This is a genomic window from Gracilimonas qinghaiensis (assembly GCF_046602855.1).
GTDB lineage: Bacteria > Bacteroidota > Rhodothermia > Balneolales > Balneolaceae > Gracilimonas.
In genome coordinates this window covers 1-115,343 of the sequence record NZ_JBKINJ010000001.1, presented here as the reverse complement: position 1 = coordinate 115,343, position 115,343 = coordinate 1, and the positions used below count along the sequence as shown (strand labels likewise).

The window sequence follows — 115,343 nt, the reverse complement described above, 5'->3', positions numbered from 1 at the left end:
GTTTGCTGCGAACTTCTTCAACCTGTCGCACATCACCCAGCTTAAATTTACCTGAATCAGAACCTTTCATGACCACAATATATTGACCATCTATGACCTGATCTATTGATTGATCATTGGTTTCTGCAACTTCAGTTACATTTTGACATCCTACAACTGCAAACATTAGTACCAATGCCGCTGCAGTTATTTTTCTAAGTATTCTATTCTGCATATTTGATTAACCTTTTTTGGTTATTGTTTTACTTATACCCAATAAATGAGTAGTTATATTTAATGTTGAATATGCAGTACATTATGACTTGACCTGTCTTGCCCAAAAGAAACAATTCAGGTTGTACTGCCTGCACATCCGATATCATACATTAAACAGTTTTAATTTTCCACTTTGTTACAAATTAAATTTCACAAGTATTTACAAGAGCGTTTGAGTAACAGTCTTCCGGGGCGAGATTCCCAAAAAAAAATGGCTCCAAACCCTTTGAACAAGGAATATGCGATTCGACATTACGAACCTGCCAACGATGATTTTCGTAACAGCAGCGTGCTCGTTCCTTTGATCGCCTGGAAAAATGAACTCGAGGTTTTACTGACTTTGAGAACACAGGACATCAATCATGGTGGTCAGTTAAGTTTCCCCGGTGGCGGCAAAGAAGGTGATGAAACTATATTTGAAACGGCTCTTCGCGAGGCACAGGAAGAGATAGGTTTACACAATGATGGCGTAAAAATAACCGGCACTCTCACCTCACTATATGTCGGACACTCCGACAATATGGTTACACCTGTGGTTGCCTTTCTTGAGCGGGAGCAGCTTTTCACTCCTAATCCAAATGAAGTAGACGAGATCATCTCCGTTTCTTTGGATGAATTGATTGAAGAAAAAAATCTGGTTTATGAAGAATGGAACCTCAGAGGAACTCCCTATAGAGTACCATTCTGGAATATTCACCGAGTACCGCTATGGGGAGCAACAGCCATGATGATGAGTGAGTTAATCGAACTATATCAAGATTTTCTTCAAGACCAACGGAAGTAAACATTTTTATAACGGGAATCTAATACCTGTCTTTTTGAATCATTATCTTCAGGCTCATCAATCAGAGAATACATGTCATTATTATTAATTGCTAAAAACCGGGATTTCTCATCATTAAAGCAGGCGATCCTAGATCGGGATCCAAATATAGATGTTGAGGTTTGGCCAAGGGTTAGCAAAAAAGAAAGAGTAAATTTTGCTGTCTGTTGGAATCATCCGGATAAGGTGTTGGGTAACTACCCAAACCTAAGAGCAGTATCCTCCCTTGGCGCCGGTGTCAATCACTTGTTGGATGATGAAAGTCTTGCTGACGAAATTCCTATCGCGAGATTGATCACTGAATCGCTGCAAACACAAATGTCAGACTATGTTTTAAACGCCATCACAAACTACAGGCTTCATATTAACCGCTATTTTGAGCAGAAGAAGACCGGTATCTGGAAGCAATTCAATAATATTTCTAAAGCAAATACCCCTGTTGGAGTCATGGGTTTAGGCGAAATGGGTCTGTCTGTTGCAACATTATTGGTGGAACAAGGATATAAGGTTTTTGGTTGGTCACGAAATAAAAAAGATATTGACGGCGTAGAATCATTTGCAGGAAACGATGAGCTCAATACCTTTCTTGGAGAAGTGAAAATGTTGGTAAACTTGCTTCCGTTGACCGATGAAACTGATGGAATCCTTGACCTAAACCTCTTTAAAAAACTAAAAAAGCCCGGATATCTGATCAATGTAGGCAGAGGCAGCCATCTTGTTGAGGAAGACCTCATCTATGCTTTTGATATGAATTACCTTGAAGGAGCCTGCCTCGATGTATTTGAGGAAGAACCCCTTCCAAATAACCATACTTTCTGGAATCGAAAACAGATCATGATAACACCGCATATCGCGGCTATAACTCCTACTGAAGAAGCTGCCAAAGTTATCGTAGAAAATTATAAGCGAGCAATGTCTGGAATGGAATTGATGTACGAAGTGGATAGAGAGAAGGGGTATTAATACAGCTCTCCTCAACTAAACAAACGGACCAACTGGTAACCCAACCACACAAAGACCAGTCCGAATATTACCTGAAAGCTAAGGTTTGCTATGCTCATCAACAGTTTGCCATTTTCGAAGAGTAGAAACGTTTCGTGGGAGAAGGTTGAGAAGGTTGTGAAACCACCCAGGATACCGACAAAAATAAAGAGACGAAATTCGGGGTTTGCCCACGATTTTATCTCAAACAATCCGGCTAAAAAACCTATTAGCAAACATCCAATAAGATTGACGGCAACAGTCCCGTATGGAAGTTTGGAATGCGGAACCTGTGATATGGCAAATACGGAGATCAGGTAACGTGAAACAGCTCCTATAAAACCACCGGAACCGACTACCAGAATTTTGATCAGATCAACATTCATCATTCGATTTAGATATCGATCTTATGGATCCAGTCATGTTTATCTTCCTTTCTCCCGTATTGAATGCCCGTGATCTCATCAAAGCATTTCTGAGCAAAGTCGCCGGGTTTTTCACGATCCAATTCGATGTTTTTGCCCTGATGATGAATAAGTCCTACCGGAGAAACAACAGCTGCTGTACCGGAGCCGAAGACTTCTTTTAACTCTCCATTTTCGTGAGCTTTAAAAACTTCATCAATAGTAATACGTCTTTCTTCAACCTTCAGCCCCCACTCCTCAGCTAAGGCCAAAACGGACCGGCGTGTTACCCCTGGAAGGATAGATCCGGTCAGTGCCGGTGAAACTAAAGTTTCCCCGATAAGGAAATGGATGTTCATGGTTCCAACTTCTTCAACATACTTATGCTCTTTTGCATCCAGCCAGAGAACTTGTGTATATCCTTTGGCTTTAGCCTTTTGTGCCGGAAGAAAACTTCCTGCGTAGTTGCCAGCAGCTTTAGCTTCTCCGGTTCCACCTTCAACCGCGCGGACATACTCATCAGTTGTGGTAAGCGACACAGGATTAAATCCCTCCGCATAATATGCACCTACCGGTGAGGTTATGATCTGATAGGTGAATGTATCTGATGAACGAGCAGCCAAAAGATCGTCAGAAGCAAAAATAAACGGCCTAATATATAGTGCGGTCCCCGCTTTTTTGGGGATCCACTGGCGATCCAATTTAATTAGCGTCTCAAGAGCTTCTATAAATGTCTCATAGTCCGTTTCAGGGATGCACATCCTTCTGCAGGAATTATTAAACCTTTGATGGTGAACATCCGGCCTAAAGATATGAACGGTATTTTCGTCTACATAGAACGCTTTCATACCTTCAAAAACAGCCTGTCCATAATGCAGGACATTTGTTGCAGGGGTGATCTGGAAAGATCCATATGGTTTTATGAGTGGCTCACCCCACTTTCCATCTTCATATACCATCTCAAACATATGGTCTGAGAATTTTCGGCCAAAAACGAGGTTATCGAAATCAACTTCGTTAATACGGCTGTCGGTAACTGGTTTTACGGTAATATTGGTATTGGCTATTGTCTCATTCATCATAGTATTAAAATAACATCTTTCTGAATAAATTACAGTTTTGTGTCTGTTAATTAATGTTTATCCATGCATTAACCCGTGCTCTGCATTGCCGCAGCTATACCATTGATATTAAGAAACAGTACCTCAGTCAATTCTTTTTTCTGGGCCTGATTTTCTGCTTTTCTCCACCTTTTTAGTAACTCTGCCTGTATAAAATTCATTGGATAGGTAAATGGATTCCGGAATAATATCGAATTTTGTATCACTTTGTTATGATCCAGAATATGATCGTTACCGGTTACTTCTGTGACCCTGCTTTCAGCTTCGCCGAACTTACGAATGAGTTGATCATGAAATTTCGATGGTTCGAAATTATACAGATCTGAGGTCGGTAAATGGGTTCTCGCCATTTCACGCTGAGAATTATTCAGTACCGTGCGAAAAAAGGTCCATTCCTTATGCCATTTTTGTAATATACTCATACCTTTATCATTCTTCTCGATGGCCGCTTCAATACCCTCGGCAATACCATACCATCCGGGTGTGTTATAACGAACCTGTGTCCATGCAAATACCCAGGGTATGGCACGAAGGGTATCAAACGTCATATCATCTGAGGAACCTCTCGAAACCGGCCTTGAGGCGATCGGCAGTTTACCAATATGTTCGATCGGAGTGATTCCGGAATACCAATCCCAAAAATCAGGGGCGTCAATCAATTCACGATATACCTTCATAGAGGTTTCGGCTATTGTTTCGATGACATCTCTTTCATTTTCCTTACCTGAAAGATATCCAGTCACTTCATCATGCTGAGCCATCGTGACCGTAGCCATGGCATTTACGATCTGCTCTAAATGTCTATGAGTGATTGATGGCAACATGTATCGGAACGAGATCACCTCACCCTGTTCAGTGAACCGGATGCGGCCGTTATTTGCGACAGCCGGCATAGCAACAATGGCCTGATTTGATTGTCCGCCCCCACGCCCCACGGTTCCACCCCGACCATGAAACAGCCTGAAGTCAACCTCATGCTTTCGGCACACAGAACCGAGTTCGTATTGTGCCTTATCGAGTGCCCAGTTGGCCATCCAGTAACCACCATCTTTGTTACTATCGGAATACCCCAACATGATCTCTTGAAAATTATCGCGGGATTTTAAGTATTTCGAAAAAAGTTCATGTTCAAACATTTGTTCCATCAAGCCGGCACTTTCTTCGAGATCTTCAATAGTCTCAAACAATGGTACTACATCGATCTGACTGTCAACCTCGCCTTTTCTATAACTCCAAAGACCCGCTTCTTTTGCGATCAGCATTACTTCCAGCATATCACTGATGCCGTGAGTCATACTGATTATATAACTTCCGAAGATATCGGGGTTAAGCGCCAGCATATCGCTGATCTCCTCAAAAACGGTCATCACTTTATCTGAAACTTCGGACCTGTCACTTTTGACCGGACTTAGCGGCCGGGGATTACTAAGCTCCTTCACCAGCGTATCGATCTTTTCGTCTTCACTCAATTCACTATAATTAGTGAGTACGTTTGCCTGAGCTAATAATTCCTCTACAGTCTCTTCATGCAGGCTGCTATGCTGACGAATATCCAGCGAGCTTAAATGAAACCCAAATGTTCTGGCCCGAATTATCAGATCCTGCAGTCGCCCCTGCTCAGAAAGTCCGGATAACCCATTTTCAACCAAGCTTTCCTTAATAATCTCCAGATCATCTATAAAGTCAATATTTGTATAGATTTGAGCCGATTGCACGATATCCTGTTTATCTTTAGATAGCTTTTCGATCAGAAAACGGATCTTATGCATCATGTGTGTCACCTTCCGCCGATACATTTCATGCTTATAACGGCGTTCAAAACGTTCAGATAACGGAAATTCTTTTTCATCTTTATTAACTGATTCCTCCAGTTCTCTGGAAACTTCAGCTTGTTTGTCAGATACACTCAAATATCGACGCAGCTCATTCAATTCATCCAGGTACAGATTCAGTACCGTTTTGCGCTGTTCGATGACCGTTTGCCAGGTCACATTGGAAGTCACGTTTGGATTACCGTCACGGTCACTGCCTATCCAAGATCGATATCTCAATACGATTGGTACTTCCGGCCTTTTGTTATAATAAGTATCGAAAGCCTGACGGATATCACGATAGAGCACAGGAATAGAATCCCATATTGAATGAGTAAAATAGAACAGGCCATTCTCCACCTCGTCTTCAACTGTAAGTCGTTCAGATCGAACTTCATCTGTCAGTAGTAAAAGGTTTAATTGATTCAGGATCTCCCGGTGCAGATCTATTTTTTCATCCGGCGTGATGTCTGTATCACCAAGCCTTGATATCATAGATGCCAGTTCCTGCTGTTTCAGTAAAACACTGCGCCGGCGGGCTTCAGTGGGGTGAGCCGTAATAGTGGGTTGAATATCCATCTGCTGAAATACATTAAGGGCTTTCACATAACTATAACCGTTTTTCTTCATATCATGAACCGATTCGGCAATACTTTCCTTTCTCGGCGATTCCGGTGTTTCTTCAAATTCACGTCTTCGGTTTACCCGGCTGATCTCATGTTGCTCCAATGAATTTACAAGGTGAAAAAAAGTGGTATACATCTGCAGGATCTCTTTGATCTCCTTGATCGAGAGGCCTTCCATTTCTGTTTGCAGCTTTTCAATAAGCTCTTCATTCCCCTGATCCAGGGCTTCGGCACTCTCGATCGGCAATCGACCGAGCGTATCAACGAGATCTTCACCGTGTTTTTCAATCGTCAATTCTTCAAGGATCTCGGTAAGTTTTATGACTCTTTTTGAGAGACTTTCGCTGATTCCACTTTTTTCAGCCAGATCTTTTACAGTTTCTTTCCAGTTCATAAATTACTTGTTTAAAAGTGAATGTGAGAGAGTTTAATAAGGTAGAAATAATTAAACTCTTATATATTTACGGCAAGGTCTTTTTTTCACTTTAATTACATAAAATGAGCACAAAACGTTGCAAATGGGCAGATGGTCAGTTTCCGGAATACATTGAATACCACGATCAGGAATGGGGTGTTCCGGTTTATGACGACCGCATTCATTTCGAATTCCTCATCCTGGAAAGTGCTCAAGCTGGCTTAAGTTGGTCCACCATATTAAAACGAAGGGAAGGATACCGAAATGCATTTGCTGGTTTCGACCCGACTAAAGTCGCACAGTTTGATGAAAACCATGTACAGAAATTAATGGAAAACCAAGACATAGTTCGACACGAACTTAAGATCAGGTCTGCCATTTCCAACGCACGGCATTTCATTGAGATACAGAAGGAATTCGGAAGCTTTAATAAGTACGTATGGCATTTTGTTGGGGGTGAACGGATCGTAAATAACCGCGAAACTATTGAACAAATACCGTCCAATACAACGGAATCTGATGCACTAAGTAAAGATCTAAAAAAACGCGGATTCAAGTTCGTCGGCAGTACCATCATGTACGCTTACATGCAAGCCTGCGGGTTGGTAATGGATCACACTATGGATTGTTTTCGCTTTGCGGAGCTCGCAAATATTGAATAGTGATCAAAGAATAACGAATGTCAAATTTCTATGATGCAGAGAATTAGAAGCGAGTCACTTAGAAATTCAGTGTTCGCTATCTGCCTCCATCCATTCCTCGATCAGGTCGTCCACGTATTTTACCACGAAATCTTTGCTTTCTAGCAGCGCAGATGCTGCAGCTGCACGAGCCCCTGACTGACATGATATCATTACCGGCTTATCATCAGGGACATCCGCCATTCTATCAAGCAATCGCGTATGAGCTATGTTCAAAGATCCCGGAATATGCCCTTCCTTAAATTCAGAAGATGTTCTTACATCCAGCAGGTAGGCTTTCTCTTCCCCAAGATATTCCTCAGCCTTTTTAAAGTCGATGGTTTCGGTGGTAAATAATTCTCCGCCTTCATTTTCAAACTTCTTCAGTTGATCCGGAGTCACGTAACCCGCTATCTTATCCAAGCCGATACGTATCAGATCTTTTACCGCCTCTTCAACATTCTTTTCTTCTATGATAAGAAAGATCTTTTCAGTTTCACGAATATATGATCCTGCTACGGTATTAAAGGCTTTATTTAGCGGTGATAGCAGAGAGCCTTGAATGTGGCCATTCATAAATTCAGTTCGCTCACGGGTATCCAGAATTACAGCCTGTGACATTCGGACTTCCCCTATTATCTGAGCTACCGCCATATTTTTCGGCTGAGGAAGCTTTCCAAGTATCTTTGGCCCTTTTTTATTATCCCTTTTCATTCGTGCAAAATATAATGGCGGTTCAGGCTGTCCCTCCAGAATGTAATCCACAAAAGCTTGTTCTGAAGTTGCTGCTTTCAGCGAATCATTGAACCGCTGCTCATATCCAATCGTTGATTCCGGAATAGCTCCCAATGCTTTTCCGCACGAGCTTCCGGCACCGTGCCCCGGCCAGACCTGCCAATACTCCGGCATATCCATAAACTTTTGTATTGACTGATACATTACACGGGCTGAACCTTCCATAACTCCCTGCATTCCTGCTGCTGTTTCCAACAGATCAGGCCGACCTACATCACCTACAAATACAAAATCACCGGATAGAATGCCCATCGGCTCATCCGTAGTTGCGCCGTCTGCTAACAGATAGCTGATATGTTCCGGGGTGTGGCCCGGGGTATGTTTTACGGTAAATTTTATGTTCCCAATTGCAAATTCATCACCATCCTTCAACAATTGATAGTCGTAATTACTCCCGATCACCCATTCATATTTCCAGTCGGCATTCCCTTCATCAGACAAATACATCTTTACCCCCTGCTCTGCAAATTCACGCATACCGGTTAGATAATCCGCATGAATATGCGTCTCTGCCACTGCAACGATCTTCAGGTCTTCTTTTTCTGCAATATCTATGTATCGCTGAATATCACGCATAGGATCTACGATGATCGCTTCTCCTGTGGCCTGACACCCAACCAAGTAGGCATATTGAGCCAGTTTCTCTTCAAAAATTTGCTGAAAAAACATGAATGAGATAGTGTTAATTTCCGTTAGTTAAACTGTACGAAAATACTACATTAAACACCCATCAAAAACTGAAATGAAAGATTTTTGGAATGAACGTTACGCTGATGAAGAATTTGTATATGGAACCAAACCGAATGCTTTTTTTAAAAAGCAGATAGATGATCTCAAGCCTGGAAAGATCCTGTTGCCGGCTGACGGTGAAGGTCGTAATTCAGTATATGCCGCAGAGAAAGGATGGGATGTAGTTGCCGTTGACTACAGTCACACAGCTAAAGAAAAGGCCCTGAAACTGGCTGAAAAAAAGGACGTTAAGATCACTTATGACTTAAGCGATCTGTCTGAGTATGATTTTGGAAACAATCGATTTGATGCGGCAGCATTCATATATGTTCATCTTCCCCGATCGATCATTAAAGAAGTTTACTCAAATATCATCAAGAGCCTGAAACCGGGAGCTACTATCATTATTGAAGTCTACTCAGTAGACCAGCTTGGGCGGGATTCGGGTGGGCCAAAAGATGAACGTGTTCTTTACACAAAAGAAAAGCTGAGAGGCCTGCTGGCAGGAACAGATATTGAACGCATGGAAGAAATGGAAATCGACCTGAGTGAAGGCAGACACCATGTGGGTAAAGCGATGGTGATCCGGGCTGTTGCCACTGCAGTGTAATCACCCTTTTAAGATAAATATACCCTCGAACTTGTATCTTTATCTGAATCAATGATATCGGATAGTAGCAATAGCTCTTGTACCTATCCGGAAATCATGAGTAAAACTAATGGCCACCCATCATAAACAGCCCTCGATAGATTAGGATCAGTCCGAGTGCTATAGTAGCCCACGGAAGGAATTTCTGTATTTTTCTACGCATCTCCAGACTCAGAAAGCCGGGACTTAAGGCGACTGCGATCATGGCGGGCATAGTCCCAAATCCAAAACCGGTCATAAATACCATGCTTGAAATGGTACTTCCGGTATTTAAAGCTGCTGCTATAGCCATATAGACAAATCCGCATGGCAGAAGTCCATTCAATAATCCTATGGCAAACAAAGCTGAAACTGAATCCTTTCTCATTAACTTTTTGAAAGGCTTGACGATGACTCCCATGCGGTTTGATGGAAATGCCTGCCAGCTGTTCAATTTATTCCTGACCTTAGGGATCAGTACTGCGGCAATGATCAATATTCCTGTAATAACAGATAACCATTTTTGAAAGCCAACTAAACCGGCCAGTTTTCCAAAAAAGCCGACTATTGATCCTAAAAGAACATAGACGATAGTTCGACCCACGTTGTAAAGAAATATACCGGCATATTTTTTTATCCCTTGCATGGTATTTACAGGAAGAGCCAATGCTATAGGCCCGCACATGCCTACACAGTGTGCACTGCCTAAAAACCCAAATAACAGACCGCCGATCAGCCATTCATTGATCATGAAAAATTTTCCAAATGTAATTTTTGATAAAAATTAACCAATATAAAAAACCTCTCGTCACTATGAATAACAAGAGGTTTCTGACTAACTCATTTTGTGAATTAGTGAATGGATAATAACTCCCTTAAACCTTCTTACCTTTCAGCATTTTATGCCAGTACAGATAGGGAAGCACGTACTTTTTAAGTAACCAAAGCCGATAGTGTTCCTTGGAACTGTCAAAAATCAGCATCTGTTTAAGTTTTGGATCTGGCGTAAAGTTATTATCATAATCGAATTCAGCCAGTACCATTTTCCCATATCCGGTTACAAGTGGGCAGGATGAATATCCATTATAAGATGCATTATCGGCTTCTTTATCAGCCATCAGCTTAAAGATATTATCGATCACGATCGGAGCTTGCTTACGAATTGCCGCTCCTGTCTTGGCTGTTGGCAAAGCACAAACATCCCCTACTCCAAAAATATTTGAGTACTTGTTGTGCTGCAATGAATGATGATCAACATCCAGCCAACCCTCTTCATTTACAAGGTCTGACTCCTCTACAAAATCCGGAGCTTTTTGAGGAGGTGCAAGATGGAGCATTTCAAAAGGTATCTCAACCAGATTATCATCTGTCAGTTTTGCACCGTACTTATTGCCTTCTTCGATACCCGGTATTTGCTCCTCTTCTCCGATATAATTGTAGTATACTTTTTTATTCTCAGGATCAATTTTGACAGGTGCGTGATAGGTTTTTAGATCCATATCGTATCGATCTAAAACCTTGTGAAGTGTTTCTGCTACTTCAGTTACACCAAAAATCACCGTTCCCGGTGTTGCAAAAAGAATATTTGATTCCTTGTCATTGATCTTATTTCTAATATAATCAGCAGATAAATAAGCAATCTTTTGAGGAGCACCACCACATTTGAAAGGAGTATTTGGCTGAGTGAAGATAGCGTTTCCACCCTTAAAATTTTTAAGGGTTTCCCAAACATATTCAGGATCGGTATAGTTACTGCACACAACACCTTTCTCCATAGCCTCGGGTAAGCCTTCGATCTTCTCCGGTGCCATAACCAAACCCGGGGAAACGATCAGATATTTATATTCAAGATCACCGTTTTTCTCAGTAGTAACTTTATTTTCTTTTGGTTTGAAGCCGACGGCTTTATCCTTGATCCATGTTACTTTATCCGGCATCACCTCTTTCATGGGCTTGGCCGTTTTTTCCATATCGTATGTACCTGCTCCCACCAAAGTCCATGCAGGTTGATAATAGTGGGTATCCCCGGGTTCAATTACCCCAACTTTTAGCGATGGGTCTTTTTTTAAGATCTGAGATGAGGTCATTATCCCACCCGTTCCGCCACCAATAATAAGAACATCAAAAATTGTATCCATAATACTCCTCATAGTTTGTTTTTATTAATAAAATAATTATCTGACCGGTTTCCGACTTGTAGTAACAAGCCTGGTTTTAATCCGATATAATAATTTACCTTTTATTTATGAAGATATGTTAAAGAAAGCTTCTTACGAAAATAGGCGTACGTGCACCTTAAAATATCCACATTGAAAAAGGACGCACCAAATACGCCCTTCACGACCAATCAAACCATGATTGGCTAAACACATCAGCTTCGAACTATTTTAGTTTATTCAGCATCAAAACCGGCCTGTGCCAGATCCTCAAATCCGCCAATATTATATACTTTCTTGAATCCTTCGTTCTTCATAATCCTGGCAGCCTGCCCACTTCGATTGCCGGTTCTGCAATACAGATAGTAAGTCTTGTCTTTATCCAGTTTATTAAGTGACTCTTCGAATTCTCCATTTGTAAGGTCGAGCTGCTTATCGGTTTTAACCAAGTGACCTTCCTCATATTCTTCCTGAGTGCGGACATCTATAACCACACCCTGCTCTTCTGTATATTTCTCTTTGAATTCATCGATACTGATATCGATTCCATTTGATTGTTTTGTAAACATGTTAAACATGATAATACCTATTATTAAAATTGACGCTATTGTTATAATCGTTTTCCACATAATGTTATCAGGCTGTTATGGCAATTGACTTTAAAAGTTTATTCATACTTAACAACAAAGTAATACCGGATATGATTACAATAATTACAGTGATGGTATTGGCAAAACTTCAGTCAAATACACCTGTTAAAATTTCAGATATACCACCAGCAACGAAAAAACTCCATTCTATTCAGACTACTTATTTAAAGATTCGTTTGAACCGGTGAATACGCATGATCTTTTTGATGTCCTCTTTTGAATGCTTCAATTGCATCAGACACGTCGAAGTAAAAGTTAGTTATGCTCAACCCATCGGTTATACCGCTGATCTTAAGTTTATCCCGAACCGGACCAATGGCACCGGCGAAATACAATTCAATATTTTTCTCAGCAAGATCTTCGATCAGTTCTTCCAGGGCATGCACACCGGTTGAATCTACACTGTTGATAGCAGAGGCATCCAGAACAACCAGCTCCAGTTTGTCACCTTTTTCGTCTATCAAGCTGTCTATAGCAGAACGGAAATGTTCTACATTGGCGAAGTACAACTCTGAATCGAACCTATAAACAAGGATCTCTTCTTCTGTCTTAGCCTCTTTATATCTGTTAATGTTCCTAAAATTCTTGGTTTCACCCAGGCGTCCCAATTCTGTACTGTGCGGTTTAGTACTATTATAGATCACCATAATCAGAGATAAAATAACACCTATCGCAATACCTTCTTCAATGCCTAGGGCAAGTGTAGCTATAAAAGTTGCCAGCAACATGGCAAAATCTTTTTTGTCTGTTTTCCATAGATGCTTCATTTCATATGAATCAAATAATCCGGCCACAGCTACAATAATGATGGCGCCTAAAACTGCATTTGGCAGATAGTAGAAAAGCGGTGTAAGGAAAAGTACGGTTAATGCAATTATAAGTGCACTGATTATGGACGCCATTCCTGTACGTGAACCAGCCTGATCATTAACAGCCGTTCTGGAAAACCCGCCGGTGGTTGGATAGGCTTGAAATAAAGCTCCACCTATATTTGCTGCACCTAGTCCGATCAATTCCTGATTAGGATCTACCTTATAGCCATGCTTGTTTGCGATTGCTTTTGCTACGGCTATGGATTCCATATAACCTACCAATGAGATCACTAATACAGTTGGGAAAATAGCTTCCAAGTCAGTCCAGTTGAAAGAAGTCATTTGAAAACTTGGAAGACCTTCCGGCACTTGCCCCACTATTGCCACTCCCATTTCATTTAATCCAAAGAAATAGGTCACAAGGGTACCAACTCCAACAACTACTAAAGCCGATGGGAAAGTGCGTTTCCATTTTCTTAAAAGAATGATGATTGCTATGGATCCAATTCCTATCAGAGCAGTAAATGGCTCGATCTCACTAATCTTATTAATGGTGTTGATCACGATCTCATGCACGTAATTGGTACGTGGAATATCAATACCCAAAAGACTCTTAACCTGGCTGCCGCCAATAATGAGGGCAGCAGCAGAAGTAAAGCCACTCAAAACGGGATGTGAAAGAAAATTCACCAGAAATCCCATCCTGAAAACACCCATAAAGAACTGGAATAATCCAACCCCCATAGCCGTCATAATAGCCAGCTGAATGAAACGATCACTTCCTACTTCTGCAATTTCACCCACACCAGCCAGAACAAGTAATGAGACCATGGCCACAGGTCCAACTGCGAGTTGTCGTGAAGTTCCAAAAAGCGCATATAAAATAAGAGGCACTATTGAGGCATATAGCCCATAGATAGGTGGCAAGCCGGCGAGCATTGCGTAAGCCATTCCCTGTGGGATAAGCATAATGCCCACGGTTATACCTGCATTCAGGTCACCCTTAGCATCCTCAGAGTTATAGGATTTTATCCAATCCAGGATCGGAATGAATTTTGTTATGGATGATTTAGATTTCATAGTGTCAATTCGTTTATGAATCGGTTATTGCAGGTCAATTACTCAGAACTCCTGTATAAAACCGATGGCTGAATATTATTATTTTCCTGTTTAATAGAACCCAAAAGGCATCTCAACTCCCCCTGGGATGGGTTTTCGGGGTACAAAAACTTAACTCTCTTCTAACTAATCTTTTAATGTTTGATGGATAGGCAACCCTGTCCGAAATTTATAAGTAGATCACGTAGTGGACGAATATGATTCGTCCCTACGCTCTCTATTTAATAATTAGGCAGTCGCTGTTGCTTTGGTATAATTTTCCCACTCATCATCGATAAGGGTAACGTCGTAACCATTGCGTTGTAACAGGGCGGCTGCTACTGCAGAACGGCCGCCTGCCTGACAATAAACAACTATTTTCCGTTCGCTTGGCACTTCATCAATTCTTGGAAGTAATCGGGTATGAGCAATATTTTGTGCTCCTTTGACATTTCCTTCACTGTATTCTGAAGCTTTTCTGGCATCAAGGATCTGATAGTTATCGTCACCTATGTATTTGTCAATTGTATCGAAGGTTTCGACCGCCAGTGTCTCCAGTTCTCCACCTTGCTCAGCATAATGATCCAGATCAACCGGAGTTACATAACCTATGACGTTGTCAAGACCTATTCTGTATAGATCACGAACAGCTTCGGTTAACTGATGCTCCTCAACGATCAGGTAGATCTCTTCATCTTCTGTGATATAGGATCCGGCCACTGTGTTATATTGCTTGTTCAAAGGTGATAGGAGTGAACCCGGAAGGTGACCCTGAGAGTACTCGTCTCTTTCACGGGTATCCAGTACGGCAACATCCTTATTGCCGGCCAATTTACCCAGCTCTTTCAATGTCAGATGTTTAGGTTGCGGTAGTCCCTTGATCACTTTAGGCCCAATTTTATTGTCACGCTTCATGCGAGCAAAGTACAGAGGCGGTTCAGGTTGGCCTTCCAGAATGAACTTCACAAAGTCATCCTCTGAAGTCGCTGATTTAATAGATGCATTATAACGCAGCTCGTAACCAACGGTAGTTTCAGGGATAGCACCAAGTGCTTTTCCACATGCACTGCCTGCACCGTGTCCCGGCCAGATCTGCATGAATTCAGGTACGCTCTTAAAGTCTTCAACAGACTTAAACAGTGTACGTGCTGATGGCTCCATCACGTTTTCTTGTCCGGCTGCCGATTCAAGCAGATCAGGACGTCCAACGTCACCTACAAAAATAAAATCACCGGTTGCAATACCAATTGGTTGATCTGCTGCTGCACCGTCAGTAATGAAATAACTTAAGTGTTCCGGCGTGTGACCTGGCGTGTGCCATGCTTTGAAGGTGATGTTTCCAATGCTGAATTCGTCACCGTCATTAAGCAGTTGGTATTCATAGTCGCTACCTTTCAGCCACTCATATTTCCAGTCTTTGTCGCCTTCATCAGAGGCATAAACTTTCACGCCTCTTTCGGCAAATTCCCTCAGGCCTGAAATGTAATCGGCATGAATATGAGTGTCAGCCGCCCCGACAATGGTCAGGTTTTCTTTTGCTGCAGCTTCTATATATTGATCAATGTCTCGCATTGGGTCGATCACGATGGCTGTACCTTCTGCCTGACAACCAACCATATAAGCGTACTGTGCTAATTTTTCGTCAAAGAATTGTTTGAAATACATAATTTGTCTCCTGTGTTGTTTTATTAAATAATCTTGGGTTTCAGAAATCAGGACTCAATGATTAAAACTTCTGATTCCTGTATTCTGAGGTTTTCGTTGTCATTAATGAGGTAAAGAATCTCGAAGCATACCATAGACGTAGGTCCCCACTATTGCTGATAAAATTGGAATAACCATTACGGTAATTCCGCTACCGAGTAATGCAAACATTGGACCCGGGCAGGCACCTAGTAATGCCCAGCCTAAACCAAACATACTACCGCCGATAATATATCGCTTCCATTGGGAAGCATCTTTTGGAGGAATAGTGATGGGATTACCTTTGGTATCCTTAATGTTGTTTTTCTTAATGATCTGAACTGAGATGATACCCACCACAACTGCCAGACCAATAATTCCATACATGTGAATGGAATCAAACCGAAACATTTCCTGAATTCTGAACCAGGAAACCACTTCAGACTTCACCAGAATGAATCCAAAAGCTGTTCCTATCAATAAGTATTTGAGATATTCTAAAATTTTCATTGTTCTGCTCTTAATATTTTTAAAGTATTATTGGATAAATTAGGTAGGTCATTAATAAGCCACCGATAAAGAAGCCGATCACGGCCATCAGTGAGGCAAGTTGTAGGTCAGATAACCCTGAAATAGCATGTCCGGATGTGCACCCCCCTGCATACCGAGCTCCAAATCCTACCAGAAAACCACCAAGCACCAAAACTATAAGACCTGTAGGTGTACCCAGTGCCTCCCACGAAATCAGATCGGCAGGTACCAGTCCGCTAAAGTCGTTGATTCCTAAAGCCTGAAGATCTGTAATAGTTGAAACAGCCAGGTCTATCGGTTCCGGATTTTCAAATACGTATCCACCAAGAAAGCCACCTAAAACAGATCCTACCAAAAAGGTAATATTCCACCATCCGGCTTCTTTCCAGTCATAATTAAAAAATTCTACGTTACCAAAGTTGCAAGCGGCGCAAGCATGTCGCAGGTTTGCCGAAACACCGAACATTTTTCCTCCCAGAATGAGAAGAAGCGGAACGGTTAACCCGATAATCGGGCCGGCAATGTACCAGGGCATGGGTTGTGTTAATATATCCATCAGATTGTAGTTTGTTTAATTTTGATCATTTGTTTTACTCTTTGAACCAATAATACCACGGTTTTTGTATTTGTAACAACATGTTATAACAAGTACATTGGTTCCCTATTTTATAGTGAGCTTTGGGGTGAACTTAAAGACTCTATATGAACATTTTGAGAACTTAATAACATGGAACAACAAGCTTCTAAACATGAGCGAGTCAAACAGCACCTAAAAAAAGAGATCACAGAAGGAAATTATGAGTCCGGAGAGAAGTTACCTTCTGAAAAGAGGTTGTGTGATTATTTCAGGGTGAGCCGGGTAACCGTGCGCCATGCCTTACAAAATCTGGAAAACGATGGACTAATCTATCGTAAACAAGGAGTGGGTGCATTTGTCAGTGATAAAAATATGAAAAGCAATCTTGTACGGTTAACGGATTTTGCTGAAGATATGAGACAAGCCGGCCTTGAGAGCAGTTCCCGGCTTATTGATCTCAAAAAAGTAAATCCTATCAAAGAGATTAATGAAATCCTGGATATTCGCCCGGACATGAAACTTATCCGTGTAGATCGGGTCCGACTCGGCAGTGGTAATCCAATTGCTTTTGATATCACATGGCTTCCTCCCGGGTATGGTCAGCTTTTATTTGATGAGGACCTGACCACTCAAACCATCTATAACATTATTGAAGAGAAATATGAGATCCCTATACAGGCAGGCAGCTATAAGATCACCGCGACTAATGCGGATGAGTATATGGCTAGTCATTTACAAGTAAAAAAGAATGATGCGCTGCTTGAGATCGATCGCTGCTCACGAACTACCGGTAATAAAAAAGTATACTTCCAAAAAAGATACTACAATACAATGCATGTCTCTTACGTGATGGAATTATCACGTACAGATGAGGAAAACGAAACCTCCTCTAAGGCCGGACTTCCGTTAAAAGAATTTTCACCAAAGTTTGCAAAATAATTGTTATCCAAGCATTTTCTCCTTTACAATTTATTACTATTCATAAACTTCTGTACAAATGAAAAACAACACCAAGAAGACAGCAATATCTTTGCTGATGCTTGCTTTACTATTTTCCTTTTCGGGGATTCAGGCTCAGTATCTGGAGGAATTTGAAGAAAAAGTAACTGAGTTTACGCTCGACAACGGCTTGCACTTCATCATTATTGAAAGGCATGATGCACCCGTGGCAAGCTTTTACACACATATCAATGTAGGTGGGGCAAACGAACCCGTTGGCAACACCGGTATAGCTCACATTTTTGAGCACATGGCTTTCAAAGGCACCCACTACATCGGCACCACCGATTGGGAAAAAGAAAAGGTTGCCATCAACAAAATGGATGAGGCTTATCAAAACTGGCTTCGCGAAAGCTATAAGACCAATCCTGACAGTTCACTTATGGATCAATATTGGTCTAATTTCCAGAAATATCAGGAAGAGTCGAAGCAGTATGTTGTGAACAACGAGTTCTCCCAGATCATACAGCAGAATGGCGGAACAGGATTAAATGCCTCCACCGGAGCTGATTTCACCAACTACTTTTACAGTTTGCCATCCAACCGCGCCGAACTTTGGTTCAACCTGGAAGCCGATCGCTTCAAGAACCCAACTTTCCGCGAATTTTACGTTGAAAAGGAGGTAGTGCGTGAAGAGCGTAATATGAGAACCGAATCGAGTCCTATAGGTCGATTGGTCGAGGAATTTCTTGCCGTGGCCTACACCGCTCACCCATACGGCAGGCCTGTAGTGGGTTGGAACTCTGATATCACTGCCACCACCATTGCAGACGCCAAGGATTTCTACGATAAATATTATGTGCCCAGCAATATTACCATTGCAATTGCGGGTGATGTGGAACCGGATAAAATGAAAGAATTTGCGGAAATGTATTTTGGTGACCTTCGTAAAAGCAAACCTGCTCCTATCGTAACGACCAAAGAGCCGACCCAACGCGGTGAGAGACGTTTTACCATTGAAGGAAACTCCCAGCCGATCATGTTAATTGGTTACCACGGTGTTTCGGAATCGCATGAAGATTTTGAAGCTTTGAATCTCTTAGGTAATATCATTTCCAGTGGGCGAACATCACTTCTTTACAAGAAACTCGTAGACGAAGATCAGCTAGCCCTTCAGGTTGGAGCCTTTAACGGTTTTCCGGGAAGTAAGTACTCTTCCATGTTCTTAACCCTGGCGGTTCCAAACATGAATGTGGAATTGGATACACTTGAACAATCAATATATACAGAGATCGAGTCTGTAAAAGAGGGGATTCTCACTCAGGAAGAATTGGATCGTGCCAGGACCAACATACGTGCCGGTATTATCCGTGGATTGAATAACAACACAGGATTGGCCAGTAACTTTGCCAGTACCTATGCAAATAAAGGTGATTGGAGAGAGGTATTTCTACGCCTTGACAGGATCAACGAGGTAACTCTCGAAGACTTGCAACGGGTAGCACAAGAGTACCTGACCAAAGACAATCGCACCGTTGGCGCAACTGTACGAGCTGAATCCTAACCCCAGAGTTTTAAATCAAATTGATCCAATTATGAAACGATTAACCATATTTTTATTCATCGCACTTTTCGCGTTGCCTTTGATGGCACAGAAAAGGTATGACGAGATCGAATATCCGGAGTTGAATCCAATAAACATGCCCGAAATTGAGGAATTCAACCTTGATAACGGCATTAAATTCTATCTGGTTGAAGACAAGGAATTGCCCCTTATCAATGTGCGGGTAACGGTAAAGACCGGGGGACTTCTGGTTCCTGCAAGTAAAACAGGTTTGGCAGGCATGACCGGACAGGTGATGCGGGAAGGGGGGTCCGAGAACTACCCGGCTGATCAACTGAATACCTTACTAGAAGATAATGCAGCCTTTATGTCCACCTTTATTGGCTTTGGTTCCGGTGGAGGCACCATGAATGTATTAAAAGAGGACTTCGAAACGCTTCTTCCTGCTTTCGTGGATCTGTTGCTGAATCCGGCATTCCCTCAGGACAAGATCGATCTGGCAAAAACACAGACCAAGAGCGGTATTTCCAGGCGAAATGATGAGCAACAACAGATCGCCGGGCGTGAATTTCAAGAGCTGATCTACGGAGAGAATTCTGTTTATACCCGCCAGACCGAATACGAGACGGTTGATAACATCACCCGAGAAGACATGATCGAATTCCACAAAAACCACTTTGTAGGGTCCAATATGACCGTTGGTATTGTCGGTGATTTTGATACAGAAGACATGAAACAAAAGCTGCGCGAGGCTTTTGGCAGCTTGCCAACCGGCAGCCCAACCAACCTGATCTACCCTGATATCGAATACGATTATCCTTCCACTATTAATCTTGTGGACAAACCGGACGTAAATCAGAGTTACGTAACCATGGGGCACATTGGTGGATTGCGAGAAAATCCGGATTATCCTGCTATCCAAGTAATGAATCAGATTCTTGGCGGTGGCTTTTCCAGCCGACTCTTTCAGGAAGTTCGCACCAATCTGGGACTCGCTTATTCAGTAGGCGGAAGCTACGGATCCAACATTAATTATCCCGGTACTTTCAGGCTGACGACCATGACCAGCAGTGCCACTACAGCTGAAGCTATCGACGCTATCCTGGCTGAGGTTAAAAAACTTCAGGATGAACCCATTTCAGCTAAGGAATTACAGGATACCAAAGATCGGTTTCTGAATTCACTTGTTTTCCGATATGACAGCAAATCTCAGATCCTGAACGAACGGATCAGTAATGAATATAATGGACTCTCGGAGGACGCCTTTGATGAACTTGTAAAAGGCATTCGTGCCACCACTATTGAAGACGTGCAGCGTGTGGCCCAGGAGTACATGAATCCGGATCAGGTTCAGATCCTCGTAGTTGGCAATAAAGCTGAGATCGGTGATCAGCTTGAAAAGTATGGTAATGTAAATGAACTTGACATCACCATTCCACAACCGGCATCAGATGAACCTCAGGAAGCAGGTGATTCTGCTCAGGGCCAAGAGTGGTTGAAGAATATGGCTGAAGCCATTGTTGAACCCGGAACTGAAGTTGAATCGATCACCACCGTTGGTGAGCAAACCATCAACTCTCCGATGGGTGAGATCGCTGTATCCGGAACAGTGACCATCAACTTTCTTGAGAATTCTCAGAACGCGGTTCTCAGTACACCTCAAGGTCAAATTGAGATCAACGTTGCTGACGGAAAAGGCAGTCAGAAGCTTGGTTCTCAGGAATTCCCAATGCCTCCGGCTCAGGTTCAACAGGTCCAAAATGAGATCAAACGAAGCTACATGAGTATTGCTCTCGACAGAAGTACTCTGGATGCTGAATACATGGGTACTGAGACCATTGGTGATACCGAGTATGTGAAACTGAAGATCAATTTTGAGTCTCCTGTCACATACTATCTCGATTCTGCAACCTCACTGCCTATGATGAGTACGTTCTCACAATTCAATCCACAATCCGGAGAAAATCAAACGGTTAGAACTGAATACTCTGACTGGAATACCGTTGATGGCGTGACCTATGCATTCGTAACAACATCTTATGCTAATGATGAAAAAGCAAGCTCAAGTAAAACTGACAGCCTTGAAGTAAATAACTAAGAAAACTTCCGGTTTATAATTTACGATCCCGCATCTCTTTATTGAGGTGCGGGATTTTTTTATTCAATTTTATCTATCTGTCCTCTATATTCAAGTAAATCAATTACAGAGGTTAACATTATGTCAGTTTGGGATAAAGAATATCCGTCCGGTTCAGAATATGCTCACTACTATGCCGATTATGTGGCCCATGTCCCTAAAACAAATATCGTAGAGACATTGAAAGCACAAATGCATGAGTTCTACACCTTCATCAATGCCATACCCGGCGACAAGGCTTTTCATTCCTATGCTGAAGGCAAGTGGACGATTAAGCAGATCATCGGTCATCTTATTGAAACCGAGCGCATGTTCAGTTACAGGGCACAGGCATTTTCGAGACGCGATCCCAACCCTCAGCCACCAATGGATCAGGATAATTATGTGAAATACTCTAACTACAACAGCCGCACAATCAGCAACCTGGCTAATGAATATTTAGCCGTTCGTATCGCATCCATTCATTTATTTCAAAACATGACCAAAGAAATGATAGGCCTGAAAGGCATGGCCAATGGTGTAGAATTTACGGTTCGCTCTTTTCCCTTCATCATTGCCGGGCATGAACTGCACCATGTTGAAATGATCAAAGAAAAGTATTTGTGATCTCCCTTTCATTTATCAACTGACATCACCCTGTAAATGATCGGAAGATCATTTTCTGTCCCTCTTCAAAGAGGGAATTTCTCTTTGGAGATTCTTTATAAGTGAACAGAGTTTCGTGGTTTTAGCAACCTTCAGAACTGAATTAAGAAAATTCTCTCTTGGAAGGGAGACCGGTTTAGAGCTTCAGCTCAAAACCAGAGGGATGTGAGTGGGGCTACGAAACCAATTCCGCTTCCTGAAGCTCCTTACCCTGCCCCACCCCCGCTTTTATAATTTTCTGCACCAGTTCTTCTTCATCAGAAATTTCAGGTAAGCTTAATTCTTTGCCTTCATCGATCCATGCTGATAACTCTTGTGCAAAATGTTGATCGATCTGATAGACGACCTTCCCTCCCAGTTTTTTCAAAGCAGCCGCATTGCACAATTGTTCATACTGATTTTTTATGGGGATAGTGAGAAACTTTTTGCCCAGATACATCGCTTCAGAACTGGTTTCAAATCCCGTTGCCGAAACAATACCCAAGCAACTTTCAATACTTTCAAGGAAAGTTTCTTTGCCAACCGGATTGACTTCAACATTTCCTTTTTGATAGGCAGCGTCACAATTTGGTGAAAAGATATGCCACCTGACCTTTTTGATTTGCCTGAATATGGAAACAAGCGTCTCATGGTCAAATGCCGGCAGATAAACGGTAACATGATCCTCCCGAGCAGGACTCAGTTCACGGATATGCCTTCTAATGATGGGTGGCTCGATGAAGTCATCATACCTGAGATAGTGAGACCCAACTGAAGAAGTACTTGGAGCAAAATGTCTCATCAGGTTTTCTGCAAACGGTGATCGCTTTTCCGGTCGTGGCACCCTATCTGATAAGAACGAAGCCTGATGACTGATAGCTACGCAAGGCATTCCTGCTCTTTTCGCTGCCCAGGCTGTGACAGGTTCAAAATCATTTACTATAAAATCATAATTCTGGATCGATACTTTTTGAATATCGCGAACGAACCTGACAAAGTTCAAGCCTAATACTGTTTCAAAAAGATCAATACTCCCTCTGTTATCATATGCCAGACTTAATCCCCGTGCTTTGAAATCAACCGGGCCATCAATGGACATTTTGAAATTATAGCCACTGATCAGCACATCCACTTCTGCGTATTCCCGAAGTTTTGGCAATACCACCCTGGCACGACTGATATGACCATGTCCGGTACCCTGAACGCCGTATAATATTTTCATCCGATCATAACCTTATGATCGAACGTATGGCTTTTCATAAGCAGGTTCATTCTCGGGTTTTGCTGCAGAAACTTATCCTCACTGTACCGGTAAAGGTTCCATTCTGCTCCATCAAATTCCAAACAGGTCAGATTTTCGACCCAATCTCCGGAATTGAGATAGATCACCGAGCCTTTCTCATTTTCGTATCCGCGAATCTTGGGCTGATGAATATGTCCACACACCACATAATCATAACCTTCTTCTATGGCCAACTCCATAGCTGTCACTTCAAAATCATCGATAAAATTTACAGCTTGCTTAACACTGTCTTTGATCTTTTTGGAAAGAGAAAATTTTCCATAACCAAGCTTTTCTGACAGGTTATTCATCCACCGATTAAGCAAAATAAGTAATTCATACCCCTTACCACCCAATTTGGCCACCCACTTGCTGTGTTTCATGGTGATATCAAATATATCACCATGGAAGATCCAAACACTCTCGCCATTCATATCCAGAACCAGTTTATCCCTGATAAATAGAGGACCCAGTTGTAAACTAGAGATCTTACGGAGGGTTTCATCATGGTTGCCCGTCAGATAGTAGATGTCCACTCCGTTTGTCATCATAGTGATGAGGGTTCTGATCACATGCATATGGGCATCAGGCCAGTAGTACTTCCTGAAATTCCACATGTCGATAAAATCTCCATTTAAAACGACTCTCTTTGGATCAATGGAATTTAGATATTGTACGAGTTCGACAGCGTGGCAACCGACGGTGCCGAGATGGATATCAGAAAGAACGACGGTATCGAGAGGGCGTTTCATAGCTTTTTTAATAGATGATTTACAGCAAATATCGTACAGCTATGTTAACCCGGATTATCGGCAGCATTAAATATTGGTTACCATAGTGTTAGAGAATTATTAATGACACTTTTTAAATAGAGAGATCGTCCTATCATAAATAATTTCTATACTGTATTCATCTCTCTTAAGTTAAAGCTCCGTTCAAAATTAATTTTTACAGCCCCAAACGGAATGAGATTTTTTGCCTGACTCTCTTCCAAAAGCAGGTGATCTATAATACAAATACGCCCCTTGTTCACTGAGCCTGTCCTCTGTGAATACATCAAGTATATTGCAATCCACATTATCTCTGAAGAGAGTTTTTTGCTCTATGTCTTTTAGGTGACCTTCATATCTATTTGAATGGTCTGAAATATAGGAGCCTATTTTTTCCAGGTTGTAAACCCCAATTGTCACCATGGTTTGCAACCGCCCTGAAAGCCGGTTAAAAGAACTCTTTGCAATAGAATCTGCAATGGCCTCAGTTGAAATTTCAGGGTCTTCTTCAATCAAATTCACTTTATCAGATCTTATGTAAGATAAATGAAGATTCCGAGGCGAAGCTATCATAAAACTGGTTTTACCCAATAATTTATTGGCCATAAGGGGATTTCCATTATTACAGGTCGACAACACCAATAAATCAAACGACTTTCCGAATAAAGAAATATCACTTGTAAATACCTCTGTGTTAAATATGTGATCCGGGAACGATTGATGATAGACTAAGGAAGGGTCAGAAGGTATTTCATGACCATAATAAAACATGAACTTTTTTTTCACACCTTCGGTGCTTTTCTCTTCAAAAAGCTCTGCCTCTTTTACCAATCCACCTCCATAGGGTGAGTACCTCTCTTTCCCAATCAGCTTTCCGCCCTTATAATGGTATAACACTCGATCTTTTTTAGGAAAGAAAAAGAATCTCCTCTTTTCTTCTTTTTGATGAAAAATAAAAACTTCACCATTTAAAGATTTTTCAGCGACTTTTATCGCCTCTTCAAGAGCTTCTTTATCAGCATTTAGCCGCATTGAATCCATGTGATAGGTATAGTTGGCATCACCATGAATGATATACAAAAGCGAGTAATTTGGGAGTATGGAATTTTCCTCAAGCGCCTTTTGAGAAACAGAACACCCGGTCACAAAAATAATTGGAAGAAATAGTAAGACAAGTAAATGTTTCAACATAAAAAAAGCGTGAGTAATCCCACGCTTGAGTTTTTAAGTTATTCTTATCAGATCAACAATAATATAAGTACGATCAACAAGACCGTTGTCAGACTTAACGTTACCAGTCTGTCGGCCTGTTCTATATCTTGCTGTATAAAGTTTGCAAAGTTATTCAACTGACTGTTGGGAATGGTGCCATAACCATTTTCTCCATTTAACTCATCTCTTCTTTCAATCAGTTGATCTTTGAATTCAGCCAGATTTTCTTTTTCTGATACTGACACAGATTTCTTTTCACTCACCCTCTCAATGGCTTTTATGATATTACCAAGTGATTCATCCAATATCTCTCGCTTTTTATCAGGAGATTTAACTTCTTCTACTTCTTCCACTACTGAATTGATGTGCTTTTTAAGGAACTGATGACCATCATTTATCTGAGCATTAACTGATGTCAACGATCCCAAGAGACCCACAATCATAAAAGTAAATATAAGTTTTTTCATTTTCTCTTTAGTTAATTAGTATTAAATGTGTAAATATATTTATACACTTAAGTTCTTTGTTTAAAAAAACTTCATTTATCAATATAGTTCATCGGTCTTTAACTCACCAACCATAAATCATTACTTTTAGTTACTTATGAGCGAACAAAAAATAATCCATGTCCACCTGCCTAAAGAAGAAACCTACAAAACCACCTTAACAGCGGGCAAGCACGAGCTTATTGCCGATGAGCCGGAAAGCGTAAAAGGTGGAACCGATGCCGGTCCGGATCCTTATGACTATTTACTTATGGGACTCGGCTCCTGTACTCTTATGACGGTTAAAATGTATGCTGAGCGAAAAGGCTGGCAACTGGATGATATGTACCTTGAACTGCGCCATAACCAACGCCACGCTGATGATTGCAGGGACTGTGATGACCCAAAAAGCAAGATCGACCACATCGAAAAAGAGCTGATCATAAAGGGAGATTTTACTCAGGAGCAATTAGATAAGCTACTGGAGATCTCGAAGAAATGCCCTGTTCACCGGACGTTATTAGGTGACATCACTATTGATAGTACTCTCAGCAAGGAAAGACCATAGAATTTTAAATAGGCCTCATACAAATTTCGAATTATCCTGTCAAGACTACATTATTCCTTGAACAATATTGAATATTCGATATTCTTTAAACCCTACTCCCATCCCCAGGCAGGTAAGGGTGTTTCAGTTTCATTATCAAAACTAAAACGAATGCTAAAATAGCGATCAGTTCCAATTCTGCGGAGATTATAAGTGAAGTACTCGTCAGGCTCTACTTCTATCCACCAAATATTACTGGCTGCTGCAGGAATAAGGTCAGCTGTACCCTGATCAGCAGGGAAGGTCTGTAGATTGGATAATCCTGTATTGCTTGATGTTCCGCCGTACATGGTCACCTCATCTTCACTCCCATCCTCATTTCGGTGATCATGTTTTAGCTGAATTCGATCTCCGATCTTGGTCAAGATCCAAGTCCTGGAGCGATCTTCTCCTACAGAGAACGGGATATTTATTATCTCTTCATCACAAGAAAATACATGCATTACTAACTCTTGATTTCGAAAATCATCATCAGCCGGTGCCTCAAGAACCTCCCCAATAAATGCCTTGCCACATTGCTCACTCAGATTATTCCAGAATATATCTGAAGGCAATTGTTGTGCTGATACAATCAAAGGCAAAATCATAATCACAGTAAAAATTGAAAACTTCATAAGGCTACCTCAAAATTTTTGTTAAGAAAGGATATCGCAAAAATCATTTAATAGCGATTTAATAATTGATCATATCGTGAAGAAGTGTTTATAGCCATAGCTTCTGGAATTGTACTTCTCTGCATCATGTTCAATAAAAAGGAATAAATAACTATAAGAATGGGACTTACATGCAGTACAATTATTTAGGTAATACGGGACTTGTCGTCTCTGAACTATGCTTTGGCACTATGACTTTTGGTGGTGAAGGAATGTGGACAGCCATCGGGGAGCAACAGCAAGAGGAAGCTGACAAACTCATCAAAACATCGATTGATGCCGGTATTAATTTTATCGATACCGCAAATGTCTATTCCTTTGGACAGTCTGAAACCATACTCGGAAATAGTATAAAGAATCTGGACTTGAACCGGAATGAGTTGGTCATTGCTACAAAAGCTCGCGGTTCCATGGGAGACGATCATAATAATGAAGGGTTATCACGCTTCCATATTTTTAATTCTGTGAATAAAAGCCTGAAACGCCTGCAGATCGATCATATTGACATTTTATATGTTCATGGTGTTGACTCTGGTACTCCTGTTCGTGAGATCATGAGAAGCCTGAATGATGTTGTGAATTCCGGAAAAGTGAGATACATTGGAGTATGTAACTGGCCTGCATGGATGGTTATGAAAGCTCAGGGAATTGCCCGGCAAGAAGGCTGGCATGAATTTAAAGCGATGCAATACTTTTACTCTCTGTCCGGCCGTGACGCTGAAGACGCCCTGATACCGCTGGCTGAATCCGAAGAATTAGGATTTATGCCTTGGAGTCCCTTAGCCGGAGGATTCCTATCCGGGAAATATACCCGGGATAATGAAAAGGCCGGTGATGGCTCACGCCGGGATGAATTTGATTTTCCACCTATTGACAAAGAACAGGCTTACGACATTGTTGAAGTGATGGAATTCATCGCCGACAGTCATGGTGCAACGGTGGCTGAAGTAGCATTGGCGTGGGTCCGCGTTCAATCGGGTATCACCAGTACTATTATTGGAGCCAAGAATATAGAACAGCTTGAATCTAATCTTAGCTCCATAGATATTGCATTTACAGAAGAAGAGTTGGAAAAACTGGATGAGATATCAGCTACACCCGACCGCTATCCATTCTGGATGGAGAATTTTCAAGATACCGATCGTAGACTAAAAGCCGAAGAAGCAGAAGATTAAATCAGATCTGCTGATTCGTTACTTCTTATCAAAAACTAAATTTAAAGAGGGAGTATCAAACTCCCTCTTTTTTTGTCTACATCTCTTCTTCAACTACTTCAATTCCTTCCTGATATGCCTCAGTTGGAATACATGCACAAACGAGATTTCGATCACCGTAGGCATCGTCCACCCTGGAAACTGAAGGCCAGAATTTATCATATTTCAGATCTTCAAGCGGGAAAGCTCCTTTTTCACGGGGATAGCTACGGGTCCATTCATCTGAAACCATTACACGCTGAGTGTGAGGTGCATGCTTAAGCACGTTGTCGTCTTTATCTGCAATTCCATCCTCGACCTCCTGAATTTCTTTTCGGATAGAGATCATTGCATCACAGAACCGATCCAGTTCTTCAACAGATTCACTTTCAGTTGGTTCGATCATAAGTGTGCCCGGTACAGGAAAACTCATGGTTGGTGCGTGGAAACCATAATCCATCAATCGTTTGGCCAGATCCACAGATTCAATACCCGCCGACTGTTTGAATGGACGGAGGTCTACAATAAACTCATGGGCTGAACGACCGGTCATGCCGGTGTACAGGATCTCATAATGATCTTTGAGGCGATCCTTCAGATAGTTCGCGTTCAGGATCGCAAATCGTGTGGCATCGGTCAGTCCATCTCCCCCCATCATTCTGATGTAGGCATAGGAGATCGTCAGGATACTGGCACTGCCCCACGGAGCTGCAGATATAGCTGTGACGCCTTTTTCACCTCCGGTTTCAACTACAGAGTGTGATGGCAGGAATGGCACGAGATGTTTGGCCACACCGATCGGTCCCATACCGGGTCCACCGCCACCGTGTGGAATACAAAAGGTCTTGTGTAAGTTCAGGTGACAGACATCAGCGCCGATCTCACCCGGACTGGTTAAACCAACCTGTGCATTCATATTGGCACCATCCATATAAACCTGTCCGCCATGCTGGTGAATGATATCACAGAAATCCTTCACTTTATGCTCAAACACTCCATGTGTGGAAGGATAGGTGATCATAAGTGCTGCCAGCCGGTCGCTGTATTTTTCCGCTTTTGCCTTCAAGTCATCGTAGGAAATATTGCCATGATCATCCGTATCCACCACTACCACATCCATACCGGCCATAACCGCACTGGCCGGATTGGTTCCATGAGCCGACGATGGTATCAGAGCCACATCACGGTGATCATCGCCATTAGCGTGATGATAAGCACGTATGGTCATCAACCCGGCGTACTCACCCTGAGCTCCGGAGTTTGGCTGAAGAGACATTCCGGCAAATCCGGTTATCTCACACAACCAGTCACTAAGTTCATCGAACAGTTGGGTGTACCCTTCGGCTTGTTTCCGTGGTGCAAACGGGTGGATCTGACCAAATTCCGGCCAGGTCACAGGGATCATCTCTGCGGTGGCGTTCAACTTCATAGTGCAGGAACCGAGAGAGATCATGGAGTGAACCAAAGACAAGTCTTTGTTCTCCAATCGCTTCATGTACCGCAGCATTTCATGCTCGGAATGGTACAAGTGGAACACCGGGTGATCCATAAAATCTGTATTACGTTGTAAGGCTTCCGGGTAATCAACTTTGGCATTTTCAGCCTCGGCATATACATCAAATGACTTCTTCTTCCCCAGGGCCTCAGCAAAGATATTCAAAACAAGTTCAACATCTTCGAGATGTTTTGCTTCATCAAAAGAAAGGCCGATGGTATTTTCATCTACATATCGAAAATTCACGTCGTGATCTTCTGCGATTTCCCGAATTTTAGATGAGTCAGCTTTGACGGTGATGGTATCAAAGAATGTTTCAGTTACAACCTCAACACCCATTGCTTCAAGTCCTTTTTTAGTAAGTTTGGTTAATCCATGGACCTTTGAAGCAATTTTCTTCAAACCTTCAGGCCCGTGATAAACGGCATACATGCCCGCGATCACAGCAAGCAGTACCTGAGCGGTACAAATATTGGAAGTAGCTTTTTCACGTCGGATATGTTGCTCACGCGTTTGGAGTGCCATTCGGTAAGCCGGTTTACCCTCAGCATCCTGGGTAACTCCGATAATACGACCGGGTATCTTGCGCTGAAATTTTTCCAGGGTTGCAAAGTAAGCGGCATGTGGACCTCCATATCCCATCGGGACACCAAATCGCTGTGATGAACCAACCACTACATCCGCTCCCATCTCACCCGGGGCTTTTAATAAAGTAAGGCTCAATAGATCTGCAGCTACTACAGCAAATACGTTATTTTCATGAGCTCCTGAAATAATATCTGTGTAATCCTCTACCGAACCATCTGTGGCCGGGTATTGCAATAACACGCCGAATAGGCTTGGATCGGTCACATCCAGTTCTTTATGATCACCAACCAGTATCTTCACGTCGATCGGTTCTGCCCGTGTTTGAAGTACTTCTATCGTTTGGGGATGACATTGTTCTGATACAAAGAAGACATCCGCTTCCTTGCGTTTATTACCTTTGCGCTGTCCATACAACATACTCATGGCTTCAGCTGCAGCAGTACCCTCATCCAGCAAAGAAGCATTTGCCAGCTCCATGCCTGTAAGGTCAGTAACAACCGTCTGGAAGTTGATCAGTGCCTCAAGTCTGCCCTGCGCGATCTCAGCCTGATATGGAGTATAAGCAGTGTACCAACCGGGATTTTCAAGAATATTACGCTTTATCACGTTCGGCATATAAGTATCATAATATCCCATCCCGATAAAAGACTTGTAGATCTTATTCTTGTCTGCCAATTTTTTGAACTCAGCCAGAAAATCAGTTTCACTCAGTGAGTCAGGCAGGTCTAAAGGCTGTTGTAAGCGGATACCTTCGGGGATGGTCTCATCAATAAGCTCATCTAGCGATTCAGCTTGGATAACCTCCAGCATTTTATTTGTTGATTCCTGATTGGGTCCGTTGTGTCGGTGAGCAAATACTTCTCGATCGAAATTGATGTTCATTTATGCTTAAAACGTGTGGTTAAATATTTAAAAATGAAACACTGAATTGCCGTCTTACATTTCCAAAAAACAGCTTTAAATTCGGATTCTGTAAAATAAGGAAAAACGGGTTCAAAAAGGCATCATTTACCTATTCAATAATTCTGTTTGTCATTTTTTTTTGATTTATTACAGCTCTAATCAAAATCAGTATTTCCGCTAATTAATTTTATCAAATCATGGGAAAAGCACTAAAACTTTTAGTCGCCGTTTTGCTTTTGAGTACCGGCACTACTTTTGCACAGGATGCAAATACATTAAAAATTGTAATTGAACCTGAACCTGTTGTCGTAGAAGTTGGCAACGAACTTCAGTTACAGGCAAAACTGATAAACGCTCAGGGCCAAACTTTACCTGACACTGTTTTATTCTTTTCCAGAAACGGAGCCGATCTGGAAGTATCCCGTGAAGGGTATGTAAAAGCCAATAAGCCCGGAACCTACTCGGTTATTGCCATGAGATCCGGTCCTCGTGAGGATCGCGTTACCAGAAACTTTGAGATCGAGGTACCCTATCCTCCGATCGCTGAAGTGTCTTTTAAGAATGTACCCGACAATATTTATGCCAAAACAACGATCGACCTTCACGTGGATGTGACCGACGAAATGGATCTCATAAGAGAAAATCCGGATGTCACTTTCCAAAGCAGTAGCGAATCTGTTGCTATGGTAAGCCATGGCAAGTTATTGGCTCTTAAACCTGGAAATGCTCGCATTACAGCCTCCTCAGGAGGAAAATCTGCAACTCTTAACCTCAATGTTAAAAACAATCCAGCTGAGGTTATAGAGATAGCCAATACTGAGACAAATATCAGAACCGGTGATGTGATAACACTCAATGCCACAGCAAAAGCTGCTAACGGCCGTAATGTAGATGCACCCATCACTTACTCTTTTGTAGCACAACCTGATGACAATTTAGGGCAGGGTGCTGAAGGACAGATCAATCAAAAAGGAAAATTTGTAGCCAACGTACCGGGCACCTTTATTCTGAGTGCACGTTCCGGTGATGCTGTTACTGATCAAGTCATCAGGGTTCGTGAAAGAAATGTTGCCAAGGATGTTGAACTCATAGGTCATGCTGAAGTTCTTGACGTACACACTTCCGATCTATGGGTTTGGGAAGGTGTAGATGGACGTGACTATGCCATCACAGGCACTTGGGGCGCAAATGGCGATACTTATTTCTGGGACGTAACCGACCCTTCAAACATGGTAGCTGTAGACACTGTCCGTGTAGATGCCAGAACCGTAAATGATGTTAAGATCTCTGAAGACGGAACTATTGGCGTGCTTACCCGAGAAGGTGCCTCGAACCGCAGAAACGGTATCGTGATCTTGGATGTATCCGATCCGCGAAACGTAAGCGTGATCTCAGAATATACCGAAGGTCTTACCGGTGGAGTTCACAATGCTTTCATCTATGAAGATCATGTGTATGCTGTTAATAATGGACGCCGTTATGACATTATCAATATTGAAGATCCTGCCAACCCATATACTGTTGGCCGATTCGAATTAGATACTCCGGGACATTCTATCCATGATGTTTGGATCGAAGATGGAATTGCCTACTCCAGTAACTGGAGAGACGGTGTGGTGGCTGTTGATATCGGAAGCCGAAACAGTGAACTGGCTGACGCAGGCGGATCTCCTGAAAACCCAGTGATGCTTGGCAGTTATACCTACCCAAGTGGTCGAAATCATGCTGCCTTCCCATTTAAAAGTGAATCAACAGGTGATTTCTATGTTATTGCCGGCGATGAGTCATTCCCATATGGATTACCATCCCGCAGCAATCCTGTAGCTGCGGCCGGATGGATACACTTCATTAAATTCGACGGATGGGGTAATCCTGACGAAGTAGCCCGTTATCAGGTTCCTGAGGCTGGAACTCACAACTTCTGGGTTGTCGGTGATGTACTTTATGTGGCCTACTACAATGGCGGACTTCGCATTGTGGATATTTCCGGAGAACTGATGGGTAACCTGTACGATCAAGGCCGAGAGATCGCTAAATTTGAGCCAACCCATCCTGATGCTATCGTTCCAAATGCTCCGTTTACATGGGGACCACAGCCTTACAAAGGAAACATCTTTATGTCTGATTGGAATTCCGGCTTATGGGCTATCAAACTGGTTGATAAACCACAACAAGGCACTAACTAAATCAAATCAAGAATATTTGAACTATGCATTTTAAGAGAGTATTGCAGACAATTTTGATCGGTGGGTTTCTCGTATTGGGAACCTTTGGTCTTTTTGCTCAGGATTATTACCTGTACGTGGCAGCTGAATCTGATGATCAGGTTCACCTGATCCATTTTGATGGTGAATCACAGCAGGGTAAGATCACCGAGACCATCGATGTTGGAACCTGGCCACAGGAGAACGAAGGGCCTCACGGACTAAATATTTCCCCGGATGGTGAACATTGGTTCGTAAGTATTGCACACGGTATGCCTTATGGGTCGCTTTGGAAATATAAGACCGGTACCAACGAGTATGTCGATGAAGTAGAACTAGGGCTTTTCCCTGCTACCATGGACATATCCTCAAGCACCGGACTGTTATATGTGGTGAACTTCAACCTTCACGGCGATATGGAGCCGAGCACGGTTTCAGTTGTTGAACCTGAAACTATGATGCGACTTGATGACATCGAAACAGGGATCATGCCTCACGGTTCACGGGTCACCGATGATGGTACCCGGCAGTACCACGTATCTATGATGACAGATGAGCTTATCGAGATCGATACAAAAACACTTGAAGTATCCCGGCGACTCAAATTGGGTAAAGATACTGACAACAGTCATCAAACAATGACTGCAAGCTCCCATATGAATCACTCTGATCATGGAAAAATGGTTCACAATCCGGTTGAAAAACCAACCTGGGCTGATCCGCATCCAACCAAGCCTTTAGTTTACGTTGCCGGTAACGGTTCGGATGAGATACTTGAAGTGGATACAAAGAAATGGGAAGTCACTAAACGCTGGGATACGGGCAAAGCTCCATACAATCTTGAAATTAGCCACGATGGAAAACTTCTCGTTGCCACTTATAAAGGAGAAGGAGCAACCGGTGTTTGGGATCTCAAGAAAGGAGAAGAACTGGCCAAGATCCCTAACAGCCGAAAGGTGAGTCATGGCGTCACGATCTCACCTGACAATAAATTTGCCTTTATTTCTGTAGAGGGTATAGGCGGTGAGCCGGGGTCTGTTGACATCATTAACCTCCAAACACTGAAACGCGTTGATGTAGTTGAAACCGGGAAACAAGCCGGAGGTATTATATTCTGGAAAATGGACAGCTGATCTAAGCTAGAATATCCAAACCCTAAAACCCGGGATGGTATCCATTCCGGGTTTTTATTTTAAAGAGATCATGTGACTGACACTATGATCTCTTTCATTCTGTTTGGCAATGGTATCCTTATCAAGCGGGGAAACCTCATACCCAAGCTTTTCAGCTATACCAATGATCAAAGACTCCAACCGACCCTTATCCGTATTAAATTTCACCAAGGCTGAACCTGTCCTGATATCGATCTTTTTAGCCGCACGGCCTATCATATCCGCACAACGAATAATCTCTGCGCCACTATAGCTTTCCCTATCCGTTAGCGGGTTCGGTTTAAACGATTTCCTATGTACACTAAGCGATCTTATCTCACCTGATTTTTCGTCTTTTTGCAGCCACTCGATCTTGTGATCCACATCTTTGATGTAATAAGCAAGATATCTTGGCTTTTCACTTTCAATGTGAAAACTGAATTCCGAAACCCATATTTGCTTTACTTCTTCCATCGGAATATCAAACCATATACCCCCTGCTTCAACTTCCCAGACCAGCCTATCGCCTGAACTCTGCCGATTGTTGATATTAAGTTCAAGCATGGTATTGAAGGCGTCTGTCAGTTCAGTAATACCGGCTTCAGGTATCACTCTAAGTTTGGGATGATCATCTTCAACATCAATAAAATCAGGAGCATCATTTTCAAATGTGCAGGTCACACTGCTAATCCTTAAAAAGATACGGATCAGACCGTTTTTAATTGGAACTTCGAATGCTTTTAGAGCTTTGTTCATTACCAAAATTTTTCAATACAATTTATCTAAAGGTAGTAAATTTATTTTCTGCATAGTATCACACAAAATTTATATATTTAGCCATAGCTAATTTTATAATATGTTTAAGCAAATAACTTTAAACTAAATCAGTTTTATGGAATTCATTCCCGATTGGTTTCTCAACCTCAATCCGATCACACAAGCCCTTATAGGTGGTTTGTTTACCTGGGGTGTCACATCACTTGGTGCAGCACTCGTCTTTCTGACCAAAACCATCAACTACAAAGTACTTGATGGTATGATGGGATTTGCAGCCGGCGTGATGATAGCAGCCAGCGTATGGTCTCTCATTATCCCCGGTATTGATCTGGCTGAAGCTCAGGGCATGATCGGATGGATCCCCGCTGCCATTGGTTTTCTTTTGGGCGGGCTATTCTTACGTATTTGTGATGCATATATCCCCCACCTTCACATCGGTCTTCCACGTGATGCAGCAGAAGGTGTTGATACCAAATGGAAGCGTGCTACTCTTCTCGTACTTGCCATAACATTGCATAATATTCCGGAAGGACTTGCCATTGGAGTCCTTTTTGGAGCCGCAAGCATAGGAATGGAACTTGATGGCGGTGCAACGGTTGTTGGTGCCATTGCCCTGTCAATAGGTATTGGCATTCAAAATTTCCCTGAAGGTGTAGCTATCTCTATGCCCTTGCGCAGGGATGGTGTAAGCCGACTAAAGAGCTTTAACTATGGGCAGCTTTCCGCTATTGTGGAACCCGTTGCTGCAGTAATTGGAGCAGCAGCTGTTATCTATATCACTCCGGCTCTTCCATATGCCCTATCATTTGCGGCAGGTGCCATGATCTATGTTGTAGTGGAGGAGTTGATACCGGAAAGTCACCAACATGGTAATACAGACCTTGCTACACTTGGTCTCATGGTCGGTTTTGTTGTGATGATGGTGCTCGACGTAGCACTTGGTTAAACAACTTTTATTGTAATGCTGTTTATTCCACAATATCGAATAAATAAACAGATCGCTCTAAGATCATTGATATCAAAAACTGAAAATGCTTTCTAAATATCGGTGGGTATTTCGTACCTTTATTACCTTTCATATTCACAATAAAAGCATACTCCCTTGAGCGATAACAAGATCATTTTTTCTATGGTTGGGGTCTCAAAGACCTATAAACCAAATAAGACAGTATTAAAGGACATCTATCTTTCATTTTTTTACGGTGCCAAAATAGGTGTACTTGGCCTGAACGGGGCCGGTAAATCCACGCTGCTACGAATTATAGCTGGTGAGGATCAAGATTATCAGGGTGATATCAGTTTTCAGAAAGGCATCACATTCGGTTATTTATCTCAGGAGCCAAAACTGGACCCATCAAAGACGGTGAAGGAGATCGTAGAAGAGGGAGTGCAGGATACCATGGATTTGCTTAAAGAATATGAATCCATCAACGCACAATTCAGTGATCCGGATGCGGATTTTGAAAAGCTGATCGAGAAGCAGGCCAAGCTGCAGGAAAAGATAGATCAGATCGATGCCTGGGATATTGACAGTAAGCTGGAACAAGCCATGGACGCCTTACGCTGCCCGCCCGGTGAGGCTTCTGTGGAAGTACTATCTGGAGGAGAAGCACGCCGTGTAGCCCTTTGTCGCCTACTACTCAAAAAACCTGATGTCCTCTTATTGGATGAGCCTACAAACCACCTGGATGCCGAGTCCGTGCTTTGGCTGGAACAACATCTGGCCCGATATGAAGGAACCGTTATTGCTGTAACCCACGACCGGTACTTCCTCGATAATGTTGCCGGCTGGATCCTGGAACTGGATCGCGGTGAAGGCATTCCGTTTGAAGGCAACTACAGCTCTTGGCTGGAACAGAAATCAAACAGACTGGCACAGGAAGAAAAAGAGGAATCCAAGCGCCAGAAAACGCTCAAACAAGAGCTTGAATGGATCCAGCAGAATCCGAAAGGACGCCGTGCTAAAAGTAAAGCTCGTATCAACAAATATGAGGAAATGCTTTCAGAGGAACATGATAAACGCCGTGACGATATGGAGATCTTCATTCCTGCCGGACCGCGACTTGGGGATAAGGTTATTGTTGCGGATCATGTATCAAAGGGTTTTGAGGACCGACTTCTTATTGAAGATATGAATTTTCGCCTCCCGCCCGGCGGTATTGTCGGTGTGATCGGGCCAAACGGCGCCGGTAAAACCACCTTATTTAGAATGATTACCGGAGAGGAAGAACCTGACAAAGGAACCTTGGTCACAGGAGAAACCGTGGAGTTGGGTTATGTCAATCAAAAAAGGCCCCTGGATCCAAACAAGACCATTTGGGAAGAGATATCAGGCGGACATGATACTATCAAACTTGGAAACAGGGAAGTAAACTCTCGAGCCTACGTTGCAAGATTCAACTTCAGTGGAAGTGATCAGCAGAAGAAAGTAACAGAACTTTCCGGTGGAGAAAGAAACCGTGTTCATCTTGCTAAAATGCTTAAAGAAGGCGCCAATGTACTATTGTTGGATGAGCCTACCAACGACCTTGATGTAAACACTCTGCGGGCTCTGGAGGAAGCTCTTCTTGAATTTGCAGGCTGTGCGGTAGTGATATCACACGATAGATGGTTCCTTGACCGTATCGCAACTCACATTCTGGCTTTTGAAGGGGATTCACAGGTTTACTGGTTCGAAGGTAATTTCGAGGAATACGAAGAAAACAAAAAACAACGGCTTGGTATTACCGATGATCAGCCACACCGCATTAAGTACAAAAAACTGATGCGTTAAAAATTACAGTTGATAGATCAGGGGTCATCTGCCAATGTGTGGATTATTCCTGAATATCTTCAGGTGGAAAGGATGTTTCTGAAATGTCATTGTCCTTAGAACCTGTTTGGCTTGATTTCTTTACAACCCAATCATATATCCTTTGACAGTCTTCACCATTCAGATCTTCAACTTCAAAACTCATCCCGCCTGCCCCTGAAGCAACTGTAGTGCTTAGATTGTATACGTCTTTTCTTTTCTGAAATGGATTTTGGGACAACTCTACATTTTGAACCCGTATACGTTTTGCTATGGATGTGGTTCTGGATATCATTCTGAATCTCGATCTAATAAAATTCTCATCACTTCCGATCGCAGCATCTCTGTAGCGCAACCACCCTAGAACGCCCATCAGAGGCAGTAAGAACACCATCAGCCAGCCGTATTCCAAAATAGACCAAACGATTGGCAGCAAAACAAGTATCAAATACATCGGCCTTCTGATATATCGAAATTTAACCTTGGACTTTGGCGTTATCTCATATTCCGGCTCTCTGTAATCTGTTAGAAAGGTATTCAGGAATTCACTGAATTTACCGCCGGCCAAATAGGGGGCTATCACTATAGACCTTTCTTTCTGCGTTTGATTGAATCCCGCACTCTCAATATAAACCATGCCATATCCAAAAGGTTGACGTATCACTCCTTCCACAAAGCGTACAGCCTGAATTCGATCGAAAGGAATCGTAATGTGTTTCCGCTCAATAAGCCCACTGGTTACTATCAATTCCTTCGATGTTTTTTGCAACTGAAAATCGGAGTAATTGAAGATGACTCCAAGGAAGGACAATGTCCATGAGACCACTATAATGGCAATTACGATTGTTATGATCATGGTTACATTATTAAAACCCGGCAATACTTCATAGAGGTATTCAATAGTCTCTTCATTAATAACCTCATTTAACTGACCGGAAATTGCACCAAGAATAGAAGCGATCAGACCGAAGTTGCCTGAAGTAAATGCTGCATACACAAGATCCTTGTTGGGAAGTTTCCAGCTATCAAGTATCTCTTCCTCGTCATCCTGAAGCTGATCACCTGCATCATCTGTTGGAATCTCAGCCTCGGCATTTTTCTTACGCAACTCGGTTCGAAGTGCCTCAGCTGCTTCACGGGTTATTGCACTGATGGTCGCAGATTCAGTCCCACCACCTGCTGTTTTGATCTCGACCTTCACCAAACCAAACATTCGTTGTATCAGCCCTTCTGTGATATCGATCACCTGAATTCTATCTTTCGACATGTAGATGTTGTTCTTGACGAACACGCCTTTCTTGATCTGAAGCTCATCGTCTTTAACGCGGTATCGAAATACCCACCAACCAAAAACTCCGGCAATAAGTGAAAGACCAAGACCAGCTGCCAGGAAATACAGAAAATACCCCTCCGTATTTGATGTACCAATAAAAAACAGAATAATGAGTGTTATAAAATTCTGTTTTATGGTTTCAAAAACCTGTGAAACAGCTGCAACAGGATGTTGTTTCTTGAAATCAGACATCACCCTTAACTTTTCTCACCAGAGAAGATATTGTGTTACGTAATTCATTAGCAGTCTCATCATCCAAAGCAGGTATCTCGTGGGTTGTAGCGGCCGTAGATATGGTGACAGATGAAAGCCCGAATTTCCTGTAAACAGGTCCCTGACGCGTGTCTACATGCTGAACCCTATTGATTGGCACAAGCGTACGTTTTTTTATGATAATGCCCCTCAATAGATCAATTTCCTTTTCTGATACATCATACTTCCATCTTTGCCAGCGTAATTTGGGATACAGTAAACCGATCAGGAGATATAAAAATAAAGCTACGATCAACAGCACTGTGAATAAAAACCAGTCAATGCCCTGATACCAGTAGAGGTCAGTTCCAAATGTATCACCAATCGATATCGTTACATAAAATCCTAACGGAATGAACCATATCAACCCCATTATCAATGCGTTGACAGTCCAAGCTTTGATAGCGTTCTTATGAATTCGTTTTTCAGGTTCACTGTGCATAGATCAATATTTCAGATTAGCTGATAAGGTAGGAACAAGTTGCTACTAAAAAAATCAATTGCATAAAAAAAGCCACACAATGGTGGCCTTTTTATTCTACGCTGAAGTAGAAATTACATTTCGTTTTTCTTAGCCTGAATTTCCTGACGAATTTCGTGAGCCATATTTTTAAGGGTCATCAGATGCTTACGAGCCCGTGTTCCGGCTGCTTTGTTATCTTTCTCATAAAACTTCTCCATGTCAACTTGTAATTCTTCCACTACGTTGTTGATATCGTCCATTCTACTCATATGTTGTACTCCTAAGATTATATTTCGGTTAAGAGCATTTTTCTCAACGAAAAACACCCGCTACTAAAATGTACTGTACTTAAACAGTATTAAATTCTGCGTTAATTTAATAAATAAGTAGATAAATACATTTTTTTCTTTGTTATAATATTTGAGGGATTTTCTCATGTTTTGTTCCCTGAATTTCTTCAACACTAAACATAAGTATCAGACCTATTACCAAAAGCAGTAGAATGGCACTCATCCCCCAACGCTGACTATTCATCAGTAAGGTGATCCAACCTACCATAATAGGACCGGCAAAAGTGGTTACTTTTCCGGACAGAGCAAACAGCCCATACATTTGATTTCGTTTATCTTGTGGCGCCAACCTGCCCATAAAAGTTCGGCTTGATGCCTGGATCGGCCCTACAAATATACCAAGTAACAATCCCCATACCCAGAACCAGGTTTCAGATTCCACAAAAAGTACTGCCACTACGGGTATGATCAATCCAATTAAAGCACCTATTATGGTCTTCTTACTACCGCTTATATCATCAAGCCACGCAAAACCGAATGCACCTATGCCTGCTGTGACATTGAGCGCGATTCCGAACATAAAGATCTGACCTGTATCGAATTTAAACGTTCCCGCAGCGTAAACTCCTCCCATAGCAAAGATTGTGGCGAGTCCATCGTTATAGAAAATGCGGGCCAGCAAAAACTTCCCGATATTCGGTTCATCTTTAAGTAAGGCCAAGCCATTCCTCAATTCTCTTTTACCATCATATAAAGCCTTCCTGATGGTTTTATTCTTGGATGGTGTATCCGGCGTTTTAAAGAACATTGGGAGACTGAATACTGCGTACCATATTCCGGTGAACAGAAAGGTGATCCTTACATTTTGAAGTGATGCCTCATTTAATCCAAACAAGGAAGCTCCGTGTTCTACAAACCCAAAATATCCGATGATGAGGCAAAATAATCCTCCGGCATACCCCATAGCCCAACCCCACCCCGACCATTTCCCGATATTCAGACTGGTCGTCAGATCCGGCAGCATGGCGTTGTAAAAGATAAAGGAAAGTTCTGCCCCTAGTGTAGCTATAAACGCCATGATCAGGGCAAACCAGATGAAATCAGAGCTAGGTTCCGCAAACCAGAGCATACTGCAGCCGAATACACACATCAGGGTAAAGAAGCCGATCCAGGGCTTGCGCCGGCCACCTTCATCTGCAATTGCGCCAAGAACCGGTGCAGACAGAGCAATGACTAAACCTGCAATGCCGATCATATTACCCCAAAGTGCGGTTCCTGAAGTCTCGTTTTCTGCAATGGATTGGGCAAAATAGGCCGCAAATACAAAGGTTTGTATCATCACAAAATAGGCGGAATTAGCCCAATCATACATAGCCCATGCAAAGAGGCCTTTTGAAGAATTCGGTTTGGTCATTTTACGGTGTTATGAAAGATGAGACCGAATATCGCCTCTGAGAAGCGAAAAGCAAAATATAAGATAAGTCTTAGCTGATTCGGCTAACGAGTTTTTTTGCACCCTTTATACAATCCGGCACTGAAACGCCCCAACGATAATTTCCGCCAAAATGAATTCCTTGGTCCTTCTTTTCCGCATCGACCAATTTTTGCCGAATCTCTCCATAACCGACATGAAACTGTGGGATCGCATTTTCCCAAAGTATTGATCTGATATACATCGGGCCCTGATCTATTCCCGTTAGTTCAGAAAATTCTTTCAGGATCTCATTTTCGATGTCTGTTAATGGCTCATTCAATATTTCCAAATCATGTGCACCACCTGTCATCAACGTAAAATGAAAATGATCATCATTGCTTAAATCAGGGAAAATGCTGGATTTCCATATTGCTCCAAGCAACCGAATATTCTCTTTTCTCGGAATCAGGAACCCAAATCCATCTTTGTTAAAATTAATGTGCTCTCTCTTGAAAATGAGCTGTGTGGAAAGCATCGGTGAATATTTGATCTGAGCAAGTGTATCTCTTATATCCGATTCGAAATTTACAAGTAATGAAATCATTTCATGTGCCGGAAGACAACAAATAACCTGATCTGACCGGTAAATCCCATTATCTGTTGTTACCTGAAAGCCGGAATCAGCATTATGGATCTCTAAGATCTCTTCATGTTTTATATCATCGGAAAGTTTTGATTCCAGAGCTTCTGCCAACTGCTGCACACCTTTTTCAAAAGAGAGGACAACCGGTTTAACATCCGATTTTTCTTTTTTAGTGCGAAACGAGCCCATCACAAGAGAACCAAATTTTTGCTCATTTTCGGCTAGTTTTGGCAGAATTTCTTTCTTGCTGATGCTGTAAATATCACCGGCATAGATGCCAGAAAACACAGGGTCAACAAGATATTCCACCGCTTCCTTTCCGATTCTGCGCTCCAGAAAAGATCCGACGCTTTCATCTTCTTCCGTCCCCTTCGAAATAAAAGGTTCTGCCAAAATGCGCCATTTCCCTTTTGCAGACAAAACTTTGGTTGTAAATAGGGTCTTTGGAGAAGGAACAAGCTCCTGCAATTCCCTGTCTCTGACTATATATCGTGTTTTAAAAGCTTCAGATATCTCAATAATATCTTCTTCCAAACCAATTTCTTTAGCAAGATCACGAAGAGTCCCATCCCGGTCGCGCAGTGAATTAGGACCAAAATCTACGACGGTGCCATCAATTTCAGAAGAGGTTATCACTCCGCCTGTCTTCTTTTCTTTTTCGATGAGAGTAAAGGGAATGCCTTTTTTGTAAAGATACCACGCGGCAGACAATCCTGATATTCCACCACCTAAAACTAATACTCTTTTTTTATCGCCTGCATCTTTCATCAAATACCTCTCTTAACTAGAATTGACTAACCAGCAATGAAACAGCCATGATCCGGGTTTTACTGAATCATACTGTTTTTTCAACCGGCTTCAGCATATCTGTGCACCACGTTTCAAGAGCATCGATCCAAAGATCATTGTCATTTACACATGGGATCAACACCAGATCATCTCCGCCAGCTTCTACAAAATCTTCCTTGCCCCTAATGCCAATTTCTTCGAGTGTCTCAATACAATCAGATATAAAAGCCGGGCAGCAGACCGCTACTTTTTTAACTCCTTCTTCTTCAGCTAATCTAACGAGCTCATTATCGGTAGCCGGACTCAGCCATGGATCGATCCCAAGCTTAGACTGAAATGCAAAGCTGTAATTGAAGTCTTTGTTATCGAGGTCCAGATATTCGGCTACATTTTGTGTGGTTTTGACATCCTGATGTCGATAGCAAAATGTATGTGCAGGTGAGTTGACATTGCAGCAATCCACGCACTTAAGACAATGATCACCGGTGATATCCCTCTTCTTGATATGCCGTTCAGGCACGCCGTGATAAGAAAACATTAGGTGATCAATATCATGATCTTCAATGTATGGACGAATACTTTCCCCAAGAGCTTTTACATACTGAGGATCATCGTAAAATGCATCCTTGGTGATCATCTCCAGGTGTGGATATTTGTTCAACCACACTTCTTTGGCTTTTTCGATCACGGTCTCTGTAGTAGCCATGGCATATTGAGGGTAGAGCGGTATCATAAACACTCTTTCCAGGTCAGGATTTTTTTCCATCAACTCATCAAATCCTGCTTCTATGGATGGATTGCCATAGCGCATTCCCATGGCAACAGGTACTTCGTCTCCTAATCTTTTCTGAAGTTTATCAATCACTCTCTGCGTGATGACGATCAACGGTGAGCCTTCGTCCCACCAGATCAGTTCATAAGCTTCGGCCGATTCCTTAGGGCGAATCGGCAAAATAATACCTTCCACCAATGCTTTTCTTAATGGAGTTGGAAAATCAATGACTCTCTTATCTGTTAAAAATTCTCTCAGATAAACTTTAAGATCAGCCGGCTCATAACTATCCGGAGATCCGAGATTCACTAATAATATGCCTGTTTTAGATTGTTCCATGCCAGATTTTAATATAAGTTTAGTCTACAGTTACGTAATAACTCTGTTTAAGATAAATATTTTATGAAGTCAGATGATATTGGATCCGTGCTTATTGTTGGCTGCGGATGGGTCGGTAAAAAACTTGGACATTACCTTAGCGGTCAGGGCTATGAAGTCTATGGCACCACCAGATCTAAACAAAATTTTTCTGAGATCGAGGATCATAGTATCACGCCAATTAAGCTTCAACTTCCGGTGGATAAAATACAAAATATTGAGCTACCTAAAGTAGACTCTGTTATTATTTCAATATCACCCGGCCGGGGAGAAAACAGAGACGAATACCCGTTATACATCCGACAGCTTGCCAAGCTTTGGGAGGATTCTAACACACAGGTAATCATGTATAGTTCCACAGGTGTGTATGGAAAATCCAAAGGAACAATAACTGAAGAACATACTGTTCCAAACGAGGATAGCGATAATGCCTTATGCAAGGCAGAAGGAGAATTAAGAAAGATCCTGAAAGAATCAGTAATCCTTCGTTTGGCGGGACTTTACGGTGAAGATAGACATCCAGTAAAATATCTGGCCGGCCGAAAAAATATTTCTGATGGTGATGCCCCCGTCAATCTGGTTCACAGAAAAGACGTGATTCGCGCTACAGAACTCATGATAGAAGAAAGAGTGCGTTCCCAGATCTACAATATTTGTAGTCCGGTTCATCCCTCTAAAAGCAGAATTTATACTACTATTGCCAAAAGGCTTGAAATGGATAAACCCGAATTTTTACCGGGTGGAAATGATAACAAACAAATTTCTCCTGACAAATTGGTCGATAATTATGACTTCCTGTTTATGCACCCCGATCCATTGGATTATCGGAACTAATCAGTTTTAAGAGTCCCCTCTTCTTCAAGTAATTCCAGGGTAACCGTAGCATGACGTAAATGCGGTATGACTATACTTCCCCCCACGATCAAAGCTACATTCAGGGCATCTATGACTTCGGCTTTGGTAGAACCGGTTTTTGCACATTGCTCGAGGTGGTAATCAATGCAATCATTGCAGCGAAGTACAGCGGAGGCAACAAGGCCAAGGAGTTCTTTGGTTTGCGAAGATAGAGCCCCATCCCTATAGGTGTTTGTGTCCATGTTGAAGAAACGCTTGATACCCAGATGATCCAGGTCCATCACTTTCTCATTCATGATCTCACGCTCTTCTCTGAATTGTTCTAAACGGTTCTTGTCTGACATGGTGTGTTTTTTTTACTTTAAATTTCTGAACTGAAAATAGTTAGTATTCCCTTTGAAAACCTACTATACATTTATTGGATTTTGAATAGTCTGTCACTTAAGTATCTTCCTTAGCGTGCATGCTTTAGTCATACAAAATAATGTTCCGTAAAAAGAAAGAAGCTAAACACAAACTGGTAGTTATCGGTGACAGCCTTACACAGGGCTTCAACAACGGCGGTATTTACAGAACCGATATTAACTTTCCATCTTTCATCCGAAGATGTTTTGAACCAATGCCTGATTTCGATCAGCCCAGTTTTACAGCACAGGCCGGTATCCCACTGAATATTGAGGTTTTAGTGAGAGGGCTATCCGAAAAATATGGAGATGAGATCGAACTGTTAGAATTTCTCTCCGCATCCAAATATATGTTCACGACCTTTAAAAGGATAAAAAAATATTGGAAAGGTGGAATGAAAGAGCTTTCGGTGGAACGTACCACACCTTACCACAATCAATCGGTCTGGGGTTTCAACATCAGCGATTCCTGGATGGTAACTGAAAAGAACAGTCGCGAATACATTCAAAACAATCCAGAATCGTTTACAGTATTCAACATGCTGCCTGAGCATGCCAAATTCACCACAGCGCGCTTGGTTTTGAATCCTACTCTCAAAGAAGAACACGAAAGCCGGTCTCAGATCGACAATGCCCAAATACTGTCTGAAAACGGTGGAATAGAAAACCTGATCGTCTGCCATGGCCATAATAATATTCTTGCTGCCGTAACCGACCTAAAGCTTATATGGACCGAAGATGATGACGACCTGGAAGCTTTTCCGGGTGACCGTAATTACACGGTTTACCGTCCGGAACACTTTGAACAGCAATATCGAAAACTGGCTGAAAAGGTCTCAACTCTTGATGCCAAAAGAGTTTTTGTACCCACCATACCATACGTGACAATTCCTCCCGTTATCCGTGGTGTAAATTCAAATCTTTCAAGTAAAAGATTAGGTTATTTTGATTATTACACCCGTTTCTGGATTTGGGATGAAGACTTCCACCCTGACAAACATCCGCATCTAACCAAAGATCAGGCCATTCAGCTCGACTTTACCATTGACGCCTATAACGAGATCATAAGACAGGTTGCTGATGATTATGGGTGGACGGCAGTCCCGATAGCAAGAAATGTAGCCGGACTTGCAAGGCGTCGATTAGGTGGAGAGATGGTTCGTGACCTTCCTCATGGACTCGGAGAGGCTCTTCTTAACAGAGAATCCACAAAACATCTGGTTGATGAATCAGGTGACATAAAACTGACCACAGACTTCATCAGACTAAATGATGAGGGCAAGATCTATAAAGGCGGTATTTTCAGCCTCGATGGATTGCACCCAACCACCATTGGTTATGGCCTGATGGCCAATGTTTATATTAGAACCATGGCACGCGCCGGAGTTAAATTTGAAAAAGGTATTGACTGGAATGAAGTTGTAGCCGAAGATACCCTCATCAACAATCCACCTATCCTTCTCGCTGAGTTACGCATGGTTCTTCGAATGCTTGCCATGAATAATCAGGAAAAGATCTTCAGCGTAAGTAAAAATATACTCAGCCAGGTCATGGAGATCGTCTCTCCTCGTCGCCACGATTGATCTAACCCGCCTTATTTGGTATTCCCTCCCTACATTTTTACCTAATTTAGATTTATTCTACATAAGAATTGCATCATTTTATTTGACTCCTTAACTTAGAATCAGTCTAAATAATAATACAACTAATTAACAGTAACACTAATGAAGCTTTCAAAAATATTATCTGTCACGATCTTATCTGCTGTCGCATTTGTTGCCTGCGACTCTAACAATGATCCATCTATCGCGGCGCCCGACACTTATGAATTTACCCGAAATGGTGAATCTTCTGTGTCATTTTCAGGACAAACGACTCGAATACAAATGTCTACAGAATTAATTTCTGCGATGATGGATTTTAATAATACTACCGAAGAACTCCTTCTCGAAATGTATCGGAATGAAACTGCTACGGGCGGCGATGCTGATCCATTTCAAAACCCTGAGCTAAATGAAGCTACCAAGAATATTAAAGGTAAAGTTGCAGCTTCCACTGATTATTTCGCTTCTAATACTCAGCTCAGTGCTGACATCAAAAACCAATTCGAATTTTGGTTGAGTGCTCAAGTAAATGAAGTGTTTCCTAATGAAAATTCACTTGCAGCATCCGGACAACCAGGCCAAATTGCCGATGGGTCATCAACACGCTATGTAAATAGCAAAGGCTTTGAATACAATCAACTAGTAGGTAAGAGTTTGATCGGTGCCTTAATGACCGATCAAATGCTGAACAACTATCTAAGCACCTCTGTATTAGACGCCGGTACCAACCGAGAAGACAATAACAATGGTACTCTTGCAGAAAACGCTAACTACACTAACATGGAGCACAAATGGGATGAAGCATATGGATATTTATTCGGAAACGCTGATAATCCTTCCAATCCAACTGTGGGTCAAGGTAGCGGCTTTTTGAATACCTACCTGGGTCGTGTTGACAATGACGATGATTTCACCGGAATTGCACAGGAGACCTTTGAAGCCTTTATACTTGGTCGTGCTGCAATTGAAGCCGGTGCTTACGACATACGCGATCAACAAGCACAAACTATTCGTGAAAATATTTCTACAGTAATAGCTGTTCGTGCTATCTATTACCTGCAGTCCGGGAAAAGCGCCCTAGAGCAATCCACCCCTGATTACGGAGCAGCATTTCACGATCTCTCTGAAGCCTATGGTTTCATGTTTAGCCTGAAATTTAGTCGGGTTCCAAATTCTGATAGTCCTTACCTTTCTTCACAGGAAATTGATGTTATGTTGGATCAATTAGAAGACGGAGAGGGGCTGTGGGATATTGAACCAAGTGTATTGGACGATATGTCTGAAACGATTGCGGCTCAATTTGATTTCACTGTAGAACAAGCCGCTAGTTAAAATAATCTTTTATAATTAAGCTGGCATTCTAGATCGTTGCCGGCTTTTTTGTTTTAAAATCTATTTGTCATGAAGAAATATTTCATTTTATTACTAACCGTCTTCATATTATGGAGCTGTAGCGATAACGGACCTTCCGGTCCTACTCCTGACGATTTTGATCGTGAAGCTATCCTTATAAACTGGGCAGATAACATCATTATCCCCGCATTTGCCAACTTTACAGAGTCAACCTCTCAGCTTCATGCCTCTGCTGAAAGCTTTTCTGCAGAGCCCACCCAACAAAATCTTGAGAATCTTCGTGCAAAATGGGAAACAGCCTATCTCGCATTTCAGAATGTATCCATGTTCGAGATGGGAGAAGCTATGCAACTTCGTTTTCGGGATAATCTGAATGTATATCCAACTGACACTACTGAGATCATACAAAATATCAGCGAGGGAGCTTATGATCTTGAACTTCCATCCTTGAATAATAGTCAGGGGTTACCGGCCCTGGATTACCTGCTTCATGGTTTGGGTGAAGATGATGCAGAAATACTTTCTTACTATACAATCAATACCAATGCCCAAAACTACCGAGTCTATCTGACAGATCTAACACAACGAATTGATGTCCTGACAAATCAGGTAATGAGTAACTGGACTTCCGGGTTTCGGGATGAATTTGTTTCTAACTCTGGAAACGGGGCAAATTCTTCCCTCGACATGATGGTGAATGATTACATTTATTATTACGAAAAACATCTTCGTGCAGGCAAGATCGGAATTCCTGCCGGGGTCTTTTCCGGTTCTCCACTGAGCAGCCATGTTGAAGCTTATTACAGTAAAGGATTCTCTAAAGCTTTATTCAATGAAGCCCTGACAGCCAGTATCAAATTCTTCAATGGGATTCATTTTGATGGACAGATTGAGGGACAAAGCCTGGATGATTACCTGGATTACCTAAATACAATGAAAAACGGTGCAGATCTTACATCTATCATTAACGATCAATTTGAAGACGCCAAAGTCGAGTCAGAGGCTTTAAATAACGATCTTGCTGTTCAGGTTGAAACTGATAACGGCCTTATGCTTGCCACCTACGATGAGCTTCAAAGGAATGTTGTTAACCTGAAGGTAGATATGCTTCAGGCATTGAATATCAATGTAGATTATGTGGATGCCGACGGTGATTAAGTTGTGAATACATCCTCCGTACGCGCATATTTTTCTGGCACCAAGAATGCTGCTCCATTAGCTGTGTTCCGTATCTTATTCGGGATGCTGATGCTAGGGAGCATCATTCGTTTTGTTGCTAATGGCTGGATATCCAAGTTGTATATTGAACCACAATTCTTTTTCTCGTACTACGGATTTGAATGGGTGCAACCTTTAGGGGAATGGACGTATCTGATCTTTCTTATATGCGGAATTTCTTCGCTTTTTATTGCCTTGGGCTTTAAGTACCGCATCTCGATCATCATATTTTTTATCAGCTTCACCTATATAGAGCTGATGGACAAAACCACCTACCTGAATCATTATTACTTCATCAGTATTCTTAGTTTTTTGATGATCTTTCTGCCGGCTCACGCTTATTACTCCCTGGATGCCTGGCGTGATGAAGGGATTCGCTCACAGGAAGTACCTGCATGGACCATAGATTCAATCAAGCTTTTACTGGGAATTGTTTATTTCTACGCCGGACTGGCAAAACTTAATTCTGACTGGTTATTTGAAGCCATGCCTTTGCAGATCTGGTTACCGGCCAAATATTCCATTCCACTTTTAGGAGATATTTTGCAGCAAACCTGGACCCATTATGCGTTTGCATGGAGCGGTGCAATTTACGATCTAACTATTCCTTTTCTGCTTCTTTATCGACGAACAAGGATTTTCGCTTTTACAATGGTGGTCATTTTTCATGTACTGACCCGTGTTTTATTTCCCATAGGTATGTTCCCTTATATCATGATCGCCAGTGCTCTCATATTTTTTGATGCCGGGCTTCACAACAAGATCTTGACCAAAGTCTCTGAATGGCTCAAGATCAGTAAATCACTGTTCGATAACGGAAAAACTTACCAATTTTCGAAAGACTGGTTGCGAAAAGCCTCACTTGGGGTAGTTATAATATTCTTCATTCTGCAACTTCTTATCCCCTTTCGTTACCTGCTCTATCCAGGTGAATTGTTCTGGACTGAAGAAGGTTACCGATTCTCGTGGCGGGTAATGTTGATGGAAAAAGCCGGATATGCCAATTTCAAAGTGGTAGATTCCGAAAACGAACAGCGTTTCTATGTGGATAACACCCAATTCCTGACTCGCTTTCAGGAAAAACAGATGTCCAGTCAGCCGGATTTCATTCTGGAATACGCACACTTTTTGGAAGACCATTATCAACAGCAAGGTATTGAAGATCCCAAGATCTTTGTGGAAAGCTACGTTGCTCTGAATGGCCGTCGAAGTCAGCCTTATGTGGATCCAGAAGTCGATCTCACAGAAATAGAACCCTCACTTAAATACCGTACTTGGATACTCCCTTTTAATGATAAAATTAAAGGCCTTTAGTTTTTTATTTCTATTTAGTTGGTGCTCGATGTCGATTGAGGCTCAGCACCAGATCTCTGGTTATGTTATTAATGCAGAAACCAAAGAGCCCATCGAGATGGTGGAGATCTATGATAATAACGCCGGAAAATCATTTCAAACCAATGAAGAAGGTTATTTTGAGATCAATAACCTCCCCTATGGCACCTATTTTTTGTATTTCTATAAATTGGGCTATGAGGTAGAACAGCGTCCCATTGTGCTAGACACAAAAAATGCCAATATCTACATCGAGTTGAAGAAATTGTCGCGAGAAATGTCTGAGGTGGCAATCGTGGAGCAAAGAGAAAAAGTGTTTGCCATGCAGCGTCTTCGGGAAGTGGAAGGAACTTCTATATTTGCGGGTAAGAAAAATGAAGTCATCAATCTAGAGCAAATGGTGGTCAATACTTCTTCCAATAATGCACGGCAGATATACAGCCAGATCTCCGGATTAAATATTTTTGAATCAAATGATGCCGGTTTGCAGCTTAATATTGGCGGACGTGGACTTGATCCGAACCGTTCCTCCAACTTTAACATGCGGCAGAATAATTATGACATCAGTGCAGATGTCCTCGGTTATCCCGAAAGTTATTACACACCTCCCGCAGAGGGTATCGAGGAAATTCAGGTTGTTCGCGGTGCTGCATCCCTGCAGTATGGGACACAATTTGGCGGCCTAGTAAATTTCAAGATGAAGAAACCGGTCAGAGATCGTAACATAGAATTCACAAGCCGGCAATCAGCGGGATCTAATGGACTTATTACCTCTTTCAACAGTCTAAGCGGTGCCACCGGAGATCTTGGCTATTATGGCTATTTTAACTATAAAGAAGGGGATGGTTTCCGTCCCAACTCCAATTTTAATTCTCAGAACGTTTATCTCTACACCGATTACAAGCTTGGGGAAAACACAACATTGAGTACCGATTTTACTTATTTGTACTATCTCGCCCAACAGCCCGGCGGTCTCACAGATGCCCAATTTTATAGTGATCCAACCGTGAGCAACCGAAACCGCAATTGGTTTGAAGTGGATTGGAAATTGGCTTCACTAAAACTCGAACACCGGTTTTCATACAGAACTAGACTGAGCCTATTGGCTTATGGACTAGATGCCTCGCGAAAATCAGTAGGGTTTCGAACTAACCGCGTGTCACAGGAAGATGATCTGAATGCACCTCGAGATCTGATACTTGGTAACTTCAACAATTTTGGAACTGAAATTCGCTTTTTAAATCGCTATAAGATCGCTGATATGAATTCAGTTTTTTTGATCGGTTCAAAATATTACCAATCTAACAATGAATCGATTCAGGGTCCCGGTTCAGCAAGCACAGAAGCCGATTTTATCTTGGCTGACCGACAATTCCCTAATTATCCAAACCAGTCTGATTTCGTTTTTCCTAATCGTAATGTTGCTGTTTTTGGGGAGAATATTTTTTACCTGAGAGACAACTTCTCCATTACCCCGGGCTTTCGATTTGAATATATCAACACCCGAAGTGAGGGATCCTTCAAGCGCATCAATTTTGATCTGGCCGGAAATCCAATTCAGAATGAGACTTTTGAAGATAACCGTAAATTTCAACGCAGCTTTGTGTTGCTTGGAGCAGGAATCAGTTATCTCCCCAATACACGAACGGAGTTATATGGAAATCTCTCTCAGAATTATCGCTCTGTCACTTTTAATGATATCCGTATAGTTAATCCCACATTTCAAGTAGATCCAGACATTACTGACGAAAGTGGCTTTACCACAGATTTTGGCATTCGAGGTCGCATAGGGGAATCATTTTCTTATGATATCGGTGGTTTTGGCCTGATGTATGATAACCGCCTCGGCGAGGTACTCAGAGCTGAGACCCGCACTAACGCAGATGGAGAGAGAGAGGAAACAGGCCGTGTGGTTCGATTTAGGGGAAATATAGGTCAGGCTTTTATGTATGGTATGGAAAGCTTGGTTGAACTCAATGTATTGCCCACAATCGGCAAGGATTCCCGGCACCTTAAATTCAGTCTATTTGCCAATACGGCCATCACGCAATCCGAATATCTCGATTCTGATATTCCAGGTGTGGAGGGAAATAATGTCGAATTTGTTCCTTTTTTAAATTTAAAAGCAGGCTTCAATTTTGGGTACAAAAATCTCTTGGGGAGCTTACAGTACACATACGTTTCCGATCAGTTTACCGATGCCTCCAATGCCGAACAAAACCCTTTCGATAATCAAAGTGGGATTCGAGGCGAAATTCCATCTTATGATGTCATAGACCTATCAGCTTCCTATTCCTGGAAGAATCTCACACTGGAATCGGGGGTCAATAATTTGCTGAATGCATGGTACTTCACAAGACGCGCCACAGGATATCCTGGTCCGGGTATAATTCCATCTCCACCCCGTACATTTTATCTAACCCTGGAATTGAAGATCGGGAGCTGACCTAATATTCCTGATCTGATTCCCAATTCACCGGATTCATTTCAATGTATTCAAGATGTTATTTTAGGATTTTTGATTACGGATAATGTGATCATAAAATCGGGGCTGCCATTCAAATTCATAATTTTTACGATTGCACCATCGGGTTAGGGCTCCCTTGCAATGATTACAGATAGTCGATAACGATTTAGAAATTGGTTTACCGAATTTCCGGTTTTTTTGTAGAGATACGTCGTGGCGTGGCCCTACAGAATATTTACTATTTCCATTTGTCAAAATTTGAATTATACCATGAACATGATTGAGCATCACAACAAACGCATCCAATTTTATATTGTCAAAATGATCGGGGACCTGATCCCAGAAATACCATCTCGCCCAGCCTTGCTCGGTTAATCCCCTTCACTCCATTCTTAATATTCCCAAAATAAAACCTCCGGTCTTTTGTACAGATCGTGATAAATTAAAATGATGGAAATCGATAATCCCAACCATCCAATCGAATTGACTACCTCCAATATTCCATACGCTCTTTATATTTCATTCTTCAATGGTAAGAGCGATTTCAAATCCACTCCTTACAAATAATTTTTCTTATCTTCTCGGTCAAATAAACACCACCATTCATCACCTCCTTCTTTTATGAAATATCTGGCTATTCCACTGATCTTTTTGATTACCATTTCCTGTGATCCCAATTCTAATAAAGACTCTTACAACCCTGAAGCCGACACCTTGAAATACGATCAGGAAGTTCATCTACAGAATGTACGCCAGCTTACTTTTGGTGGAGATAACGCAGAAGCTTATTGGAGCTACGACAGTGAAAAACTAATCTTTCAATCTAACTATTCTGATTGGGATGTGGAATGCGATCAGATCTTTACAATGGATATTTCTGAAAAGCAGGCCGGCTTTGAACCGACTATGGTTAGCACCGGCAATGGCCGTACAACATGTGCATACTTCCTTCCGGGAGATTCGACCTTTGTTTACTCATCCACCCACGAGGCTTCCATGGAATGCCCACAACCACCTGAACGTGGTGAAACCGGAGCTTATGTGTGGCCCATTTATGATACCTATGATATCTACAAAGCAGACACGAATGGAAATGTTATAGCCAAACTGACGGATGAACCGGGTTACGATGCTGAACCTACTGTATCTCCACGAGGTGATAAAATTGTGTTTACATCCGACCGTTCCGGTGATCTGGAACTGTACATCATGGATACTGATGGCTCTAACATCATTCAGATCACAGACAAGCTTGGTTATGATGGCGGAGCGTTCTTTTCACCCGATGGGACTCAACTGATATTCAGGGCATCACGACCCAAAACCGAAGAAGAGATCACCAAGTATAAATCTCTGCTGAAAGATGGTTTGGTTGAACCAACTAACATGGAATTATTCATTGTGAATGTGGATGGAAGCGGACTCCGACAGATCACTGATCTTGGCAATGCCAACTGGGCACCTTATTTCCATCCCTCCGGTGAAAAAATAGTCTTTTCATCCAACCATCAATCACAGCGTGGCTTTCCTTTCAATATATTCATGATCAATGTGGATGGGACAGGACTTAAGCAGATCACTTTTGACAAGCAGTTTGACTCCTTTCCAATGTTCTCACCTGACGGCAAGAAGATCGTTTTTTCATCAAACAGATTTAACGGTGGCGATCGATCAACAAATGTATTTGTTGCAGATTGGATACAAAAATAATCAAGCCTCTTTCCCAAATTATTGATCTTCTGTTTTTGAACATTCAGCCTTATAAAATTGTTTAAAAGTTAAACTCAAATAAAACAACGACTATAATGGGACTTATAGAAAAGAAAGATCTAAAACTCGACTACGATTGGAGCACACAACCCGGAGACGGACCTATTAAAAAAGACGAAGTGGATAGCACCTTATTCAATAGCGAAAGCGGAGACGATGTGCTTTCATTGTTAAATAAATACGCAGAAAAAAAAGAAAGCGATGATAAGCAGGAAGTGCTAAAAGCTGAAGATCTGATCAGTAGTGACCTTCCCAAAGATCTTAATACCGAAAAAGATGTATTTGATTGGTTATGGACAAAAATGGGAAATACGAAAAAGACGTGATTATACTGACTAACGTATCTAAAAAATAGATTAACGCGCTTCTTTCATTTTTTCAATGTTTTGAAGCTTGGCAGGAAGGCTGTTAAATTTATATGCCTTCCTTTTTCTTTAAATTTCTTATCTATCGCATTTAGCAGACTATTATCATTTACTCTCCACCACTTCATTATCAAATTCTTCAAATATCTGCCGGAAGTTCAAACCAGCTCGTATTTTAACGATCAATAAGAATATTTCAATCTAAGGAAAACCAAATTAGAGGTCTCAGTAAGATCCGTAAACACAGAACCTTTAAGAAGCTGAGCAAGCACCAGCAGGTCGATATTTTCTGTAAGTGAGCGGGTTATCTGTGGTATCAATATGATCATTTTTCGATCAAAGCTTCCCATCATCCCTCCGGATATACTTGTTAATGGGTTTATCTGAAAGGCTCCGTTCAGGAAATATCCTGTTTCAGCAATAAAAAGGTCAGACGCACTGGGTGGCCTTGTAAGTTGAGCAAAAGGGTTTAGCGATCGATTCCAGCCTCCATTGTAAAGTAGTTCCGCAGAACCATATACACCATTTTGAAACACATAATTGGATCCAACGGTTGCCGTAATATGTCCTGTTCCATCCAGAAAATTATTTCTGGGATGAAAGTAAGTAAACTCTCCTTTGAGTCCGGCACTTTTAAGATACCCGCTCCACCCCGCTCCCACAGCCAACTCTTCAAAGTAGTTTCCGGCAATGAACTGAAGATCATACTCGCCTAAATTTCCACGAACCATTCCGGCTATCACCGACTCATCAATAGTATCACCCATTCGGTAACCCACCTGTGCACTTGAGGCATAACTCCAGGAGTAGGATACATACAAAGCATCCGTCCCCGGACGTTCTTCATAATCAAAATCAAGGTAAGCGTACGTGTTGAATAGATCATTGGGATTCCACACCATAGTCTTTCCCCAGTTGATCCGCTGTCGGCCGGCATGCACCTCCCAGGGACCACTAATATATGAGAGGTGAAGTCGATCGATAGTTGTATTCAGAACAGAATTTTCAGAATCGATCCAGGTGTGGCTCAGATCAACATATCCGGGATCGTTGGACAGAAAATCACCATAACCGGGCGTATTTCTGACTGTCCAGCCATTAAAAAGGCGGGTTCTTGCATCTGCTCTGACCTCAAGCTTCTCCCCCAGATCAAAGCGACTCTCGATCCGGTGATGCAACGTATTATCAAATCTGATTGTACCCAGATCATTACTCAAGCTAAACCCACCCAATTCCTTTACATAGCCTCGAAAATCAGCCTCAAACTCAGACTGAGCAATAACAAACATTGGGCTTAACACAAATAAAAGCCCTACATAAATAAATCGACATGTACGCATTTGACTGATCACTGTTAACCGCTTACTGTTCACTGTCTCCCTTTTCCCTAACTTCATCTGATGAAATTTTTCCATCCACTAAAGTGACCACACGACGTGCCCGATCAATAACCCGCTGATCATGCGTTGAAAAAATAAAGGTCATGTTCTCTACTTCGTTCAATTCAGCCATCATATCCAACAGATCAGACGTTGAAACTGAATCCAGGTTGGCTGTCGGTTCATCAGCAAGCACAAAATCCGGCTTCGATGCCAGAGCCCTTGCCACCGCCACCCTTTGTTGCTGGCCTCCTGATAATTCTGAGGGTCGTTTATTGATCTTTTCCTCCAGCCCTACCTCTTCCAACAGTTCAATACTTTTTTCCCGGCATTCCTTTGTCGGCCTGCCCTGCATCTGCATGATAAATGACACATTTTCAAGGGCAGTAAGTACCGGGATCAGATTGTAAGATTGAAAAACAAATCCAATGTGATTCAGCCTGAAGTTGATAAGCTCCTTATCAGAAAGAGTACTTATATCCGTATCTTTGATATATGCTTTTCCTTCAGTGGGGTCATCCAGCCCGCCTATGATATTAAGCAGTGTGGTTTTGCCTGAACCGGATGGACCGACAATAGCAGTAAACTCTCCTTTCTCTATGGTCAGATCGACACCATTGAGGGCTTGAACCGGTACCTGATCCGGATTGTAAACCTTGGTCAATCCTTCTGTTCTTATCACATCCATTTTATTATTATTCCGCTTTCAGGTTAAAACTCAATAGTTCCATTCTATCCATTTACGTTTCTCAGTTAAATTTTCTTATGGCTTCAACAGGCCTGAGTTTAAGTGCCCGCCAAGCCGGGTATAATGCTGAGATCAAAGCCGCGATCGCCACTAATAACACAATATTGAGATAATATTTAAGACCCAAAGAAGGATAGATCATCGTAGTAAACCCCCATCCCTCTAGGCCTTTCGAAAACGCACTTAGATCAATTCCATTTACGCCAAAATAGGTAATAGTTAGCCAGCCAAGCAGCAAACCCGCCGGTGAACCCACCATGGTTAAGAAAATGGTCTCAAGCATGACCATACTAAAGGTGCGGCTTTTATTCATTCCAATAGCACGAAGCATTCCAAGTTCACGTGTTCTCTCCATAACGGCCATCAGCATGGTATTGATGATGCTAAAGATCAGTCCGATGATAATGATGATCATCACCATATACAGTGAGAGATCCTGCATATCATAAACATAACGGAGATCAGGTGCGATCTGTCTCCAGCTTTTCACATCAAGTTCCGGATACTCTTGCTGTAACTCTCTGGCAAAGGCATCTGCCATCACAAGTTCATGTGTATCGATCCTGATGTTATGAGTTAAATTCTCATCACCCAACAGTTCATTCAGATCGGCTTTATTTACTACCACATAATTTTCATCAAAACGACTGTCGAAACTGTCAAATATTCCTGAAACCCTGAAAGCACCGGCTGTAATATCCCCATTTACATCCTGAAAACTCAATACCATACGTGATCTTAGCTCAAGCCCCAGCCTTTCCGAAAGATCATCTCCTATGAGTATCTGATTTCGCCCCTGCGGATCAGGTAAATTACCTTCATCCAAATAACCTTTTATTGACTGAAGAGAAATTGAGGTATCATTTTCGATATCCATTCCCCAGATGGTAATACCAAAACTGTTTCTGGCACTTTGAGCCAGACCCGTAGTCACACTTTTCGCCGAAACTTCCTTAACTAATGAATTTGCTTTTAAGGACTTCACTATGTCATCAGCATTCGGTATCGAATAGTCCGGATTATAAAGATCTTCAAACTCGGGATACATAATCTGAACATGCCCCACAGTTAAATTTATCTGCCCGTTCAGGTAATCATCCAGCATCCCATTAAAAAATCCAGCAGCAAAAATGCCTGCCCAGGTTCCCAAAAGTACCGTTATGATCACTACTCCACTTCTGGTTGGATTTCTCCAAACATTCTTCCAACCAAGCTTCAGAATATACTTCAGCATATCAGGACCTCAAGGCTTTTACAGGATTCAAGCGGCTGGCCTTCAGTATCGGGTAAAGGCAGAATACCAGTGTGATCGAAAAAATTATAATAGCCTGAGAATAGAATAAAGACGGCTCCAAAGAAAATTTCAGAACAGGCTCCATACCGAAGGTTTCGATAACTTCCGCCATATCGCCACTGCTTGAAAGCCTGATAGGATTTACATGGAAATAATAGGATATGGGAAATGACACTGCTATTCCGACCAGTGAGCCTGCCATTGCAACCAGCAGCACCTCGAAAGCCAGAATGATCGCAATGGCGATCCTTGGTGTGCCCACTGAGATCATAACACCGAACTCGTAGGTTCTTTCAGTGATCATCATTAATACCGTTCCTAGTATCCCAAATCCCACCACAACATACAGGATCATAATTATTATGAATCCACTTCCACGATCAGATTCAATCGCCTGAACCAGTTCCGGCATAAGTTCTTTCCAATCCATGACCTCGTACTCCTCGTTCGATAACTTTCCGGAAAGGTCTCTGACGACATCAGCAGCAGCATCTGAGTCTTCGAGAATGAGAGAGATGCCCGTGAGCCTATTCTGAGCTGCCAAAAAATACTGTGCTGTTCCCAGGGGCATCATAACCAAACTCTTATTCAGCTCAGGATTCGGAAATTGAAGAGTGCCTTTAACCTCATACAGCCCAGCCGCACTTTGCCCTCTGTATCCCTGCCCGATCATTACAAGGCTGTCGACAACCTGTATTTCAAGCCGCTTCATAAGGTCGGCTCCAAGCAGAACAGATTGCTCATTTAAACTTGCAAGATAGGTACCGGAAATGATCCTGCTTTTTGGATCGCTTAATGCACTTTCTTTCTCAGGATCGATACCAATGACCATAGCCGCCCGACTTTGCTGTTCTCCTGCAACCAATGCATACGATTCTAACCTCGGAACAGCTTCTGTTACCTCGGGCGACTGCTCTATGATATTAAAAAGTGAATCCTCGGAAACTAAGGTGTTTTCAAGTGTTTTTTCCTCCCAATACCCCTTTTGGTGGATCTGTGCATAACCTGTAAATATCCCCACTGTATTCTCTATCATTTGGTCATATGATCCTTCATTCATCGTCCGCATTACTGATGAAAGCATGACCGCAACAATAACTGAAAGCATTGTGATGAACGTGCGTCTTTTATTCCGCCAGATATTGCGCCACGCGAGTTTTAAATACAACATGTTTCAGTTAGCAGTTAGCAGTTAATAATAAAATTGATTACAGATTACTACTTAATGTTGATCCTCGTAGTTTTTAAAATAGAAAATAAGATTCTACATAATTCGTCTGCGTCGTCGTGCATGCTTTCAAACGTCTTTTTATTGATAAAATCGGTGTCTTTTAGGAGATTTAGCCAATACTTTGATTCAAGTGCTTCTTTATATGCTATAGACATTTTAGAGGAAAAATCTGATTTAGATATAGCCCCGTTAGCTTCAGCAACATTTGCTCCAATACTGGTTCCGCTTCGCAGTAATTGTTTTGAAATAACAAATTCCCGCTTCTCTTTACTCAAAAACTGATACCCTTTTACTACACGTATCGCAAAAGCGTATGATTTGTCATATAGATTATTCTTTCCCATGTGTTTTCAATGAAATTGCAATTCCTTAGTAAGAGCTCTAAAAGAACCATTCCTTACAAAATTAATTACAAAGCCCAACAAAACACTGTTTACTGTTAATTGCTTACTGATCACTGAATACGTCTCATATTTTGAACACTGAAAAAACTTTCCGGGATGCCTTCGTTAAATTCCATGGATCTGTACTCCAAAACCGTCTTATGACCTTCTTTATCCATTGGGATCATTTCCACTTTTGAGGGTATCCGCCGGCCGTCAAATTCTTTCACTTCCATTCCATTCATCACATTGATCAGATCTCCGAATTCATCGTAGAACTCCGCCTTTAGCTCAATATATTCTTCCTTTGAGATCCAGGCATCAACTCTTGTCCAAACTACGGGAGCATCCGGCTTAGGGGTCATTTCGATCTTGTAACATTCATAACCCTGTATAGTTTCTTCACCGACCAATTCATGATTATAATCCGTAACGACTGAGGACTCCCTAACCAGGTCGTCATTTGTAAAATCCGAGCCCATCCATGACTGCATCATCATTGACGGAGGCATTTTGATGGTTCTTCCTACACTTGGAACCCAATTCCATATCTCATTACCCCGTTTCAGATATGCTGTTCCCTGGTCTCGTGCGGGAGCAGTGATCAGGATCATCGAGTATTCTGTGCCGCGGCTCCAGGTTTTCATAGACACCTCCCGACTCCAATTCGGCCGAATGATGGTCATCGTAACCTCAGCCTCGAGTGATTCCCCCCGCATTTTATCGTCCATTTTTTGGACGATCTCAGTTGCATTCTGAGCCTGTGCTGTTCCTATTATGAACAGCATTATTGCCATTGTTGAGTATGAAGATATTCTGATAAGCATCATTTTTACCTTTTCGGTTAGTTAACCAAAAATAATATCAAGTAAAAATAGCCAAAACAAGTTAAGTTAACGTGAAGAGCAGGTTTATAAGGTTATTTCTGAACCGTATTGTTTTTCTCGGGAGAATAAACCATGTCGAGAAAATTCTGCAGGATCATAGATCCTACACTGCCTGATTTCTCAGGATGAAATTGCACGCCTATGAAGTTCTCTTTTGCAACAATGGCAGAAAAATCGTTGATGTAATTACAGGTTGCAAGCGTGTACTCACTGACAGGAGCATAATAACTGTGCACAAAATACAGGTAATTTTTGTCGATCAGGTTTTTCAGAATGGGGTGTTCATTTGTAGCCTTAAGCTTGTTCCAGCCCATGTGAGGAACCTTAGCTTTTGTATCATCAAATTTTTTCAAGGAGCCCGGTATAATACCAAGGCCAACTGTGTTTCCTTCAGACGAGGTTTCATAAAAAAGCTGCATTCCGACGCAAATACCAAGAACCGGTTTTGGGGTTTGTTTCAGCCACTTATCAACTTCTTTTTCCTTGAGTGATTCCATGGCTGCTCCGGCATGACCCACACCAGGAAAAATTACTGCCTTAGCACTTTCAAGTTCTTCTGGGGTTTCAGCGAAAAAATATTTGGCTTCAAGGCGCTCCAGGGCATTTGCCACAGAGGCGGTGTTACCGGCTTTGTACTTGATGATAGCGATCATATGTGATCTACAACGTCCCTTTCGAACTGGGGACTAAATTTTTAATGCGCCCGTTCTGTTCAATAGCCATCTTTAAAGACCGGGCGAGTCCTTTAAAGCAGGCTTCAATTTTATGGTGATCGTTTTTTCCTGAGAAACTAACATGTAATGTTGCCTTCAAGTTCATGGCCAGGCTATAAAAAAAATGTTCAACCATCTCGGTGGGAAAGTCTCCAACATACTCTCTGTTGAAATCCCCTTCGAAGACCAAGTAAGGCCTTCCTGACAGATCGATGGCAACGGTAGCTTGCGTTTCGTCCATGGGTAACACGAAACCATAACGCTCAATTCCCATTTTATTACCAAGCGCCTTAGTAATCACCTCCCCTAAAGCAATGGCTACATCCTCGATCGTATGGTGTTCATCTACTTCCAGATCTCCCTCACACGTCAGGGTTATATCAATGAGCCCATGGCGGGCAATCTGGTCAAGCATGTGATCAAAAAAGTTTAAGCCGGTGGAAATATCCGATTTTCCGGTTCCATCAAGATTGACATCAATAGAGATATCAGTTTCATTGGTTTTTCTTGTCACTGAGGCTTTTCGGGATTGCACAATGATATATTTTACCAAGTTATCCCAGTCAGCACCTGAAATTTTTTCCTCCTCATTTCCAATCAGGATTAGTTCTTCATCTTTAGCGTCGATGGTTAGATCAGCATGCCCCTTTTTAAAAACCGGGATACCCTCCTGCTGCAGGATCTTCATTTGATCAGAATCGATCTCTCCTTCACTGATGAGAATATCACGTCCCCCATCGGTGATTGTCTTTAAAGCACGGATCGTGTTCTCACGAAACAGGTATTTTCCGGATGGATCGTTCAGTGCACTTTTGGTGATGGATATCAGCATGACTATTTATTTAGTTTGAATCGGAGCGAATATGAAAAGTCTCGCATCTGAATAGCGAGACAACGAATACCTTCAGCTCACTTCGATATTCAATATTCTTTGATCAATGTTCAATATTCTTAAGAGCCTCAAAGAACCTGTCATTTTCAACAGTCGTTCCTACCGTCAATCTTAGGCAATCTTCACAATGAGGTTCATTTCCGCGATATCTTATGATCACGCCTTCATCGGCCAGATTTTTGTATACCTCCAGAGCATTTTCGATCCTGAACATAACAAAATTTGCATCCGTAGGATAAACGCGTTTGACCTGTGGAAACGTGACGAGCTTTCCGAGCACACGCTCCCTTTCTTCCAATATCGCATCAATATTTTTTTTCACATTATCGATACTGGAAAATGCCTGACTTGCTTTTTGGGCCGTCAGCTTATTAACGTTGTACGGAGCCTTCACCTTCAGCATATATGATATGATCTCTGCATCAGCCAGGGCTACACCTAGTCTGATGCCTGCCAGACCGAATGATTTTGACATGGTCTGAAGTACTACAAGATTATTATAATCCGTGAGATTCCCGGTCAGACTGGCCTGACTGCTGAAATCAATGTAAGCTTCGTCTATAACAACAATACCGCTAAAGTTATTCATCACCTGCATGATATCGTCAATATTCAGGCTATTTGCGGTTGGATTATTGGGGGAGCAAAGAAAGATCATTTTTGTTTCGGGCCGAACCGCCGTCAGTATCTTTTCAGGCTGTAACTGAAAATTTTCAGTTAACAGCACTTCGTCCACAGCTACATCATTAATGGCAGCCGATACCTTATACATGCCGTACGTCGGTGGATTGATGATCACGCGATCTTTACCCGGGGTGCAAAATATTCTGAACAGCAGATCGATTGCTTCATCACTGCCCACACCCACAAATACATTTTCAGTATTTACTCCTCTGAAGGCAGCTATCTTCTCCCTCAGATCATCTTGATAAGGCATTGGATATCGGTTCAATTCCAGATCATCTGCAAAAGGTGCCCCAAAACTGTTTTCGTTGGCATCCAGCAAGATCCCGGAATCAAAATCATCTCTGGCACTGCGATAAGGCTTCAGGTTTTTTATGTTTTCCCTCACCAGGGTTTTGATATCAATTTTCTTCATTTATGGTATGTCTAACATTTAGTTCTGTTGTGATCCAGCGGCGGCTTATTGCTATAGAGCGCTGCTGCCTCACTCTATTTTAAATCTTTCAGTCGCAAAGATACAGCATTTTTATGAGCCTGAAGCCCTTCCAATTCAGCCAGCTTTTCTACTGCGGGACCAACATTCTTTAATCCCTCTTCTGTGAGTGATTGCATGGTAACTGATTTTTGAAACGCGGCTAAATTCACGCCACTGTACATTCGTGCATAGCCATAGGTTGGCAGGGTATGGTTGGTTCCCGAGGCATAATCCCCAACACTTTCAGGTGTAAGCTGACCCAGAAAAACGGATCCCGCATTCATGACCTCATCCACATAAGAATTTGCATTCTTAATATTTATGATCAAATGTTCAGGTGCATACTGATTCGAGAATTCGAATGCTTCTTTCAAGGAATCAGTGGTAATTATAAAACTGTTTTTCAATGCGCCTGACGCCATTTCTTTGCGAGGCAGCTCATTCAGCTGACTCTCAAGTACTTCTTCCAGTGTTTTCAGATCAAAGTCTTTTACAGCTACCAAAACTACCTGACTGTCGCTGCCATGTTCTGCCTGCGAAAGCAGGTCGGCCGCCACATACTCAGGAATCGCTTGCTCATCAGCTATTACCAGTACCTCAGACGGACCAGCCGGCATATCGATACTGATCTGTGCCTCAGCATTTTGCAGGATCATCTTTGCAGCCGTTACATACTGATTACCAGGCCCGAATATCTTATCTACTTTAGGTACGGATCCTGTTCCGATTGCCATAGCAGCTACAGCCTGTGCTCCACCCGCCAGCAGTATCTTGTCTATTCCGGCCTTCTGGGCAATGTAGATGATCTCAGGTGCTACAGTTCCATCTCTGCGAGGCGGTGTAGATAATACTTTAGTAGTGCAACCGGCAATCTTTGCAGGTATGGCAAGCATCATTGCCGTAGATGGGAGTATGGCTGTACCACCGGGAACGTATAAACCAACTCTTTCAATAGGGCGACTGACCTTCATACACTTTACACCAGGCATGGTCTCTACTTCAAGATCCGGTAGCTGCTGTGCTTCATGAAATTGTGAGATATTATTGAAAGCTGTGTCTATTGCTTCCTTAACGGAATCTTCGATCTCAGCTTTAACCCCCATTGGATCCAGTGATACTGTTTTTAACTTCACACCATCGAACTTTTCCGTATATCGTATTATAGCATCATCTCCCTCTTTCTCCACTGCATCAATGATGGGTTGAACCGTATTAAAGATGGACGTAAAATCGATCTTCGGTCTTTGCAGCAGTTTTTCTATTTCATCCGGTTTTAGATCTGCGTAGGTATATGTTCTCATTTCATTGCCTTTATAGTCAGAGGCAGAGCCTCAATTAGCCATTCCGCAGCAGAGCAGCGGAATGAGCTTTGGTTTGCTTTTACTTCAATATTGTATATTCGTTGTTCCTTTTTGCGTGTTCTACAAGATCATACTTTCAATAGGCAGCATCACAATATCTGATGCGCCTGCTTCCTTCAATTCCTCCATCACCGTCCAGAATTTCTGCAGTGGGATCACGGTGTGAATTGCCACCATATTGTCTTCAGCAAGGGGCATTACAGTCGGGCTTTTCATAGATGGTATGATTCTTTTGATATTCTCCACAGCGGAAGTTGATGCATTCATCATGATGTACCGACTCTGGGCTGCCTGCTGATAACCATCCATTCTCACCAAAAAGCGATCGATCAGTTCCTTCTTTCCCGGTGATAACTCTTTATTGGTTCTGATAAGTTGGGTCTGTGATTCCAGGATGGTATCCAATTCCACTAACCCATTGGCACGTAATGTTCCCCCTGAAGACACAAGGTCAACAATAGCATCAGCGACTTCAAGCTGAGGTGCGATCTCAACGGCTCCCGAGATCTCTATCACCTGAATATCAATGTCTCTCTCTTTAAAAAACGTTCGCGTTAGATTTGGGTAGCTTGTAGCAACCTTCTTTCCGTCAAAATCTTCCGGTTTTTTGATGTCTCCGTTTTTAGGAGCAGCCAGGGATAACCGGCATTTTCCATATCCCAGATCACGAATAGGTGTTACATCCGCCCCGGTTTCCTGAGTTTCGTTAGCCCCTACAAACCCGAGGTCACAAACGCCATCCTGAACATATTCCGGGATATCATCGTCACGGAGCAGCAGTAACTCAACATCAAAATTCCTGGTCTTGACGATAAGGTTACGTTTATAGTTATCAAATTCTATTCCAATGCCTTCAAGCAATGCAATGGTCTTATCTGTCAAACGACCACTTTTTTGAATAGCAATACGCAGTGAAGTTGAAGAGTCCTTCGTTCGGTTCATAATATCAGTAAGTAATTGGTTGGTTTAAAAATTGGAAACAGGTTTAAACGGTCGTGAAAAAAGCGTGCGTCTTTAATGCACATGAATATAATGATGTCCCTGAAGGGCATGATGGACACCATGATGTACCAGATGAGATATACGTGTATGTAAGTAATTCTTTTTCACGTGCTAAAAATAGGGATTGTTTGATTTGTGTACAACCTGTTAACACACTTTTAACGAATCTTTTGCCGGAAAACGTTTCACTCTGAACTAAACTTTTTGGCCTTTTGCTATGTTATTTCATTGAATTAATAAAGAGATAAAATTCATGAGATCACTTCTGCTAATACTAATAACAGGATCTTTAATGACTACAAACTTATCAGCACAGATGGAAGAGGATTTTGACCTTCAGGATCATCGTTGGAATAACAGAGTATTGCTTGTCTTTTCACCCAATAGTATACATACTGACCTTACGGCAACCATGGAAATGGTCGAAAATAACCGGAAAGGTTTCACAGAAAGAGACTTAAAAGTTTTTCAGGTGTTAGGGAACATTGGTACCTCTTCAGGCGATGAAGTGCTGAATAACAATGATGCAAAAAATCTGAGAGAACAATTTGATGTAGCTCCATCTGAATTTAAGATCATATTAATAGGAAAGGATGGTACTGAAAAATTACGGTCAGAAGAAGCCATAACTAAAACCAAGTTATTCGAAGTCATAGACGCAATGCCAATGCGCCGGTTAGAAATGAAAGGAGATGGTTAAGGCATAGCTAATTTCTTACCTTTGCAGCATCAAATAATAAAACAACATAATTCGCAGATGAAAATAGACATTAACTGGCTGGGTAAAAACTTTCACTTTGAAGCCGAGAATGATACTAAAGGCAAGATCCGTATTGATGGGAATAATGAGATTGGTGGACTAGAAGGCGGACTTGCCCCCATGCAGTTATTACTTGCCGGTGTTGGAGGCTGCAGTGCCATCGATGTCTTACACATATTGGAAAAACAACAACAAGAGGTTGATTCGCTGAAAGTAGAAGTTGACGGAGACCGGCAGGAAGTTGAGGGAGCATCTCATACAGAATACCGAAGCATTCATCTTCATTTTATACTCTCCGGCAAACTGAATGCCAAAAAAGTGGAACGGGCCCTCAAGTTATCCATCACAAAATATTGCTCAGCGTCCAAAGCATTGGAGAAAGGGTCAGACATCACCTATGATTACAAGATCATATAACGAAAACCGCTCAAAATTGCTTCTGAAGCACATTTTAGGTATTTTATAATGATAAAAATTCAATAAATTAATTAATTTTCTATGGCTAAATGTGAGTTATACCAAGACGTTAAAGGTGAATGGAGATGGAGACGCGTTTCCAAGAATGGTGATATTGAGGCCTTTTCCAGTCAAAGTTTTGAGAAAGAAGAAGATGCACGAAAAGACGGAAAAGAGTGTAAAGAGTGCACCAGCTATCTGCGAAAGTTTTAACTGAGTCTGACCATTTTATTATCAAAGCCTCTCCATTTGGAGAGGCTTTGTTAGTTTTGGGGAATAGTATCACTGACTCACATCCCTCTGGTTGTGAGCTGAAGCTCTCAACCGGTCTCCCTTCTAGGGAGAATTCTCTTAATGCACATTTGAAAGTTAATCTAAAACTGCAAAGCTTAAAATACCTTCTATATATCCATAAGGAGAAATTCCCTCTTCGAAGGGATCGTAAATGATCGCCAGATCATTTACAGGGGGATGTATGTGGTCGTTCAAAGATCACAAGCTATTATCAAAAGCCTTGATCGCATTCAGTATCATTTGAACGGATTTCTTGTAGAATTCCTGCGGAATAGTCTCAAAATCATCTGTATGCTGATGGTAATGTTCATGATCAGCAACACCGAAGTAAATAAAGGAAACCCCTTCCTGATGAAACGGGCCATGGTCTGAAGCATAGGTCCAGTCATCAAGGCCGCTGTCTGGATCATCATGACCGTAAAGCACATTGACTCCGGCTTTGTCGATATCTTCCAGTACGGGTTTTAATTCAGGATAGTGATAAGTTCCAACTGCGTAGATCTCATTCTCATTATTTTGGGCTATCATATCCAGATTGATGTTCATTTTTACCTTATCCAGAAATACAGAATCCTGAACCAGAGCTCTGGCCCCCTGCAGCCCCATTTCCTCAGCATCAAAAGCAGCAAACACCAGGGTGTGATTTGGTTTTACATTATTGAAATAATCGATGTAAGCCATTAAAGCCGCTGTACCTGAAGCATCATCATCTGCTCCATTAAAGATCAACGAGTCCCTCATTCCAATATGGTCATAATGAGCCGTGATCACGATCACCGAATCCGAACTACCGGATACCTGACCGATCACGTTCACTCCGGTCATTGCCTCATCCTGACGGCTGTTAAATGTGAATTCATGAGTGTATGACCCGTGAAACGGCTCTGCTCCTTCTTCCTCAAATCGTTGAATCAGATATTCACGGGCAATTCTGTTGCCTTTTGTTCCGGTACGGCGGCCTTCAGTAGAATCGGAAGATATCACCCGCAGGTCTTCAATAAGCTGATCTGTATTAACTGAATACTCCTGTTCAGTTTCACTTTGTTCAACAGAACATGAAACAAAAAGAAGTACAAATAACGATAGAAGCAGTGTTTGGTTTAAGTAATTCATTGATCGATTAAGTTTATAGATTGATAGCTTATAAAATGAAAAAGGGATCTATTTAAAAATATCTTTGCGAAGATGCATGGAAACAAGCATATGAGGAACGTCCACGACTTCAGCTATCTTCAGATCGCCAGCCAGCGAAAGCAATGCATATGCATCATTCCGGCTCATCCCTTTTTCTTCCTCAAGGTAGTCGATCATAAATCGTGTGGCTTTTTTTGATGCCTCATCGATCGTTTCAGCAAAAGCCGTTACAGCATAATACTCATCCGTTTCATACTGAGGCTCAGTGATAATTCTTCCATCTTTGATAACCTCAACCTCGTATATAATATTCATGGGGGCCTCTATAGCCGTTCCGCACACTTCACCATGACCCTGAGCTGCGTGTGCATCACCTATCGAAAATAAGGCACCTTCTACAAATACAGGAAAATAGATGGTAGAACCTTCCGTCATGTTAGGATCGTCCATATTACCGCCATTAGCTCTTGGGGGGATGGTAGAAAGCATCTCATCAGTATCGGGAGCCACGCCCATCACGCCGGGAAAGGGTTTTAACGGAATCTCAATGTCCTCAGAAAATTTTGCGGTTTTTCGGTCTTTACCAAGCTCAAAGGTTTTCAAGTATGGTTCGTCAAACTCATCAGCAAGAAATCCAAAACCGGGTATAATGGCCGTCCAGCCCCAGTCACCCATCTCAACTTTATGGAGAGTGACCTTAAGAACATCACCGGGTTCTGCTCCTTCCACATAAACCGGTCCCGTAAGTGGATGGATAGGATCGAAACTCAAGTTACCAAGATCTTCAACCGTGGAGTTTATTGTAAGCTGTTTGGCCGAGGCTTCTTGAGTAGCCACTTTTACCACAGATCCAGATGGTACAGTGAGAACCGGTTCAATAGCTCGGCTCCAGCGTGCATGCGTCTGAGCATCAGTTAACTCATAATCGTATTCAATTTCTTTTGTTATAGGTTTCTCAGTCTGTGTTATGCACCCGGCAGTAGTTAATCCCGTTATAACTATCAGTAATAATATCGACCGTATCATAGTATCTCCTTATTAAATTTATTAATTACAACACTGCTTATTCTTACCACTCACATCCCTCTGGTTTCGAGCCGAGGCTCTCAACCGGTCTCCCTTCAAAGGGAGAATTCTTTTAACACAACTTTGAAAGTTAATATAAAACTGCAAAGCTTAAAATACCTTCAACATCTCTCTAAAGAGAATTCCCTCTTTGAAGAGGGACAGTAAATGATCGCAAGATCATTTACAGGGGGATGTGAGTCAGTCTGCTATACTCCTCCAGCCAATAGCCGGCTAACAAAATCATCCAGGTAAAGAATAACATTCGGTAGGTTTTTCTTCACTTCCACATCGTTAATTCTGACAAACCTCACCCCTAATTCTTCTATTCTTTCCTGACGAACTTTATCGTCTGTAAATTTTTCCGGATAATCATGACTAATCCCATCTATCTCTATCGCCACCATGATCTCGTGACAATAAAAATCTACTATGTAATTCAATATTGGCACTTGCCTGTGAAACTCAACACCCAATGATTTACCTTTTATTTGTTCCCAAAGAAGTACCTCACTCAGTGTACTGTTCTTTCGTAATTCCCGTGCTAAGTATTTCAGTTTTCGGTTATATGGAAGGATCTTATTCGGCATTGTGTACCCCATGTATTTTCCTGGCCTGATTAACCCACTCACATCCCTCGGTAAAATCAGTGAACTGATTTTAGCCTCTCCCTTCTAAGGGAGAATGCTCTTTGGTCAGTTCATGAGTTTGCTTAAACATCAAAATTCTAAACACGTTTAGAAAATCTTTAAAAAGAAAATTCCTCTTTAAAGACGGACCGTAAATGATCTTCTGATCATATACAGAGAGATGTTACTCCAGTGGAAATGTGAGGAGATACGATCAGTTATACAAGTAAACAGATATAAAAAAACTCCTGCCCTCTTTCGAAAGCAGGAGTTCAGATAACTATTATAAACTCAGGATCGCATTAAACGATTTTAGAGATAAGGTCAGCAGTACGTGCAGAATAACCTGCTTCGTTGTCATACCAACCAATTATTTTGACAAGATTACCATCTACTTTGGTACTCAGACTGTCAAAGATATTTGAGTGTGGGTTACCAATGATATCACTGGAAACAAGATCCACTTCAGAGTATTCCAGAACACCTTTCATAGGTCCTTCAGCAGCTGCCTTGAAAGCGGCATTTACTTCTTCTTCTGTTGTTTCTTTTTCGAGAACCACAGTAAAGTCAGTTAAAGAGCCGGTTACGGTAGGTACACGTACGGCTCCACCATCCAGCTTGCCATCAAGGTGTGGCAGTACCAGTCCCACAGCTTTTGCGGCACCTGTTGTGGTAGGCACGATGTTCACAGCTGCTGCACGAGCTCTGCGAAGATCTTTATGTGGACCGTCAACCAAAGCTTGGTCACCTGTATAAGAGTGAATTGTGGTCATAAAACCTTTAACGAGCCCAAACTTGTCATCCAGTACTTTCGCCATCGGGGCAAGGCAGTTGGTTGTACAACTTGCATTGGAGTAGACCTCAACATCTTTGTCGATCTTCTCATCATTAACACCCAACACAATGGTCTGTACATCATCACCGGAAGCCGGAGCAGAAATGATCACTTTTTTGGCACCGGCTTCAAGATGCTTTCCGGCACTTTTCGCATCACGGAATAATCCAGTGGATTCAATTACTACTTCTGCACCAAGGTCACCCCATTTCAGGTTAGCGGGATCTCTTTCAGCAGAAACCTTAAAGCTGTGTCCGTCTATGGTAATTTTATCACCGTCCACAGAAACATCTCCGGGATAAGTTCCCTGAGCTGAGTCATATTTGAACAGGTGAGCCAGTGTTTTAGTGTCGGTCAAATCGTTGACACCAACAATTTCAATGTTATCTTTATGATCTGCGAGGATTGAACGGGTCACCATTCTTCCGATCCTTCCGAACCCGTTAATTCCTACTTTTATTTTTGACATTTCTAATCCTTATTTATGATTAAATATTAATGCTCTTCATTCAATTAACACAATGTAAAAAGCACTTATAAAGTTCTTATGAATCCTTCTAAAAGTACCATTATAACGCCCTATTTTCAATGTTTTACCCATTACAGCCCCAGATATAATATGCTCTTTGAAATGGGAGCGCTTTTCTGTGTATCTTAAGGCAAATAATTATAAAACTAGTTAAAAATTACACTGCTATGCCTGACCAAACGCTGGAGAAATATAGAAACGAGACCTACCTGGATTTTTCAGATCCTACAAACGACAAAGCCCAGAAAGACGCACTTGAAGAAGTTCGTTCAAACTTCGGTAAAGTACATGATTTATATGTGAACGGAGAATTTATAAAAGGCGATGCCGGTACATTTGATAGTATAAACCCCGGAAACCTTTCTGAAACCATTGGAACCTTTCAGATGGCGAGCAAGGATCAAGCCTTTGATGCCCTCGACAAAGCATGGGACGCTTTTGAAAGCTGGCAATACGTTTCTGCTGAAAAACGAGCAGATTACCTGTTTAAAGCAGCTGATGTTGTACGTCGCCGCAGACTTGAGATCAACGCATGGATGATCAGCGAAGCCGGAAAGAACTACCTGGAGGCTGATGCCGACACCTGCGAAGCCATTGACTTTATCGAATACTACGCTCACGAGGCCCTCCGCATTGATGACGGAATGGATGTACTCGAAGAAACCTGGGGCGACCATAACCGAACCATCTACATGCCGATCGGTGCCGGTGTCTCCATTTCACCATGGAACTTCCCGTTCGCGATCTTTGTGGGTATGTCTATTGCCCCTATTGCCGTTGGTAACACGGTTGTTGCCAAACCGGCTCCTGACACTCCAAAAATGGGACACCTCCTTGCTGAGATCCTAGATGAAGTAGGACTGCCTGACGGTGTATTCAACTACGTGACCGGTGGTGATATTGAAGTAGGTGAGAATCTTGCCAAAAATCCGAAAACACGTTTTATCACATTTACAGGATCTAAAGGAGTCGGACTCCACCTTAACAAAATAGCAGCCGAAGTTCCGGAAGGACAGAAATTCCTGAAGCGCATGGTTTGCGAGCTTGGCGGCAAGAATGCAACAGTGGTTGATGAGGATGCTGATATTGATGCAGCAGCTGATGAGATCGTTAAAGGTGCTTTCGGATTCCAGGGACAAAAATGTTCAGCCAGTTCTAGAGTTGTTGCTCATGAAGCTATTTATGATGAACTGCTCGAAAAAGTAACCGAAAAAACAAAAGCCCTGAACATCGGTAATCCAAAAGAAAATAACATCTCCGGTCCGGTGATCAATCAAAAAGCCGTGGACAAGATCATGGGCTATATTGAGATCGGGAAAGAAGAAGGCAAACTTATGGCCGGCGGTAAAATGGCTGAAACGGAAGAGGAAGGATACTACATTGAACCTACCGTTTTCGCTGATATCGATGAGAATGCCCGCATTGCACAGGAAGAGATCTTTGGACCTGTGACTGCATTCATCAAAGCTAAAGACACTGACGATGCGTTGCGCATTGCCAACGGTGTTGACTATGCGTTGACCGGTGCCTATTTCTCAAATGATGAAAAGAAAGTGGATCGTGCACTCAGAGAATTCAGAGTCGGTAACCTGTATATCAATAGAAAATGTACCGGAGCCCTAGTTGGAGCACAGCCGTTCGGTGGCTTCAAATTGAGTGGTACCGATGCCAAGGCCGGTGGACGTGATTACCTCAAGTATTTCCTTGAGCCTAAATCCGCAACACTGCGTCCCAAGGATGAGGTAGATTACGACCTGCAAAAATTCGAATTCTCCAATAAGTAATTACGAGAATCGTTTTTAAAGCTTATTAAAGCCCTGCATGCGAAAGTGTGCAGGGCTTTTTATGTATATATAAAGTAAGAGAGTCATTGCAAGGGTTGCAGTGAACAAAGTGAACACAACCCGCGGCAATCTCCTTGATCTATTTGGGAGCTCGATTTAGGGAGATTGCTTCGTCGAAAGGCGTTATAGCTCGAAATTTAGCATTATTGATTCCTCGCAATGACCGGTAATATAGGCAACGTCATTGCGAGGCCTTCAGCGAAGCAAAGGCCGTGGCAATCTGCCTGATCTACTTGGGAGCTCGCTATCAGGAGATTGCTTCGTCGTTTAACTTACTGCCCCAACATTATACACCCGGCCTCCTCGCAAAGACCGGTTGCTGTTCACGTTGACTTTTTTAAATTAAACTATGCCTCAAAGAAAGCAACTTTACGTTTACATTCTTACCAATAAGAATCACACTGTATTGTATACAGGCATTACGAGTGATCTTATAAATCGAGTTTGGAAGCATAAAAATAAAGTAACAAAGGGCTTCACTAAAAAGTATAATGTTAATAAATTGGTCTATTACGAAGGTCCCGGTGACCCAATTTATGCTATAGAACGAGAGAAAAAGATAAAAGCCGGATCTAGACAAAAGAAAATAGAACTGATAGATACATTAAATCCTGAATGGCGGGATCTTTATGAAGAGCTTATTCCCGATAATTATAGGAGTTTTAATGAGTCTGAACGTAAGAAATGAAGTCATTGCGAGGGTTGCAGTGAACGGAGTGAACACAACCCGCGGCAATCTCCTTGATCTATTTGGGAGCTCGATTTAGGGAGATTCCTTCGTCGAAAGGCGTTATAGCTCGAAGTTAAGCATTATTGACTCCTCGCAATGACCGGTAATATAGGCAACGTCATTGCGAGGCCTTCAGCGAAGCAAAGGCCGTGGCAATCTGCCTGATCTACTTGGGAGCTCGATTTAGGGAGATTGCTTCGTCGAAAGACGTTATAGCTCAAAGTTACGCATTATTGACTCCTCGCAATGACCGGGAACCCCCTACACTGTCTTAATCATCCAGGTCTACATCATCGGGGGCGTCGTCTTCATCAACGAGGTCGTCCACATCGGGAGTGTCTTCAAGATCTTCGTCATCTTCATCGTCTTCAGGGATTGGCACCACGTCCTTTTTTGGCTTGACCTCAGGTTTGGCCCCTGCCCGTTTCAGGATATGGGCAATATCTTCCTGATCATTATCCATAGCGATGATCATCGCTGTATCTCCGTTCTTATCGCGAAGTTTGACATTTGCACCCTGCTCGATAAGGTATTTTACGACGTCCGTATTTCCGGCCTTTGCTGCAACCATCAATGCAGTGTGCCCCCATCGCTGCTGCGCATCTACGTCTGCACCGGCATCAACCAATAATTTTACTGCCTCAAGGTCTCCGGCACGGGCGGCAGCTATCAAAGCAAGGTCTCCGATCTCAGCTCCCTTATCAATGAAGAGCTTGATCAATTCAACATTGGCATTTTCTGCAGCTCTGTTCATGGCCGTACCACCCATTTTTGTAGTGATATTAAGGTCGGCTCCTTCCGAAACCAAGTATTTAACGACATCCGTATGATCTTTTTCAGAAGCAACGATCAGGGCAGAAGCTCCGCTTTTATTCGTTTCATTGATATCCGCCTTACCCTTAAGAAGCTTTTTTAACTCCTCAAGATCTCCTGCTTTTGCAGCTTCTATTATTGCTGGTTGCTCCATAATGCTATACCTATTTTTACCGTTCTAGTTGGCGTGATGATAAAAAACGGAACGTATATCTCAAACTTATTCTTTAATAAATTTTCAGAAGGTTATAAGATTTGGGTTTTGACGGAAGACCGGGGACGGACGACCGTAGACCGGGGGTCCTTACCAATGTCATGCTTGGAAATACTGTTCCGGAGGCCTCAGCTTCTAGTTCCACTACTACTACAGCAAAAGACTTAGGAATTCAATACAACACCGGGAATTCCTCCTTCGAAGGAGGTGCCGGGCTGAGCGAATGCGAAGTCTGGCGGTGGATGTACGGGGGTTCGTTGGCTTAGTTGCCCTTATTCATACACTGACATCCCTCGGTAAAATCAGTTCACTGATTTTAGCCTCTCCCTTCAAAGGGAGACATCCGATGGAATATTGAACAAGGAATAACGAATAATGAATTTCGAAGGGTTTGTAATAAAAATATAGGTTCTGATCTTACAACATAAGCGCTGACATTCTCTTCACGCTTGGTTGCCCGCATCAGCGAAGGGTTAATAAAGTGTATCACATTGCAGATTACATTATTTGTAAACCCTTCGCTTGTGAACCGGAAGACTTCACCGGTTCAGGTAATTATGATGCTTATCATTAAACAACTTCAATATTGGATGTTCCTTGTTGGATATTCGATATTTAATTCGCCTCCCGGTCTTCAATTCTATCCCACTCAAAACTCAAAACTAATCACTCAAAACTAAACATTACCTAAGCATCCCCTCAGCTAAATGCCCATGAATAAACTCCTGCCCCGTCTTTCTCTTAGTGCCGGGGAGTTGCACTTCTTTAAGGACTACCGTCCCGGTTTCACACCCTGCCAACAGCTTCTCATCGTGTTCGGTAAGTTCTCCGGGCTTCAGATCCAGATCCGGACCGACCTCAGAGGCGTACATATTGAATTTATCGCCGTTCAATGAGGCCCATGCTGTTGGGAAAGGACTTAATCCCCTGATCTTATTATGAACTTCGATAGCAGGCCGGTTAAAATCGACATGACAATCCTCTTTGAATAATTTGGGAGCCGGCGTCGCTTTTTGATGATCCTGAGGCTTCAATTCGTACTCCCCGGAATCGATCAGATCGAGGGCCTCGAGGATCAGCTCGCTGCCCATATCCCGCAATCTGCCATACAATTCTCCGGTTGTCTCGTTCTGTCCGATCTCTGTGCTTTTCTGAAGAAGGATATTACCGGTATCCACCTTTTCATCCAGAAAGAAGATCGTGCAGCCGGTTTCTTTTTCACCGTTCATGATGGCCCAGTGAATAGGAGCCGCGCCCCTGTATTTCGGAAGCAAAGAAGCATGAAGATTCACCGAACCTATCTCAGGGATCTCAAGTATATGATCTGGAAGGATCCTGAAAGCCACAACCACAAAAAGATCGGCCTTCAATGCCTTCAGCTCCTCTGCAAATTCAGGTGAACTTAGGTCTTCCACTTCTATGACCGGGAGACGCAATTCCAGGGCTTTGGCTTTTACGGGGGTGGGTGAGGTCTTTGAACCGCGGCCTCGTCGCTTATCGACGTTGCTCACCACAGCTTTTATGGTATGCTCTTCAGACTGATGAATCTTCTCTAAACTGGGAACCGCAAACTCCGGCGAACCCATAAAAACGATATCCATTGCTCTAATCTTCCTTTTTCGGGACTACAGGATATTTGATTTTCTTATTCCCTGAATCGATCTCTTCCAGTTCTTTTTTGTGAAGCCGTTTCTTGAACGTACTTAGATAGTCTATGAAAAGGGTTCCTTCAAGGTGATCGTATTCGTGCTGGATCACGCGTGAGGTCCACCCACCCGCTTCCAAGCGGTGCTTATTGAAATCACGGTCAAAGAACTCAATCACAACGGTTTCCGGACGAAAGACCTTATCATTCACATCCGGAATACTCAGGCACCCCTCTTCCAGAGGTACTTTATTTCCGCGTTTTTCAAGGATAAGCGGATTGATGAATACCATGGGACCGTAAGGAACTTCTCCTTCCTCGATCATAGCGTCGGTATCCATCACAAATAATTTTAAAGAGCGACCGATCTGCGGAGCCGCCAACCCAACGCCATCGGCATTGTACATGGTCTCAAGCATGTTATCGATCAGTGTTTGTAGTTCAGGACTGTCTTCTTCAATTTCCTCAGCTTTTTTCAGTAAAACAGGGTCATTGTAGGTTACAATAGGTAGTATGGGCATGATGTATTATGAATTCGTATCTAGATAATTTTGTAAGATGATAGCCGCAGCAATACGGTCAACGCGTCCCTTTTCTTGCCTTTTCTTTTTTGGCACTCCGACCTCTAACATGATATCTCGGGCACGGGATGAGGTGTAACGTTCATCAATTTTAATAATTTCAATATCAGGAAATTTTTTTTCCAGCTTCCTGATAAACTTTTCAACCATTTGCGTAGCCGAGCCTTCATCTCCGCTGAGAGACAAAGGCCAGCCGATCACAAACTTTTTTACAGGTGCTTGTTTAACAATATTCCCGATCTCTGTAAATACATTTTCCGGAGAAAATGTTCCAACCGGACTTGCAATGGTTTGCAGCAGATCGGTTTGAGCAATTCCGATGCGCTTTTTACCAACGTCAATTCCAATAAGGCGGGCATAATCCTGCAAAGAATCAATAAGTCTTATTTCTTGTCTTTAACATCTTCAAGAGGCTGACGCAAAAACTTCTTCATCAGTTTACTGGGCTTGAAATGTGTTTTTCGGTGAGCCGGTACGTAGATCACCTCGTTTGTCTTTGGATTACGCGCTTTTGGTTTTGCCTTGGTCTCCTTCACTTCAAACACGCCAAAATCACGTATCTCGATACGACATTCCGTATCTGCCGACATCATGATCTCTCTTAAAGCTACAATTACGGCATCGACCCATGGCTCTGCCTGAATCATGGGTTCATCCATAGATTCTGCCACCCGACGTACTACATCTCGTTTTGTGTATGTCATCATAGTATTATTATTTAGTTTTTCTGCTAACCTTTACGATCGCAATGTATTTTTTGTCCTTCCTACTATTCGCATACGTACTTTTGTTAGTACTTTTTAGCTAACACGAATAAATATTGATCATTGTAAAGATAAGTTGATTAAAAATCTACCCTAACTGCATTATAAACTATAGTCTTAACTTAACAGTGTTATGCAGATCAGACCGATGACGGAGGACCGTGGACCGGGGTGTCAGCTGACAATCTCTTCACGCTTAGTTGCCCGTATCCGCGAAGGGTTAATAAAGTGTATCTCATTGCAGATTACATTATTTGTAAACCCTTCGCTTGTGAACCGGAAGACTTCACCGGTTCAGGTAATTATGATGCTTATCATTAAACAACTTCAATATTGGATGTTCCTTGTTGGATATTCGATATTCAAAAAATCCTCCTTCGAAGGAGGACCGAAGACCGGACACATCCTCAGCTTTATTCGATGTAATTTTGAACCGGAGTTTACAGGATTTGCTGCATCATACACCAAAGGCAGGTCATTGCGAGGCTCTCTGCGAAGCAAGAGCCGTGGCAATCTCCCTGAACTGCTTGGGAGCTCAATTCAGGGAGATCCCGGATCGGCGACTCCACTTCTTTTCGTCTTGTCCGGGATGACTTGGGTGGTCAATTTAGGCAGATTGCTTCGTTTTTTTTATTAAGGACCGAGGACGGAAGACCGGAGACCGGGTTTTGAGCGATGCTCAAATTATCAAATCAACCTAAGGTGAACTTCAAAACTCAATGTTGAATGCTGAATGTTCGATATTCCCGTCCACCGTCTTCGGTCTTCGGTCAATCAATACTACTCATACCGCAGCACGTTCTTCACGCCTTCGATCTTCTCCAGGCGCTTCATGATGCGTTCCAGATGATCGATACCATCCACATACAAGGTGATGATGCCCTCGAACATGCCGCTGTCACTGCTTACGTTGATACTTTTCATATTCGTTTCCAGTGCTTTCGACAACACGTCCGTGATATCATTGATCATACCCACCCGATCACCACCGATGACCTTGATGGCACCCAGGAATTTGGTATCCAGATTCTTAGCCCAGCTGACATCCACGATGCGTTCGGCCTCTGTCTTCAGCAAATGCTGTGCATTATTACACATAGCACGATGGATCTTGATATCGCCGGTTCGGCTGATAAAGCCGATCACATCATCACCGGGAATGGGGTTACAGCAATTGGCATAGGAGTACTTGATATTACTCAGCTCACCATTGATATACAGTGATTTACCATCTCCATAGGACCGCGCCTCACTCAAGTATTTATCCTGTATCTCCTCTTCTGTAACCTGTTTGCTCTCTGACTCATCAGACTCAGAATCGTCATGCCGACCGGTGCTTTTATAGTTCTTGACGGCTTTATACAGATCCTTGACCTCAAAAACACCGGATCCAATATCAAAGAAAAGCTCCTGTGTGGATTCAAAATTGAATCGCTTGGCAAATTTATTCAGCTCTTGTTCAGAGATCTCAATGCTTCCTTTTTTGGCCCGCTTATCCCAGATCTCGCGGCCTTCTTCAGCCACTTTCCGCTGCTTCTGCTTGATGAACTGCCGGATGCGCGACTTCGCCTTATGCGTTACCACATCATCTATCCAATCCGGATTCAGGTTGATCTTGTTCCCGGTAATGATCTCCACCTGATCCCCATTGTGAAGTTTTTGCCGCAGCGGGACCATCTTGCCGTTCACCTTAGCCGCCATGGCGCGCTCACCGATCTCACTGTGGATCTCAAAGGCAAAATCGATAGGTGTAGCATTTCTGGGCAGGGTCTTCAACTCCCCATTCGGAGTAAACACATAGATCTCATCCTTATACAGGTTCAGCTGAAAATCTTTCACGAAATCGGTTGCGGCATCAGGACGTGGGTTATCCAGGACATCCCGGACCCAGCTCACAAATTTATCGAGGGTATCTGACCCCTGCTGAGCACCTTCCTTATATTTCCAGTGGGCCGCCAGGCCTTTTTCGGCAATGTCATCCATGCGGCGGGTACGGATCTGCACCTCCACCTTACGGCCTCTGTTGGTGATCACCGTGGTATGCAGCGACTGATATCCGTTGGCTTTGGGAACCGAAATGAAATCCCGGAAGCGTTCAGGGATCGGGGTGTACCAGTCCGTGATAATGGAATATACCCTCCAGCAATCTTCTTTGGTGTGCGGATCCTCCAGGATGATACGAATGGCAAACAGGTCATAGATCTCCTCGAACGGCTTTTGCTGCCGCTGCATCTTTCGGTAGATGGAAAAGATATGCTTCGGCCGGCCCTTGATCTCAAAATTCAGCTTCATCTTGCCGAGCTCATTCTTGATCGGCTCCATGAATTCATTGATGAACTCTTCCCTGTCCTCTTTTTTCTCCCGAAGCTTGCGTGCCACGAATTTGTAGGAAGTCGGATCGATGGTCTTGAAACAGAGATCCTCCAGTTCATTCTTGATCCGGAATAAGCCGAAGCGGTGAGCCAGCGGGGCGTATAGGTCCATGGTTTCAGACGCGATCTTAACCTGCTTATCGCGCTTCAGATGCTGAATCGTCCGCATATTATGCAGGCGATCCGCAAATTTGATAAGCACCACGCGTATATCCTCCGCCATGGTCAGCAGCAGCTTCATAAAAGCCTCGGCCTGCTTGCTGTCGCGACTCTTAAAAACGCCCGTGATCTTGGTCACCCCGTCAATGATGACCGCCACTTCTTCCCCGAACCAGTAACGGATGTCGTCCAGGTTCACATCGGTATCTTCAACCGTATCGTGCAGCAACGAAGCGATGACAGAAACATCATCAATATTGATCTCACTTGCCACGATCTTGGCTACTTCCACCGGGTGATAATAATACGGTTCACCGGAAGCGCGGGTCGTTTCCTTGTGAGAAAGATAACAGAGTTTAAACGCTTTGGTGATAGCCTCCGCATCCACATCCTGAATGTGCTCCTGACACACCTCGATCAGGTTCTGAAGGTCATCAGCCTGAACGTTATCGAGGGTATAACCCTCAAGATCATATTTATCTATGGAAGCAACTCGGCTCATATACTATTTTTCTACCGTTAAAAGTAGGTATTAAGTTGGTTTAAATCATTATGTGAAGTGAAGTCAATGAAATAAGCTGAACTTTTTATCCTTCGCGCTTTTATTTCTGACTGTTTTATAAAACTGAAGGCAAAGAATCTCACTTGATGATAAACTACAAAATTGACTTAAGCTTTGAGATCACGCCGGTAGTCGGACACAGTCCCTCGCGATCTACCTAAAGCCTCATAAAACTTTATACGCGCTCAGGATGGCAGCCAGAATAACCGTTGTCACTCTGAGCGCCTACTCTATAATAACGATCACTTCATGTTAACGCGAAGAGTCTCAGTTGATTATCAGCATCAAAAATAATACTAGCTTTGAAGACCCTTCTCCACCAGCCGGCGGATCAGGATGACAACTCTATTTGGTTGGCAACCCTTTTTAGTCCACCTTTTGCGTATCACTAAATTATGTAATTCCATACAAAAAAAGCGGACGTGACATTCACATCCGCTTAATGATCACGTATTCCGTCAATTAGAAACTGATAGACACACCGAAAGCAATAATGCCACTGCTTTCTTTTACATCCTCCAGGTTCGGATTTTCCAGATCATAGGAAGTGTAGCGGTATTCAACAAATGGTTTTATCATTGGCAGGATGGATACTTTGGCACCGGCCATCATATTCCAGAACAAACTGCTTTCATCACCGGTTTCAGGACTCAAATTATTAGGATCATTTTGAACGTCCGTTACAACCTGATCATAATTATTGGTTCCCAAACCAAGGCCTACGTAGGGCTCTAAAAGTCCGAGTGAAACGCCACCTATAGCAGACACTCCCAATTCATAGTTGGTCAGGTCTTCAGAATAGGTGATACCATCGCGCGAAACATCGTTTTCATCACTGAAATAACTGCCGTGTACTCGTATTCCAAGATTCACGATAGGCAGCTGCTGCAGAATACCTTTTTGAATGCGGATGCCAAATCCGTTCTTGGGATCTTCCTCACGTAACTCATACGAGGCTCCGATCTCAAATTGTGCAAAGGTACTTGCTGAAAACAAGGCTGTGATGATAACGATCAGGGGTAATATTTTCTTCATAGGAACTCTCCGTTTTTTTATGGTTGCCTAAAGTTACAAAAGAGTTGGGATAGTTTTGAGTGGCAGATAGGCGTTAGGTGCAAGGTTTTAGGTTTTAGGTTTTAGGTGTTAGGTGCAAGGTGCAAGTTTGTGAGTTTTGACCGAGGAGGAGGACCGTAGACCGGGGTCTTTGTTCCGGAGGCCTCAATTTTTAATTCAACAACTACTACAGCAGAAGGCTCAGGAATATAATAAAACACCGGAAATTCCTCCTTCGAAGGAGGTGCCGGGCTGAACGCATGTGAAGCCGGGCGGTGGATGTGCGGGGTGGATTAGGCTTGGTTGCCTTATACTGGCACTCACATCCCTCGCAACTAGCGCAAACGTCTCGCTTGTAGCGATGTGTATATTCCGAGGTTAAAAGGAATGATCGGCAATCCAGATTTCCATCACCCGGCTCTTTTAGAAATAAACCTCGGAACCAAATTAAAGTGAGCCGAATGATGGAGGTGCTTTTAAAGTCCCTAATCCATCATTCCGTTCAGCCGGCATCTGTTTACTGGCTTTACAAAATGAGAACGGGGTGATGGATGATTTGGATTCTACTTGGGGATTAGATTTAGGGAGGTTCTTCTTTCAGACTGGAGCCTCTGTGCTGATACGAGATTTCCTCTTTGCAAGGAAATCTTTCTTTTACCTTCTCAGAGGTAAAATCCGGGCTCTCATCTTGGCAGGTGTAAGTGTAATCAACGCTCCATTTTCCAAACGTGCTTCAAATTGACTCAGAGCCTTTAATAATATACTTCCTATAGCGTCAGGAGTAGTGTCATCAGTTCTTATCTGGATAACACTTGGTCCGTTGGCTCCTGTTGCAGCCAAAATATCCCCGAAATCCAAATCATGAGTAAACACTACGAATTCATTCTGAAGTGCATATTCCATAATTTCACGATCTGAAGCTGTAGGCTTTCCTATTGATGTCCAATGCACTGCCTCATAGCCATTATCCTGAAAAGTAACCACCCATATTGGGGTTAACTTCATATCGATCAGTATTTTCATACCGTGTCTAAAGGCTGCTCAAGTTCATCTGCCCGCCATGCTGCGTATTGAAGTGCCTGTTTTACATCCTCTTTTTCGAGATATGGGTACATTTTCAATATTTTTTGGGTTGTATAACCTGAGGCCACCAAACCTACAATTGCCCCAACAGTAACCCGAATTCCCCTTATGGTTGGCTTTCCACCCATCACGTTGGGATCAAATTTTATCCGGTCAAAGTTTTCCATGACGTATGTGTTAGTCAAAATATGCTCATGTAATATATTTGATTTGTGATTATTTAGCTAACTATGGGTCATGAATAAAACCGATATGGAGAATTCCTCCTTTGAAGGAGGTGTCGGGCTGACCGAATGGGAAGCCTGACGGAGGATGTACGGGGTTAGTATTGGCTTGGTTGGCAGATGCCGGCATTCCGGATGGTGAGCCCAGGTTTGATCCAGGCTCCAAATTTTACTGTAAATTTCCGACACAAAACTTTTAGCAGAGGCTGCACCGAAAATCTCTTCTCCGTACTCATACACCGACTTTAGATCTTCAGTAAACTGTTCTGAAACAGTTACTTCTCTTTTCTCTTTTTTAACCACGATTCAAATTCTGTCATTGATTCCTGAACCGTATAAAAAGGACCTTTTTCTGCCTTTTTGATTCCCTTCCTGAATTCACTTTCCGACAAGGTATCTGAAGATGTAAAACGGTTCTCCGAAAATTTGTCTTTTAACTCTTTTCCTTTCATGACAATTAAAACCTCTTCATTGATCATTATTCATTTAATGAAATATCCAATTGGCATATGTTCTACAAATTTTGACTGCTTATTTAAGGAATATTATCGAAGACACATACACTATCTAAGTACTTAGATAGGAAGAGTAACATTAACAGCAAAGAACTCAGAAGTATGAAACAACACCGGAAATTCCTCCTTTGAAGGAGGTGCCGGGCTGAGCGAATGTGAAGCCTGGCGGTGGATGTGCGGGGCTCGATCAGGTTTGGTTGCCGGTATTCATAACCCAATCCCTGTCCCTTGCCCTCCGGCACATCGAAATAGCTATGTAAACAAAATCCACCGCCGCAGGGTAAGGGAACTCTTTGGTGAGTTATGTGGCAATAATCCATCATTTGGGCGAATGCCCGGGTGATGGATAGTGCTTGATTCAGGTTTGGTTGACTATTCCTTTTTCAAGAACTAAAACAACGAAAGTGTAAGAAATATAAAACGACCCCGGGAATTCCTCCTTTGAAGGAGGTGCCTAGCTGAACGCATGTGAAGCCGGGCGGTGGATGTAGGGGGTTTGATTTGGCACTGTTACCATTAATCAACCACTAACATCCCTCGGTAAAATCAGTGAACTGATTTTAGCCTCTCCCTTCAAAGGGAGATTATCCGTAGTTGACGGAGGACCGAAGACCGTAGACCGGGTTTTGAGCGGTGCTCAAATTATCAAATTATCCGAAGGGTGAACTTCAACATTCAATGTTGAATGTTCGATGTTCAATTCCCCGGTCCTCGGTCCACCGTCTTCGGTCCAAAAGATCAATTATTCCCAAACAGATCCCGGGTATACACCTTATCCTTCACATCCCGGATCTCATCCACCATGCGGTTGGCTACGATCACTTCGGAGATATCCTTGAATTCATCCAGGTCACGGATCACACGGGAGTGGTAGAATTCGTCCTGCTTCAGATAAGGTTCATACACCACCACCTCGATCCCCTTGGCTTTGATACGCTTCATGATGCCCTGAATGGCACTTTCACGGAAATTATCCGAACCCTGTTTCATCACCAATCTGTATATACCAACCACCTTTGGATCGTTCTTCCAAACCTGCCGTGCCACAAAATCTTTTCGGGTAGTGTTGGCATCCACAATGGCTTTGATAAGGTTATTGGGCACATCCTCGAAGTTAGCCAGCAGCTGTTTGGTATCTTTCGGCAGACAGTAACCACCATAGCCGAACGATGGATTGTTATAATGATCTCCGATCCTGGGATCGAGCCCCACGCCCCTCACAACCTGTTCTGTACTCAGACCATGTGTCTCGCAGTAGGTATCCAACTCGTTGAAATAGGCGACCCGCATAGCCAGATAAGTGTTTGAAAACAACTTAATGGCCTCGGCCTCCGTACTGTCAGTAAATAGGATCTGAATGTCACCGGCATCGTCAGCGGCTCCCTCTTCCAATAGAGCAGCAAAGGTCTTGGCACGCTCGGATCGTTCACCCACTACAATGCGGGATGGGTATAAATTATCATGCAGGGCCTTGCCTTCCCTCAGGAATTCAGGCGAAAATATCAGGTTTTCGGTTCCGAATTTCTCTTTGGCACTGTTTACATATCCCACCGGAACGGTTGATTTGATAACCATCACAGCATCCGCATTGATCTCCATCACATCCCTGATAACCGACTCCACCGATCGCGTGTCAAATTCATTGGTCTCAGAATCATAGTTCGTGGGCGTGCCTATGATCACAAACTCGGCTCCTTCATAAGCCTCACGCTTGTCAAGGGTAGCCTTCAGGTTCAGATCATCCCTGTTCTTCATAAAGTCCTCGATCTCAGGATCGGCAATAGGCGACGTTCTCTCATTGATCATATTCACTTTTTCTTCCACAATATCGAGGGCAACCACCTCATGGTGTTGCGCTAAAAGAACGGAAAGTGAAAGTCCGACATATCCTGTTCCGGCTACGGCTATTTTCATATTACTGTCTTGCTATATTTTTTGATTTTGAAGGATTTTAAAGATAAGGAATTAATAGTTTTGAGTTTGAATTAGGTTCAAGATTTTAGGCGCAAGGTTCAAGGGGGATAGAACATTCAACATTCAATATTTAACTCAATGCATGACTTAATCGCATAATAGAGCACCGGAAATTCCTCCTTCGAAGGAGGTGCCGGGCTGAGCGAATGCGAAGCTTGGCGGTGGATGTACGGGGTTTGAATTAGGTTCAAGGTTTTAGGTGCAAGGTTCAAGGGGGATAGAACATTCAATATTGAACTCAATGCATGACTTAGCCGTATAATAGAGCACCGGAAATTTCTCCTTTGAAGGAGGTGTCGGGCTGAGCGAATGCGAAGCCTGGCGGTGGATGTATGGGGTCGGATTTGGCTTGGTTGCCTTATATTGGCACTAACACCCCTCGCAACTAGCGCAAGCGTCTCGCTTGTGCGGTGGTGGAACAGGATCGGTTCGCGACGCAAGCCACTCACATCCCACGGTAAAATCAGTGAACTGATTTTAGCCTCTCCCTTCAAAGGGAGATTTTCCCCTGCCTTGGTCTGAATTCGTGGCTTTATTTGGCTCAAAAAAGGTTGCCACTCATGCCACTGTTATTATATCCCAACCATTACTGGCTCCTACGTCTTCTCCCCTGTGTAAGGGGAGAAACAAAGAGGGGTAGCTAATACGAGCAACCGGGTATGAATAGGCAAGTCTTATTGGATTTGGGAAATCAATTCAGGGAGATCCCGGTTCTGGGCCTCCGCATTCGCTTCGGCTTGACCGGGATGACTTGGGTGGTGGTTACAGAGAGATTGCTTCGTTGTTTATTGAGGACCGATGACGGAGGACCGTAGACGGGGGCTCCTTACCAAGGTCTTTACTTTGCAATGCCGTTCCGAAAGCCTCAGCTTCTAATTCAACAACTACAGCAAAAGGCTCAGGAATACAATACAACCCCGGGAATTCCTCCTTCGAAGGAGGTGTCGGGCTGAGCGAATGCGAAGCCGGGCGGTGGATGTACGGGGTTGGATTTGGCTTGGTTGCTTTATATTGGCACTCACATCCCTCGCAACTAGCGCAAGCGCCTCGCTTGTGCGGTGGTGGAACAGGATCGGTTCGCGACGCAAGCCACTGACATCCCACGGTAAAATCAGTGAACTGATTTTAGTCTCTCCCTTCAAAGGGAGACATCCGATGGAATATTGAACAAGGAATAATGAATTTCGAAGGGTTTGTAATAAAAATATAGGTTCTGATCTTACATCATAAGCGCTGACATTCTCTTCAGGCTTGGATGCCCACATCAGTGAAGGGTTAATAAAGTGTATCACATTGCAGATTGCATTATTTGTAAACCCTTCGATTGTGAACCGGAAGACTTCACCGGTTCAGGTAATTATGATGCTTATCATTAAACCACTTCAATATTGGATGTTCCTTGTTGGATATTCGATATTCAATTCCCCGGCTTTATAAAGCAATACCTAATAAACCGTGAATACAAGATGTCAAGCATTCGTTGCTCAGACGCCTGCCTTTGCCTTGCTATTGGTTTGGCCTTCTGAACTTTTGTTATCTGTTTTTGTGGGAGCAGAGTACTGAAGGGACTCAATATCTAAACGTTCGGGAATTAACCCGATCTTTCTTAAATATTTTCTCTTAAAGCCGTTTGTGGGAAGCAGTACAAACATGATTATAACCGTGGAAGCAAATATCAGGTTAATATCGATGGCAAAATAACCCAGAGTCAGTGTGAATAGGACAATGCCGATATTTGCGCCATATAGCATGAAAGCAGTGCTTTTATGACCAAAACCGGCTTTGAGTATGCTGTGATGAATATGATCCTGACCGGGGTCAAAAGGGGAGTTGCCGCGGCTAACGCGTTTATAGAATACCGTCAGGGTGTCAAAAAGTGGAATGGATAAGATAGCTACCGGCAAGATCGGTGAAATGCTCCCAAATGTGGCAATAAAAGATTCATTTCCATTCAGGCCTACAAAATTGATGGCTAACACAGAAAGCAGAAGTCCCACAACCAGAGAGCCTGTATCTCCCATAAAAATGGAAGCAGGATTGAAGTTATAGATCATAAAGGCCGCCAGAGCAGAACACAGCATCAATGACAGCGTTGCCATGGCAAGCTCACCTGCTATCAAAAATCCCCAGCCAAAAAATACAGAAGCAATGAGGCCGACTCCGCCTGCAAGACCGTCGATACCGTCGATCAGGTTATAAGAATTCATAACAACGATCATGGTAAATGTAGAAACAGCGATAGACAGCCAGAATGGGATCTCATATATTCCGAATACCCCATAGAAATTATCGATATAAACCCCGCAGCCAAATATCAGAAAAGCCGCTACCAACAGCTCAACGCCTAATTTTGTTTTGGCGGAGAGATCGACAATATCATCTTTTAGGCCGGTGAAGAAAAGCAGCAGCAACCCGGCAGCAAGATAGGGATATCCTGTAATGTGATCAGCCATGCCGCTGACTGAAAGACCCACAAAAAAAGCTAAAAAGATAGCTACGCCTCCTAACGAAGGCACATAGCGGGTATGCAGTTTTCGGTCGTTATCAGGCTTATCATAAAGATCTGTTTTATAGGCAACCTTCCTCAAAATGGGGATCGTTAGATATGCTATAAAAAAGGTTATTACTGTACCCGCCAATATCTGTATCAATACTGTATCCATGTAAACCCTACAAGTCTGCTCTTTTCTTTGATATGAAAATATAGGCTTTTTATTTAAATAAAAGTAATAGTAATGTATTCTATGTAATTATAAACCAATAATCTCTTCACAAGTAGTGAAATCAAACGCCTGTAACAGCGCTCTGAGTTTGCCTTCAGTGGTGGACAAGCCTGTGTAAGATTTGAATTTTCGGTGTAAAGGCATTTTTACGACCGGCTGATCGGAAGCGAAGTCTCTTGGATGAAGATAGACAACAACGGGTATGCCCTTTTTCTCGAATGATCGGAATCCTCTTTTGATTGCCCACAATGGGAGAGCTCGCATGTAACCGCCACCACTGAAGGGTATCTTTGCAGGCCCAAACGAGCTGATGCTCATTGGCAACTCAGGTAAATAGCCGTTAGTGGTTTTGATCTCATGAGCCGGTTGCTGACAAGGATACCCACCATGCCCTCGCCTTGCGGGAAACAGACTTGCATCATACTCCAGACCCAGATCTTTTATGACATCAAAGGCCCACTCGGCACCGGGAGTAATGGAAAAGGAGGGGGCCCGAAAGCCTTTTACTTTTACTCCGGTCTGATCCTGTAAAACATCCATAGACTGTTTTAGATCTTTATGGAATTCATCTGGACTTAACTCATACACCTTTCGATGCCAATAAGAATGAGTACCCAACTCATGGCCGGCTGCTACTACCTTCTTTGCGATATTTGGGTATTTATTGGCCACCCAGCCCAAAACAAAAAAAGTCGCTTTGGTCTCAAACTCATCCAACATAGCCAGAATCATGTCTGTTTTTTCTTCCACAATGGTCGGGCGCATATCCCATGTTGATATATCCTCCAAAACAGGAATATCAACGATGTGGAACCAGTCTTCTATGTCGAAGGATAGGGCGTGTTTCACTTAATACCTTTTGATTGTGAGAGATTAGCCGAGCTTGATTCGGTTAGATTATACAAATATTATCGTTGGATTACTTGTTTCGATACAATGCACCTGAATTATAATTCCGTCTGGAACGAATAAGCAACTAAAGGCGAATAGGGGGAGTGTTAAAATCCAACGAGGCTGAATTAAACATCAAATACCTTAAAATGTTCCCTAGATTTTACGGCTCTGTTAACTCACCAACAATTAGTTACTCTACATTTCAAATTAACACAGGGATACCCACAACCATACTTTGATGTCGTATGATAGTGCTTCAAATTTTATCTGTTATATAGTTTGAATTGTTAAGCATTAAGTATTAGTTTTGAGCTTTCAAAAGCGGGGGTAGCTCAATGTAGAGCGTCAATCTTCCAGATTGAAAGTTGCAGGTGCGAATCCTGCCCTCCGCTCTTTTCATCTTTTCTTAATATATTTTTCCAGCAAAATAAGGACCTACTTTATCAACAAAACTTCTTGGTAATTTAGACCAAACCTTACCTAAGATTTCAAAATTTTTTACGTTTAAATTTTTATCGTAACTATAGTTAAAATAGAGCTGTTTGTCTTCCGTACCCCAATGACTTTTAAATTTGTGCAAAGGACTATTTTTGGTACTTCTTCCGAATGAAAATATTTCAGCCTCGTTTTCAATTGAATATTTTATCATTTCCCAGTATATAAATAAACTTGTATAAAGATTATTATACTCCCCCAAAGTTGAGAACCAACAATTCTCAAAAAATTTTTGATATCCAAGTAGAAATCCTCCACCAACAATTTTACCCTGATATTCAGAGCAAAAAATTTCTGCATTACCGTATTTATAATTTTCCAGAATGGTATTAAAAAAATTCTTTGAAAGTGGAGGAGAACCTAGATCATGCATATTGCTACAATAGATATCATAAAAGCCATCAAAATATTCTTTTCCTATTTTAATCTTCAATCCATTTTTATAACTCTTTCTTACTTTTCTTCTTTGGTTGGAACTTAACTCCATGAGTTGTTTATCAACATCCGGTATCAAAGATTTATAGGATGTTATCTTATCAACATTAGCATGCTCTGAAAGCCTAATAAAATCCCTAATTTCTATTTTTCTATCTAACGTATTTTCTAATTCTTTGAATATTTCACGCTTATTGGTTTCTTGATTATTTGCAATTGTAAAGCCGCCATATGAAAAGTGCGGCATTGAGACCAATTTATTAGATATTTCAACAAGGTTTATTGAACCAATATTGTTTCCATCATTTTGAATGAAATAATTAACTCCTTCCCACCCATAAATTCTTTTTAATATATCTACTAAACTCGGATTATTAGCTATAGTGGCGAACTCTGCATTAGAGCTAATAAAATTATTCCAATTCTCATAATCACTTTTTGATTCTACTCGCTTTAAGTTCATTTCTTTAATCCCATTCCTCAATTCGATAGCCTAATAAGTCAAACAATTTTTCATTTTCCTCTTTGAAATATGTTTGAAGATATTTTTCATCTTTAAAGTTTATTTTCATAGAAGACAAACTCTTACTTGCTACTTTTTCCAAAATTGTTCTTGGTATTATACTCTTCATTATTTCTCGTATTCTTGCAGACACTTTATTGTTTCTACTCAATAAAAATTTAGCCAGTATATTATTTGGCCGTCCTGATTCATTATACTTAATGCCCGTATTTAACTGTACATTCTCATCCAGATCCAAAAACTTCAACGTTTCCCTAACATTCTTGTCGGTATCTTTAATCATCTTTTCCTGTATGATGATTTTTACATTTGTGAAATTATCTCTAAAAGATTTCACCTGACTGTAGTACTCTCCAGCTTTTTTATAGGCCCAAATAAAATCCCAATTATCCTGAAGCCTTTCTTCCTCTAAATTCAGTGCCTCCCTAAATGATCGCTTTTCTCGACTATCCCTCACTAAATATTTATAGGCTGAAAATGCTCTATGAACAGGATTTCTAAGGATAATAATTATAGGAATATCACCTAACTTCCTTTTTATTTCATCTACTGTTTTTTGATGGTAGTAAATGTAGTCCGGACTGGCTTCACCAATTTTTTTATAATTATCTAAATCAGAGAATAAATCTGTATATGTTTCAAAATCTCGAACTGCGTATTTGTCAACAGTGGTATCTCCCGGACCATTATGAGGAAATGTCAAAAACTTAGAACTAAAATACTTTGGTTCTTTTAGATCTGGAAAGCCTATCTCTGGGTGCTGTTTTAAATAATAGTATAGAGCCGTTGTACCACACTTTGAGGCTCCGACAATTAAGAAATTAGGTAATACATTTTCTGTATTAGCTTTCATGAAGTTCCTTAAAATATTTATAGTATCTTTTTATGATTGAAGGCCAATTATAATAATCCTGAATACGTTCATAACCTTTTTGTCTAATCATTCTCCATTTATCATCGTTGGCAGTTCCCTCAACCTCTTTCAAATGATTTGAAACGTCATAAGAGTCAGAAAAATAAAGTGAATTGTTATCAGTCACTTCACGATTAAATGGATTGTCATGACATATACAGAGATTCTTAGATGCCAAAGCCTCCAAAAGAGAGGGATTGGTGCCCCCAACCGAATGCCCATGCAAATAAGTTAACGAAGCATACCGAATTGCTTGAAGTGTTTCTCTATCATAAATACCTCCAACAAATTTTATCTTGCTATTATTAATTGCCATAGCTTGTAAGCTTTTTACATACTCAGTATCCTGCAAATTTCCGACAATTATTAACGGGTATCTATGATTGGTTTTAAGATAACCCTCAACTATTATATGTACATTATTCTCCGGCTCAAGGCGGCTTACAACTAAATGATATTGATTTGATTTTATATTGTATTTCTCTAAATGTTCACTTAAAACATTATTATCATTTTCGAGAAAAATATTTTCATGAGCCCCATACTCAATAAATGTACTTCTTTTCTTACGATTAAAATTTTGCTTCATTTCATTCATGATCTCTCTAGAATCATTTACAAAATACTCGCTTGTCTTTGTTGACAGCCAGAACATAGTATACAAAGCAATTTTAGTGGTAAAAGACCATTTACTTCTCCACCACCCCATACCATCAGGATTTGTTACAAACTTTACTCCTTTAACTCTAGGTATCCATGAAGTAAAAGCCCCTCCAACACCACATGAATAGATAATATCAACATCATTCATTACTTTTTTAATCGAATCCCAATAATATAAATTTGGAGTTTCAGCCTTAGAGTACTTTGAATACAAAAGTTTAATCCCCTTGTAATCACTCTTGGAAAAATTTTCCCTCTGAAACTTATCACAAACAACTGTTACTTCAACTTCCGGGTATTTAGCAAGACCATCAGCAACTTCTTCAACAAATGTTTCGAAACCACCATATTGAGCAGGTATACCTCTTGATCCTATAAATGCAATTTTCATTCTAATAATTAATGCTTGAATAAAGTTTCTTTGTTTTTCTTCCGATTTCTACCCAATCAAAATCGGTTTTTATTTTTTTGCTTGCTTTGTTTCTAACCTTTATAAGGTCTTCTTTTCTCTTCTCCAATTTTAAAATTTTATCTATTAAACTTTGAGTATTTTCACTTTCAAAAATGAAGCCCGTTTCACCCTCCTCGATTATTTCAGTAAAAGCCGGTAAATTTGAAGATAGAACAGGCCTGCCATAACTCATAGATAGCAATAGTACACCACTTTGGTAGATCCTTTTGTAAGGAAGGACAACTAAGTCTGCTTTCTTAAAATAATCTTCTACCTCTTCATCTGGTATGAAGCGATATTCTGTAGTAACAAAGTTTTCCAACTTGTGTTTTTCAATAATAGTATTATAAACTGAAGGATCATCGTGCCAGGGACGTCCTGCTATCGTAAGATGTACTTGATGAGTTTTTTGAGTGACCTTAACCATAGCTTCTAGTAATAAGTCCAATCCTTTTACTTCTTTGATTTGCCCAAAAAAAAGAAGTTCAAGGTTATTGTCATCTTCTATATTTGTGTAGTCGAGCTCATTAACAAAAAGCAAATAGTTTCCATGAGGAATAATTTCAACTTTATGTACTTCTACTCCTTTACTTAAAAGTTCCTTTTTGCTGAACTCATTGTGGACAATAATTTTGTCCATCCATGCAAAAACTTTTTTTAAGTTTAAACCCGTAGCAGAACTTTTAAATGAATTCACATCGTGAAAGGTAATAACAACAGTGTGTTGAAAAATAATCTTTGCAAGAAATAATACAGATACATTCAAGAAACTTAGATCAAAAAAATGCAAATGTACTAGATCCTTCTTCCTTAATTTTGCACTTAAGAATGATAAAATATAACCGTAGAAGAACTTAAAGCCTTTACCAAGTTTTCCTTTAGTCCAAATTTCTCCGAAAGATAATTTAGTTGTAACATTCTTATAATGTCTTTTCTTGGTCTTTGAACAGGTATAATAGTCAACATCACAATCATTTTGACCTAAACCATAACTAAGACCATAATCATAATAATCCATACCCCCGTGACCACCAACTGGTTCGATTATTGCGACCTTCATAAAACTATTCGTACCAATCTTTTAAGTCTTTATTAAGTAGTTTTTCCAAACTTATTACATCATCTCTATAAATAGAGATTAGTTTATCTTTTGTGTTTACCTGTAATCGAGGTTTCTGTCCTTTTTCAAATACAGAACTTAACAATAAACTTTTCATTGTTTCTGGCAAGAAAGAACTCAATGATTTTCGAATACTTTTAATTTTATATAAGGTATCTATCAATTTATTCTTTGGTTCTTTAAACGTATTGTATTTTTTACTTAACTGTGGTTCGAAATTAGAATCTACCTCAAGAAATCGAAATAAATCCTTCACAACTATTGCTATGTCATCAACCAACTCCTCAAATAAAATTATTTTTACTTGTTCATGACCAAAAATATCAAGGTACCGTTTAACTTGATTATGATATAGCCCGAGTTCAACATATTGTTGATAATATAATTCACCTCTTTTGTCTTCTATATTCTTATCAACAATATCATCATAGCTATGATCTACTAATCCCAGTCTCGAATCCATTAAATAATGTGAAAAACCTCGGTCAATGGGATTTCGTAACACAATAATTATCTTAGACTGAGAATTAAAATCAAATAATCTACCTGGAACATCTTCATAAAAGAGATAGGAAACACTCGCTTCACCTATGATTTTTTCTTGTTTTATAGATTTAAACAAGGCCAAATAATCATCAATGTTGTTTACTTTTTCTTCATTATAAAAAAGATCTTGATTCTTTATCTCTTTATATGAAAAATAATTAGTCTCTTTTAGATCACACATGAACACTTCTGGATGTTCCTCCAAGTAATTGTATAATGAAGTTGTACCTGCCTTAGGAGCACCAACGATAAATAAGTTTGGTTTCTTTTCTTCAATCATGGATAATTTCCAAAAAGGCTTTGCTTACGTTTTCAATATTATCTTTCGAGATAGAATCATAATTCGTAACTGGATCGCTTATATTTCCATTAAATGAATTATTCAAAATATAATTTCCAAATTCATAAATATTCATTTTATTTTCATTCATTTTTTTAAACTTTTTTAAAAAATGATTGAAATTATAATGATTTCTAAAATCTTCGTACGAAACCTTATGGCAATGCTTTAATTTATTAAAAAAAGTTTCTGAGAAAGTAAATGATTCTACACCCATCAAAGCAGCTTCATATGCTACTGTGCCTGACACAGTAAAGACAACATCGGAATATTTAATAATTTCATGTGAATCACATTTCTCATTTACAAAAATAATACGGGGATCATTTTTTAAATTCCTATAAAAGCGAAATCCCCTATCTCCTATTGCATTTGGATGCTCTTTTACTACTAAGAAGTGATTAATAGGAAGAAGTTGAACAATACTTTTAACTAACTCTAATTGATTATTATAATAAACGCCTAAAACATCAATGGAAGCCTCGGGTTGCTTATGAAGTGGATAATAAAAATATTCTTTTCCCTTCAGATCATTCATAGAGTTAGTTTTTATAAAATTATAAGCAAATCTATTAATTTCTTCAGTAATTGGTCTTCTGATTCTATCTACTATATTCTTAATTTTGATCATTCGAGGATTGTCTTTTTGGATGTTTTCCGAGGTGAAAAATCTTTTAATCCTGGCTAATCTTGTTAAGATTCTTTTTTGCTCTTTAATTTTTAGATTATTTCTATAGAAATAATCTGGTTTCTTTATTGAAAATAAACTCTTAATAAAAACTTCGTCATACTTTTTATTATGTTTATTAGAATAGAATTTACTTTGTTTTAAATCACTAAAAAAAGCAAATCGGTTGTCAGGTATTCTTATTGTATGAGGATTCAAATATCTGCAATGACCTCTAAATTTAATTTTGATCAGAAGATATATTACTAATTCATAACCATGGGTAAGCTCACCGAATACATGACTTATACTATTTTTTTTAATAAAATTAAATACGGGCTCTTGTATGCTTTTGAGGTATATCAATGAATCATTTTCATTAAACTTAAAATGCCTATCATTTCTAATTATTTCAAAATACTTAAGTTCAACTAATTCTTTGCTTTCATTTATTTCATTATTAATCAGAAGCACATTTTCTTTAGAATAAATACTTACTAATTCATTATATTTTTCTAATGTTACTACAATCCAAAATATATTTGTAATACTATTTATTTCTCGAGCAACTTCTTGATAAAATGACGTCTTAAATCCATTATCAATAAAACAAATATTAGTTATCTTTTTTTCCATATCTTTTTACAAAATAAAATTCAATTATAATCAACAAGATAAGAATAGCCAATTTCCTTTTTGAAAGTAAACTACTTATATCACCCATTAAATACATACTTTGAAACCCACTTAATAAATCGAATATTAGCCATAAACGAAATAAATAAACTTTATATATGCATTTGATAAAATAGCGGATTATAACTCCAAATATTAAAGCGAGTGGTATTTGCAATAAAAAACCTAATATCAGTGGCATCATGTATAGTAAAATTGCAGGATACCCACCTGTGTAAACCCTTCCTGAGTTGATATACTCTAAAGCATTATGACCATGCTCTAACATTAAAAATGACATACCAATCTGATTTGGATCTCCACCAAATAAAAAATTCTTTATTTCAACTAGTAATTGATTGTAGCTATCAATTCTTCCAGTATAAAAGTCATTCCATGATGACCACCAAACTTCACTTTGAGATGCAAAAAATCTAGGTATTAAGTATTCATTTAATATATCTAAATTGCTTCCTAGAAATGAATAGTAGGTAAATATATGGTTAAAAAATATATATATTGTTATTAATAATATTAGTAATATAATTATAATTTGATTTATATTATCCTTTACTTTATAATTTTTATATAAAAATATTATTAAATGAACATTGGGTATTAAAATCAATATTGTGCTATAAAATATACTTGAAAACTTATTTCCAGTTAAGAATAAGTAAATGAGATATGCGACAATAAGCCCAAGACTTATTGTTCTTTTTGAGCTGTTATTGATCTTATAGCTAATACCTAAAAGTAAGGCGATAAACGTTTTATATTTATATAAGAGTCCAGCTAGTGTACCACTGTAATTTAATGCGAACTTTGACCTCTCTAACTGGTTAAATACAGGAATACCGTCTCTAATTATTACCAAGTATAAATACATAACATAAAAGACAAGAAAAAAAACAAGTATATTTTTCAAGACAGGTGATATAGTATGCCTAATATTAATTGCCTTATTATCCTTTCGATATAAGAATTTATATAAAGTAATATTGAAAACTACATAAAATACAAAAAGGGCTAAAGTAGAATAATTTTCATATGTATGAAGTTGTAGTGTATTACTTTTAAAACCAGTATTCAGATAAGAAGTTGATATCAAATACCAAAATTGTAGGAAGATAAAATAAAATATTATTGGGTGAAATGGCTTTCGTAATTTGCTAAAATGCTTAACAATAAGTATAAAAGTAATTATCAATATCACATTGATATATATCATTATCTCTTAACTAAATTTTTAACCAATTCTCTGTCTTTTTTAGTAAATATAACTGAGTAGACGATGGTATAACTTAAAAGTGTATATAATGCACCTGTTAATATAAAGTCCCCCCAACTGTCTATATCTATATATATGTTTAAATATGAAATGAATAGTCCAATCACGATTGTCTTCCCATACGGTACTAATATGTTCTTAAATACCGAACCAGGTTTAAGATTAAATATCTTTATTAATTTATAACCATATGGTATCAACATACATAAAAAAGATACGCTTGTAGCTAGAACGATTCCATTAAGTTCATATTTTGAAATTAATAAAAGACTAAGTATCAAATTCACCATCATACCTAGTATAGATATAGGAATAAATTTTTTAAGTTGAGTAGTACCAACCACTATAGTTGATGCGAACGAAAAGAAAGTTGAAAAAAGAAATTGTGCAAGTAGTATTTGTGCTGCCAAATGAAACTCTCTGAACTCTTCTCCTACCCATAAGACTAGAAAAGATTCTACAAGCGTAATACTTATCAAAATAATAGGCAATAAGATAACTATATTAAACTTCGTCCCAATTAACAATAAAGTGTTCAATTCTTTTTCTTTACCAGCTCCTTTGAGAGAAGCTGAAACAGGTATTATAGTAGAATTAAAAATTGATTGAATTCTCTTGATAATAATTGGAACCTTGGACAATGCTGCATAGCTTGTCATATAGCTTACAGGTAATAATAAAGTAATTAGAATTTTATCAATATAGTTGTAAACGAAACCGACAATTTTTGATATAAAAAGATACTTTGCATACGATACTAGTTCTATAACTTTTAAAGAACTATAAGTTAAATCATAAAATTTTAACTTATAATTTTTAATTACTATCACCGATTCAGCAATTGCCTTAATTAAAAAAAGTATATTTTGCCATATAATAAAGTCAACTAAATAAGTTTCATTTTTTAAGACTGTATATATTAATATAAAGTTAAAAACAACAAAGCCTGAATCTATGATTGCATTAGCTTTAAAATTTTCTCTCGCTTTCAATGCAGCTATCATTGTTAAAGAAATAAATTGGAAGAGGATTTGTATCGAATAAGCTTCAAATATATTTATGGCCAATTCTTTCTTATCTACTTCAATGTTTAATATCTCACCAACAAACATGTTTGACAACAAATAAAATGACACAGACAATACAACGCCAATAGCTGTATATATAAATATCCCATTAATCAGAAACTCCTTTGCGTCTTCATATAGATCAGCCCCTAAACTTTCTGAAATAAATTTAATCAATGATCCTTCTAGCCCCAAGTCAAAGAAAGATAGCATGCCTTGAGCAGAAAATATTAGTAGTATAGCATATACCCCATAATAATCTATTCCCACCCTATTTATCATCAAGGGTAATATTATAAAACCAATAACCATTGACAGTACAATAGCACTACCATTTATCAATGTATTATTGGTAATTCTTTTAGAATAGCTGGATTTCAAAAGGTTTTTTCCTGGGTTAAATCAGCTATATAATTAATAATTCTCTCAGATGTATCACCTGATGGATTATTTAGATAGTAATCTAATAATTTATGTTTACTATCTGAATTAACAACATGTTCATAATCATTATCTATAAAGCTTTCAACAATAGACTTCAATTTATTTTTTGACTGTGCCTTCACAAAAACATCAAATTCATGGAATGGTAATAATGATTCTTTAAATTTTTCATAATCCTCAGACCAACAAGTATATACCACTGGTTTATCTAATAATACAGCTTCTATAAGAGCAGTTGTCTGAAAACCAATAACTAACTCCGCTTTCATTAAAATTTTGTCTACATTTTTAGCCCCCTTCTCAACAAGAATATTTTTATTATTGCTAAAATAATTCTCTATAACATCAATATCTTGTTGTTGGGGATGGCACTTAATGATAAAAGTCTTCTCTGTATATTTATCCGCTATCTCTTTAATAGCTTGGTGTGTTTCCTCTCTGATTTTTTTCCAGCTTATGATATCTTTAAATTTATCTGGAATATATGCATCTTCAAAGTAGGTGAAGAAAAGTATACTTTTCTCATATTTACTATGGCTTTCCTTTCTATTTAAAAGTATATCTGATCTTGGTTGGCCAATTACCTGAATCTTATCTTCCTTTGTTCCTGCTTTAATCCAAAATTGTTTTTGCCTATCACTCCATACAATTATTTTGTTCGAAATTAATGGGTATCTATTTTTTATTTTTTTTGAATGATCCTCAAAATATAGTGGTGTTATTATACCCTCTTTATCAATTACAATAGTAACTATGTCTTCTTTATTTGCAATAAGTACAAATTCTCTATACCAATAGAATATATCGGACGGCGAAATAATGATTTCAATATCATAGATGAACTTTAACCATCTAAATAAATAACTCGAAAATTTTCTAGACCATCTTCTTTCTTTGTCGAAGCTTTTATGCATATATGGAATTTCACCCTTTCTTACACTGGAAGGATAAATAATTCTTATTGGTTGAAAAATACTTGGATCAAGTACAACTAATTTAAACTTAGCTAGTAATTTGTTTGCTTCTAAAATTGCTTTTATATCTTGATCAAAATAATGATTTATAATTATCACAACTTTGCCAGAATCACCCTGTTTATATGTAGTGAAAGGATAGTAAATGAATGACTTTAATATATTGTATATCAGTCTTATCATTATTGATCAACTTTGATGTTTTCCATTTTCATCGGTGTACCTAAGGGAATATTTTCTATGGCTATACCCCCAATAATTTTTTTCAAATATGCAGGATGAAGGCCATAACCTGGTCTAATGGATCTAACATTTTTTTCAGTGATTTCTTCTCCTTCTTTTATGTTTTTAATTGCAAAGAGTGAGCGTGCAAATTTTTTATTTTTCTCTACTTTTTCAGAAAGTTCATACGTTACTTCTCCTAACGCTTTCTCTGCTTCCCTTACAGCTTTGACCATGGAGCTGAATTCTTCTATATCTAAAGAGAAGTCTGCATCGGGGCCACCAATTGATTTATCCAGAATAAAATGTTTCTCAATGACCTTAGATCCTAGGCTGGTTGCTACAATGGGAACGATATTTCCAAGCGTATGATCTGAAAGTCCAACTTCAACACCAAAACGTTTTTTCATATCCACCATCGTTCGCAAATTGGCAAGTTCAATTGGAGCAGGGTAGGAAGATGTACATTTTAGTAGAATGATTTGCTCATTACCAGCATTCCTGCAGGTATCTACAGCGAGTTTAATATCCTCTTCTGTGGCAATTCCGGTACTCAAAATTATAGGCTTTCCCTTGGATGCAGCATATTCTATTAACGGAATATCCTGTATTTCAAAAGAGGCGATCTTATAAGCCGGAGTGTTAAGCCCTTCAAGAAAATCAACAGCTGTTATATCGAAAGGAGAAGAAAAACATATTAATCCCTCCTCCTTGGCCACACCAAACAACTCTTCATGCCATTCCCAAGGGGTATACGCTTCAGCGTATAGCTCATAAAGTGTTTTACCCTCCCAGAGTCCTTCTTTTATTTGAAAATATTCATTATCGCAATCGATGGTAATAGTATCCGGAGTATAGGTTTGCAGTTTTATGGCATCCGCTCCGGCTTTTTTTGCTGCACGGATAGTATCTATGGCAACTTCCTTATCACCATTGTGGTTCGCTGAAAGCTCAGCTATAATGAACGTTTTACTTTTTTCTGAAATATCAAAATCTCTAATCTTCATTGATTTAGCACCATCTTTGATTTAAATTTTTCCAAAATATCTTGGTTCCTAACTTGTGTAAGTTCAATTGCTCCGTTGGGACATTTTATGATGGGATTTTCTTTTATCTCTAATATAGTCCCATTTTTAATGGTGTCACTAAATCCTACATCAGAATAATTTACTTCGTCTATAATAACTTTTTCTCCATTCAACAGGCTAAACGCACCGGGATAAGGATGTGCCTGGGCTCTGACCCAATTACGAATTCGTTCTTTGTGCCAATTCCAGTTGATTAATCCGTCATCCGGAGTTCTCTTTCCAAAATAAGTGGCTTTACTGTCATCTTGTTTAACTCTTTTAAGCTGTTCTGATTGAATCTCCTCTAGAACTGAAAGCAATAATTCAGGATATATCTTCTCGTATTTTTTTAGAATGGTTGCCCCTGTATCATCCTTCTCGATTGGAATTACTAACTGCTCAACGATATCACCTGTATCACAATCAGTATCTATTATATGTGCTGTAACACCGGTTTGGGCTTCGCCATTAATAATTGACCAAACATGCGGTGTTCGCCCCCTGTATTTTGGAAGAATACTTCCATGGACGTTTATTGCCAAAGCCAAGGAATCAATCAACTCTTCATCCAAAAGAAACAGGTAATTGATAGATAGAATTAAATCTGCTTCAATTTGATACTTTTTCAAAAACTCAACTAATTTTCCGTCCCTTGGATTACCAGTAAATAACTGAACGGAGTTTTGCTTAGCGAACTCAATGATATATTCAGAGTTACTATCTGAGGCAATAAATACAGGTTTTTCAATCTGTTTTATTAAATCAGACAAAACCTTGTAGCCTAAACCACCCGATGCTAAAATACCTATACGCATACACTTGTTAGGTTTTTAAATTCCTTTTGGATTCGATTTATTGACAAACCATCTATAGCTTGAGCCTGGTTTTTTCTAATTAAAAAAAGACTCTTAGTATCTATAGTTTGAATGGCCTCGTGAAAATTTTTTCTGTCAAAATTTTTAGCGTCTATAATACAGCCCAGATTCTTAAAACCGTTATAAATTCCTTGCTGATTATCAACGGAATATCCTGAAATAGCCGGAAGTCTGGTTGATATCACCTCAAATAAGATACCACTTGCAGGCACTATAGCTAAATCTGCCTTTTCAAGTTCCTGCCTCATCTCTTCAGCGCTTAAAGAGCTTTTTACATTGATTTCTAAATCTAGTCTTTTCTTTATTGTCTCAACTAATTTATCTCGATAGTAATAAGCATTACCAAGCACAACTGTGACAGAATAATTTTTTGAGGGAATCCAAGATAAAATTTTAGCTGTAAGGTTCTTCGAATCGGAACCACCAAAACAGATGAATAAATTCTTTATGCCTTTCGATGACTTTATTTCTTGTGATTTACTATCAAGAAACTCAGGGCGAAGCAATGCATAATCAGGACCCAATAAATATTTTGTGTGCGACTCGCCCTCATAGTCATCTTTAATTACTCCGGGCGCGTGATTGATTACCAGATCCGCATAGAAATACTGATCGTGAAAATCATCAATGCATACTAATTTGCATCCTTTATTCTTTATGAGCTTTTGGTAATCGGAATCAAATTGATACCCATCCAATACCACGATTTCATTTCCGGTGAGCTCATTTACATAATCTGATTCTTTCTCGATTTCTGTAAAACTCCATTCATTTTGAATGATCTCATTTTTGAGAGATTCCGGGATTTTTAAAGAAAAGAAATGGATAGAAAAGTCATTCTTTAGCATGTGTGCTAGTGACATACACCGCACAATGTGGCCTAAACCAATATCAAGACTTCCATCAGCCCGTATGCAGACCTCTTGTTTCATCTTATAAGCTTTGCTTTCATTTCTGCCATCTTCCAATCTTCCTCAGTGTCAATATCCTGAACGCTGATGTTAGGTAATACAATTGCACCACTATTATTTCCAAAGAGTTTTTTTTCTTTAAGAATCTCCTCCACATTGAACCAATAAAATTGCCCTGCATCATGGTACGCTTTGGTGAGGTCTTGAGAACGAGAATCTAAATATTCCGGCCAATTCATTTCTACTTTATCTTTCCCTCTTAGCTTAAGAGAACGTTGTATCGGATATGAAAACTCAACCACAGGAAATACGGTACTGAAACTTTCATTAATTAATTTTTCATACCCGCTTTTTATAAAAAAAGGCTTCAACAATGGCGCTGTTGGATAGATGCAACAACCATTTTTAAAATCCGTTTCTTGTTGCTGATAAGTATGTAACACCTCTACAAGAACATCTATGGTAGTTGCATGATCATCCGCATTTTCATTTGATCTCATAAATGGAATCTTAGCTCCATATTTTCTTGCAATATCAGCGATCTCGTTATTATCGGTAGAAACCATCACTTCATCAAATAAACCGCTTTCCAGTGCAGTCTCAATGGAGTAAGCAATAATAGGTTTACCCAAAAAATCCCTGATATTCTTTCTTGGAATTCGCTTGCTTCCCCCACGGGCCGGTATGATGGCAACGTTACTCATTCGTAATAATCATTGATTTTGTTCACTACGAAGTCTTGTTGTTCATCTGTCAACGTAGGATACATAGGCAGGCTAATACAATGCTTATAATAGTTTTCAGCATTTGACATATCTCCTTCCTTCCAACCAAACTGCCGATAGTAAGGCATGAGATGACAAGGGATGTAATGTATCTGAGCATAAATGCTATGCTCTCTCAGATAATTATATAGCCCCAAGCGGTCTTCTACTTCAATGACGTATAGGTGATAGGCATGCCCATCTACAACTCCTGATTGTCCCTTTACAAACTCTTTGCTTTCAAAAACCTCGTTATAGTTTTTAGCAATTTCTCTTCTTCGCTCAATCCCCTCATCCGCTCTCTTTAGCTGACTACTTCCCAATGCGCACTGGAAATCGGTAATACGGTAGTTATATCCGAGCTCCTGCATTTCCATGTACCAGTTGGGATAATTTTGAGTGTTTAGTTTTGAGTTTTGAGTTGCCCCAACTGCGAACTCTAAGGAGTTTTTATACTCAGATTCGTTCTTGGAAATTCCGTGGGTACGGAGTTTGAGGAGTTTTTCGTATAGCTCTTTGTCATTTGTAGTGATCATGCCACCTTCTCCGGAGGCGATATGTTTTACCGGGTGGAAGGAAAAGATCGCTAAGTCAGCAAAATTTCCATTTCCACAAAATTGTTTAGTTCCCTTACTGTCAATAAAGTATCCGCCTGGAGCATGACACGCATCTTCAATGATCCAGAGATCATATTTATCTGCCAGTTTTCGAAAAGCTTCAAGGTCAACGGCTCGGCCTGCAAAATCTACCGGTATGATTCCTTGATAGGTGCCCTTTGGTAAAGACTCCAGTAGTTCTCTTACCTTATTGATATCAAGCAAATACGTATCAGGATCAATATCAGCAAAAACCACTTCACCCCCACAGTAACGCACACAATTTGCAGAAGCTGCAAAGGTAATGGGTGTCGTAATAACCTTATCTCCCTCCTTTACATTTAATGCCAAAGCGCATAAATGAAGTGCTGCCGTACCGTTGGAAATAGCCACCGCATATTTAGAACCAACGTAATTTGCAAAAGATTCTTCAAATTCGGCTATGCGGGGCCCTTGGGTAAGATAGTCGGATTTTAGTGCTTCAGTTACAGCCTGAATATCTTCGTCTGTAATATGTTGCCGACCGTAAGGTATGGGACCGTCAACAGTGAGCTGTGAACTGTGAACCGTTTCTTTTTTATTCATTTCGTTGCAAAGATTTCTTTAGACCAAAAACTAATGCTTTTGTCTTGTCAAGTTGTTGAAATACATTTTGATACTCATTCTCATTGATGTATCCCAATCTGAAACTTAATTCCAATTGTGTGTCTAATTCAGAAAGCGAACCAACCGCATTAGAAAGGTAATTAATAAATTGATCTTTCGTTCTATCGGCGGCTCCTTCCGCAATGTTTGATGGTACTGAAATCGCAGCCCTTCTCATCTGTGAACAAAGCCCAAATTTTTCTTCTGATGGAAATCCAGAAGTCAATTTGTAAGTTATTTCAACCAGCTTCATTGAAACTTTCCAGGCATCAAGATTTTTATGTGGTGATTTATTATTCATTAGGACTTCTCACAGTTCACCGCTAACAGTTAACCGTTTACTGTAAAAGTTGGATCCACATGTTCTTTGATGAGCTTTCTTAAGCTTTCCACGGTTTCCCAATCGTCATTTTCTCCGGAATTATAGCGAAAACCTTGCTCAACGGGTTTGGCGTTATTTTGCTCAATAAAATCTTCAAGCTTAAAGCGTGGAACTTGAGGCAGAATGGCATAATATTTTCCTAGATCATAAGTATTAAATGAGTCGGAAGCTGTGATCATTTCCTCATGAACTTTTTCCCCAGGTCTGATACCTATTATTGGTTTTTCACAATCCGGACCTATTGCTTCAGCGACATCCATTATGCGATAAGAAGGGATCTTAGGAACAAACAGCTCACCTCCCCATGCATGTTCTAAAGCATGCATTACCATATTCACACCTCCCTGCAGGGAAATATTAAATCGTGTCATATTCGGATCAGTAATAGGCAATACTCCTTCCTTTCTTTTATTCAGGAAAAAAGGAATTACCGACCCATTGGAACCCATTACATTTCCATAACGAACTACAGAAAACTTGATCGGATTCCAGCCTCTTATATTGTTTGCGGCTATGAAAAGCTTATCGGAAGTAAGCTTCGTTGCTCCATAAAGATTGATAGGAGCCGCTGCTTTATCCGTAGAGAGAGCAACTACTCTTTCAACTTCTGTTTCAAGGCATGCATTGATCAAATTCTCAGCCCCTAATACGTTAGTTTTAATACACTCCATGGGATTATATTCTGCAATGGGCACGTGTTTCATCGCCGCAGCATGGATTACATAGTCGACTCCTTTTAAAGCACGTTTAATACGTTGTTCATCTCTTATATCCCCAATAAAAAAACGAATTTGGGGATATTTATCATCTGGGTATTCCTGCCCCATTTGAAATTGCTTTTGTTCATCCCTAGAATAAATCACAAGTCGTTTTACCTCAGGGTATTTCTTAAATATGTGTTCGGTGAGAGCCTTCCCTAAGGAACCTGTACCACCTGTAATAAGTATCGATTTTCCGTTTAGCATTCTATCTATTATCGTTTAAGTATGGTAATGTTTTATCTTTTTTTGAAACTATAGGTCTTTCTATTAACCAGTTAATATTTAAACTCGGGTCGTCAAATCTTATACCATCTTCATCTTTAGGGTAATAATAATCCGAACATTTATAAACAAAATCAGCAATATCTGAAAGAACACAAAATCCATGGGCAAAGCCCGGAGGAACATACATTTGTAAATTATTTTCATCACTTAATTCTTGTCCATACCATTGACCAAAAGTTCGTGAATCTTTTCGAATATCAACCGCCACATCAAACACTTTTCCAGTACGTACACTAACTAACTTCCCTTGAGGATGTTCTTTTTGAAAATGCAGTCCCCTTAATACACCTTTGGTTGAACGGGACCAGTTGTCCTGCACAAAATCTTCTTTTATTCCTATCTCTTTATACCGTTCCTTTTGCCAGGTCTCTAAAAAGAATCCACGTTCATCTTTAAATACTCTTGGTTTTATCACTAACAATCCCGGCAATGGTTCTTTGACTACTTCAAGCATATTTATTTATCAACTAAACTAAGTAAATATTCACCATAACCACTTTTCACCAATGGATTAGCCAATTCCTTGAGTTGAGAACTATCTATATAACCCATTCGCCAGGCAACTTCTTCCGGGCTGGCAATTTTTAAACCCTGTCGTTGTTCTACCGTTTGTACAAAGTTCGAGGCTTGTAGCATGGAATCATGGGTTCCGGTATCCAACCAAGCTGTTCCCCGCCCCATTAATTCTACGTTAAGCTCTTCATGATCTAAATAGATCCTATTCAGATCCGTGATCTCCAATTCTCCTCTGGCAGATGGCTTTAAATTCTTTGCCCACTCTACAACTTGGTTATCATAATAATATAGACCAACCACCGCATAATTTGATTTGGGCTGTTTCGGTTTTTCCTCGAGACTTAACACTTTTCCATTCTCATCAAATTCCACCACTCCATACCGTTCGGGGTCATGGACGTTGTATCCAAATACCGTTGCACCGGATTCTAGCTGAGCTGCCTTTTGAAGTTTTTGAGAAAGGCCATGCCCATAAAAAATATTATCTCCTAAAATTAGAGCAACATTGTCATCCCCAATAAATTCTTCCCCAATAATAAATGCCTGAGCCAATCCTTCGGGTTTGGGCTGTTCGGCATAACTTAACTCAATACCCCATTGAGAGCCATCGCCTAATAGATCTTCAAAACGAGGCAGATCTTCTGGAGTGGAGATCACTAAGATCTCTTTAATACCGGAAAGCATTAATGTAGATAGCGGGTAATAGATCATAGGTTTATCATACACCGGTAGTAACTGTTTACTGACTACCAGCGTATTTGGATGAAGTCTAGTACCTGCTCCGCCGGCGAGTATTATTCCTTTCATTGTGTTTTTTGAGGTTTAGGTTAAGGTAGAGGTTGAGGGGTTTTTGAGGTTGAGGTAAAGGTTGAGGTTTAGTTTTCACTTCTCCTCTATCTTAACCTTAACCTCAGCCTCAACCTAAACTCTTCATAATTTTGTTTAGTTGGTGAATTAGTTCTTTGTATTCGGTAAAAAGTCGGTTTGTAGCTTCTTCATTAAAGTATCCAACTCCGTTTCCATATTTCAAGTGACTTTGAGTTTCAAATGCTGATCCACGTGCGATGGTATAAAAATAACCTTTGTCTTTATTGGTCCTGCGTCCAAATCCTTCTGCAATATTTCCTGATACACTATTAGATGATCTTCTAACCTGTGATGTCAATGCATAATCCTCAGAATGCGGAAGTGATATGGTTAGCTTAAATACCTCTATTGCTAACTCATTGGCCTTTTGCCATACTTCCATATCGGTGAAGGAGTGGATCATTATTAATTAAGTTTCAAATTGGTTTTAAAGATTCTTTGTCATTGCGAGTTTCTACTTGGTTTTCAGGTTAAGGTTGAGTTTGAGGGTTTCTCAACCTAAACCTTAGCCTCAACCTCCTGTACCTAATCTTTCGAGATCGTAGTTGTTTTCAGTTACTGCTTCGCACCAATCGATATTTTCGAGATACCACTTGATAGTTTTTTTCATACCACTTTCGAATGTTTCCTCAGGCGTCCAGCCTAATTCGCGCTCAATTTTGGATGCGTCAATGGCATAGCGAAAATCGTGTCCTGGTCTATCTGTAACAAAACTGATTTGATCTCTGTAATTTTCTTCTGTTTCTTTAGGCACCAACTCGTTCAGAGTATCGCAAATAGTATGTACCACTTCAATATTTTGTTTTTCGTTGTGTCCGCCAATGTTATAGGTTTCGCCTGGAAGTCCTTCTTGTACAACTTTGAGTAATGCACGTGCGTGATCATCTACATACAGCCAGTCCCGAACATTTTCACCGGTTCCATATACCGGAATATCTTTTCCTTGCAGGGCTTTCAAAATCACTACCGGAATCAATTTCTCAGGGAATTGGTACGGTCCGTAGTTGTTCGAACAGTTGGTGATCATGGTTGGTAATCCATACGTATGATGCCAGGCTCTTACTAGATGATCGGAAGAAGCTTTACTGGATGAATAAGGCGAGCGAGGGTCATAGGGAGTCTCTTCAGTAAAAAAGCCTTCATCACCTAATTCACCATAAACCTCATCCGTAGAGACATGCAAAAAACGGAAGTTTTCTTTTTGCTCATCATCCAAACCTTGCCAGTATTGCTTGGCTTCTTCCAATAAGGTATGCGTACCATTCACATTCGTTTTAATAAACTCTGCGGAACCGTCAATGGAGCGATCCACGTGAGATTCAGCTGCGAGGTGCATTATCGCATTGGGCTCAAATTCATTAAAGATCTGGTTGATCGCTTCTGCATCGCAAATATCTACTTTTTCAAATTGATAGCGATCTGAATCTGAAATGGATTCCAAAGATTCTAAATGTCCGGCATAAGTAAGTTTATCGATATTTAGAACCTCATAATTCGTTCCATTGATGATCATTCGGACTAAAGCCGAACCTATAAAGCCTGCACCGCCTGTTACTATGATTTTCTTATGCATATGTTAAATTTTAAGATTTAAAAATATGGTTATCATGTTTGGCATCCACCCCGCCCATCGCATTTCTCGTATCTATAATACACTCACTCCACTCAGCCAGTTCTGCATAATCAATCGTTGAATGGTTGGTGGAGATCAACACTGCATCAAAGCCTGAGACCGTTTCTTTGTTCCAGCCTACGGTTTTCATTCCGGTATATTCGGCATGTTCGCGGGTTTCCCATATCTTGGGGATGAACGGATCGTAATAGGCGATCTCGGCTCCCTTGGCTTTCAGCAGATCAAAGATCTTGAAGGTCGGGGATTCGCGCATGTCGTCCACATCCGGTTTGTAGGCGAGGCCGATCACCAGCACCTTACTGCCGTTCATGGCTTTTTTGTGGGTGTTGAGGGCGTGCATGGTTCGGTCCACCACGTAGGTGGGCATATTCGTGTTTACCTCTCCGGCCAGCTCAATGAAGCGGGTGTGCCTTTCAAACTCGCGGGCTTTCCAGGTGAGGTAGAACGGGTCAATGGGAATACAGTGCCCGCCCAGTCCGGGTCCGGGCGTAAATTTCATAAATCCAAATGGCTTGGTATCTGCGGCATCCAGTACTTCGTGTACGTCAATATCCATGGCTTCGTACACCACCTTCAGCTCATTCACCAGGGCAATATTCACCGAGCGGAAGATGTTTTCGGTCAGCTTCACGGCCTCGGCGGTCTTGCAGTCAGAGACCGGCACGGTTTGCACAATGGCCGTATCGTACATGGCGGTGGCCAGCTTCAGGGCCTCGTCTCCATGTCCGCCCACCACTTTGGGGATCTTTGCGGTATTGAAATTCGGGTTGCCCGGGTCTTCTCTTTCAGGGCTGTAGGCCACATAAAAATCGGTTCCGGCTTTCAGTCCGGAGTTCTTCTCCAGGATGGGGATCATTAGCTCCTCGGTCGTCCCCGGCCAGGTGGTGGATTCCAGGATCACGAGCTGCCCCTTGCGCAGGTATTGGGAGACGGTTTCGGTGGTTTGCTCCACATAGCTCATATCCGGCTCGCGGTGGTGGTCGAGGGGTGTGGGTACGCAGAGCAAAATAGCATCGGCTTCACCAAGTCGGGAGAAATCTATGGTGGCATCGGCTTTATCGGAGTTGGCAAGGGCTTCCATCATCTCGGTCCCGAGGTGCTTGATGTACGGGATGCCATTTTTGAGATCATCAATTTTCTTAATATCAATATCATACCCTATCACCGGTAGCCCGGCCTGATGGAAGGTCCATAGCAATGGCAGACCTACATAGCCTAACCCGATCACCCCTACGGTGAAGGATCTATCTTCAATATTTCTAAGTAAATCGTTTACCTGAGACAAGGACTACAGTTTTGATTGTTTAGTTGTGAGTTTTGAGTGGTTTTTGTAAGTACATGTTCCCCGTTTATCAAAACTCTTTCTATCTGCATGATCTATTTTTGAAGACCCAAAAATAAGAAAGATATGGGAGAAGTACAGGGTGGTTTTTAGTGTTTAGTTATTTACGACCGGAGACGGAGGACCGTGGACCGAAGGGGGCGATGAATATCGAATATCCAACAAGGACCATCCAATGTTGAAGTGGTTTAATGATAAGCATCACATTTACTATAACCTGTAAAGTCTTCCGGTTCACAAGCGAAGGGTTTACAAATAATACAATCTGCAATGTGATACATTTTATTAACCCTTCGTTGATGTGGGCTACCTGTCTTTTTTTCCCTTCATTCGTCAGACGACTCTTTGCAGGATTAGGTTGCCTGCCCATGTTTCAGTCGTCGGACGAAGTTTTGGAACGGGCAACCGACTATCAATTGCCAAGATCCTTGTCTTTTTTGACCCGGTCATTGCGAAGGCTGCTGTGAACGGAGTGAGCACAGCCTGTGGCAATCTTCCTGGTCTGCTTGGGAGTTTGTATTAGGGAGATTGCTTCGTTGTTGGACCTCCCACATCCTCCGCCAGGCTTCGCATTCGCTCAGCCCGGCACCTCCTTCAAAGGAGGATCTTTGTAGAATTTAACGACCTGCCCCTCTATCAGATGTCAGATGGAATTTAAATCCGTGATCATCCGTTAGTCCGATCAATCCGCGATTCCAATTATTTTTGATGCCGCAGTAAGTTTTCCAGCCCTTGGCACCATCCAACCACCCCTCAATCCCCTCCTTGTCTAAGGCGGGGAGGCGGTTTGAATATCGAATGTTGATGTGGATGCTGTAAATCTATTTTCCAATCCTGTAAATCTCGGTTCAAGATGAGGTAGGCACAAAAGCTTCTGTAGCAGAATCATAAAAAGCGAGTAACTAAAGCGTCTTCTCCCCTGTGTAAGGGAAGAATTAAAGAGGGGAAATTGAATATCCAATATCCAACAAGGAACATCCAATGTTGAAGTGGTTCCTGTAAATCTTCTTCCCAATCCTGTAAATCTCGGTTCAAAATGAGGTACTCACTAACGCCTAAACTGCATGAACTATTTTTCAAGTATAACAGGCGGCCTTCTCCTTGTTAATGAGAAGACAGATGAGGTGGAGAATACAGGCGCAACCGGGTCTGATAAAACAAATCGGCAGACGATTTTTTGCAGGATTAGGTTGCCTGCCCATGTTTCAGTCGTCGGACGAACGGATGGTAGACTGAATTTTCTTTCATGCATTACCAGGGTATTCGACCAAATGGTGTATTATTGCTTTTACACTCCATCACCTTCACACGCACATATCCTGCACAGATGTCATAAAACTGTCACTGTAAGCGCAAACGATTTTATAAACATATTATATAAACGCACTTATTTTATACGCCATATTATTAACAATCATCTACTTTTCAATACATATTGAAAATAACATAGAATTTTAAGCTATATATTTTCAAGCGTTTATAAGAAGTCCATACATCAACCATCTGCTAATAATTTACAATGTGGATAAGTCCCTTTTTTTGTGGAAAAATAATCGGATTTTATCTTGCAGTGTGATTCAATATTCCTCATTATATATCGTGATAACTGTAAGTACTACTACACTATGCAGTTAGACCGTACATTGACGTATTGAGCGCATTTATTTCGACCGCCAAAAAATCAAAAGAGTATCATGAGGCGCGTTTAGTTTTAACTGACGTACCGTGAGAAAAGCGGAAGCAATTCAAAACCTCTGATCTTTTGATAAAGACCGTTCATCTCATAGAGGAAAGGCGTAATCATCCGTGGAGATCTGTTCGTCTTATGGGCAGAACCTCAAGGCATTTGCACAGAACTTTGTATCTGATGCAACCCGCCTTTTATCTCTTGTGCAGAACGTCTCATCCCATGAGAGGATCTGTATAAGCCTTGTGAAGTTCCTTACGAGTCTTGTAGTGATCCTCGCATCTCTTGCACGGTACCTCGCAAGTCCCTCATTTTTATGACTTAGCGTAAATTTCACTAATTGATTTATCTGAACAATAGCCATTTGAACAGGCCTATTTTTGTCTTTTTAGGCTTTATAGAACCCGTTTTTGATACGAATATCCGGCTAAATCTCCGTCGGTATATAAAATGGAGTATTATTAAACCCTAAAGACAAGGAGGAAAGCCTCATGGCTAGACTCAAAAAGCGGCGCTCCCGCAGTATCGAGACCGCTTCGTTTAGATCGAACGCACTCCGCAATATCGATGAAGATATCGATTTTGGCAGAGGATTGACTTCTGACAGCTATCAAAATTTAGTTGAAGAAGCTCAAGATGAACTGCATCGCTATAATGCGCTGCTTTCTAATGCGGATAAGAAGAGAAGTTACCTTCGCAGATTAGAAAAACAACTGGATGACGCAAATGAGCGTATTTTCGCCGGCATCATTACTCAATTTGGGCGCGACTCAGATGAGTACGAGATGATGGGAGGAACGCGCAAGAGCGACATCCGAAATATCCGTGCTATCACGTATGAACCGAATGGTTTTGATGATACTGCAGCGGACGATAAAGGGGCTACCACCCCTAAAAAGAAAAGCTTGTAAATTTTACTTTACAAGCTCTTCGAGTTCTAAGCCCGTTCGGCTACCACCGGGCGGGCTATTTTTTTAAGTCCGTTTATTGTTGCCTATGCAACTATTGGGAAAGTAACTATGGACAACCGCTTTTAAAAATTTTTTTAACAGTTTTTATATTAGAATTCACCTGAGGGCCAACGGTAATTTTAAATGTTTAATGTTTTAGTGTTTAGTTATTTACGACCGGAGACGGAGGACGGTGGACCGAAGGGGGCGATGAATATCGAATATTGAAGTTGTTTAATGATAAGCATCACATTTACTATAACCGGTGAAGTCTTCCGGTTCACAAGCGAGGGTTTACAAATAATACAATCTGCAATGTGATACACTTTATTGACCCTTCGCTGATGAAGGATGCCGTATTTAATCTTCCCATTTTAGCCCGGTCATTGCGAAGGCTGCCGTGAACGGAGTGAACACAGACTGTGGCAATCTCCTTGATGTGCTTGGGAGGTTATATTTGGCTGATTGCTTCGTTTTCAAAAC

General features: G+C 41.1%; 105 protein-coding genes and 1 tRNA gene (1 of these 106 running past the window's edge). 30 read left to right on the top strand and 76 right to left on the bottom strand.

The features are described from left to right. Window positions 1-214, bottom strand: the beginning of a protein-coding gene (locus ACKGJO_RS00530; RefSeq protein WP_411321445.1) for a S8 family peptidase. The gene continues 992 nt to the left of window position 1, outside the view; 214 of the gene's 1,206 nt are visible here — the first part of the coding sequence; it begins with the start codon at window positions 212-214; its stop codon lies off the left edge, out of view. A 213-nt stretch (window positions 215-427) separates the two neighbouring features. Here ACKGJO_RS00530 and ACKGJO_RS00525 point away from each other — a divergent pair, with 213 nt between their 5' ends. Next, window positions 428-1,039, top strand: coding sequence for an NUDIX hydrolase (locus tag ACKGJO_RS00525; protein ID WP_411321444.1), 612 nt, complete (start codon window positions 428-430; stop codon window positions 1,037-1,039). A 72-nt stretch (window positions 1,040-1,111) separates the two neighbouring features. Further along, the gene (locus ACKGJO_RS00520; protein WP_411321443.1) at window positions 1,112-2,041 is read left to right on the top strand and encodes a 2-hydroxyacid dehydrogenase; all 930 of its coding nucleotides are present in this window, start codon (window positions 1,112-1,114) and stop codon (window positions 2,039-2,041) included. Window positions 2,042-2,052: 11 nt separating this feature from the next. On the opposite strand, the gene crcB is transcribed toward ACKGJO_RS00520, so the two are convergent. The 3 genes from crcB to ppc all read right to left on the bottom strand — a co-directional run bounded on the left by crcB (window position 2,053) and on the right by ppc (window position 6,415). Beyond that, window positions 2,053-2,448 (bottom strand): fluoride efflux transporter CrcB, encoded by a 396-nt coding sequence (gene crcB / locus ACKGJO_RS00515; protein WP_411321442.1) that lies wholly within the window; start codon window positions 2,446-2,448, stop codon window positions 2,053-2,055. Between the two features lie 5 nt (window positions 2,449-2,453). Further along, window positions 2,454-3,545, bottom strand: coding sequence for a branched-chain amino acid aminotransferase (locus ACKGJO_RS00510; RefSeq protein WP_411321441.1), 1,092 nt, complete (start codon window positions 3,543-3,545; stop codon window positions 2,454-2,456). 68 nt (window positions 3,546-3,613) lie between these two features. Further along, a complete protein-coding gene (gene ppc, locus ACKGJO_RS00505) occupies window positions 3,614-6,415 on the bottom strand; it encodes a phosphoenolpyruvate carboxylase (protein ID WP_411321440.1) in 2,802 nt (933 codons plus the stop codon). 104 nt (window positions 6,416-6,519) lie between these two features. Between ppc and ACKGJO_RS00500 the strand changes: the two genes are divergently transcribed. Further along, the gene (locus ACKGJO_RS00500) at window positions 6,520-7,098 is read left to right on the top strand and encodes a DNA-3-methyladenine glycosylase I (RefSeq protein WP_411321439.1); all 579 of its coding nucleotides are present in this window, start codon (window positions 6,520-6,522) and stop codon (window positions 7,096-7,098) included. Between the two features lie 66 nt (window positions 7,099-7,164). On the opposite strand, the gene ACKGJO_RS00495 is transcribed toward ACKGJO_RS00500, so the two are convergent. Continuing rightward, window positions 7,165-8,580, bottom strand: coding sequence for a rhodanese-like domain-containing protein (locus tag ACKGJO_RS00495; protein WP_411321438.1), 1,416 nt, complete (start codon window positions 8,578-8,580; stop codon window positions 7,165-7,167). A 73-nt stretch (window positions 8,581-8,653) separates the two neighbouring features. Between ACKGJO_RS00495 and ACKGJO_RS00490 the strand changes: the two genes are divergently transcribed. Next, window positions 8,654-9,250, top strand: a complete 597-nt coding sequence (locus tag ACKGJO_RS00490) for a class I SAM-dependent methyltransferase (protein ID WP_411321437.1) — start codon at window positions 8,654-8,656, stop codon at window positions 9,248-9,250. Between the two features lie 106 nt (window positions 9,251-9,356). On the opposite strand, the gene ACKGJO_RS00485 is transcribed toward ACKGJO_RS00490, so the two are convergent. The 7 genes from ACKGJO_RS00485 to ACKGJO_RS00455 form a co-directional block, all read right to left on the bottom strand. Beyond that, window positions 9,357-10,019: a sulfite exporter TauE/SafE family protein gene (locus ACKGJO_RS00485; RefSeq protein ID WP_411321436.1), complete on the bottom strand. Its 663-nt coding sequence runs from the start codon at window positions 10,017-10,019 to the stop codon at window positions 9,357-9,359. A gap of 124 nt (window positions 10,020-10,143) precedes the next feature. Next, complete coding sequence (locus ACKGJO_RS00480; RefSeq protein WP_411321435.1) at window positions 10,144-11,406, bottom strand: NAD(P)/FAD-dependent oxidoreductase; 1,263 nt, start codon at window positions 11,404-11,406, stop codon at window positions 10,144-10,146. A gap of 254 nt (window positions 11,407-11,660) precedes the next feature. Beyond that, complete coding sequence (locus ACKGJO_RS00475; RefSeq protein ID WP_411321434.1) at window positions 11,661-11,993, bottom strand: rhodanese-like domain-containing protein; 333 nt, start codon at window positions 11,991-11,993, stop codon at window positions 11,661-11,663. 245 nt (window positions 11,994-12,238) lie between these two features. After that, the gene (locus tag ACKGJO_RS00470) at window positions 12,239-13,966 is read right to left on the bottom strand and encodes a SulP family inorganic anion transporter (protein WP_411321433.1); all 1,728 of its coding nucleotides are present in this window, start codon (window positions 13,964-13,966) and stop codon (window positions 12,239-12,241) included. 267 nt (window positions 13,967-14,233) lie between these two features. After that, window positions 14,234-15,649, bottom strand: a complete 1,416-nt coding sequence (locus tag ACKGJO_RS00465; RefSeq protein ID WP_411321432.1) for an MBL fold metallo-hydrolase — start codon at window positions 15,647-15,649, stop codon at window positions 14,234-14,236. Between the two features lie 102 nt (window positions 15,650-15,751). Next, window positions 15,752-16,177, bottom strand: a complete 426-nt coding sequence (locus tag ACKGJO_RS00460) for a DUF6691 family protein (protein ID WP_411321431.1) — start codon at window positions 16,175-16,177, stop codon at window positions 15,752-15,754. 19 nt (window positions 16,178-16,196) lie between these two features. Next, window positions 16,197-16,754 (bottom strand): YeeE/YedE family protein, encoded by a 558-nt coding sequence (locus tag ACKGJO_RS00455; protein WP_411321430.1) that lies wholly within the window; start codon window positions 16,752-16,754, stop codon window positions 16,197-16,199. Between the two features lie 171 nt (window positions 16,755-16,925). On the opposite strand from ACKGJO_RS00455, the gene ACKGJO_RS00450 reads away from it, so the two are divergent. The 4 genes from ACKGJO_RS00450 (at window position 16,926) to ACKGJO_RS00435 (ending at window position 22,021) form a co-directional block, all read left to right on the top strand. Next, the gene (locus tag ACKGJO_RS00450) at window positions 16,926-17,714 is read left to right on the top strand and encodes a GntR family transcriptional regulator (protein ID WP_411321429.1); all 789 of its coding nucleotides are present in this window, start codon (window positions 16,926-16,928) and stop codon (window positions 17,712-17,714) included. Between the two features lie 58 nt (window positions 17,715-17,772). Then, on the top strand, window positions 17,773-19,278 hold the full coding sequence (locus ACKGJO_RS00445) for a M16 family metallopeptidase (protein ID WP_411321428.1): 1,506 nt from the start codon (window positions 17,773-17,775) through the stop codon (window positions 19,276-19,278). Window positions 19,279-19,309: 31 nt separating this feature from the next. Then, entirely contained in the window at window positions 19,310-21,376 is a 2,067-nt protein-coding gene (locus ACKGJO_RS00440) for a M16 family metallopeptidase (RefSeq protein ID WP_411321427.1), read from the top strand. A 120-nt stretch (window positions 21,377-21,496) separates the two neighbouring features. Next, window positions 21,497-22,021, top strand: coding sequence for a DinB family protein (locus ACKGJO_RS00435; RefSeq protein WP_411321426.1), 525 nt, complete (start codon window positions 21,497-21,499; stop codon window positions 22,019-22,021). A gap of 214 nt (window positions 22,022-22,235) precedes the next feature. Here the strand turns inward: ACKGJO_RS00435 and ACKGJO_RS00430 are convergent, their stop codons facing one another. From ACKGJO_RS00430 to ACKGJO_RS00415, 4 genes are all read right to left on the bottom strand, one after another. Further along, on the bottom strand, window positions 22,236-23,261 hold the full coding sequence (locus ACKGJO_RS00430; RefSeq protein WP_411321425.1) for a glycosyltransferase family protein: 1,026 nt from the start codon (window positions 23,259-23,261) through the stop codon (window positions 22,236-22,238). Beyond that, window positions 23,258-24,073 carry a UDP-2,3-diacylglucosamine diphosphatase gene (locus tag ACKGJO_RS00425; RefSeq protein WP_411321424.1) on the bottom strand — a complete coding sequence of 272 codons (816 nt, stop codon included), beginning with the start codon at window positions 24,071-24,073 and terminating at the stop codon, window positions 23,258-23,260. The genes ACKGJO_RS00430 and ACKGJO_RS00425 overlap by 4 nt, the downstream gene beginning before the upstream one ends. A gap of 189 nt (window positions 24,074-24,262) precedes the next feature. Continuing rightward, on the bottom strand, window positions 24,263-25,282 hold the full coding sequence (locus ACKGJO_RS00420; protein WP_411321423.1) for a hypothetical protein: 1,020 nt from the start codon (window positions 25,280-25,282) through the stop codon (window positions 24,263-24,265). A gap of 47 nt (window positions 25,283-25,329) precedes the next feature. After that, on the bottom strand, window positions 25,330-25,770 hold the full coding sequence (locus ACKGJO_RS00415; RefSeq protein WP_411321422.1) for a hypothetical protein: 441 nt from the start codon (window positions 25,768-25,770) through the stop codon (window positions 25,330-25,332). Between the two features lie 136 nt (window positions 25,771-25,906). Between ACKGJO_RS00415 and ACKGJO_RS00410 the strand changes: the two genes are divergently transcribed. Further along, window positions 25,907-26,356, top strand: a complete 450-nt coding sequence (locus ACKGJO_RS00410; protein ID WP_411321421.1) for an OsmC family protein — start codon at window positions 25,907-25,909, stop codon at window positions 26,354-26,356. Window positions 26,357-26,448: 92 nt separating this feature from the next. On the opposite strand, the gene ACKGJO_RS00405 is transcribed toward ACKGJO_RS00410, so the two are convergent. Then, a complete protein-coding gene (locus tag ACKGJO_RS00405) occupies window positions 26,449-26,970 on the bottom strand; it encodes a hypothetical protein (RefSeq protein WP_411321420.1) in 522 nt (173 codons plus the stop codon). Between the two features lie 209 nt (window positions 26,971-27,179). Here ACKGJO_RS00405 and ACKGJO_RS00400 point away from each other — a divergent pair, with 209 nt between their 5' ends. Next, a complete protein-coding gene (locus ACKGJO_RS00400; protein WP_411321419.1) occupies window positions 27,180-28,223 on the top strand; it encodes an aldo/keto reductase in 1,044 nt (347 codons plus the stop codon). Window positions 28,224-28,299: 76 nt separating this feature from the next. On the opposite strand, the gene gcvP is transcribed toward ACKGJO_RS00400, so the two are convergent. Next, window positions 28,300-31,206, bottom strand: coding sequence for an aminomethyl-transferring glycine dehydrogenase (gene gcvP / locus ACKGJO_RS00395; RefSeq protein ID WP_411321418.1), 2,907 nt, complete (start codon window positions 31,204-31,206; stop codon window positions 28,300-28,302). A 218-nt stretch (window positions 31,207-31,424) separates the two neighbouring features. Here gcvP and ACKGJO_RS00390 point away from each other — a divergent pair, with 218 nt between their 5' ends. Continuing rightward, the gene (locus tag ACKGJO_RS00390; protein ID WP_411321417.1) at window positions 31,425-33,413 is read left to right on the top strand and encodes an LVIVD repeat-containing protein; all 1,989 of its coding nucleotides are present in this window, start codon (window positions 31,425-31,427) and stop codon (window positions 33,411-33,413) included. A gap of 23 nt (window positions 33,414-33,436) precedes the next feature. Further along, window positions 33,437-34,564 carry a YncE family protein gene (locus ACKGJO_RS00385; RefSeq protein WP_411321416.1) on the top strand — a complete coding sequence of 376 codons (1,128 nt, stop codon included), beginning with the start codon at window positions 33,437-33,439 and terminating at the stop codon, window positions 34,562-34,564. 54 nt (window positions 34,565-34,618) lie between these two features. Here ACKGJO_RS00385 and ACKGJO_RS00380 read toward each other — a convergent pair whose 3' ends face one another. Beyond that, complete coding sequence (locus ACKGJO_RS00380; RefSeq protein WP_411321415.1) at window positions 34,619-35,338, bottom strand: hypothetical protein; 720 nt, start codon at window positions 35,336-35,338, stop codon at window positions 34,619-34,621. A 136-nt stretch (window positions 35,339-35,474) separates the two neighbouring features. Here ACKGJO_RS00380 and ACKGJO_RS00375 point away from each other — a divergent pair, with 136 nt between their 5' ends. Both ACKGJO_RS00375 and ettA read left to right on the top strand, forming a co-directional pair. Then, complete coding sequence (locus ACKGJO_RS00375) at window positions 35,475-36,305, top strand: ZIP family metal transporter (RefSeq protein WP_411321414.1); 831 nt, start codon at window positions 35,475-35,477, stop codon at window positions 36,303-36,305. A gap of 156 nt (window positions 36,306-36,461) precedes the next feature. Then, the gene (gene ettA, locus ACKGJO_RS00370) at window positions 36,462-38,132 is read left to right on the top strand and encodes an energy-dependent translational throttle protein EttA (RefSeq protein ID WP_411321413.1); all 1,671 of its coding nucleotides are present in this window, start codon (window positions 36,462-36,464) and stop codon (window positions 38,130-38,132) included. A gap of 43 nt (window positions 38,133-38,175) precedes the next feature. Here ettA and ACKGJO_RS00365 read toward each other — a convergent pair whose 3' ends face one another. The 6 genes from ACKGJO_RS00365 to hemH all read right to left on the bottom strand — a co-directional run bounded on the left by ACKGJO_RS00365 (window position 38,176) and on the right by hemH (window position 44,445). Continuing rightward, window positions 38,176-39,675, bottom strand: coding sequence for a PH domain-containing protein (locus ACKGJO_RS00365; RefSeq protein ID WP_411321412.1), 1,500 nt, complete (start codon window positions 39,673-39,675; stop codon window positions 38,176-38,178). Next, a complete protein-coding gene (locus tag ACKGJO_RS00360; protein ID WP_411321411.1) occupies window positions 39,668-40,177 on the bottom strand; it encodes a PH domain-containing protein in 510 nt (169 codons plus the stop codon). The genes ACKGJO_RS00365 and ACKGJO_RS00360 overlap by 8 nt, the downstream gene beginning before the upstream one ends. Before the next feature lie 113 nt (window positions 40,178-40,290). Then, complete coding sequence (locus tag ACKGJO_RS00355) at window positions 40,291-40,467, bottom strand: histone H1 (protein WP_411321410.1); 177 nt, start codon at window positions 40,465-40,467, stop codon at window positions 40,291-40,293. A gap of 142 nt (window positions 40,468-40,609) precedes the next feature. Next, a complete protein-coding gene (locus ACKGJO_RS00350) occupies window positions 40,610-41,902 on the bottom strand; it encodes an MFS transporter (RefSeq protein WP_411321409.1) in 1,293 nt (430 codons plus the stop codon). Window positions 41,903-41,972: 70 nt separating this feature from the next. Continuing rightward, a complete protein-coding gene (hemG, locus tag ACKGJO_RS00345) occupies window positions 41,973-43,313 on the bottom strand; it encodes a protoporphyrinogen oxidase (protein ID WP_411321408.1) in 1,341 nt (446 codons plus the stop codon). A 67-nt stretch (window positions 43,314-43,380) separates the two neighbouring features. Further along, on the bottom strand, window positions 43,381-44,445 hold the full coding sequence (gene hemH / locus ACKGJO_RS00340) for a ferrochelatase (protein WP_411321407.1): 1,065 nt from the start codon (window positions 44,443-44,445) through the stop codon (window positions 43,381-43,383). Window positions 44,446-44,508: 63 nt separating this feature from the next. Between hemH and ACKGJO_RS00335 the strand changes: the two genes are divergently transcribed. Further along, the gene (locus ACKGJO_RS00335; protein WP_411321406.1) at window positions 44,509-45,318 is read left to right on the top strand and encodes an NAD-dependent epimerase/dehydratase family protein; all 810 of its coding nucleotides are present in this window, start codon (window positions 44,509-44,511) and stop codon (window positions 45,316-45,318) included. Here the strand turns inward: ACKGJO_RS00335 and ACKGJO_RS00330 are convergent. After that, window positions 45,315-45,683, bottom strand: coding sequence for a carboxymuconolactone decarboxylase family protein (locus ACKGJO_RS00330; RefSeq protein ID WP_411321405.1), 369 nt, complete (start codon window positions 45,681-45,683; stop codon window positions 45,315-45,317). The two genes, ACKGJO_RS00335 and ACKGJO_RS00330, sit on opposite strands and share 4 nt — an antisense overlap. A 140-nt stretch (window positions 45,684-45,823) precedes the next feature. Here ACKGJO_RS00330 and ACKGJO_RS00325 point away from each other — a divergent pair, with 140 nt between their 5' ends. The 7 genes from ACKGJO_RS00325 to ACKGJO_RS00295 all read left to right on the top strand — a co-directional run bounded on the left by ACKGJO_RS00325 (window position 45,824) and on the right by ACKGJO_RS00295 (window position 55,813). Next, complete coding sequence (locus ACKGJO_RS00325) at window positions 45,824-47,326, top strand: hypothetical protein (RefSeq protein ID WP_411321404.1); 1,503 nt, start codon at window positions 45,824-45,826, stop codon at window positions 47,324-47,326. Window positions 47,327-47,467: 141 nt separating this feature from the next. Then, window positions 47,468-48,679, top strand: coding sequence for a DUF4856 domain-containing protein (locus ACKGJO_RS00320; RefSeq protein ID WP_411321403.1), 1,212 nt, complete (start codon window positions 47,468-47,470; stop codon window positions 48,677-48,679). 69 nt (window positions 48,680-48,748) lie between these two features. Continuing rightward, on the top strand, window positions 48,749-49,858 hold the full coding sequence (locus ACKGJO_RS00315) for an imelysin family protein (protein WP_411321402.1): 1,110 nt from the start codon (window positions 48,749-48,751) through the stop codon (window positions 49,856-49,858). Between the two features lie 3 nt (window positions 49,859-49,861). Then, window positions 49,862-51,232 carry an HTTM domain-containing protein gene (locus ACKGJO_RS00310; protein ID WP_411321401.1) on the top strand — a complete coding sequence of 457 codons (1,371 nt, stop codon included), beginning with the start codon at window positions 49,862-49,864 and terminating at the stop codon, window positions 51,230-51,232. Window positions 51,233-51,260: 28 nt separating this feature from the next. After that, the gene (locus tag ACKGJO_RS00305) at window positions 51,261-53,696 is read left to right on the top strand and encodes a TonB-dependent receptor domain-containing protein (RefSeq protein ID WP_411321400.1); all 2,436 of its coding nucleotides are present in this window, start codon (window positions 51,261-51,263) and stop codon (window positions 53,694-53,696) included. 642 nt (window positions 53,697-54,338) lie between these two features. Beyond that, window positions 54,339-55,427: a TolB family protein gene (locus ACKGJO_RS00300; RefSeq protein ID WP_411321398.1), complete on the top strand. Its 1,089-nt coding sequence runs from the start codon at window positions 54,339-54,341 to the stop codon at window positions 55,425-55,427. 95 nt (window positions 55,428-55,522) lie between these two features. Beyond that, a complete protein-coding gene (locus ACKGJO_RS00295; RefSeq protein WP_411321397.1) occupies window positions 55,523-55,813 on the top strand; it encodes a hypothetical protein in 291 nt (96 codons plus the stop codon). 221 nt (window positions 55,814-56,034) lie between these two features. On the opposite strand, the gene ACKGJO_RS00290 is transcribed toward ACKGJO_RS00295, so the two are convergent. The 11 genes from ACKGJO_RS00290 to hisG all read right to left on the bottom strand — a co-directional run bounded on the left by ACKGJO_RS00290 (window position 56,035) and on the right by hisG (window position 66,841). Next, window positions 56,035-57,141 (bottom strand): hypothetical protein, encoded by a 1,107-nt coding sequence (locus ACKGJO_RS00290; RefSeq protein WP_411321396.1) that lies wholly within the window; start codon window positions 57,139-57,141, stop codon window positions 56,035-56,037. 73 nt (window positions 57,142-57,214) lie between these two features. Further along, the gene (locus ACKGJO_RS00285; protein WP_411321395.1) at window positions 57,215-57,919 is read right to left on the bottom strand and encodes an ABC transporter ATP-binding protein; all 705 of its coding nucleotides are present in this window, start codon (window positions 57,917-57,919) and stop codon (window positions 57,215-57,217) included. Between the two features lie 61 nt (window positions 57,920-57,980). Next, window positions 57,981-59,213: an ABC transporter permease gene (locus ACKGJO_RS00280; RefSeq protein WP_411321394.1), complete on the bottom strand. Its 1,233-nt coding sequence runs from the start codon at window positions 59,211-59,213 to the stop codon at window positions 57,981-57,983. Between the two features lies 1 nt (window position 59,214). Further along, on the bottom strand, window positions 59,215-60,381 hold the full coding sequence (locus tag ACKGJO_RS00275) for an ABC transporter permease (protein WP_411321393.1): 1,167 nt from the start codon (window positions 60,379-60,381) through the stop codon (window positions 59,215-59,217). 110 nt (window positions 60,382-60,491) lie between these two features. Beyond that, the gene (locus tag ACKGJO_RS00270; protein WP_411321392.1) at window positions 60,492-60,848 is read right to left on the bottom strand and encodes a four helix bundle protein; all 357 of its coding nucleotides are present in this window, start codon (window positions 60,846-60,848) and stop codon (window positions 60,492-60,494) included. 110 nt (window positions 60,849-60,958) lie between these two features. After that, on the bottom strand, window positions 60,959-61,675 hold the full coding sequence (locus ACKGJO_RS00265) for an outer membrane lipoprotein-sorting protein (protein WP_411321391.1): 717 nt from the start codon (window positions 61,673-61,675) through the stop codon (window positions 60,959-60,961). 131 nt (window positions 61,676-61,806) lie between these two features. Beyond that, the gene (gene hisH / locus ACKGJO_RS00260) at window positions 61,807-62,427 is read right to left on the bottom strand and encodes an imidazole glycerol phosphate synthase subunit HisH (RefSeq protein ID WP_411321390.1); all 621 of its coding nucleotides are present in this window, start codon (window positions 62,425-62,427) and stop codon (window positions 61,807-61,809) included. A gap of 7 nt (window positions 62,428-62,434) precedes the next feature. Beyond that, window positions 62,435-63,319: an imidazoleglycerol-phosphate dehydratase HisB gene (gene hisB / locus ACKGJO_RS00255; RefSeq protein ID WP_411321389.1), complete on the bottom strand. Its 885-nt coding sequence runs from the start codon at window positions 63,317-63,319 to the stop codon at window positions 62,435-62,437. 103 nt (window positions 63,320-63,422) lie between these two features. Further along, window positions 63,423-64,478 (bottom strand): histidinol-phosphate transaminase, encoded by a 1,056-nt coding sequence (hisC, locus tag ACKGJO_RS00250; protein ID WP_411321388.1) that lies wholly within the window; start codon window positions 64,476-64,478, stop codon window positions 63,423-63,425. Window positions 64,479-64,552: 74 nt separating this feature from the next. Then, window positions 64,553-65,839, bottom strand: a complete 1,287-nt coding sequence (hisD, locus tag ACKGJO_RS00245) for a histidinol dehydrogenase (RefSeq protein ID WP_411321387.1) — start codon at window positions 65,837-65,839, stop codon at window positions 64,553-64,555. A 120-nt stretch (window positions 65,840-65,959) separates the two neighbouring features. Further along, window positions 65,960-66,841 (bottom strand): ATP phosphoribosyltransferase, encoded by an 882-nt coding sequence (gene hisG, locus ACKGJO_RS00240; RefSeq protein WP_411321386.1) that lies wholly within the window; start codon window positions 66,839-66,841, stop codon window positions 65,960-65,962. Window positions 66,842-67,193: 352 nt separating this feature from the next. On the opposite strand from hisG, the gene ACKGJO_RS00235 reads away from it, so the two are divergent. The 3 genes from ACKGJO_RS00235 to ACKGJO_RS00225 all read left to right on the top strand — a co-directional run bounded on the left by ACKGJO_RS00235 (window position 67,194) and on the right by ACKGJO_RS00225 (window position 68,330). Beyond that, window positions 67,194-67,601 carry a DUF4174 domain-containing protein gene (locus ACKGJO_RS00235; protein ID WP_411321385.1) on the top strand — a complete coding sequence of 136 codons (408 nt, stop codon included), beginning with the start codon at window positions 67,194-67,196 and terminating at the stop codon, window positions 67,599-67,601. A 57-nt stretch (window positions 67,602-67,658) separates the two neighbouring features. Then, on the top strand, window positions 67,659-68,078 hold the full coding sequence (locus ACKGJO_RS00230; protein WP_411321384.1) for an OsmC family protein: 420 nt from the start codon (window positions 67,659-67,661) through the stop codon (window positions 68,076-68,078). A gap of 81 nt (window positions 68,079-68,159) precedes the next feature. Next, the gene (locus tag ACKGJO_RS00225) at window positions 68,160-68,330 is read left to right on the top strand and encodes a YegP family protein (RefSeq protein ID WP_411321383.1); all 171 of its coding nucleotides are present in this window, start codon (window positions 68,160-68,162) and stop codon (window positions 68,328-68,330) included. A gap of 279 nt (window positions 68,331-68,609) precedes the next feature. Here the strand turns inward: ACKGJO_RS00225 and ACKGJO_RS00220 are convergent, their stop codons facing one another. From ACKGJO_RS00220 to gap, 4 genes are all read right to left on the bottom strand, one after another. After that, window positions 68,610-69,524 carry a M20/M25/M40 family metallo-hydrolase gene (locus ACKGJO_RS00220; RefSeq protein ID WP_411321382.1) on the bottom strand — a complete coding sequence of 305 codons (915 nt, stop codon included), beginning with the start codon at window positions 69,522-69,524 and terminating at the stop codon, window positions 68,610-68,612. 48 nt (window positions 69,525-69,572) lie between these two features. Then, window positions 69,573-70,571, bottom strand: a complete 999-nt coding sequence (locus ACKGJO_RS00215; RefSeq protein ID WP_411321381.1) for an acetamidase/formamidase family protein — start codon at window positions 70,569-70,571, stop codon at window positions 69,573-69,575. Window positions 70,572-70,819: 248 nt separating this feature from the next. Beyond that, window positions 70,820-71,200, bottom strand: a complete 381-nt coding sequence (locus tag ACKGJO_RS00210; RefSeq protein WP_411321380.1) for an endonuclease domain-containing protein — start codon at window positions 71,198-71,200, stop codon at window positions 70,820-70,822. Between the two features lie 341 nt (window positions 71,201-71,541). Continuing rightward, window positions 71,542-72,543 carry a type I glyceraldehyde-3-phosphate dehydrogenase gene (gap, locus tag ACKGJO_RS00205; protein WP_411321379.1) on the bottom strand — a complete coding sequence of 334 codons (1,002 nt, stop codon included), beginning with the start codon at window positions 72,541-72,543 and terminating at the stop codon, window positions 71,542-71,544. A 227-nt stretch (window positions 72,544-72,770) separates the two neighbouring features. Here gap and pruA point away from each other — a divergent pair, with 227 nt between their 5' ends. Next, the gene (pruA, locus tag ACKGJO_RS00200; protein WP_411321378.1) at window positions 72,771-74,387 is read left to right on the top strand and encodes an L-glutamate gamma-semialdehyde dehydrogenase; all 1,617 of its coding nucleotides are present in this window, start codon (window positions 72,771-72,773) and stop codon (window positions 74,385-74,387) included. Window positions 74,388-74,796: 409 nt separating this feature from the next. Beyond that, window positions 74,797-75,135 (top strand): GIY-YIG nuclease family protein, encoded by a 339-nt coding sequence (locus tag ACKGJO_RS00195; RefSeq protein ID WP_411321377.1) that lies wholly within the window; start codon window positions 74,797-74,799, stop codon window positions 75,133-75,135. A 313-nt stretch (window positions 75,136-75,448) separates the two neighbouring features. Here the strand turns inward: ACKGJO_RS00195 and ACKGJO_RS00190 are convergent, their stop codons facing one another. From ACKGJO_RS00190 to ACKGJO_RS00170, 5 genes are all read right to left on the bottom strand, one after another. After that, complete coding sequence (locus tag ACKGJO_RS00190; protein WP_411321376.1) at window positions 75,449-76,144, bottom strand: ankyrin repeat domain-containing protein; 696 nt, start codon at window positions 76,142-76,144, stop codon at window positions 75,449-75,451. Between the two features lie 743 nt (window positions 76,145-76,887). Beyond that, complete coding sequence (gene fmt, locus ACKGJO_RS00185; protein ID WP_411321375.1) at window positions 76,888-77,805, bottom strand: methionyl-tRNA formyltransferase; 918 nt, start codon at window positions 77,803-77,805, stop codon at window positions 76,888-76,890. 4 nt (window positions 77,806-77,809) lie between these two features. Further along, window positions 77,810-78,370 carry a peptide deformylase gene (gene def, locus ACKGJO_RS00180; protein ID WP_411321374.1) on the bottom strand — a complete coding sequence of 187 codons (561 nt, stop codon included), beginning with the start codon at window positions 78,368-78,370 and terminating at the stop codon, window positions 77,810-77,812. A 6-nt stretch (window positions 78,371-78,376) separates the two neighbouring features. Then, on the bottom strand, window positions 78,377-78,799 hold the full coding sequence (gene ruvX / locus ACKGJO_RS00175) for a Holliday junction resolvase RuvX (RefSeq protein WP_411321373.1): 423 nt from the start codon (window positions 78,797-78,799) through the stop codon (window positions 78,377-78,379). Between the two features lie 14 nt (window positions 78,800-78,813). Continuing rightward, window positions 78,814-79,137 (bottom strand): HU family DNA-binding protein, encoded by a 324-nt coding sequence (locus tag ACKGJO_RS00170; RefSeq protein ID WP_103664591.1) that lies wholly within the window; start codon window positions 79,135-79,137, stop codon window positions 78,814-78,816. Between the two features lie 190 nt (window positions 79,138-79,327). On the opposite strand from ACKGJO_RS00170, the gene ACKGJO_RS00165 reads away from it, so the two are divergent. Then, on the top strand, window positions 79,328-79,831 hold the full coding sequence (locus tag ACKGJO_RS00165) for a hypothetical protein (RefSeq protein WP_411321372.1): 504 nt from the start codon (window positions 79,328-79,330) through the stop codon (window positions 79,829-79,831). 143 nt (window positions 79,832-79,974) lie between these two features. Here ACKGJO_RS00165 and ACKGJO_RS00160 read toward each other — a convergent pair whose 3' ends face one another. The 9 genes from ACKGJO_RS00160 to ACKGJO_RS00120 all read right to left on the bottom strand — a co-directional run bounded on the left by ACKGJO_RS00160 (window position 79,975) and on the right by ACKGJO_RS00120 (window position 90,708). Further along, the gene (locus ACKGJO_RS00160) at window positions 79,975-82,227 is read right to left on the bottom strand and encodes a RelA/SpoT family protein (RefSeq protein WP_411321371.1); all 2,253 of its coding nucleotides are present in this window, start codon (window positions 82,225-82,227) and stop codon (window positions 79,975-79,977) included. A 522-nt stretch (window positions 82,228-82,749) separates the two neighbouring features. Beyond that, window positions 82,750-83,322 (bottom strand): outer membrane protein, encoded by a 573-nt coding sequence (locus ACKGJO_RS00155; protein WP_411321370.1) that lies wholly within the window; start codon window positions 83,320-83,322, stop codon window positions 82,750-82,752. Between the two features lie 672 nt (window positions 83,323-83,994). Beyond that, a complete protein-coding gene (locus tag ACKGJO_RS00150; RefSeq protein WP_411321369.1) occupies window positions 83,995-84,363 on the bottom strand; it encodes a DUF5615 family PIN-like protein in 369 nt (122 codons plus the stop codon). Next, entirely contained in the window at window positions 84,360-84,590 is a 231-nt protein-coding gene (locus ACKGJO_RS00145; protein ID WP_411321368.1) for a DUF433 domain-containing protein, read from the bottom strand. Before ACKGJO_RS00145 ends, ACKGJO_RS00150 begins: the two co-directional genes overlap by 4 nt. A gap of 57 nt (window positions 84,591-84,647) precedes the next feature. After that, window positions 84,648-84,950 (bottom strand): hypothetical protein, encoded by a 303-nt coding sequence (locus ACKGJO_RS00140; RefSeq protein WP_411321367.1) that lies wholly within the window; start codon window positions 84,948-84,950, stop codon window positions 84,648-84,650. Then, window positions 84,923-85,126: a hypothetical protein gene (locus tag ACKGJO_RS00135; RefSeq protein WP_411321366.1), complete on the bottom strand. Its 204-nt coding sequence runs from the start codon at window positions 85,124-85,126 to the stop codon at window positions 84,923-84,925. Before ACKGJO_RS00135 ends, ACKGJO_RS00140 begins: the two co-directional genes overlap by 28 nt. 774 nt (window positions 85,127-85,900) lie before the next feature. Next, window positions 85,901-87,076, bottom strand: coding sequence for a nucleotide sugar dehydrogenase (locus ACKGJO_RS00130; RefSeq protein ID WP_411321365.1), 1,176 nt, complete (start codon window positions 87,074-87,076; stop codon window positions 85,901-85,903). 1,544 nt (window positions 87,077-88,620) lie between these two features. Continuing rightward, on the bottom strand, window positions 88,621-89,799 hold the full coding sequence (locus ACKGJO_RS00125; RefSeq protein WP_411321364.1) for a glycosyltransferase family 4 protein: 1,179 nt from the start codon (window positions 89,797-89,799) through the stop codon (window positions 88,621-88,623). An 87-nt stretch (window positions 89,800-89,886) separates the two neighbouring features. Continuing rightward, window positions 89,887-90,708, bottom strand: coding sequence for a polysaccharide deacetylase family protein (locus tag ACKGJO_RS00120; RefSeq protein ID WP_411321363.1), 822 nt, complete (start codon window positions 90,706-90,708; stop codon window positions 89,887-89,889). A 366-nt stretch (window positions 90,709-91,074) separates the two neighbouring features. Here ACKGJO_RS00120 and ACKGJO_RS00115 point away from each other — a divergent pair. After that, window positions 91,075-91,145, top strand: a tRNA-Gly gene (locus ACKGJO_RS00115). Between the two features lie 14 nt (window positions 91,146-91,159). On the opposite strand, the gene ACKGJO_RS00110 is transcribed toward ACKGJO_RS00115, so the two are convergent. The 21 genes from ACKGJO_RS00110 to ACKGJO_RS00010 all read right to left on the bottom strand — a co-directional run bounded on the left by ACKGJO_RS00110 (window position 91,160) and on the right by ACKGJO_RS00010 (window position 112,166). Further along, window positions 91,160-92,146 carry a GNAT family N-acetyltransferase gene (locus tag ACKGJO_RS00110; protein WP_411321362.1) on the bottom strand — a complete coding sequence of 329 codons (987 nt, stop codon included), beginning with the start codon at window positions 92,144-92,146 and terminating at the stop codon, window positions 91,160-91,162. A 4-nt stretch (window positions 92,147-92,150) separates the two neighbouring features. Beyond that, window positions 92,151-93,059, bottom strand: coding sequence for a sulfotransferase family protein (locus ACKGJO_RS00105; RefSeq protein ID WP_411321361.1), 909 nt, complete (start codon window positions 93,057-93,059; stop codon window positions 92,151-92,153). Beyond that, a complete protein-coding gene (locus ACKGJO_RS00100) occupies window positions 93,049-94,173 on the bottom strand; it encodes a DUF1972 domain-containing protein (RefSeq protein WP_411321360.1) in 1,125 nt (374 codons plus the stop codon). The genes ACKGJO_RS00105 and ACKGJO_RS00100 overlap by 11 nt, the downstream gene beginning before the upstream one ends. Before the next feature lies 1 nt (window position 94,174). Beyond that, on the bottom strand, window positions 94,175-95,293 hold the full coding sequence (locus ACKGJO_RS00095; protein WP_411321359.1) for a glycosyltransferase family 4 protein: 1,119 nt from the start codon (window positions 95,291-95,293) through the stop codon (window positions 94,175-94,177). Between the two features lie 4 nt (window positions 95,294-95,297). Beyond that, window positions 95,298-96,179, bottom strand: coding sequence for a sulfotransferase family protein (locus ACKGJO_RS00090; RefSeq protein ID WP_411321358.1), 882 nt, complete (start codon window positions 96,177-96,179; stop codon window positions 95,298-95,300). Then, window positions 96,172-97,542, bottom strand: a complete 1,371-nt coding sequence (locus ACKGJO_RS00085) for a hypothetical protein (RefSeq protein ID WP_411321357.1) — start codon at window positions 97,540-97,542, stop codon at window positions 96,172-96,174. Before ACKGJO_RS00085 ends, ACKGJO_RS00090 begins: the two co-directional genes overlap by 8 nt. Continuing rightward, entirely contained in the window at window positions 97,523-98,509 is a 987-nt protein-coding gene (locus ACKGJO_RS00080; RefSeq protein ID WP_411321356.1) for a DUF6418 domain-containing protein, read from the bottom strand. The genes ACKGJO_RS00085 and ACKGJO_RS00080 overlap by 20 nt, the downstream gene beginning before the upstream one ends. 302 nt (window positions 98,510-98,811) lie before the next feature. Beyond that, a complete protein-coding gene (locus ACKGJO_RS00075; RefSeq protein ID WP_411321355.1) occupies window positions 98,812-100,320 on the bottom strand; it encodes an oligosaccharide flippase family protein in 1,509 nt (502 codons plus the stop codon). After that, entirely contained in the window at window positions 100,317-101,540 is a 1,224-nt protein-coding gene (locus tag ACKGJO_RS00070; protein ID WP_411321354.1) for a glycosyltransferase family protein, read from the bottom strand. Before ACKGJO_RS00070 ends, ACKGJO_RS00075 begins: the two co-directional genes overlap by 4 nt. Further along, window positions 101,540-102,586: a pseudaminic acid synthase gene (gene pseI / locus ACKGJO_RS00065; protein ID WP_411321353.1), complete on the bottom strand. Its 1,047-nt coding sequence runs from the start codon at window positions 102,584-102,586 to the stop codon at window positions 101,540-101,542. The genes ACKGJO_RS00070 and pseI overlap by 1 nt, the downstream gene beginning before the upstream one ends. Beyond that, on the bottom strand, window positions 102,583-103,461 hold the full coding sequence (locus ACKGJO_RS00060; RefSeq protein WP_411321352.1) for a methionyl-tRNA formyltransferase: 879 nt from the start codon (window positions 103,459-103,461) through the stop codon (window positions 102,583-102,585). Before ACKGJO_RS00060 ends, pseI begins: the two co-directional genes overlap by 4 nt. Then, window positions 103,452-104,489: a UDP-2,4-diacetamido-2,4,6-trideoxy-beta-L-altropyranose hydrolase gene (gene pseG, locus ACKGJO_RS00055; RefSeq protein ID WP_411321351.1), complete on the bottom strand. Its 1,038-nt coding sequence runs from the start codon at window positions 104,487-104,489 to the stop codon at window positions 103,452-103,454. The genes ACKGJO_RS00060 and pseG overlap by 10 nt, the downstream gene beginning before the upstream one ends. Then, the gene (gene pseF / locus ACKGJO_RS00050; protein WP_411321350.1) at window positions 104,450-105,136 is read right to left on the bottom strand and encodes a pseudaminic acid cytidylyltransferase; all 687 of its coding nucleotides are present in this window, start codon (window positions 105,134-105,136) and stop codon (window positions 104,450-104,452) included. Before pseF ends, pseG begins: the two co-directional genes overlap by 40 nt. After that, window positions 105,133-106,377, bottom strand: coding sequence for a UDP-4-amino-4,6-dideoxy-N-acetyl-beta-L-altrosamine transaminase (gene pseC, locus ACKGJO_RS00045; RefSeq protein WP_411321349.1), 1,245 nt, complete (start codon window positions 106,375-106,377; stop codon window positions 105,133-105,135). The genes pseF and pseC overlap by 4 nt, the downstream gene beginning before the upstream one ends. Beyond that, on the bottom strand, window positions 106,370-106,738 hold the full coding sequence (locus ACKGJO_RS00040) for a four helix bundle protein (protein ID WP_411321348.1): 369 nt from the start codon (window positions 106,736-106,738) through the stop codon (window positions 106,370-106,372). Before ACKGJO_RS00040 ends, pseC begins: the two co-directional genes overlap by 8 nt. 29 nt (window positions 106,739-106,767) lie before the next feature. Beyond that, the gene (pseB, locus tag ACKGJO_RS00035; RefSeq protein WP_411321347.1) at window positions 106,768-107,784 is read right to left on the bottom strand and encodes a UDP-N-acetylglucosamine 4,6-dehydratase (inverting); all 1,017 of its coding nucleotides are present in this window, start codon (window positions 107,782-107,784) and stop codon (window positions 106,768-106,770) included. A 1-nt stretch (window position 107,785) separates the two neighbouring features. Further along, the gene (rfbC, locus tag ACKGJO_RS00030) at window positions 107,786-108,319 is read right to left on the bottom strand and encodes a dTDP-4-dehydrorhamnose 3,5-epimerase (RefSeq protein WP_411321346.1); all 534 of its coding nucleotides are present in this window, start codon (window positions 108,317-108,319) and stop codon (window positions 107,786-107,788) included. Between the two features lie 2 nt (window positions 108,320-108,321). Then, window positions 108,322-109,188 carry a glucose-1-phosphate thymidylyltransferase RfbA gene (rfbA, locus tag ACKGJO_RS00025; protein WP_411321345.1) on the bottom strand — a complete coding sequence of 289 codons (867 nt, stop codon included), beginning with the start codon at window positions 109,186-109,188 and terminating at the stop codon, window positions 108,322-108,324. Window positions 109,189-109,297: 109 nt separating this feature from the next. After that, the gene (locus ACKGJO_RS00020) at window positions 109,298-109,651 is read right to left on the bottom strand and encodes a four helix bundle protein (RefSeq protein WP_411321344.1); all 354 of its coding nucleotides are present in this window, start codon (window positions 109,649-109,651) and stop codon (window positions 109,298-109,300) included. Between the two features lie 108 nt (window positions 109,652-109,759). Beyond that, a complete protein-coding gene (rfbB, locus tag ACKGJO_RS00015) occupies window positions 109,760-110,821 on the bottom strand; it encodes a dTDP-glucose 4,6-dehydratase (protein ID WP_411321343.1) in 1,062 nt (353 codons plus the stop codon). Window positions 110,822-110,831: 10 nt separating this feature from the next. Beyond that, entirely contained in the window at window positions 110,832-112,166 is a 1,335-nt protein-coding gene (locus tag ACKGJO_RS00010) for a nucleotide sugar dehydrogenase (protein WP_411321342.1), read from the bottom strand. 2,235 nt (window positions 112,167-114,401) lie between these two features. On the opposite strand from ACKGJO_RS00010, the gene ACKGJO_RS00005 reads away from it, so the two are divergent. Further along, a complete protein-coding gene (locus ACKGJO_RS00005) occupies window positions 114,402-114,821 on the top strand; it encodes a hypothetical protein (protein ID WP_411321341.1) in 420 nt (139 codons plus the stop codon). Window positions 114,822-115,343: the final 522 nt, after the last annotated feature.

Coding starts and splice junctions, on each gene's coding strand:
- ACKGJO_RS00470 (WP_411321433.1), bottom strand. CDS start 13,966: ATGAAATCTAAATCATCCATAACAAAATTCATTCCGATCCTGGATTGG.
- ACKGJO_RS00320 (WP_411321403.1), top strand. CDS start 47,468: ATGAAGCTTTCAAAAATATTATCTGTCACGATCTTATCTGCTGTCGCA.
- ACKGJO_RS00235 (WP_411321385.1), top strand. CDS start 67,194: ATGACTACAAACTTATCAGCACAGATGGAAGAGGATTTTGACCTTCAG.
- ACKGJO_RS00295 (WP_411321397.1), top strand. CDS start 55,523: ATGGGACTTATAGAAAAGAAAGATCTAAAACTCGACTACGATTGGAGC.
- ACKGJO_RS00460 (WP_411321431.1), bottom strand. CDS start 16,177: ATGAAAATTTTAGAATATCTCAAATACTTATTGATAGGAACAGCTTTT.
- ACKGJO_RS00040 (WP_411321348.1), bottom strand. CDS start 106,738: ATGAATAATAAATCACCACATAAAAATCTTGATGCCTGGAAAGTTTCA.
- ACKGJO_RS00070 (WP_411321354.1), bottom strand. CDS start 101,540: ATGATAAGACTGATATACAATATATTAAAGTCATTCATTTACTATCCT.
- ACKGJO_RS00195 (WP_411321377.1), top strand. CDS start 74,797: ATGCCTCAAAGAAAGCAACTTTACGTTTACATTCTTACCAATAAGAAT.
- ACKGJO_RS00445 (WP_411321428.1), top strand. CDS start 17,773: ATGAAAAACAACACCAAGAAGACAGCAATATCTTTGCTGATGCTTGCT.
- ACKGJO_RS00410 (WP_411321421.1), top strand. CDS start 25,907: ATGAGCGAACAAAAAATAATCCATGTCCACCTGCCTAAAGAAGAAACC.
- ACKGJO_RS00220 (WP_411321382.1), bottom strand. CDS start 69,524: ATGAATTACTTAAACCAAACACTGCTTCTATCGTTATTTGTACTTCTT.
- hisH (WP_411321390.1), bottom strand. CDS start 62,427: ATGATCGCTATCATCAAGTACAAAGCCGGTAACACCGCCTCTGTGGCA.
- pseB (WP_411321347.1), bottom strand. CDS start 107,784: ATGCTAAACGGAAAATCGATACTTATTACAGGTGGTACAGGTTCCTTA.
- pseI (WP_411321353.1), bottom strand. CDS start 102,586: ATGAAGATTAGAGATTTTGATATTTCAGAAAAAAGTAAAACGTTCATT.
- ACKGJO_RS00365 (WP_411321412.1), bottom strand. CDS start 39,675: ATGTCTGATTTCAAGAAACAACATCCTGTTGCAGCTGTTTCACAGGTT.
- ACKGJO_RS00290 (WP_411321396.1), bottom strand. CDS start 57,141: ATGTTTGTTATTGCTCAGTCTGAGTTTGAGGCTGATTTTCGAGGCTAT.
- ACKGJO_RS00265 (WP_411321391.1), bottom strand. CDS start 61,675: ATGCTGTTCATAATAGGAACAGCACAGGCTCAGAATGCAACTGAGATC.
- hisG (WP_411321386.1), bottom strand. CDS start 66,841: ATGAACCGAACGAAGGACTCTTCAACTTCACTGCGTATTGCTATTCAA.
- ACKGJO_RS00375 (WP_411321414.1), top strand. CDS start 35,475: ATGGAATTCATTCCCGATTGGTTTCTCAACCTCAATCCGATCACACAA.
- ACKGJO_RS00420 (WP_411321423.1), bottom strand. CDS start 25,282: ATGTTGAAACATTTACTTGTCTTACTATTTCTTCCAATTATTTTTGTG.
- rfbB (WP_411321343.1), bottom strand. CDS start 110,821: ATGCATAAGAAAATCATAGTAACAGGCGGTGCAGGCTTTATAGGTTCG.
- ACKGJO_RS00440 (WP_411321427.1), top strand. CDS start 19,310: ATGAAACGATTAACCATATTTTTATTCATCGCACTTTTCGCGTTGCCT.
- ACKGJO_RS00085 (WP_411321357.1), bottom strand. CDS start 97,542: ATGGAAAAAAAGATAACTAATATTTGTTTTATTGATAATGGATTTAAG.
- ACKGJO_RS00275 (WP_411321393.1), bottom strand. CDS start 60,381: ATGCTTTCAGTTATTGTTGCGGTCATGCTTTCATCAGTAATGCGGACG.
- ACKGJO_RS00090 (WP_411321358.1), bottom strand. CDS start 96,179: ATGATTGAAGAAAAGAAACCAAACTTATTTATCGTTGGTGCTCCTAAG.
- ACKGJO_RS00020 (WP_411321344.1), bottom strand. CDS start 109,651: ATGATCCACTCCTTCACCGATATGGAAGTATGGCAAAAGGCCAATGAG.
- gcvP (WP_411321418.1), bottom strand. CDS start 31,206: ATGAACATCAATTTCGATCGAGAAGTATTTGCTCACCGACACAACGGA.
- ACKGJO_RS00390 (WP_411321417.1), top strand. CDS start 31,425: ATGGGAAAAGCACTAAAACTTTTAGTCGCCGTTTTGCTTTTGAGTACC.
- ACKGJO_RS00305 (WP_411321400.1), top strand. CDS start 51,261: ATGTCGATTGAGGCTCAGCACCAGATCTCTGGTTATGTTATTAATGCA.
- rfbC (WP_411321346.1), bottom strand. CDS start 108,319: ATGCTTGAAGTAGTCAAAGAACCATTGCCGGGATTGTTAGTGATAAAA.
- ACKGJO_RS00225 (WP_411321383.1), top strand. CDS start 68,160: ATGGCTAAATGTGAGTTATACCAAGACGTTAAAGGTGAATGGAGATGG.
- ACKGJO_RS00485 (WP_411321436.1), bottom strand. CDS start 10,019: ATGATCAATGAATGGCTGATCGGCGGTCTGTTATTTGGGTTTTTAGGC.
- ACKGJO_RS00500 (WP_411321439.1), top strand. CDS start 6,520: ATGAGCACAAAACGTTGCAAATGGGCAGATGGTCAGTTTCCGGAATAC.
- ACKGJO_RS00135 (WP_411321366.1), bottom strand. CDS start 85,126: ATGATCAATGAAGAGGTTTTAATTGTCATGAAAGGAAAAGAGTTAAAA.
- ACKGJO_RS00330 (WP_411321405.1), bottom strand. CDS start 45,683: ATGTCAGACAAGAACCGTTTAGAACAATTCAGAGAAGAGCGTGAGATC.
- ACKGJO_RS00385 (WP_411321416.1), top strand. CDS start 33,437: ATGCATTTTAAGAGAGTATTGCAGACAATTTTGATCGGTGGGTTTCTC.
- hisB (WP_411321389.1), bottom strand. CDS start 63,319: ATGCTGATATCCATCACCAAAAGTGCACTGAACGATCCATCCGGAAAA.
- fmt (WP_411321375.1), bottom strand. CDS start 77,805: ATGGATATCGTTTTTATGGGTTCGCCGGAGTTTGCGGTTCCCAGTTTA.
- ppc (WP_411321440.1), bottom strand. CDS start 6,415: ATGAACTGGAAAGAAACTGTAAAAGATCTGGCTGAAAAAAGTGGAATC.
- ACKGJO_RS00465 (WP_411321432.1), bottom strand. CDS start 15,649: ATGTATTTCAAACAATTCTTTGACGAAAAATTAGCACAGTACGCTTAT.
- ACKGJO_RS00360 (WP_411321411.1), bottom strand. CDS start 40,177: ATGCACAGTGAACCTGAAAAACGAATTCATAAGAACGCTATCAAAGCT.
- ACKGJO_RS00480 (WP_411321435.1), bottom strand. CDS start 11,406: ATGGATACAATTTTTGATGTTCTTATTATTGGTGGCGGAACGGGTGGG.
- ACKGJO_RS00335 (WP_411321406.1), top strand. CDS start 44,509: ATGAAGTCAGATGATATTGGATCCGTGCTTATTGTTGGCTGCGGATGG.
- ACKGJO_RS00150 (WP_411321369.1), bottom strand. CDS start 84,363: ATGAAAATACTGATCGATATGAAGTTAACCCCAATATGGGTGGTTACT.
- ACKGJO_RS00215 (WP_411321381.1), bottom strand. CDS start 70,571: ATGATACGGTCGATATTATTACTGATAGTTATAACGGGATTAACTACT.
- ACKGJO_RS00210 (WP_411321380.1), bottom strand. CDS start 71,200: ATGCCGAATAAGATCCTTCCATATAACCGAAAACTGAAATACTTAGCA.
- pruA (WP_411321378.1), top strand. CDS start 72,771: ATGCCTGACCAAACGCTGGAGAAATATAGAAACGAGACCTACCTGGAT.
- ACKGJO_RS00415 (WP_411321422.1), bottom strand. CDS start 25,770: ATGAAAAAACTTATATTTACTTTTATGATTGTGGGTCTCTTGGGATCG.
- ACKGJO_RS00355 (WP_411321410.1), bottom strand. CDS start 40,467: ATGAGTAGAATGGACGATATCAACAACGTAGTGGAAGAATTACAAGTT.
- hemH (WP_411321407.1), bottom strand. CDS start 44,445: ATGGAACAATCTAAAACAGGCATATTATTAGTGAATCTCGGATCTCCG.
- ACKGJO_RS00495 (WP_411321438.1), bottom strand. CDS start 8,580: ATGTTTTTTCAGCAAATTTTTGAAGAGAAACTGGCTCAATATGCCTAC.
- ACKGJO_RS00315 (WP_411321402.1), top strand. CDS start 48,749: ATGAAGAAATATTTCATTTTATTACTAACCGTCTTCATATTATGGAGC.
- pseC (WP_411321349.1), bottom strand. CDS start 106,377: ATGAATAAAAAAGAAACGGTTCACAGTTCACAGCTCACTGTTGACGGT.
- def (WP_411321374.1), bottom strand. CDS start 78,370: ATGCCCATACTACCTATTGTAACCTACAATGACCCTGTTTTACTGAAA.
- ACKGJO_RS00520 (WP_411321443.1), top strand. CDS start 1,112: ATGTCATTATTATTAATTGCTAAAAACCGGGATTTCTCATCATTAAAG.
- pseF (WP_411321350.1), bottom strand. CDS start 105,136: ATGAGTAACGTTGCCATCATACCGGCCCGTGGGGGAAGCAAGCGAATT.
- ACKGJO_RS00190 (WP_411321376.1), bottom strand. CDS start 76,144: ATGGAGCAACCAGCAATAATAGAAGCTGCAAAAGCAGGAGATCTTGAG.
- gap (WP_411321379.1), bottom strand. CDS start 72,543: ATGTCAAAAATAAAAGTAGGAATTAACGGGTTCGGAAGGATCGGAAGA.
- ACKGJO_RS00510 (WP_411321441.1), bottom strand. CDS start 3,545: ATGATGAATGAGACAATAGCCAATACCAATATTACCGTAAAACCAGTT.
- ACKGJO_RS00060 (WP_411321352.1), bottom strand. CDS start 103,461: ATGCGTATAGGTATTTTAGCATCGGGTGGTTTAGGCTACAAGGTTTTG.
- ACKGJO_RS00170 (WP_103664591.1), bottom strand. CDS start 79,137: ATGATGACATACACAAAACGAGATGTAGTACGTCGGGTGGCAGAATCT.
- ACKGJO_RS00455 (WP_411321430.1), bottom strand. CDS start 16,754: ATGGATATATTAACACAACCCATGCCCTGGTACATTGCCGGCCCGATT.
- ACKGJO_RS00430 (WP_411321425.1), bottom strand. CDS start 23,261: ATGAAAATATTATACGGCGTTCAGGGTACCGGACATGGTCATATCAGT.
- ACKGJO_RS00380 (WP_411321415.1), bottom strand. CDS start 35,338: ATGAACAAAGCTCTAAAAGCATTCGAAGTTCCAATTAAAAACGGTCTG.
- hisC (WP_411321388.1), bottom strand. CDS start 64,478: ATGAAGAAAATTGATATCAAAACCCTGGTGAGGGAAAACATAAAAAAC.
- ACKGJO_RS00100 (WP_411321360.1), bottom strand. CDS start 94,173: ATGAAAATTGCATTTATAGGATCAAGAGGTATACCTGCTCAATATGGT.
- ACKGJO_RS00155 (WP_411321370.1), bottom strand. CDS start 83,322: ATGAAGAAAATATTACCCCTGATCGTTATCATCACAGCCTTGTTTTCA.
- ACKGJO_RS00425 (WP_411321424.1), bottom strand. CDS start 24,073: ATGAAACGCCCTCTCGATACCGTCGTTCTTTCTGATATCCATCTCGGC.
- ACKGJO_RS00095 (WP_411321359.1), bottom strand. CDS start 95,293: ATGAAGGTCGCAATAATCGAACCAGTTGGTGGTCACGGGGGTATGGAT.
- ACKGJO_RS00165 (WP_411321372.1), top strand. CDS start 79,328: ATGCAGATCAGACCGATGACGGAGGACCGTGGACCGGGGTGTCAGCTG.
- ACKGJO_RS00400 (WP_411321419.1), top strand. CDS start 27,180: ATGCAGTACAATTATTTAGGTAATACGGGACTTGTCGTCTCTGAACTA.
- ACKGJO_RS00145 (WP_411321368.1), bottom strand. CDS start 84,590: ATGGAAAACTTTGACCGGATAAAATTTGATCCCAACGTGATGGGTGGA.
- ACKGJO_RS00450 (WP_411321429.1), top strand. CDS start 16,926: ATGGAACAACAAGCTTCTAAACATGAGCGAGTCAAACAGCACCTAAAA.
- ACKGJO_RS00230 (WP_411321384.1), top strand. CDS start 67,659: ATGAAAATAGACATTAACTGGCTGGGTAAAAACTTTCACTTTGAAGCC.
- ACKGJO_RS00160 (WP_411321371.1), bottom strand. CDS start 82,227: ATGAGCCGAGTTGCTTCCATAGATAAATATGATCTTGAGGGTTATACC.
- ACKGJO_RS00125 (WP_411321364.1), bottom strand. CDS start 89,799: ATGGATACAGTATTGATACAGATATTGGCGGGTACAGTAATAACCTTT.
- crcB (WP_411321442.1), bottom strand. CDS start 2,448: ATGATGAATGTTGATCTGATCAAAATTCTGGTAGTCGGTTCCGGTGGT.
- ACKGJO_RS00285 (WP_411321395.1), bottom strand. CDS start 57,919: ATGGATGTGATAAGAACAGAAGGATTGACCAAGGTTTACAATCCGGAT.
- ACKGJO_RS00325 (WP_411321404.1), top strand. CDS start 45,824: ATGTTCCGTAAAAAGAAAGAAGCTAAACACAAACTGGTAGTTATCGGT.
- ACKGJO_RS00130 (WP_411321365.1), bottom strand. CDS start 87,076: ATGAAAATAGCCGTAGCCGGAACAGGATATGTCGGACTTTCACTTTCC.
- ACKGJO_RS00105 (WP_411321361.1), bottom strand. CDS start 93,059: ATGAAAGCTAATACAGAAAATGTATTACCTAATTTCTTAATTGTCGGA.
- ACKGJO_RS00300 (WP_411321398.1), top strand. CDS start 54,339: ATGAAATATCTGGCTATTCCACTGATCTTTTTGATTACCATTTCCTGT.
- rfbA (WP_411321345.1), bottom strand. CDS start 109,188: ATGAAAGGAATAATACTCGCCGGCGGAGCAGGTACTAGACTTCATCCA.
- ACKGJO_RS00280 (WP_411321394.1), bottom strand. CDS start 59,213: ATGCTGAAGTATATTCTGAAGCTTGGTTGGAAGAATGTTTGGAGAAAT.
- ACKGJO_RS00435 (WP_411321426.1), top strand. CDS start 21,497: ATGTCAGTTTGGGATAAAGAATATCCGTCCGGTTCAGAATATGCTCAC.
- ACKGJO_RS00350 (WP_411321409.1), bottom strand. CDS start 41,902: ATGACCAAACCGAATTCTTCAAAAGGCCTCTTTGCATGGGCTATGTAT.
- ACKGJO_RS00490 (WP_411321437.1), top strand. CDS start 8,654: ATGAAAGATTTTTGGAATGAACGTTACGCTGATGAAGAATTTGTATAT.
- ACKGJO_RS00270 (WP_411321392.1), bottom strand. CDS start 60,848: ATGGGAAAGAATAATCTATATGACAAATCATACGCTTTTGCGATACGT.
- hisD (WP_411321387.1), bottom strand. CDS start 65,839: ATGAGAACATATACCTACGCAGATCTAAAACCGGATGAAATAGAAAAA.
- ACKGJO_RS00475 (WP_411321434.1), bottom strand. CDS start 11,993: ATGTTTACAAAACAATCAAATGGAATCGATATCAGTATCGATGAATTC.
- hemG (WP_411321408.1), bottom strand. CDS start 43,313: ATGAAAGATGCAGGCGATAAAAAAAGAGTATTAGTTTTAGGTGGTGGA.
- ACKGJO_RS00005 (WP_411321341.1), top strand. CDS start 114,402: ATGGCTAGACTCAAAAAGCGGCGCTCCCGCAGTATCGAGACCGCTTCG.
- ACKGJO_RS00110 (WP_411321362.1), bottom strand. CDS start 92,146: ATGAACTTAAAGCGAGTAGAATCAAAAAGTGATTATGAGAATTGGAAT.